Raw genomic sequence first — 115,343 nt, 5'->3', positions numbered from 1 at the left:
CTGGTAGTCGGATTTATCAAAAACGCCGGACCGTGATCGCGGCACCATGCATCATTAGTAGGGAATTCAAAGAGCTCTATTTTGCTTAAATCAACACCTGCATTTTGCATCTGAAAAATTACTGAGGCTTTCATGTCCTCGTTTACCACGTTAATACGTACCAGTTCGCCTTCGGTAACTACCTTGATAAACTCAATATAAGGCGCGTAAATGGTATCTATTTTACCTGGCCATGAAGCTTCCTTGTGAGGCCAGCTAAGCCAGGTAGCGGTATGTTTGGCCCACTCGGCAGGGAAAGAAAAACCTTGCGCCAAAGGCGAGTCCGAAAGTCCGAAAGTCCGAAAGTCCGAAAGCCCGGATTTAGTTGATATATCTTTTAAAGATGACATTTAATATAATTGGTTATTTAAGAGAGTTTCGTAATCCATTTAACATTGCTAAAATTTCTTCGCATTGCTGATAAAGTTTTACAAAAGTCTCATCAGAAATAAGATTTCGTTTTTGTGCCAAATATAGGCAACCCACAACTTCAATATCTGACCTTAGTGCGTAACCGACAAATTTGTTAAACTCTGCGTTAGATTGTCCAGTTGAGCCTTCTGCAATATTTAACGAAATGGAGTCAGCCGCTCGTTTTATTTGAGATGTTAAAATAAACAGCTCATCCTTCGGAAAAGTTTTAGTAAGATCATGAATTTCAGCTGATAGATCAACAGCTTTTTGCCAAACAATTAGCTTTTCAAACTTAAAACTCATACTAAAACTTTTTCTTTCGGACTTACGGACTTTGCTGACTTTCGGACTGAAAAGAATTAGTCTTCGTCTAATAGCCTTTTAGTGATCGGCTGATAGCTATCGATCCTTCTGTCACGTAAAAACGGCCAATGACTCCTATAGTAATCAGATTTATCCAGATCCAGTTCCTGTACCACAACTTCCTCATCATTATGTGATGTTTGGTGAATGATTGTACCAAACGGATTGGCAAAGAATGAACCACCCCAGAATTTCACACCGGCTTCTTCGCCTACGCGGTTAACGCTTACTACGTGTATACCATTAGCTACCGCGTGCGAACGCTGGATGGTTTGCCATGCATTATATTGCTCCACATTGGTAGCTTCGTCCTGAGTGGTAGCCCAGCCAATGGCGGTTGGGTAAAATAATATATCGGCACCCATTAAGGCGGTGATACGTGCTGCTTCAGGGTACCATTGGTCCCAGCAGATCAATACACCTACACGGGCAAATTTGGTATTGAATACTTTGTAGCCTAAGTCGCCCGGAGTGAAGTAAAATTTTTCGTAAAAGCCCGGATCATCAGGGATGTGCATTTTGCGGTATTTGCCTAAGTAGCTTCCGTCGGCATCCAAAACAGCGGTGGTGTTATGATAAACGCCTTGTGCACGTTTTTCAAATAATGATGCAATGATTACCACATTAAGCTCGGCAGCAACCTTCGAAAGCTCATCGGTTGACGGGCCGGGAATAGCTTCGGCCAGCTTAAAATTGTCGTAATCCTCAACATCGCAAAAATAAAGTGAGGTAAAAAGTTCTTGTAAACAAACTATTTGCGCGCCTTTGGCAGCAGCTTCCCTTACTTTAACAATTGCCTTTTCCAGGTTCTGCTGTTTATCAGCAGTACAGGTCATTTGTACTAAACCAACGTTTACTTTACTCATCTCCAAAAAATTTGCGCAAAAATAACACTTTGTTATTAGGATTTCACCGATTTGATATTATGATTACACAGAGTTGAATATTTGATTACAATGGTTATGTTTTTAACTGCGGGAACGATAAATTAACCAGGCAAAAAATCGCTCTGTAATAATAACCTGATTTTCTGGTTTTAATATTTGTGAAAACAAAATGAAGAAAAATTGTTAATTGACTATCCTGTACATCCAAATAAAAAAATAACATAGCTTTGCAGCCGAATGACACAACCAGAAGACATCATTGACGAAGGTGCCGAACACAAAACCTGGAAAGGTAAGCTTTGGGGCGTAGTAAAAGTAATCCTTATCATAGTAGTAACCGGTGGTTTGCTTTACTGGGTTTTCAGTAAAGTACCTTTTGTTAAAATTAAATATCGCTTAGTACATGCTGACAGGGCCTGGCTTGCAGCCGCTATAGCCTGTTATGTCGGGTCGATGCTTTTTTCTTCATGGCGGTTATTAAGCTACTTTAAGTCTATCGGTTTACGGCTCGACTGGCGCTTTAACCTACGCCTATATTTTCTTGGCTTGTGCTATAATGTGTTATTACCCGGCGGCATCGGCGGCGATGGCTACAAAATTTACCTGCTGCACAAGCGTTATAATTTACCAACCAAAAAAGTATTCTGGGCTATCCTGTTTGATAGGTTAAGTGGTTTTTGGGCCATAGGTGCTATTGTTGTGGGCCTGATTATTTTAATACCGAGTTTCCCCTATCACCTGGCCTGGCCGCTTGGTATAGTATCGGTTGGTTCCGTGATCTATTATTTTGTAGCCCGTAAGTTTTTTAAAGAATATACCCATAACTTTTTACAGGCGCATTTAAAAGCCATAGGCGTACAAAGCATGCAATTGCTTACCATTGTTTGTTTACTGCTTGCGCAGGATTTCAACGGTAAATTTGCTCCATATCTGCTGTCATTTCTTTTTTCATCGTTAGCGGCAATTATTCCGTTTAGTTTGGGCGGCGGCGGTATTCGCGATGCGCTGTTCCTTACACTGGCCCGCCAGTTTAACTTAGCCGAAGATATGGCGGTTTATCTGAGCTTCGGATTTTACCTCATCTCAATTATTGTGGCTTTATTTGGAGTATATTATGTATTAGCTCCTAAGCGTTTGGACGGCAGGCTTAAAAAAGGAGAAGAACCAAAGATGGAAAATCACCCTATAGAAGAATAATATTCTGTTTTAAATCTAATTTCATAATAATAAACTGAAGTTTGTTTTCATGGCAACCAACTGCTAAACTTGGCGTTATATTATAAATCGTCAGTTTATCAATGAGCCATTTTAATGATTTTAATAATCCGCAGGTTGCGGCATTGCCCGGTCATTTAAAGCAATTTATAGTCGACCAGCACTACGAGCACTATACTCCCGTTGACCATGCGGTGTGGCGCTACGTGATGCGCCAGAATTATAGCTATCTTAAAGACGTAGCTTACTACCCATATATCCCCGGTTTGCAAAAAGCCGGGCTAACTATTGAACATATCCCCAATTTGCAGGAGATGAACGATGCCCTTGGCAAAATTGGCTGGGGTGCAGTTACGGTTGACGGATTTATCCCGCCAGCTGCCTTTATGGAATACCAGGCTTACCGGGTGCTGGTGATAGCGGCCGATATACGCCAGTTAAAACATATTGAATATACCCCTGCGCCCGATATTATCCATGAATCAGCAGGGCATGCACCTATTATTGCCGATAAGGATTACCACGAATACCTGAGCTATTTTGGGTCGATAGGTGCTAAAGCCATGTTTTCGGCGCAGGACTTTGAGCTGTATGAAGCCATCCGGGCTTTGTCGATATTAAAAGAAATGCCTGATGCAGATGAACAGGAAATTATCAAGGCAGAAGAGCTGGTAACTTATTGCCAGGAAAACATGGGCGAACCATCAGAAATGGCCCTCCTGAGCCGCCTCCATTGGTGGACGGTAGAATATGGCCTGATCGGAACGTTAGAACAGCCTAAGATCTATGGCGCGGGCCTGCTTTCATCCATCGGTGAAAGCTCAACCTGTATGAAAAAGGATATCAAAAAACTTTGGTATACCATTGATGCTGTTAAGTATAGCTATGATATCACCCAGCCCCAGCCTCAGCTTTTTGTAACCCCCGATTTTCAGAACCTGATTAACGTACTGGAAGAGTTTGCCAACACCATGTCCTTCAGGAAAGGCGGTGCTTATGGGTTAAAAAAAGCAGTTGAAAGTAAAAATACCTGTACAGCGGTTTACAGTTCGGGCTTGCACGTTTCGGGCACTATTATCGATTTTAAAACCGATACAGGTGGTAAACCTTATTTTATTAAAACCACAGGCCCCACGGCGCTGGCCCTGAACAATAAACAGTTAAAAGGGCACGGTAAAGATTATCATAAGGATGGTTTCAGTTCGCCGGTTGGTAAGCTAAAAGGTTATGATATTGCTTTGGAGGATTTTTCGGCAGATGATTTGAAAGAGGCGGGTATAGTAAAAGGTCAGGAAACCGAATTGCATTTTGAAAGTGGTATCAAATTAAAAGGCAGGGTAAAAAATATCCTCTCGTCGGCAGAAAAGATCATGGTAATCACTTTTGATGAAGTCATCGTGACTGATAGAGATGAAATGGTGTTGTTTGATCCGGCCTGGGGCGTTTATGATATGGCTGTTGGCGAAGAGATCGTTTCGGTATTTTGCGGGGCAGCCGACAGGGAAGCTTACGAAACCATTGTTTATAAATCAAAAACAGAGACCCACCATGCCTCGCACGATCATAAAATCAAAGAGTTGCACAGGTTGTATCAACAGGTGCGCACTTGCCGTATAAACCATGGTGACTATGGCTTTTTAGGTAACGTATGGCTACAACTGCAAAAGGACCATCATGACGATTGGCTTTGTGCTTTGGAGATATTGGAAATACTTGACCATGAAGGCGTCGAGCCCGCATTAGCTGCCGAGATCAAACATTTTCTTGAACAAAAAGGACATAATGAACCTGAATATGGTAAACTCATCAGCGATGGTTTTTACCTGATCAAGCACCCGGTTGAGCAAAAATTGGTAGTTTAGCATTGATATTTATTGATATAATTGCGGATGTCAAAACTAATTGTCATTGCGGATATTTAATCCAGCGGACTATGAAGGAGAAATGACATTAAACCAATAAGTTTTTGTCATTCTGAGCGATAGCGAAGAATCTTCTTAGATAAGCAGAGTTGCTATACAGAGCGAAGAAGATGCTTCGTTCCTCAGCATGACAATCGGTTTTAAGGCGTCATTGCGAGGTACGAAGCAATCCCAAACTTTACAGGGCCGCTCTGCTAATCTGGGATTGCTTCGTACCTCGCAATGACGGGAAGAAAAAAATATTAACAAACAATTATTCGCCCTTTAGGGGGTTAGGGGCATATGAACATTATAATAACCGGCGCCAGCAGTGGTGTAGGCTTTGAAGCCGTAATTGAACTGATACTTTCGGGCAGCCACAAGGTGATAGCGCTGGCCCGCTCGCAGGATAAACTGGAACGTTTGCTGGAGATAGCCCACGGCTTAAATCCTGATTGCCAGTTGTTTGCCTTGAAATTTGACATTGTTCATGACGACTATGAAGGTTTGCGGCAATTCATAGCATCACATTTTGATGATCGCGTTGATGTTTTGATCAATAACGCCGGTGTACTTGTCAATAAGCCATTTGCCGAATTGCTTGAGTCGGACTTTGTGGAGATGCTGCAAAGCAATTTCATCGGTCATGTTCGAGCTATTCAGGCGCTGGTACCTTTGATGCCCGCCGGCTCGCATATCCTTAATATCGGCAGTATGGGTGGGTTCCAGGGGAGTGCTAAGTTTCCAGGCTTGTCGGCCTATTCTTCAAGTAAAGCAGCTTTGCACACCCTAACGGAGTGCCTGGCGCAGGAATTAACCGAACAAGGCGTAAAAGTAAACTGCCTGGCATTAGGCTCTGCACAAACCGAAATGCTGGAACAGGCTTTCCCGGGTTATGAATCGCCGGTAATGGCATTTGAAATGGGTAAATACATCGCCGATTTTGCTTTAACCGGAAGTAAGTTTTTTAACGGAAAAATAATACCTGTAGCAGCAACTACACCCTAAATATTATATAATATTGCAAACATTTTTATAACTTAGTTATTATAAATATGTTATGCCTGCAGCAAATGGATATAAGGTTTACATCACTTTTCACTCATTCAAAAGACGTTTTTTTTGTCATGGATATGAGTGGGGTGATCCTGCATACCAACCATGCTTTCCGCAATACATTTAACTATACCGACGAGGACTTAGCAGGTTTAAACATAGCGGTCATCTGCCATCCCGCAGATAAGGAACGACAGGCCGAATCACAAGCCAGTCTTTTACTTCATAAAAAACTGATAGGTTATCAAAGCCGTATAAAAGGAAAAGACGGTTGTTATTTTAGCATTATCTGGTCGGTAATTTTGAATGAAGATGATAACCTGATTTACTCAAGTGGTAATACACTGGCCGGTATGCTTGGCCAATCCGGGGATGATATCGTTCAGCATACTATTCAAAGTCTAAATGAGGGTTTTATTGTACTTGACGCCAACTGGGATATAATTTCATTTAACCCGGCTTTCCAGGCCATGGTCAACGTTAGTTTAACTGAACTTGACGGTGCCAATTTCATGGAGATCAAAAGCCTTGGTTTAACTGAAAAGGTAGAGAGTGAGTTTCAACTTTCATTAACCTGCAAAAAATCGATACAAATACAATATTTAAATGAATATTCAAATAGCTGGTTTCGTATCAATATATACCCTTACCATAACCAGCTGGCTGTTTTTATACGTGATATAACGGAAATAAAAATGCAGGAATGGATATTGGAACTTGAAAAACGGGTGCTGGAACTAAACGCTACGGCACAATACACGCTTGCGCAATCCGCTGTTGAGCTACTTACTGGAATTGAATGGATCTTTCCGGATATGATCTGTTCGGTTTTGGAGGTTGATGATGCTCAGGAAAAATTGCATACGCTTGCCGGCCCGCGGTTGCCTCAGGCTTACAGCAACCAGTTGGAGGGCTTGTCAATAGGGCCCAATATAGGGTCATGCGGCACATCGGCATTTCACCGTAAACAGATCATTGTAAGCGATATTGAAAATGATCCGCTTTGGGTTGACTATGTTTACCTGGTTAAACCTTATGGTCTTAAAGCTTGTTGGTCATCGCCGGTAATGAGTTCAAAAAACTCAAAAGTTTTAGCTGTGTTTGGTATTTATTATCACACAATACGTGAGCCAAATGATGATGAGCTGAGCATTATCGAACGTACTGTAAATATTCTGCGGGTACTCATTGAAAGCAAAAAAACTGAAGATAATATCCGCGAGCAGAATAACCGCCTGCAAACTATTGCCAATATCAGCTCGCACGAGCTTCGTAAACCTGTAGCCACTATTTTGGGCTTGGTTAATTTGTTTGATAACGACGACCTCCAAAACCCGCTCAATAAAGAGATCATTGAACATATTGATACTACATCGCAACAACTTGACGGTGTTATTCACTCCATTGTTGAAAGAACCGCATATATCAAGGCTTTTGGGGCGGATGCGTGAGTCAAGAATAAAGGGGTATTCCCAGAAGTTTAAAACATTTGGTTTTAAACTTCTGGTGAAGGTTGTTCTTCCCTTGGCGATACCTGCGCCCGCGAATCAACTGACCTTACCCGCCAATGCCCTACTGCTTTAGGCGTATCACCATTTGCTCTTCAGCCTTTGGCGCCCATCTTTAAAAATTCGTTAACAACCACCTCTGATATGTAACGTTTAATGCCATCCTTATCGGTATAGTTACGATTGGCCAGTTTGCCTTCTACAGCAACTTCATCGCCTTTTTTGAGCAGGTCTTCAGCAAGTTTAGCCTGCGGGCCCCAGAAAACCAGGTTATGCCATTGGGTATCGGTTATCTTTTCGCCTTTGTCATTTTTATAACTTTCGTTGGTGGCGATGGAAAGGCGCACCATTTTTTTATTGCTGTCAAATACTTTCACTTCCGGATCCATACCTAAGTTGCCTACCAGGCGTACACTGTTTCTTAATGAGTTCATCGTTTTAATATTTTATCGTTTAATGTTGTTTGAATCAACGATACAAAGGTGGGAAGAGTGGAAAAATTAATCGGATATTAACCGTTTATAGTCGATAGCATCCGTTTGTAAACGTTTGCAAACGGCTAAATTAATCGCTATCTTTATCATTATGAACCAGGAAAGAGTTTGTTTAGATTGTGGTACGCCACTGCAGGGCCGTGCCGATAAAAAGTTTTGTAATGACCTGTGCCGCAATAATTATAACAACCAACTCAACAGCAACAGTCATAACCTGGTACGGAATATCAATAACATACTGCGCCGTAACCGCCGTATACTGGAAGAACTGAATCCAAACGGCAAAACCAAAACAAGCCGAAAGAAACTCACTGCAAAGGGTTTTGATTTTGACCACATTACCAGCATCTATCAAACAAAAACAGGGTCGACTTATTTTTTTAATTACGAGTATGGCTACCTGTTGTTAGATAATGACGAAGTTTTATTGGTGAAGCGGGATGGGGAGCAGTAGACGGTTGGCAGTTTACAGTTGGCAGTTACAAAGAGCAGATTTAAGCATTTGCAGCAGAAATAAAAGATCATCCCGAACTCCAAATCAGGAAATCCTTTAATCCCAAAATCGTGGTTCAGAAAAAACAAATGCCTGCTAAATCGTAAAACTGCATTAAGAGCATCAATGACGGTTTGAAACCTCATATTATTTCTTAAATCTACTGTCTCCGGATTAGCAAAATCATTGTTAATCCCCAATTATGAATTTTAGCAGTCACCTAACAGCCTAAATAGAGATAAAATCCAATTCTCTATAGATTTAATCGAATTTAACAGTTTAATATTTTGATAATTAATACTTAACTGTTGTTTCATTCGGCACTTTATGTTTTCAATAAATTTAAGTACGTTTGGGGAAATGTAAATTTTTAATTTTTGACTGATCTTACTAATTTAAAATGAAATTATTTATTAAGAAACCGATTGCTCAATTAATGGCTGCTTCGGCAGAAACGGAGAAATCGCTTAAGAGAACCTTAGGCGTTGGCTCACTTATAGCACTCGGTATCGGCGCTATTATAGGTGCTGGTATTTTTGTTCGTACAGCAGCTGCGGCAGGTGAACACGCCGGCCCTGCGGTTACTATCTCATTCCTTATAGCTGCCGCCGGTTGCGCCCTGGCAGGTTTATGCTATGCAGAATTTGCCAGTATGATCCCTATCGCAGGATCTGCTTACACCTACTCTTACGCTACCATGGGCGAGTTTATTGCCTGGATCATTGGCTGGGATTTAGTGTTAGAATATGCCCTTGGCGCTGCTACTGTTGCTATTGGCTGGTCGCAGTATTTTAATGAGTTTTTAACAACTTTCTTTAACGTGCATATACCATACGCATGGTCGCACTCATTTATGGAAATCTCAAATACCACAACAGGCATGTACGCTGCCGAAGTGGGCACAAGAGGTGTTGTTAACCTTCCCGCTATCCTGATCCTGTTTCTGTTAACGTTGTTACTGATCCGCGGTACAGCCGAATCGGCAATTGTAAACAACATCATTGTAGTTGTAAAAGTTGCCATTGTATTAATGATCATAGGTTTAGGCTGGCACTTTATTAATCCGGCTTTCCACACGCCTTATACTATCCCTGCCGATGCAGGTATCATTAAAGTGAGTGCGGGCACGGTTAATTATGCCGATACCTTTAATCATGGATGGCTTGGTGTATTACGCGGTGCAAGTGTTGTGTTTTTCGCTTTTATCGGTTTTGATGCTGTTTCAACTGCTGCGCAGGAAGCTAAAAACCCACAAAGAGATATGCCAAAAGGTATCCTGATATCACTGGTTATTTGTACTGCACTTTACATATTGTTCTCGCACGTGTTAACAGGTTTGGTATCATACAAAGATTTCCTTATCCAGGGTAAAGAAGCATCAGTAAGCTACGCTATCAAAACTGCAATGCCTGGTTATGGATGGTTAGCCTCATTTGTTACGGTATCGATACTTGCAGGTTTTTCTTCAGTGATCCTGGTGATGCTGATGGGCCAAACCCGTGTGTTTTATACAATGAGTACAGATGGTTTGATCCCTCCGGTATTTTCAAAACTGCACCCAAAACATCGCACCCCTTATAAATCACAATGGTTATTCTTTGTGTTTGTATCGCTGTTTGCTGGTTTTATTCCGGATAAATATGTAGGTGATATGGTGAGCATAGGTACGCTGTTCGCATTCGTGCTGGTATGTATTGGGATCTTCATTTTAAGAAGAACAGACCCGAATATCGAGCGTCCATTTAAAACACCAGCTTATATGATCGTTTGCCCGCTTGGCGCTATCATTTGCTTGTGTATGATTGCAAGTGAAGGTTGGGAAAACTGGGCGAGGCTTATCGTTTGGTTACTGATTGGTTTTGCTGTTTACTTTGGTTACAGTATCAAACGTTCACACGTACGCCATGGCAAAGTTGAAGGAGCTAATAACCCTATCAACCCTAAATTTGTTGAATAGTATAACAATGTTATCATAAACAAAAAAGGTTCTGAATATTCAGGACCTTTTTTGTTACATTCCCTTTTTTATGCCGTTGAACCAATAAAACCGCTTCATGAAGGGTGATAAAAACCTGTGGGTGTTAGTATTTGTATGTGTTATCAACTCGTTAGGGTTTGGTATCATTGTACCGATACTTTACTCGTACGGTAAAACCTTCGGTGTTACAGGCGAAACATTGGGCATCCTTACAGCATCATTCTCAGTAGCTCAATTTTTTGCCACACCTGTTCTGGGTTCTTTATCTGATAAATGGGGCCGAAAACCTTTACTGGTCATCAGCCTTGCAGGTACCTGCATTTCCTTTATTCTTTTCGCCGAAGCCCGCAGCATGATCATGCTTTTTGCAGCGCGGATTTTGGACGGACTTACGGGAGGAAACGTATCTGTGGCACAAGCCATGGTATCGGATACGGCAAGGCCGGATAACAGGGCCAGGAGGTTTGGGATACTAAGTTCTGCATTTGGGTTTGGATTTGTGATCGGACCGGCCATTGGCGGCTTCCTCAATAGGTATGGCATGCAGGTTCCTTTCTATTTTGCGGCCGGCATTTCGCTTATAGGTACGCTTTGCAGTTTGTTCTTCTTAAAGGAAACCAACCCGCCCGATAAGACAAAGAAAGATTCGGAAAAAACTAAATTCTCGTTCGCTGCATTGGTGACCACCCTTAAACTACCGGTTATTGGCACTGCAGTATTCACCGGGTTTATGCTTACCATGGCACAGTTTACCATGATCATCGGTTTTCAAACCTTTAGTGTTGATGTATTGAAGATAACACCTACACAAATAGGTATTTTGTATGCGGGTTTCGGCATAAGTGGGATTATCATGCAGCTTTGTGTGCCGTTGTTTACCAAATGGTTTTCGTCTAAATCAAAGATCCTGTTACTGTCAACTCTTCTTTGCCTTGTGGCAATGTTTGCAACCGGGCTTACCAATCATTTCATTCCTTTTGTTACGGGCATTTGTATTTATGGCTTGTTCAATGGTCTGCGTAACCCCATGCTCAATGCAATTATTGCCGATCATATTGATCATAAAGAACAGGGCAAAATATTGGGGATCAATCAGTCGTACGCTTCTATAGGGCAAACTCTCGGGCCGGTCACAGCAGGCTTTGCAGCTTTGCTATCGGTACATGCTATTTTCTTCTTATCTTCATGCTATATTTTAGCAGCCTTTTTGCTGAGTTTCCGTTTAAAGAAGAAAGAATAAATCCTACACGTTATGCCGCACCCGTTTATAATTAAAGAGATCATTTCGGTTACGATGATCCTTTTTGCTATTATTGATATTTTGGGCGCCATACCGGTAATTATTCAGCTCAGGCAACGTGTGGGCCATATCGAATCGGAAAAGGCCAGTATAGCCGTTCTGGTACTTATGGTAACGTTTCTTTTTATTGGAGATGAACTGCTGGCGGTTATCGGGCTTGATATCTCTTCCTTTGCTATTGCAGGCTCCCTGGTGATTTTCATCATTGCCATGGAAATGATATTAGGTGTCGATTTTTTTAAAGAGGAACTGCCGCAGGCTGCTTCTATTGTGCCGCTTGCCTTCCCGCTTATTGCCGGAGCCGGTACCATGACTACGCTGCTCTCCCTTAAATCACAATATCAAACGCAGAATATCCTCGTAGGCATTGTTTTAAATACGCTGGTGGTATATCTTGTACTTAAAAATGTAAAATGGCTGGAAAGGTTGCTTGGGCCGATAGGGTTGAGTGTGCTGCGTAAAGCATTTGGGATTATTTTATTGGCCATAGCGATTAAGCTTTTCAGGAGTAACACGCATTTGTAGCCCCCAGATTTGTTTGAATATTTTAACCTAAACCAATGGACGAAGAACTAAAAAGGAAAGCTTACCTGCAAGCTTCAAGATTAAAAAATGAGGGCCTTGATAATGATGTTATTTATGCCAGACTCGAAAAGCAGGGCATTCCTGCTGATTTGATAAAGCAGGTATTAATGAATTTGACTGTTCAGAAAATAATTGACGTTAATGACGCCCAAAAGCCGTTCTTTAATTTAGCGTTATTAAAAATAGGAATCGGTGTTCTTTTAGCTATTATTTCAATGGTGATTCTACCCGGTCAGGTTATTTTACCTATTGGCTTAATTGCAGGTGGAATTATTACAGCGGTGATAAAAAGACCAAGATAAGATTTATGAGAGGCCGTGCGGAGGCACAAGTCAGCCTTCACGCTATCCCCCACTCAAGACTTGCGCCAAAAGGGATGGCAAAATACACACCTGCGCCGTCGCTCGGCTCCAGCCGAGTGACTACTATCCCCAGGCCTCTGGCCTGCGCACTTAAATGACTTAGCAAATCGGCGGCGAGACGCCGCGCAATAGTGGTCACTCGGCTGGAGCCGAGCGACGGCAGTTATAATTATCGTTATTATAGAGTAACCGCCATACAAACTTCCCCTTTAGGGGGCCGCAGGGCTTAACCTTGCCACAAACATGGTATCTGCCTTCCGTTCATATCCTTTCAATACAGCCTTCTCTTCCAGTTTTAATCCCAGCTCAGCCACCAAATAATCAACTACATCCTCATTCTCACCTTTAAAGGCCGAACAGGTGATGTAGATAAGTGGCTTGCCTGGTTTAAGGTATTTTACTACGTTTTGGGCGATGCTTTTTTGAAGTTTTTGGAAAAACTCAATTTTGTGAGCATCAAACTGGGCTATCATTTCAGGAGTACGGCCCCACGTGCCAGAGCCGCTGCAGGGGGCATCAAGAATGATCCCGTCGAAGGCGTAATCATGCATCACCGAATCGATGTTTTGAGTGAGGTCAAGCGCTTTCTTCTGGTACTTGGTTAATCCTGCCAGTTGAAAGCGCTCGTCGAGATTGGCCAATATGGATTCGCGGATATCGGAAACTACAAGCTTGATATTAGGCTCATCCTCATGCAACAATAGCGATTTACCACCTGATGCCGCACAGGCATCCCACCAGCTATCCCAACGTTGCGGTTTAAAATAGTTGCCGGTTTGTTGTGACGAATAATCCTGCACTTCAAACCAATGCTGCTTGGCAAATATGGTTTCGAGGCGAGTACCGTTAGGCAGCGAATAACAACCGTTACCCTCATCCTTAAAAACAACCTGTGCTTTAGTTAGTTCGGCCTTCACCAAATGATCGTAACCATTGCGGACGCGGATAAACAGATCGGGCTGGCAAAAAAACGATTTCAGAAAAGCTTCCTTATCAATTCCCTCCGAAAACTGGTTGCTCCAGGGGAATACATCTTCCAGCTTAAAATCAGGATAAGAGGTTTTTACAAGGGCAAGTTTATCGTCGTCATTAAAACCTATGCAGGCAGCCCATTCGGGTTTGAAATTTTGCAGGTAGGAGTTAGTTTGGGTATTGCATAAAAACTCGGCAACTAACAGGCGTTCATCCTCGGGTAAATCCGGTAAGGCCCTACCCAGCCGAAAGTAGTTATACACCAACCTGTTGGCAACACGCCTGTCGGTTGAGCCCATTTGTTTGTTTTGCCGGTAGAAGCCGGGTAAAAATTTACTTAGTGGCGTATCGGCAGGGTATTCACCCAAAATTCGCTGAAACGTTTTAAGCTGGTTTATAGCCTTCATTCTACCTGTTTTAACTCAAAGTTAGTGTACATTAATATGTTTACGTGGGTATTGATCCAGCCCAGCCCCGGCTTTTTTATAAAATGGAAGCTGTTGTGCAAGCCGGTAAAATCGGTCCCCTCAATTGCGGATAAGCCTTTGTCGGCAAAAAGCTGCCTGCCAAAGTATAGTCCCTCATCAAAACCCTTAATGGCGTATTCGGTCGGTTCAACGTGATAAGCACGCCTATAGTTACGTAAAAATGTTATTGTAGCCCCAGCTTTGTAATTTATTTTTTCGGTTGAGGTGATATGCGTATTTAAACGCTGCAAAAGCTGTGGTTTGAGGAAGCTGAATTTGTCCCAGCTTGGGTGCCCGAAAACCATAACCGGGTAATGTTTGTTCAGCGTATCTAACGACCGGAGGGTTACGCCCAAAAAAGCCTGGTCGGTAGCAGGGATCACAAAAACATTTTTTTCTGTTTTGGAAAGCTGCGGAAGCAGGCTGCTCAGTTTTCCGCGTACAACATATACGTTGATAACTTTTACCTTCTTTTTGCTTAAGCTGTCAATAGCCTTTTTAAAATTAACCGCGTAATCATTTTCCTGGTTAAAGCCCGAACGCAGAATAAAGATCTTTTTGGGTTTTACCGTTCTGTTGATGTATTCGGCCGCGCCCCATGCATGATATTCAAGCGGAGGTATAGCAGTGATTAAATTTTTACTGTTGATAGTAGCAGGATTAGCAGGCGACAAAGGCGACAGGATAAGGCCTTTAGAGTATGATAGCGCACCCGAAAATGCTTTTATCCCATCCGGGAAAACAGGGCCCACTATCAGATCGCTTGAGCGGACAAAGGCGTTTAAAGCCAGGTCATGCGCTTGCATTGCCTCGTCCCTTGAGTCAAAAATCTGCAGCTTATAGTTGTTGCCATAAGCGGTAAGCGAATCAAGCGCAAGTTTAAACCCCTGGTAATATTCAACAGCGATATTGGCCTGGCTTAGTTGTATGGGACTGTATTTTTGAGCCGGATTTAAGTGTTCGAGCCCAAAAGGCAAGATCATGGCAATATTGGCCACCTTTTGTTCCGGGGCTTTTTCCGATGGTTTTTCGGAAAGGTTGCCGGGCTTTTTTTCGGTATTATCAGTCGGTTTTTTTACGGTAGCTGCTACCGGCCGCGTTTTTGGTGAACACGCGGCCAGCAGCAATGCTATGCAAAAAAACGGTAACCACTTATTCCCACTCAATGGTGGCCGGTGGTTTTGAACTGATATCATATACTACCCGGTTAATTCCTTTTACGTTGTTGATGATCTCGTTGCTGATCTTAGCCAGCAAGTCATACGGTAAATGGCACCAGTCGGCGGTCATCCCGTCCACCGATTCAACGGCACGGAGGCAGATCACGTTTTCGTAAGTACGCTCATCGCCCATTACACCTACCGATTGTACCGGTAAAAATATAGAGCCGGCTTGCCAAACTTTATCGTAAACTCCGGCAGCACGTAAATTGTTTATATAAATTGCATCAGCTTCCTGTAATATCGCCACTTTTTCAGGGGTGATATCGCCCAGGATCCTGATAGCCAGGCCTGGTCCAGGGAAAGGGTGACGACCTAAAATATTAGGATCGATGCCCAAAGCTTTACCTACTTTTCTTACTTCGTCTTTAAACAAGGTATTAAGTGGTTCAACAACTTTAAGCTTCATGAAATCGGGCAAGCCGCCAACGTTATGGTGCGATTTGATAGTAGCCGAAGGGCCTTTAACTGATACCGATTCGATAACGTCAGGGTAGATAGTGCCCTGGCCAAGCCATTTCACGTCTTGCACTTCATGCGCGGCATCATCAAACACTTCGATGAATACGCGGCCGATAGCTTTACGTTTCTTTTCAGGATCGGTTAAGCCGGCCAATGCGTCATAAAAACGTTGTTTCGCGTCGATGCCTTTTATGTTTAAGCCCATGTGTTGGTATGAATCAAGCACCTGCTCAAACTCATCTTTACGCAAAAGGCCGTTATCAACAAATATACAGTGCAGGTTTTTGCCGATGGCATGGTGAAGCAATACTGCCGCAACCGATGAATCAACCCCTCCAGATAAACCAAGTACTACTTTATCATCGCCTAATTTTTCGCGAAGAGCAGCAACCGTTGTTTCGATGAATGAGTCTGGTGTCCAGTCTTGCTTACATCCGCAGATGTCAACCAAAAAGTTTTGCAGTAGCTGTTTGCCGTCAATACTGTGAGTAACTTCCGGGTGAAACTGGATGCCGTAAGTTTGGGTACCTGTTACCTGGTAAGCGGCAACTTTAACACTATCGGTGCTGGCAATTACCTCAAAGTTATCACCAATAGTAGCAATGGTATCGCCATGCGACATCCATACCTGCGATCCACCGGGAACATCTTTAAATAATGGGTTATCCTGTTTTATGTATTCCAAATTGGCACGGCCGTATTCGCGGGTGCTTGAGGGTAATACTTCGCCGCCATGAAAATGGGCAACGTATTGGGCACCGTAGCAAACACCTAAAATTGGGCGTGTGGTATGAAATTTTTCAAAATCGAAATGAGGAGCATCTTCCTGCCTTACAGAATAAGGGCTGCCGGAAAGGATGATACCTTTTACAGTGCTGTCAATTTCGGGATAATGATTGAAGGGGTGGATCTCACAATAAATATTGAGCTCCCTGACACGGCGCGCTATAAGTTGGGTGAATTGCGAGCCAAAGTCAAGAATGAGGATTTTTTCTTGCATGGGCAAAGATAGGAAATTGACCGCTGATTTATAGCGTTTTTTTTGATTTCGTTGATTGCGCTGATTTGTTCAGACAAACCATCGCCCATTTAACCAACCCGATATAAACCAATTACCTAAATTTGCATTCCAATAATAATCATACTAACTTAGTACCATGTTACGTGTCCAAATGCATTTCCTGTTTTCGCTGGGGTTGACCTCCATGAGCGATGCATCATCGTTCAGGGATGCTATGCTCGCGAAGATTGTGCTGGCGCAATACTAAATTCTCCCCTCCTTTTTTCAACACTTTTAGCCATTAACTATTTAATGGCCCGGCCTATGCGTTGCGGACTTTTAAGTCCAAACACAAATCAGCATTTTAAACGTTTTATTGTTAACCAATTAAACCAATCCATGCCTGTATATCATAGTTTAGGATCAATTCCGCCTAAGCGGCATACGCAATTCCGTAAGCCCGATGGTAGTTTATATGCCGAAGAACTGGTATCAACCGAAGGTTTTTCGAGCCTTTATTCGCTGGTGTACCACGCCTACCCGCCTACCATTGTAAAAACACTTGGCGAGCCCTACAGCGTGGAACCTAAAATAGCGCGCGAAAAACACCTGAAGCACACCAGTTTGATAGGTTTTAATGTACAACCGGAAGACGATTATCTGCAAAGCCGCAAACCCGTATTGGTGAACAGCGATCTGCATATTTCGCTGGCCGCGCCGCGTCAAAGCATGACTGATTATTTTTATAAAAATAGCCAGGCCGATGAGGTGGTTTTTATTCATGAAGGCACCGGCACTTTAAAAACAGGTTTCGGCAATATCAAATTTCAATACGGCGACTACCTGATTATCCCCCGCGGCACCATTTACCAGATGGAGTTTGATGGCACAGCGAACCGGCTTTTTATTGTGGAAAGCTTCAGCCCTATCCGTCCGCCAAAACGCTACCGGAATCAGTACGGACAATTGATGGAACATTCGCCCTATTGCGAACGTGATATTAAACGACCGGCCGATCTGAAAACTTATGACGAGCATGGCGATTTCAAGATCCTGATCAAAAAACAGGGCCTTATCTATCCTTATATCTATGGCACCCACCCTTTTGATTTTATAGGCTGGGATGGCTTCCATTATCCATGGGCACTATCCATCCATGATTTTGAACCGATAACCGGCAGGTTACACCAGCCACCTCCGGTACACCAAACCTTTGAGGGTAACAACTTTGTGATATGCTCGTTTGTGCCCCGCAAGTTTGATTATCATCCGCTATCCATCCCCGCTCCTTATAACCACAGTAATGTGGATAGCGATGAGGTGTTATATTATGTAGATGGCGATTTCATGAGCCGTAAAAGCGTAGTAAAAGGACAGATCACCCTGCACCCGGGCGGTATCCCGCATGGCCCGCACCCCGGATCGGTAGAAAAATCGATAGGCAAAGAATCAACAGACGAACTGGCTGTGATGATAGATCCATTCAGGCCATTGATGCTTACGGAGGATGCGATTAAGATAGAGGACGAAAATTATTATAAGAGCTGGCAATATTAATCATTTGTCATTGCGAGCGCAGCGCGGCAACCGCACGGAAGCATATTTGCCCTATGTTGCATGCAATTGCTTCGTCGCTCCTCCTTGCAATGACATTTTCAATTCAACAAAAATGAACACACAAACTTTAGATAAACAACCAACTACAACCGATTTCCTGCCGCTTAACGGTACCGACTATGTCGAGTTTTATGTAGGTAATGCCAAGCAGGCGGCCCACTATTATAAAACCGCGTTTGGCTTTCAAAACCTGGCCTATGCCGGGCCCGAAACCGGTGTGCGAGACAGGGCATCATATGTTTTACAGCAAGGTAAGATCAGGATAGTACTTACTACTCCCCTGCATTCCGATCACCCCATAGCCGAACATGTTAAAAAACATGGCGACGGCGTAAAGGTATTGGCCTTATGGGTTGATGACGCTTACGATGCTTTTGAACAAACCACTAAACGCGGCGCAGAAGCATATCAACAACCTCAAACTTTGAAAGATGAACATGGYGAAGTACGCACCAGCGGCATTAAGCTTTATGGCGAAACCGTACATATGTTCATCGAACGTAAAAACTATAAGGGCCTATTTTTGCCGGGCTATAGAAAACTGGAGAATAGCTATAACCCTACAGACGCCGGTTTGTTATATGTTGACCATTGTGTGGGCAACGTAGGCTGGCATAAAATGAACGAATGGGTTAACTTTTATGAGGAGGTTTTAGGCTTCCGCAATATCCTCACTTTTGATGATAAAATGATCTCAACCGAATACTCGGCTTTAATGAGCAAGGTGATGAGCAATGGGAACGGTTATGTTAAATTCCCGATCAATGAACCTGCCGAGGGTAAAAAGAAATCCCAGATTGAGGAATACCTTGAATTTTACGAAGATGAAGGCGTACAACATTTAGCCCTGGCTACGCATGATATCGTTGCTACGGTAACCGAACTCCAAAGTCGCGGCGTTGAATTTTTAACCGTACCGTCAACCTACTATGATGACCTTACCGAACGTGTTGGCCATATTGATGAAGATCTTGAACCTTTAAAACACTTAGGCATTTTGGTTGACCGCGATGACGAAGGTTATCTGCTACAAATCTTTACGAAACCCGTTGAGGACAGGCCTACGCTGTTCTTTGAGATCATTCAGCGTAAGGGTGCCAAATCATTYGGCGCGGGTAATTTTAAAGCCCTGTTTGAAGCCATTGAACGTGAACAGGAAGCAAGAGGAAATCTTTGATCGACTTCGAATTTGGGAATTTCGATTACTAAATTTGAAATACGCAAAAATCTTGTTTCAAAGCCGGGCGAATGCCCGGCTTTTTCTATTTTAGAAGATGAATAAATACCTACCTTTTTTACTGCTTTTATTGAGTACACCAGCCTTGGCGCAAAAAAGCCTAAGCGCTAAAGCTGATAGTTTGTATCAGGCAAAAAAATTCACACAAGCAGGCACTTATTATTTACAATCGGCCCAACAAGCAGAATTTAAAGTTTCAGCTTCCGGCGACTATTATAATGCTGCTTGTTGTTATGCACTGACAGGCAAAGCGGATAGCGCTCTTATACTTGTAAAACAGGCTGTGAACAGCGGCTACAAAGACTTTAACCATTTAAAAATCGACAGTGATTTTGATTCACTACACTCTTTGGCCCAATGGCAAAACTTTACAGCTTCGCTAAAATCAGTTGAAACCGGCACCACCAACCCTTTAAAGGCAAAATTGGTAACAACAGATATCAAAAACTTTTGGAAAGCATATGACCTGGCACAAAAGGATACTGCCAACCGCCTCAAAATTTACAAACAGCACTACGTTGATCAAGGATCGCCGGGTTTGCAGGATTATTTTGCTTATAAAGTTATACACATGAAAAACTTTGTAAAAGGTCACGATAAAAAGCCAAAGTTTTATGCAGCAATCCGCAATAACACTTTTACTGTTGATAAACAAAAACCGCAGATGACAGCATCCTTTGTAAAGCTTAAGGAACTTTATCCGCCGGCCAAATTTCCGGATGTTTATTTTGTTATCGGCGCCTTTTCGTCAGGAGGTACATCATCAGATAATGGCTTGCTCATTGGCCTTGACCAGGCTGTACGTTCGCCCGATATACCTGTAGACGAGCTTAACCTTTGGGAAAACAACAATTTCGGCAAACTTGACTATCTCCCAAACCTGGTAGCGCATGAGCTTATTCACTTTAATCAAGGCGGCATGTTAGGAGGCGACACCACATTACTTAGAAGTGTTTTGATTGAGGGTATGGCCGACTTTTTAGGTGAATTGATATCCGGTCGCACTGCCAACGAGCGCCTGCACGTTTGGGCCAGGGGACATGAAAAACAAATATGGGCCGATTTTGAAAAGGAAATGTATTTAAACCGGGGTTATAATTGGATAGCAAACTCCAACCAGGAAACAACCGATAAACCAGCCGATCTGGGCTATTGGGTTGGCTACCAGATTTGTAAAGGATACTATGATAACAGCATTGATAAAAAGCAAGCCATCTATGATATGCTGAATATTAAAGATTATAAAGCCTTTTATAATAAAAGCGGAACAAGTAAAAAATTTGGCAATTAGCATTACATATATTACCATGCAAATTTCAGAGCAAGGTTAATGCCCGGCCCTGAAATTTAACAACAATAGGTTATATTTGATATAACTAATAACCATTTTATGAAAAAAGCTTTACTTGTTATTACTGCTGTGGCGTTAAGTCTTAACTGTTTAGCCCAAAATACCCCGGCATCCAAACCCGTTTATGACGCTGTTTTGGCAAAAAAACTGGGTGCCGATGACTATGGTATGAAAAAATATGTGCTGGCTTTCTTAAAAGAAGGGCCTACACAACTTAAAGATTCGGCGGCTAACATGCAGTTGCAGATGGCTCACCTCAAAAACATAGGCAGGCTTGCCGCCGAAGGTAAGCTGGTTGTTGCAGGGCCATTTTTGGATAACCAACCTTTGCGCGGCATCTTTATTTTTAATGTTGAAACAGTTGAGGAAGCAAAAAGACTTACCGAAACCGATCCGGCTATCAAAGCAGGAGCCCTGGTTATGGAACTGCACCCTTTTTATTGCAGCGCGGCATTAATGCAGGTTGTACCTATCCACAACACCCTTCAAAAGAAAAGCATGACCGAATAAATGGATGCTATACAATTTGTACTTGAACACCTCAAAGAAAAAGCCGATGCCACTTATTTAAAAGGGATGTCCCGCTTTGGTATTGATAGTTCGAAGGCATTGGGCGTAAAACTACCCGAGATCCATAAGCTGGCTAAAACAATTAAAAAAGACCATGAGCTGGCTTTGGCTCTCTGGGACACCCAAATACACGAAGCCAGGATACTGGCCTCTCTGATAGCCGATCCCAAACTGGTTACCCCCGAACTAATGGACAGCTGGACTGGCGATTTTTATTCGTGGGATATCTGCGACCAGGTTTGCGGTAATCTTTTCGACCGTACCCCATTCGCCATTGATAAAGCTATTGAATATAGTACTCATGAGCAGGAATTTGTAAAACGTGCTGGTTTTGTTTTAATGGCCGAGTATGCCGTTCACCATAAAACCGCGCCCGACGAAGTATTTATAAACCTGTTTCCCATCATGGAGCGAGAGGCCTGGGATAACCGAAACTTCGTTAAAAAGGCTGTTAACTGGGCATTACGGCAAATAGGCAAACGAAATAATATATTAAAAGTTAATGCCATTAACACTGCACGAAATATTTATAACCAGCCCGCCAAATCAGCCAAATGGATTGCAAAAAACGCACTTGATGAACTAATAAGCAAATAACAATTTAATATTTTTCCATAAAATTAAATCCCTGTAAATTGCCTGTAAAATAGGACATTATAATACCCAATAATAGTTCACCCATATTTACTAACTTAGTACCCTCTATTTTTTACAATCAAATTACGCCGAAGTATTTTATTGAAGATATCTTCATTTTTAAATGTAACTAAATAGAGGTTAACGTATTTAATGGATATTTTGTAAAATATTACTTCAATTAGGAGTACATATACTAAGATATTCTAAAAACCGTAAATACCAGTAAAAGAATACATTATAAAGTATCAAAAATATTATATTTGAGGCTGAGCAAATGTGGAATAATGATTGAAATGAAAGCTATAACTAACAACTGGGGGTTGTAAATTTAAGAATTTCAAATCATGGCACATATTTTAATAATAAGCACGTGTCAAAAAACAAATTGAATTAGTGAACGGATTCTTGATATGAGTTTTTCTGAAAAGGGTAAACTTTCTGGCGATGATATACATCTTATCCCTTTGATCAATGATCTGGATGCGGGTATCTGGAAGTATAATTTCAATACAAAGGAAGTAAAATGGTCAACAGGCTTTTATGCTGTATTAGATTATCAGTTCAATGAAATTGAATGCAGTGCTTATACTTTTTTTGAGCATTTGCTTTACCATGGTGATAAACCGGTTCTTATCAATGCTATTAACAACAGGATAGCAGAAAACACGCCCCCCCTGCAATTACGTTTTTTAACTAAACAACACGGTTATCAATGGTTTGAAACTACGATCAGGAAAGTTGACAACGAGCATGGCTGTATAGCTTACGGTTCGCTGATCAACATCAACCGTTACAAACACAACGACTTATTATCCGCACATAACCAAACCGGTAGTGATGATGCCTTTAAAATAGCCCGGTTAGGCATTTGGGAAATCAATGCTCAAAACACCAGCAGCATTGAGCTGTCAAAACAGGTGTATGATTTATTTGATCTTCAAAACCAGTTAAACCTGAGTGTTGAGGAATTTATCAGCTTTTTTGAGCCCCCCTACCGGCCAATTTTACAAAATGCCATTAACAATACTATTGCCCATAGCCGTCCTTTTGATATTGACCTGCTTTTACGCTCGGCCAAAAACAATATGTTATGGCTAAAAGTAAAGGCTGTACCTGTAATTAACCACTTTGGCAAATGCACGGCAATAAAAGGGGTTATCCAGGATATTGACAGCGAAAAAAGAAAACTGCTTAAACTTGAGCAGTCGATAAATTTACTTACAGATCAAAATCGCCGTCTGCAAAACTTCGCATACATTGTATCGCATAACCTTCGTTCACATACCGGTAACCTTCAATTTATGGTTAACTTGTTTGAACAAACCGAAACAACCGATGAACGCGAGGAAATCTTTTCGCACATAAAAACCATCAGCGATAGCCTTGACCTTACTATCGAACACATCAACGAAATAGTTAAGATCCAAACAGAAATTACTAAGGAAAGAAAGGTAGTTGAATTGGAGCAGATGTTCAAAAATATCTGCTCGGCGCTGAAAAACAACATTGAAGCCATAAACGCCCGCGTTGAGGGCGATTTTACCCAATGCCGCGAGATCAGCTATATCCCGGCGTATATGGAAAGTATTTTACAAAACCTGCTCACCAACTCTTTAAAATACAGCCATCCAGAAAGACAACCTGTCATAAAATGTTATACCTTAACGGATGGGAACCACATTTATCTCATTTTTGAAGATAATGGCCTTGGTATTGACCTTGACCGTTACGGCGATAAAATTTTTGGTATGTACAAAACGTTTCATCAAAACACCGATGCCAAAGGTATTGGCCTGTTTATAACCCGTAACCAGATAGAAGCATTAGGGGGAAACATCAAAGTTGACAGTACAGTAAACATTGGCACAAAATTTACTATCAGACTGGTATAATTAAATTGCCAGGAGATGATTGAAGAGCAAAATCCCGTTAACACTTGGATTGTAGATGATGATAGTATTTATGTTTATGGCCTGAAAAAACTAATAGGTATAACCCGGGTGAATACCCTGTTAAGCCACTTTATTAACGGTTTGGAAGCAGTAAATGCGCTAAAAAGCACCAACGAAGATCACCTGTTGCCCGATATAATATTGCTGGATATTAATATGCCGGTAATGGATGGTTGGGAGTTCATGACTGAATTTGCGAAATTAAAGCCACAAATGAGGAAAAACATCACGGTGTACATCATGAGTTCATCTCTTGATCTCAATGATCTTCTCCGTGCTAAAAATATTTCTGAAATTACCGATTACATTTTTAAACCGGTAAGGGTAAATCATTTAAAGGAGATCTTTGACAAGCTGCCGCAAAGTTACGACCAACAAATACTTAAGTATGGAGCTTAACACAAACTCCATACTTAATATCAAAATTATTCAATATAACTTTCCAGGATCTTAAAGCCACCTGTAGTTTCCAGCTCAATTTTATCGATGCTTTTCGGCAACAGGATACACTCGCCCATTTTAACGGCGTATGCCTCATTGTTATATTTTACAGTATAACCGCCTTCAACGCAAACATGGATTACAAATGAATCTAAAGCCGAATAGTCTTTTGATGTACTTTCATCAAAATCAAGCACATTGGTTGTAAAGTAAGGGCAACTTACCAGCTTTATGGTCTCGTTTTCCTTAGGCTCATATATTGTTTTATATTCTGAGTAGTGCTTGTAATCGATAGCGGCAAGAGCTTCCTCGGTATGGAGCTCCCGTTTCTGCCCTTTATCATCTACACGGTCAAAATCATAAATGCGGTAAGTGATATCAGATGTTTGCTGAATTTCAGCTATCAGTAAACCTTTGCCAATAGTATGTACCCTGCCTGCCGGTAAAAAGAAAACATCGTCGGCTACTGCAGCCTCTTTGTTCAGTATATCCATAATATGGCCGCTGTTTAAAGCGTCAACATATTTTTCTTCGGTCATTTCCTGGTTAAAACCGGTAATCAAAGTCGAACCCGGATCAGCCTCGATGATATACCACATTTCGGTTTTACCAAATGAGTTATGGCGTTCTTTAGCCAGCTTATCATCGGGGTGTACCTGTACCGAAAGATCATCGTTGGCATCAATAAATTTCACCAGTAAAGGGAAGATGTTACCAAAGTGATCGTAAACTTTTTTGCCAACCAGTTCGTCTTTGTACTGTTCTAACAAATCGGCTAATGATTCCCCCTCAAGGGCGCCTGCAGCTACAACCGAAACATCAGATTTCACTCCCGATATTTCCCAGGTTTCGCCGCAGTTAGGCAGGCTGCCAAAATCTTTATGCAAATAGGTTTTGATCTTTTGACCGCCCCATATCTTGTCTTTATATATGGTTTTGAATTTTAATGGATATAATGCCGACATAGTTTGTGTATTTTAACCGCTAAGTTAGGAGTTAAATAGATAATTGAAAATGCTAAATTGATTTACCTGGCATTAGTTTCGTCAATTTTCTAACAGTCGACTGCATAAAAAAAGCCCATACTTAACGTATGAGCTTTTCCATATTAATTTGCCGGGTAATTACTTACCTAAGCGTTTTTGTAAATTTTCATCAATTGCAGCTAAAAACTCTTCAGTGTACAGGTAATCAGTACCGTGCTCCACTTTTGGTTTAATAGTGATGGCCAAATCTTTGGTCATTTTGCCGCTTTCAACTGTTTCGATACAAACTTCTTCCAAAGCTTTACAGAAATCGATCAGCTCCTGGTTGTTATCCAGAACACCGCGGAACTCCAAGCCTCTTGTCCATGCAAAAATCGATGCAATTGGGTTGGTTGAGGTTGGTTTACCAGCCTGGTGGTCACGATAGTGACGGGTTACTGTACCATGAGCAGCTTCTGCTTCCATTACAGTACCATCAGGAGTAACCAGGGTTGAAGTCATTAAACCTAATGAACCAAAGCCTTGTGCTACGGTATCTGACTGTACGTCGCCATCATAGTTTTTACAAGCCCAAACAAAGTTACCGTTCCATTTCAGGGCTGATGCAACCATGTCGTCAATTAAGCGGTGCTCATAAGTGATACCTGCTGCTTCAAACTTTTGCTTGTAATCGTTTTGATAGATCTCTTCAAAAATATCTTTAAAGCGACCATCGTATTTTTTTAGGATGGTGTTTTTGGTTGAAAGGTATAATGGCCAGCCTTTCATTAAAGCCTGGTTAAAGCAGGCATGAGCAAATCCTTTAATAGATTCGTCGGTATTATACATTGTTAATGCAACACCATCACCTTTAAAATTAAACACTTCGAATGACTGCTCAGGGCTGCCATCTTCAGGAGTAAATTTAACAGTAAGCTTGCCTTTACCTTTGGTTAAAAAATCGGTAGCGCGGTACTGATCGCCAAAAGCATGACGGCCGATACAGATAGGTGCCGTCCAGTTAGGTACCAGGCGCGGTACATTGGCCATAACAATTGGTTCACGAAAAACAGTACCATCCAAAATGTTACGGATAGTGCCGTTTGGCGATTTCCACATTTGTTTTAAACCAAATTCAGCAACCCTTGCTTCGTCGGGGGTAATAGTAGCACATTTAATACCAACTCCATATTGTTTAATGGCGTTAGCCGCGTCAATAGTTACCTGGTCGTCGGTTTGGTCACGGTACTCGATACCCAAATCATAGTATTTGATATCAAGATCAAGGTACGGGGTAATCAATTTGTCTTTGATGAATTTCCAGATAATGCGGGTCATTTCATCTCCATCCAGTTCAACTACCGGATTCTCTACTTTTATTTTTGACATGCCTGATGTTGTTTTGTTATACAAACGGCCTCAAATATATAAAATTGACTTTATCAATTTTGTCAAATAATACAATGAAAAATTATAGATTTCGTTATAATGACAATTATTACCACCGGCATTGTTGTTTTTATAAACTTTGGTGCTATTTTTATAAAATAAAACACTTACCATAAAACAAGCTCCTTTCAAATAGGTGCTGCCATCCATTTATGATAAAATCTATACTAAAACTCTCCATTATAATCCTGTTTTGTTCTGTATCATTTTTAGCAAAAGCCCAGGTTGGATTTGATTACGCGCAATATGACGTGGGCTTTGCCGCCGGTATTGACCAGGCCAGTTCATCTGATGTGCAAACCTTAAAAACAACGCCTTCAATAAATCTTAATTTTACCTACAACCAAAGCCCTTATTTAAATTATGTATTTAACGTGGAGGTTGGCCGTTTAAAAGGTGGTTCGCCTAATACAACCACACAAAGGCAGTTTGAAAACCATTTTAGTGCTTACACCTTCAGGGTGCAGGTGCAGGCAGGTGAATTAATTGATTATTCGCAAAGTGCAATTGCCAACGCATTTAAAAATCTTTACCTGTCATCGGGTTTAGGATACATTAATAACAATGTTGTGTTCAGAACAGATGACGTTCTTTTATTAGACGAAGGCAAGGTATTGCCATACGAGCCTAAAACAAATGAAATATTTATACCTATAAGATTAGGTTATGAATTTAAATTCTTCAACAGCTACAATCAGCCCGCAGTAAAAATTGATCTGGGCTACCAATATAATTTTATCATGGGCGATCAGCTTGATGCTTATGTAGCCGGTGCTCATAACGATGCCTATTCGCAAATTACTTTAGGCTTTAAATTTGCCATTGGCGGTGTTACATCGTACCGAAAACAGATCCATTATTAAGCTTTGAGTAAAAATCTTTTTTTTGGTTGGTTTACTTTTTTGGCAGGGTTTTTACTGTGTATATTTATACTATAAAAACACAGACCTATGAACAATGACCAAATAGACGATGCAGGCTTTAATGACGACCTGCCTGATCGCGACGAAACACTGAAAGATGAACTTGGTGAAACTATTGACCAGGAAGATTTGAAATATAATCCGGAAGCTAACAGCTACGAATATGATGTTAAAAGCGACGACCCGGATTACGACCATCCCGATCCATATCATACTACCGCAAAAAATGGTGACGATATCAACTCCACCTATGACGAGGCAAACCCTTATGATGTTGATGGCGAGTTTGACGAAGACCGTTCGCTTGAAACTGATGTAGATGAATTAGGAATGCATATTGACCATGGCCAAAGCGTAGAAGTTGATCCTGTTGACGCTGCCCTGGCACATACGCCAGAGGATGACAGGGAAGACCTTGACGAAGAGGGGTATCCTAAAAATGACAATAAATCTCTGAAATAATTTATCGAATACTGAGTTGTGCGTTTTTGTTAAACATACAACTCAGTATTAAAACCTTGCTTTAATCAAAATCAAGATTAAACCTGTTTTTTAACTCCAGCAACTCCGGGTTGCGTGCTGCCATATGTTGAAATTTCTCGGGCGCGGTGTAAGGCTTGCGCACAACCTTTAGTTCATCAACCCGGGCATTTACATCAATGCTAAAATTCTTAAGCGCACTGCGCAGGTAGTTGAGCATAATCGGCTTTTCATCCCTGAAAATATTTTCCTGCACCATATTGCCTACTACCACTTCAAAAACATATGGCCTTAGCATACGCGGTGCGCCCGATGTAAGAACGGTTAGCAAAGTTTTTTTTCCTTCCTTTTTTGCAAATGCGGCAAAATCGCTCCAGCATTGCAAAAAGGCGTCCATGGTAAAATCTTCTTTATCCTCTCCCTTTAAATAGGGGTCTTCTTCTTCAAGTAATGCTTCCTGTGTTTTAACCTCGCCGGTTAACGAAGGTGTGAGTGTACTTCGCGCAGGCATCGTAATCTTCGGCTTTTCGGCCGGAGAGGTTTCTTTTGCCGGTGCAGATGTTGTTGCGGGCTCTTTTACAGGAGTTCTGTATATAGGTGCAGCTTCACTTACTATGGATACAGCAGGGCTCGCCGGTGTACCATTAACAGGTGCTATTGCTGAGGTATCAGGTTTTTTTTTTAATACCCCGTCGGTAGCGGGCGTTACGGTGAGTGGTGTGGTTGCCAGGTTAAATACCGATGGCAAGTGGCACATCTTGAGGAGCGCCAGCTCAACCTGCAGTCGTTGGTTTTTACTAAGCTTATAACTTATATCGCACTGGTTAGCAATATTCATAGCCGAGAGTAAAAACGACACGGATGCCTGCTGCGATTGTTGCAGGTATTTTGTTTTGATCCCTTCACTAACTTCAAGCAGTTTTAATGTCGACTGATCTTTCCCAACCAATAGATTCCTGAAGTGCTCAGACAGACCTGCTATAAAATGCGCGCCATCAAACCCGCGCGAAAGGATCTCATCAAAAAATAACAATACTTTGGCAGTATCTTCTCTAAGCAGGCTTTCGGTTATGTTAAAGTAATAATCGTAATCGAGTATGTTCAGGTTATCAATAACCGAACGGTAGGTTACCTTTCCTCCCGAAAAGCTTACGATCTGATCGAACATCGAAAGCGCGTCGCGTAAACCGCCGTCGGCTTTCTGAGCTATGATATGCAGGCCATCGGGTTCATAACTTATATTTTCCTTACCGGCAATTGATGCCAGGTGACCGGCCATGTCCTCAACCCTGATCCGGTTAAAATCAAAGATCTGACAACGTGAAAGAATGGTTGGCAGAATCTTATGTTTTTCGGTGGTAGCCAATATAAAGATGGCGTAATGAGGTGGCTCTTCCAGCGTTTTAAGGAATGCGTTAAACGCAGCCTGCGATAGCATGTGCACCTCATCAATAATATAAACCTTGTAACGGGCTGCCTGCGGGGGGATCCGCACCTGCTCAATCAAACTGCGGATATCATCGACAGAGTTATTTGAAGCGGCGTCAAGCTCATGAACATTAAAAGAATTTCCGTTTTCAAAGGCTTTGCATGAAGCACATTCTCCACAGGCCTCGCCGTTAGGCTGCAAATTGGTGCAGTTAATGGTTTTTGCCAGGATCCGTGCACATGTAGTTTTGCCCACACCACGCGGACCACAGAACAAAAAGGCCTGTGCCAGCTGATTATTTTTTATAGCATTTTTGAGCGTATTGGTTATATGTTGCTGACCAACAACGGTTTCAAAAGTAGCCGGACGATACTTACGGGCCGAAACAATGAAATTATCCACAAGGGCTAAGGTAGTGAGAAATTAGATTTGGTGAAAGGGTGCCTTTGCTAATTTTTTGAACATTGGCCACTTGATCATGTCATAAATAATAAACCCGGTATTATTTACATAAATGTTTTTGACACTTTCAGGATAATACCAAATGAATTATAAAGCAGGCCACCATGGTCATACGCCACATCGTAACCAACAGAGTAGCCGTTCTTCAACGGCCTGATACCTTCAAGAAAAGCTGAATACTGGTTCACCCGTTTAAATGCTCCATAATTGCCCGGGCGCTTTACTTTCCACCCTACCGAACGGTATGGTTCAGTACCGTTTTCATAAGTACCCATATTTTGTGAATAAGAAAACTTACCTGTATAGAGCCATTTAAAGACATAGAACTGCACGCCGGTATGCCAGGCCAAAACTCTGTTATTTACAAAAAACTGCTTGTTATTATGCCCGATTTGATTTTCTCTTACGTCATTTACCGTGGTTATAAATGGTGTGCCTAAGCCTACATCATTGTATGACCAGCCTTCCTCATACTCGTAATTATTGTAGTAATTTTCGGCACCCGATTTTGTTCTTTTTGAACCCAGTGTACCTGCCTGATTCGCCGTGTAAAGAAATTCAACTAAAAACTTTTTCCAATAAAAATTACCGGAAACTGGACTATTGTTAACAACGCTAACCCCATTTAAACCATCGGTAACGTTCGCAAGTGATCTTAGAGCCCCAATATCATAAAAACTTTGGCGATACAAAGATACTGTAACTGCGTCAAATCTATATTCTGCTCCCAGGTCCAACGAACCTAAATGATTACCAACTTTACTGCCTCGATATAATCTGCCAGCAAGCACATACCAATAAGTTGCTGGTCCCGACAATTGAAATTTGCTGCCAAATACCTGCTTTTCGTCCCCCCACAAAGCCTCATGATTATAGCCGGCCTGGAATTTTAATCTCCAGGATGGCATACCTAATTTAACATATAGCGCATTTTCCAGGTAATAACCTTTAAAGTCTTTTGGCTTTTCGCCCGTTGTTACTTTAACATTACCCAAATATCCATTTGCTAACGTCGCTTTAATTGCAAATAGTTTGCCCAAAATGGGGATGCTATAATAATTAGGTATGCCTAAGCTCACTTTGGGTATCCCTAAAGCATTGCCCGAGATAGAAAAAGAACCAGAAGAAAGCGTTGAATCGGCAAGCCCTACAATATCCTTTGACCGGCCTGCTTTTAATTCAAAAATCCCGGCATGCGCTTTTACAAAGCCCTCAACTAAAATAAAGTTACTATTGTTACCAGCGTTTCCCCGACCCTCAAAGGAAGCGGCCCAGCCATAAGTTTTTGTTGTATCATAATCTTTCCTGATTTTCCCGATCAAGCTTCCCGAACCTCCCGACAGCGGAACACTGCCAAACTGATTTGCCCTTAGCCAAAACGGCACTACATTATTTGTAGTTGCTATGCCCTGAGCTTCCAAACTAATATGCACATTCTGATATTGTGCTTTTGCTAAAAAAAAAGATAAAAGTAACGGCAATAAAACAAATAGTTTTTTCATAGATAGATAGTTTCGGCAAACGAATAATTTCAAAAAACGAAAAATGATTTTTTGTTAACTATAATGTTATTTAATTATTAAAATTTCATTAAAAAAGCCAACAAACAAGCATAACTACCACAATATAGGCATTGTATTAAACTATTTTAAATTTAACCATTGATTAAATTTAACTATTTGTTTAACCCAATGAAAATCAGATCGAAAAAATTTAAATTCTGAAGAAACTAAAAACGATTACATAGAGGATTTGAATTAAGCCCTTCTGCAACTTTGTATGGGATATTTTGGCACAGCTTAGGAAATAGCTACCCTTATCGCCTTAATGGCAATTCTGAAGAGGAACAGTATGTATCTTAAAAGTCTTTTACTGCGGGTTAACAGCTAAAAGCTTCAAACTTGATATTATTTTATTGAAGATCATCATCAGGCAGATGATCATCATCTTCGGGGTCAGGCTCACCCATATCGTCGTCAACCTGTATTTCATGCAGGTCTTCTTTATCATCAAGTATATCATCAAAATCTTCGTCTTCCTGATCGTCCCAGTCGCCCTCAAGAGGGCTATCCCCTCCGCCGTACATCAGGATCTCATCAAACGATGGTATTGTTGAGTTTTCAACTCCGGTAAAGTTTGCTATTAACTGCATAGCTTTAAGTTTTTTAGATAAAACGACACATTATATTATAAGTTTTAAAAAAACCTGCAAATAGTTATTAACGGCTGCCAATATTTGATTTGAATATTGCAAAACTATTTGTACATTTGCAGCCCCGTTATAGCGGGTAAATAATTAAAAATCAAGTATAATGCAACAGTACGAAATCGTGATCGTTCTAACCCCGTTGCTTTCAGAAGAGACTGCTAAAGAGGCAAATGCCAAATACAGCAAAGTTCTAACTGATGGCGGAGCCGAAATTGTCCAGGAGGATAATTGGGGTTTGAGAAAATTAGCGTACCCTATTCAAAAGAAAACTACAGGGTACTATCACTTAACTGAATTTAAGGCTCCGGGTGAATTAATTAACAAATTGGAGATTGAATTAAGGCGCGATGAGCGTGTTTTGCGTTTCCTGACCATTGCTTTGGATAAACATGCCATTGCTTACAATGACAAAAAACGTAGCGGTGCTTTTAACAAGAAACCTAAAGCAGAGGAGGCAGCAAACTAATGGCTAACGAACAAATTAAATACGTTACCGCTCCAAAAGTGGAGGATAACCGTAAAAAATACTGCCGTTTCAAAAAGAACGGTATCAAGTATATTGATTACAAAGACGCAAACTTTTTATTAAAGTTCATTAACGATCAGGGTAAAGTATTACCACGTCGTTTAACCGGTACTTCATTAAAATTTCAGCGTAAAGTGGCACAAGCTGTTAAACGCGCACGCCACATCGGTTTATTACCTTACGTTACAGATTCATTAAAATAATAGGAGATTTAAGAAATGGAAGTTATTTTAAAACAAGATGTAAAAAACCTGGGTGATAAAGACGATATCGTAAATGTGAAACCAGGTTATGGCCGTAACTACCTTTTACCAAAAGGCTACGCCATATTAGCTACTGAAAGTGCACGTAAAGTTTTAGCTGAAAACCTTAAACAAGCTCAATTTAAGCAAGAAAAAATCCGCAAGGATGCTGATGCTATTGCTGCCCGTTTAGAAGGTGTTAAACTTAACATTGGTGCCAAAGCCGGCGAAACTGGCAAAATCTTCGGTGCTATCAACACTATCCAAATTGCTGATGCATTGAAAAAAGAAGGTTTTGAAGTTGACCGTCGTCGTATCACTTTTGACCAGGAGCCAAAATTTGTTGGTGAGTATGTTGCCAACATTAACCTGCACAAAGAAGTTAAAGTACAGGTTCCGTTTGCAGTAGTAGCGGAGTAATTATATTTCGGAATTCGGATTTAAGATTTCGGATTTTGAAAAATTAAACAGGTGTTTTGTTAATTCAAAACACCTGTTTTTTTATGATTAGAATTAAATAAAAACAAATCCGAAATCGAAAATTCGAAATCCGAAATCAAGAATATTTATTTCGGATTTTTGGAAAAAATTTAGAATTTTAGAGGGTGTTTTGTCAGTGGCAAAGCACCCTCTTCTTTTATAAGGAAATATTATAACAGTGTTAAAGTTTTTCAGCAAAAACAACCAGAAGTCAAAGTCGGATAAGCGGAACTCCAAATCGGAATCGAAATTTTACGGTATTCCTAAACTTATATTCAGAATTTTTAAACTGACATTCATTCTGTTTTTTGGTTTAAGCCTGCTCGGCGTAATTGGTTACCGCTTTATCAACCCTCCTTTTACCTGGTTGATGATTGAGCGGGGCTTTCAGCGTAAATCGGCAGGTAAGGAATGGAAGATAGATAAAAAGTGGAAGGATTTTGACGACATCTCAGACAATATGAAGCGGGCCGCCGTTGCCGCCGAAGACCAAACGTTTTTGGAGCACCACGGCTTCGATTTTAACGCCATTGAAAAAGCCATCGAGAAAAACTCGCACAGCAAAAAACTTATTGGCGGCAGTACCATATCGCAGCAAGTGGCTAAAAACGTTTTCCTGTGGGAAGGCCGGTCCATTTTACGCAAGGGCATCGAGGCCTACTTTACAGTGCTTATTGAAACCTTCTGGAGCAAAAAGCGCATCATGGAGGTTTACCTAAATGAAATTGAAATGGGCGATGGCATTTACGGTGTGGAAGCCGCTTCACAAGCTTATTTCCATAAGTCGGCCTCCGATTTAACCCGGCAGGAAGCTGCTGCCATAGCAGTAATCTTCCCAAGTCCGCTAAAATGGTCGGCTACTAACCCAACCAAATATTTAAGGCACAGGCAGTACCTGATTATGAAGAATATGAAAAGGTTGGGGCCGTTGGATTTTTAATCCCCCATATCTCAAAACAAAAGCGTCATTGCGAGTAACCCTCAGGGAAATCCTGAAAAAAAATCGTGATGATGTTACAATATGTTTTAGCGATGGTGCGCGGGGGCCGCGTTAGGGATTGCAGTGTAAAGCCCACAGCGTGTGTAGGGAGTGCGGGCAGGAAAGGCGAGGACTTGTAACGGAAAGCCCGGGCCGCAGGCAACGCCCATATTATAAAATTGATTAAAAAAACATACGTGATAATCAGTAATTTACAATCACGTCATTATAAGGCACGAAGCAATCCCGATTGGCAGGTCCACCCTGTATAGTTCGCGATTGCTTCGTGCCTCGCAATGACGCTTTATATTATTTATTCCATTAACTGTTTCGAACAATATATTTAGCTCAATTTCCAATCGGGCCTTTCAAAGTGGCAGGTGTACCCGTATGGATTTTTTTGAAGATAATCCTGGTGTTCGGCTTCAGCGTTCCAAAAATCAGTTGCAGGTACTACTTCAGTAACGATTTTCCCCGGCCACACGCCAGAGGCTTCCATTTCGGCAATCAACGCGTTGGCTACCTCACGCTGGCTTTCGTTCAAATAAAAAATAGCCGAACGATAAGAGGTCCCTATATCATTCCCTTGCCTGTTCCGTGTTGTAGGGTCGTGGATCTGAAAAAAGTATTCGAGCAGCTTTCGATAAGGTAATTGAGCAGGATCAAATTCAATCTCAATCCCTTCAGCATGTGTTCCATGATTCCGATAAGTTGCATTAGGCACATCTCCACCGGTATAGCCCACTACTGTGGAAATAACACCAGGATAGTGTCTGAACAATTCTTCTACCCCCCAAAAGCATCCGCCGGCCAAAATGGCTTTTTCTGTATTCATAAGGCTTTATATTTAATAAATTAAAGGTAAGGCACAAATGGGCAAATGGCAACTGATAAATGAATGATATCTGTACTCCCACAGTCATTATTTACGCAGGTTTAAGTTCAAACCTAAGGGCATTATTTTATAACGATACTGTAACCTTTTGTATATTAAGGTCATCTTACTTATATAACCAACTCCACCGCCATGATAAAACAAACACTTAAGCTCAGCTTCTCCTTGTTAACTTTTATCTTTCTGATGAATATTGCCTATAGCCAGGTTAAAAGCACCTCTCCCACTACGTTTACCGATAAAGACATGGTTCGGTGGGATTACAGCTCAAAAGTTATTGGCGAGGATTATACCATCTATGTACATTTCCCTCCGGGCTATGATACCACCAAAACTAAATACCCGGTATTATACATGACTGATGGCGACTGGAACATGACTGTAGCCATGAACTGCTTTAATATGCTGCGGCAGGACTATGAAACCACCGAAGCACTCATTGTAGGCATAGGCTACGGCGAGCGCACTAACCAACGGAGCCGCGATCTGAACCCTGCAACCGGCGGATCAAAATTCATTTCGTTTATTGAGCAGGAGGTAATCCCATTTATACAAAGTAAATACCGTGTAAGCGACAATAAAGCCCTATACGGCTATTCGTACGGAGGCATGTCTACCACTATGGTATTATTTGAGCACCCCAAGCTGTTTAACATGATCTTTATAGGCGCACCCGGTAATGGCGGCAATGAGCTGATTCCTTCGGCAAAAAAATATTTTGCCAATAACCATGATCTTAACAGCCGGGTATTTTTAGGCGTAGGCTCTTTTGAACACACCACCGCCAAAAACATTGAAGATTTTAAGGCATATATGGAAAGTCAGCACTGCAAAGGTCTTGATATAGCAACAGCCATCACTCCTAACGCCGGGCATGGAGCGGCCTTAGCCCAGGTAATGCAAAACGCTATTGCATTTGCTTATTGTAAAAAACATAAAGAGATAAGCATACCTGTTAAAGATCTGCAGCAATATACCGGCACTTATATTATACCAGGCGATAGTACTAAAAGTAAATTCAAACTATATGTAGCGGATAACAAACTTTACTTTGCAAACAATGACCAACCGCCTATAGTCTTTGTACCCTTTGCTAAAGATTCATTTTTCATGTATGAAAACGAAAGAGATGAGATCTTTTTCCGTACCGAAGCCGGCAAGATGTATATACTTTACAGCCCGCTGCATGAAAAACCCACCCGGTTGGATAAAGTGAACTAAAGTTTATTTGGAGTTCAATAACGTCATTAAATCCGGGTGGTATACAGAAGTTAAAAATTCGGTGATGGTAAACTTGGCAACATTACGTTTATAAAATGGGTCCTCGCTGATAACCTTCTCTATTTTTTCCTTTGAACTTGCATTTGCAACGATAAAACCGCCTGTAAGCGGAACTTTTCGCCCCCATACAATTAACACCTTTTCATCATAATATTTTTTGAGATGATTTAAATGGACTTCCATGTAAGCATCCACCACCTCAAGAGGTGCTATATATTCGAGATCAATAAGAAACATAAGCGTTATATATTAATACTACGGCAAGGCATTGTTCAACCAAAGTTATCGAATTATTTATACTTCCAATGCCTTGATTTACCTTCCGTAAGCCATTCAGCAGCTGTTTCCATGCGTTTAAGGCGGGTAGCTTCGGTTTTGGCTTCGGTTATCCAGTCTATGTATTCCTTTTTCTGCGAATAGCTAAACTGATTTAAATTAAGCCACGCTTGCGGATGAGCCTCTAAAAATTTCATGAAGTAGTCAGGGATTATTAACTCTCCTCTTTCGGCAGGCGCCTTTTTTGCAGGGGCTGGTTTTACTTTATTATCTTCATTTAAGATTATAGCCTGATGTATAAATTCAACCAGTACATCTTTTGGCGGCAGGTCATCAATGCTGCTTAAGCGGCCAAAACTACCCGCTGCCTGATCGGCCAGGCTCAATACTTTTTGCGGATCGTACAATAAAGATGCCTTCCAAAATCCAAACGAGCAATGCTGTTTAAAAGCCGCCATGGCGCAAACCACACCTTTATAATCAAAAAAAGGCATGCTCCATTTCATGGTTTCAGTTACCATAGGCGCAGTTTCGTGTACCAGGGCCCTGATGTAGTTTAAAATTGGTCGTGCAAATTCAGGCGATTTTTCAATGTAGGCATCAACCCGGTTATCGTAATGTTCCATAATTAAAGTTAATGATTACAATAACTCCAGCAAAAATCTACACCACAAAAAAAGCCCCCCGGTTAACGGAGGGCTTCATATGCTTGTTTACCAGATATTATTGGCTGGTAAATTTCTTAGCGTTGATTTTACGTTCGTTCTCGTTAAGATAGATCTTACGTAAACGGATGCTTTGCGGTGTAACCTCAATGTACTCATCGGCTTGGATATACTCCATTGACTCCTCTAATGAGAACTTAATAGCCGGAGCAATACGTACGTTGGTATCGCTACCTGATGCACGCATGTTGGTTAACTGCTTGCCTTTAGTTAAGTTAATAACCAAATCGTTATCGCGGATGTGCTCGCCTAAAACCTGGCCTTCGTAAATGTCAACTCCCGGATCAACGTGAAACCTGCCACGATCCTGTAATTTATCAATTGCGAAAGCAGTAGTTTTACCGGTATCCATTGATACCAATACTCCATTTAAACGGCCCGGGATCTGACCTTTCCATGGTTCGTATGCTTTGAAACGGTGTGCCATAATAGCCTCGCCGCCTGTTGCAGTTAATACGTTGTTACGTAAACCGATGATACCGCGTGCAGGGATATCAAACTCAAGGTGCTGCAAATCGCCTTTAGGCTCCATGATCAACAGATCACCTTTACGTTGCGTTACCAGCTCAATTACTTTACCGGCAACATCGCCCGGTACATCAACAATAAGGGTTTCAACCGGCTCACATTTAACTCCGTTAATTTCTTTAACGATAACCTGTGGCTGACCAACCTGCAATTCGTAACCTTCGCGACGCATAGTTTCGATCAATACCGACAAGTGAAGGATACCACGACCATAAACTAAATATGAATCAGGCGATTCGGTTTCAACAACCTTAAGCGCCAGATTTTTTTCCATCTCTTTGTACAAACGGTCGCGCAGGTGGCGTGAAGTAACAAATTTACCTTCTTTACCAAAGAAAGGTGAAGTATTGATGGTGAACAACATGTTCATTGTTGGCTCATCAATTTTAATTACTTCCAGTTGTTCTGGTTTTTCAAAATCGGCAATAGTATCACCAATATCAAAACCTTCAATACCTACTACGGCACAGATATCGCCCGAGCTAACTTCAGTAGCGCGTACTTTACCCAAACCTTCAAATGTATAAAGTTCTTTAATTCTTGATTTTTGGATAGTGCCATCGCGTTTTACCAATGATACCGGCTGGTTTTCTTTGATAGTACCACGGGCAACCCTGCCGATAGCGATACGGCCTACGAAAGATGAGTAATCTAACGAAGTGATCTGCATTTGTAAAGTTCCTTCAGCAATAGGTGCAGGAGGAATGTTTTCCAAAATGGCATCCATTAACGGGAAAATATCCGTTGTTGGTTTTTTATAATCTGTGCTCATCCAGCCTTGTTTTGATGAACCGTAGATAACCGGGAAATCCAGTTGCTCTTCAGTAGCTTCAAGGTTGAAGAATAATTCAAAAATCTGTTCGTAAACTTCTTCAGGGCGACAGTTTTCTTTGTCAACTTTGTTTACAACCACAATTGGCTTAAGACCTAAAGCCAAAGCTTTTTGTGTTACGAAACGTGTTTGAGGCATAGCACCTTCAAAAGCGTCGCAAAGCAATAACACACCATCAGCCATTTTCAATACACGCTCAACCTCGCCACCAAAATCGGCGTGACCAGGGGTATCGATAATGTTGATCTTAACATCTTTATACATTACCGAAACGTTTTTTGAAACGATGGTGATACCACGCTCACGTTCAAGGTCATTGTTGTCGAGGATCAACTCTCCGGTTTGCTCATTGTCCCTAAAAATGGCACAGCTGTGCAGAATTTTATCAACCAAAGTAGTTTTACCGTGGTCAACGTGCGCTATAATCGCGATATTTCTTATTTTTTGCATTGAAATGCTCCCTAAAATTTGGCGCAAAGGTACGCTTAATATATGAGATTATAAAGCGTTTACAAGTTATAGTTGATAATTAATACACTATGCTTACGAAACAACGCTTACAGGATAAGCCTTAAAGATACATGGACGACCTTAATTGTTACTTCTTTCTATAATTTTTATTGGCAATTCTATAATTTTTGCTGAATTTAGATCGAAATGAAAAAACTTATCACGCTCCTGTTCACGGTAATATTTGCTGTCAATATAATCCATGCCCAAACTAACTGGATAACCCATAAAGCCGATAATCGTGTTTCACTTAAATTTCCTACTGAACCGGTGGAAAAAATAAAAGGCACCTTCATCGCAACATCCAAAGATACATTGGTAGCTTACGTTTTTACCGTCGTTGATTTTGCGGCGACTGCCGGTGTTGATTCAACTGCAATTGCCCCTTATAAAACTACACCAGAATTTGCCTCCCAACTAAAAGCAGGTATACTAAAAAGCCTTCCAACTGTTGAGCTCGAAGATTTTAAAATAGGGACATGGAAAGGATTTACCAACTACACAAGTACCGGAGTTGACGATAAAAGCAAAAAATACTTCTTATTTATGTTCATCATTGGCAATAAGCTTTATAGTGTATCATCAATTTTAGCTCCCAATGCAGATATCAAAAAGAAAGACGAGTTTGTATCTACCGTAGAAATAAGTAATTAAAACTATCCCTATCTACCAAAAGCCCAAACCAAAAACTTACTCATTGCCTTGCCCCAGGTAGTAACATCATGGGTACCTCCTACTATTTCAACATACTGTATTTCCTCCGGGCGTTTAAACCCTTTGGTCTCCATTTCCCTGATTAGGTCGATGGTATCATCAATGGCATCAATAATGCCGTTTTTATTCCGGTCGCTGCTTTCGTCTTTAGTACCGGTTTGCAGCCAGGCGCTGATAGCGGGCTTAGCTTTAGTTTCCCTTATTACCTGGTGCATCAGCCTGTCGGCCTCTGTATAACCTTTGGCAAGGTCTTTTCCCCGCCACCAAAATGACCCTGAAAAAACGCCGGCCTTATTAAACAATGCAGCATTGTTCCAAACAATGTCGAAAGCAGATAAGCCGCCGAGCGAAAAGCCAGCGAACGCAGTTGTATCAAATTCATTAAAACCTGTCAATTGCTCTAATTGAGGCAGCAATTCTTCTTTTATAAATTGCGTATAGATATCAGCTTTAGCACCCCTGCCTTTAAAATCGGGTTTACCGGCAATACCATATTCATCTAGGCGGTCTTCACCAGCATGGATAGCCACAATCAGTACGGGTTTAAGGCGATTGGTATTATATAATGTTTCGAGGGTTGCTTTTAGTCCCAGGTTTTCAAGTTCCTGCCCGTCGTTAAGCAGCAGCAGGTTCAGGGGCTCGGCAATATCACTATCCTCGGGTTTCAGTATGGTTAAGTTTACTTCCCGCCCAAGCACTGCCGAGGTTATATTTATATCTTGTTCAATAATCGTCATTTCAGTATCAAGCCAGCCCGGGTACATCTCTTTCTAAATTAAATTAAGGGCGCAAAAATAAACTATACTTTTTACTTTTTGGGGCTAAGGATTAATATTATCAGGCTGTTGCCTTTTTCAAACAAACCTCCTAACTTACAATCATTATAAAAACTACACTGCTTTGACCGAAAAATTTCACCGCTGGCATTCCCCCAACACCAACACCGACCTCGAAATGCTGGTATTCGGCGACCGTGGTTACCCCGTAATTGTTTTCCCTACCACCAAAGGCCGCTATTATCAAAACAAAGATTTCGGGCTGATCGAGAGCGTAAAATGGTTTATCGATAACGGCCTGGTGAAGATCTACTGCCCCGATACCATCGACGACCGCAGCTGGTACAACAAAGGCATCCACCCGGCCGACAGGGCCAAAACCTATGCCGGGTATGACCGTATGCTGCTGAACGAGCTTATCCCCTGGGCCATGCATGAAACAGGTGTTGGCAAAGTAGCTGTTGCCGGCTGCAGCTTCGGCGGATATCACGCAGCCAATTTTGCATTCAAGCATCCCGAAAAGGTAAGGCACCTGTTTAGCATGGGCGGGGCATTTGATATCAAAATGTTTACCGATGGTTATTATGATGACAATATATTTTATAATAACCCGGTTGATTTTTTGCCGGGCAGCAACCAGCATGATCTTTGGCAAATGAATATCATCCTTGGTACATCCGAGCACGACATATGCAAAGGATATAATATCCAGCTCTCAAACATTTTAAAGCAAAAAAACATTAAACATTGGCTGGATATCCGCCCGTTTGCCAATCATGACTGGCCCATCTGGCGCGAAATGTTCCCACATTATCTATCAACCATCAAATAAAGAGTCAAGAAAGCAAGAACAAAGAGTCGAGAAATTAAGAACCAGGAGACAAGAAAAAAAAGCAGAAAATAAAGAAATAGGAGACAATATTTAATACTACTGAAACCCAAAGAAAAACAAATATATAAACACCTACTATCATGAAAAAAATTGGCATCTTATTCGGACAGGAAGATTCGTTTCCACAAGCATTTGTTGATCGGATAAACCAAAAAGCAGAAAAAGGCATCAGTGCCGAGTTTGTTCGGCTTGATAAGGTAATGCAGGCCGAACCGCTTGACTATGCTGTGATCGTCGACCGTATTTCGCAGGATGTTCCTTACTATCGTGCAGCCTTAAAAAATGCTGCCATTTGCGGCAAAGCCGTGATCAACAACCCCTTTTGGTGGAGTGCCGACGAAAAGTTTTTCAACAATGCCCTCGCCGTAAAAATTGGGGTTCCGGTTCCTAAAACAGTGATCCTGCCATCAAAAGAACTGCCCAACGACACTACCAATAAATCGTTTCGTAACCTGGCCTATCCCTTAGACTGGAATGGTATTTTTAACTATGTAGGTTTTCCGGCCTATATGAAACCATTTGACGGCGGCGGCTGGAAAGAAGTTTACAAAATTGAAAACGAGAAGGATTTTTTCGACAAATACAATAAAACCAAACAATATGTAATGATGCTGCAGGAAGAGGTTGTTTTTGACGATTACTTCCGTTGCTATTGCATTGGCGGCAAGCATGTACGCATTATGCAGTATGAGCCGCGCAACCCACATCACCTGCGTTACGAGCATGGCAAAGCACCTGCATCAAAAAAATTACTGGATACTGTTAAAGATTATGTTATTAAACTGAACCAATATTTAGGTTACGATTTTAACACAGTTGAGTTTGCTATACGCGATGGCATCCCTTACGCAATCGACTTCTGCAACCCTGCCCCTGATGCCGAAGTTACCAGCGTAGGCCAGGAAAACTTCGATTGGGTGGTTGAAACCGCCGCCGATTATGCTATTGACCGCGCAAAAAGTCAAAAAGACGGTATTGATAACCTTACCTGGGGCGAGTATGTAAAAACATCGGCAGCAAAAACACCGCTGGTAGCAGCCGTTAAAAAAGCAGCGGCTAAAGCAGATGTTTCGGTAGCTGCAGTTGATCATACTATTGAAGCGGAAGGGGAAGTGAAGAAAGCTAAAGCAGTTAAAGCGCCGGTTGCAAAAACTGTTGTAGCAAAAGAACCAGTAGTAAAAGCGGCGGCTGTAAAAGAAAAAGCAGCGCCTAAGCCAAAAAAGATGGCTAAGAAATAATACCAAGTCATGCCGAACTTGTTTCGATACCTCATCTGCTAAGTTGAACTTGCATGGTTTATACCCTGCATTGGGGTGCTGAAACAAGTTCAGCATGACGTTTTTTATTAATAACCCTAACCAATTATGAACGAATTTACCTTAGGCGTTGAAGAAGAATTTATGGTGATTGATCCCGTATCGCGGGAACTAAAATCGCATGAGCAAAAAATAGTAGATAGCGCGCAAAAGATCCATGAAGACCAGGTAAAGGCCGAAATGCACCAGGCAGTGGTTGAAGTAGGTACGCACATTTGCCGCAATACAGAGGAAGCCCGTAAAGAGGTAAGTAAGCTGCGAACAACAGTGGCTCAACTGGCCGGCGATATTGGTCTGCGGATTGGCGCCGCCGGCACCCACCCCTTTTCGCACTGGCAGCATCAGTTAATTACCGATAATCCGAGGTATTTTGAAATTGTGGATGAGATGCAGGAGGCTGCCCGTTCAAACCTCATTTTCGGGTTACATGTACATGTGGGCATCCAGTCGCGTGATATGGCTATTCACATTGCTAACCAGGTACGGTACTTTTTACCGCACATTTATGCATTGTCAACCAATTCCCCCTTTTGGGAAGGACGAAATACGGGTTTCAAATCATTCCGCACCAAGGTTTTTGACAAGTTTCCGCGTACAGGCATCCCTGATTATTTCAGCAGTATTGAGGAGTACGACCGCTACATTAAGCTGCTGGTAAAAACCAATTGTATTGATAACGCCAAGAAGATCTGGTGGGATATCCGGGTACACCCCTTCTTTGAAACCATCGAGTTCCGCATTTGCGACTGCCCAATGCTGGTTGATGAAACTATAGCTTTTACCGCGTTATTCCAGGCTTTGTGCGCTAAGTTGTATAAGCTAAGGGCGCAAAACATGACGTTCATTAACTATTCACGCGCACTCATCAATGAAAATAAATGGCGTGCCGCCCGTTACGGTATCGACGGTAAAATGATTGATTTTGGAAAGGAAATGGAGGTAAATACCCGTTCGCTGATTTTAGAGTTGCTTGATTTTGTTGACGATGTAGTTGATGAACTTGGCTCGCGCGATGACCTGCAATATGTACATAATATATTGGAGCATGGCACCGGTGCCGACAGGCAACTGGCCATTTACCAGCAAAACAATAACTTTACCGACGTGGTTGACTATATCACTTCGCAAACGTTGAAAGGATTGTAGGAGCCAAATTAAAATGTCATTTCGATAGAGCCAGGGCAGGCCGGGCGCCGGAGCGAAAGAGAAATCTTATACGCCATGCAGGGTTCACTGCATGGCGTATAAGATTTCTCCTCACCGCCCCTCGCAATTCCCAACCGGTTCGTCGAAATGACACTTGGATTTTTTGATTGATAAAACAGGACTTTATAATATGACGGAAAAACCGGAAATAAAAGTGGCCATACTTGATCTGTATGATGGGATAGCGAACGAAGGTATGCGTGGTTTCCAGGATATTTTGAAGCGATATAAGGCCGAACATGATCTGAATTTAAGTTACCAGATTTTTGATGTACGTCGTAAATGCGAAATGCCGGGCATTAATTTTGATATTTACATTTCAAGCGGCGGCCCCGGCAACCCTTTGGAAACCGAGGGTACCGAATGGGAAAAGAAATACTTTAACCTGGTTAACAAGCTGGAAGATCACAACCTGTCAAACAACAGTAACAAAAAACATGTATTCTTCGTGTGCCACTCGTTTCAGCTGATGTGCCGTTATTACAAACTGGGCGATATCAATATGCGCCGTTCGCCTTCATTTGGGGTGCTACCTGTAAATAAGACTGATTTGGGTTTGAATGAACCATTATTTGAAGGTTTGGCCGAACCTTTTTACGCCGTTGATTCGCGAAGCTGGCAGGTGATCAATCCGGATGAAAAACGGTTTAATGAGTTGGGTATGCAACTGGTAGCTATCGAAAAAGAGCGACCACATATTGACATGCCGCGGGCTATGATGGCCATCAGGTATAATGATTACTTTTTCGCCACACAGTTTCATCCTGAAGCTGATGCTGGGGGAATGAAAGGGATGTTGCTTCGTGAAGAAAAAAAAGATGAAGTGATCAGCGAGCATGGAGAGGTTAAATACCGTGAGATGCTTGACCGGCTTGACGATCCGGATAAAATAACGCATACCCAACACACGCTTATTCCAAATTTTTTGGACGCAGCGGTAGAAAGTGTATTGGGTGTGGTGTAATTATAATCTTCTGTCGGGTGTAGAGTGCCTGTCATCCTGAGCCTGTCGAAAGGTGACAGGCACTATTGTCATTTCACTTCCACGCCGTCATGCTGAACTTGTTTCAGCACCCCACAAGAAAGGTGGGCGATTTGCTTAGCATGTGGCTTGGCGAGTGAGGTGTTGAAACAAGTTCAACATGACGATAATTTTTAATTATGTCATAATAAACTTACTGTGATTTAAATATGATTATCTATGAATCCATCAGTCAGAGAAACATTTAACGAAAAATTCAGCGACGAGAAATACAGTCAATTTCTTGACAAGCTCAATAATGGCTTAAAGGAGCTTGTCTCCTTCCGTGTGGCGGAAACCCCTGTTTTTTTGACTGAAGATTTCCGCGATAAGCTTATAGCAGCTGGGAATGATATCGTAGACTCCATCCTCCGTCCTGATTTTAAAGAACTTACTGAACGGGCCATTCCTGATTTTTGGCGGGTAGCTAATGAAAACAATCATTCTCATTTTATCGCTTTGGATTTTGGCATCTGTAAAGATGAGCAGGGAAATATCGTTCCAAAACTGATCGAATTGCAGGGTTTCCCTTCACTTTACGGTTTCCAGGTACATTTGGGCGATACTTACCGGGAAGTCTATGATATTCCCGACAATGAAACCATCTTTTTTAGTGGATTGAATAAGGAAAGTTATCTCGATCTGCTTAAAAAAACAATCATCGGCCCTTACCGGCCAGGTGAAGTTGTATTGATGGATGTGAACGCCCCGGAACAAAAAACAGCAGTCGACTTTTATCTTACCCAAAAGTACATCGGCATACCAGTGGTGTCATTAAGCGATCTGATTCAGGATGGTAAAAAGCTATATTACTTGGCCGGCGATCAAAAGAAACAAATTAAACGTATCTACAATCGTTTGATATTTGACGAGATTGCAGGTGACCCGGAAATCTTTACTCAATTTGCCGATATCAGGCAGCCTCTTGAGGTTGAATGGATCACGCACCCAAACTGGTTTTACCGCATCAGCAAATTCACCATGCCTTTTTTAACAGGCGATCATATCCCAAAAACGCAGTTTTTGCACCAGGTACAACAAATTCCTGCCGATTTGGAAAACTATGTACTTAAACCGTTGTTCTCTTTTGCAGGTCAGGGCGTAATTATTGATATTAGTAAGGAAGATATAGAGGCCATCACAGATCCTGAAAATTGGATCTTACAGCAAAAGGTAAATTACGAACCCGTTCTACAATCACCGGAAGGCGGCGTAAAGGCTGAGATCAGGCTGCTGTACCTTTGGCCGGAGGGGGATGATAAACCTACGCTTGCTATCAACCTTGCACGGCTAAGCCGCGGAAAAATGATAGGAGTACGCTATAACAAGGATTATAATTGGGTTGGCGGCACAATTGCTTTTATGCGCCGTTAAACTTTGTACTAATTACCCTGTCTGTACGTATATATTAAATAATGCTTAATTTTGTCTTTATGAATATGCAGATCATCATTATCGCGATACTTTTTGCAGGCGCTGTTTTCTACATCGGCCGTATGATGTATAAGACTCTTACTACCAAAAAAAGTTGTGGTGGCAATTGCAAATGTGGTGTTGATTTTTCAGGTATTGAACCTGGAAAAACCGCTAAATAATGCTAAATTCCCATTTCATACAATCTTCATAACTAACCAATACTTTTAGTAAAGTAATTTCTCTTAATGTCGTCAAGCAAGCAAGTTTTTCAGGCTGATAATCCCGGTAGGTGGAACCGTTTTAAATGGCTAAGCCGTGTACTACTGGCTGTGTTGATTATTGGTATTATAGCCGTAATTGTTACTATCCGTTCAACATACTACCCCGAGCTACCCAACCTTAACCCTGCTCCAAAAAAAATGACCAAAGAGGAGCTTGAGAAGTTAAAACAATCAACTAAGTTTAAATCGTTCAAAATACAAAAATCTGAAATAGAAGCCCTTGAACGTGCTAAAAAACTTCACCAGCTTAAACAACCCAACAATAAAGACCGGATCAATGCTGCTTTTTACCGCGCTTGGGAACCTCAAGCCTATAACTCACTGGTAGTAAATATCGGCCACCTGGATATGGTGGTAAGTGAAGGTTTTTTTATAGCGCCAAAAACAGATACCGTTATCACCAAGCTCGATACCGGGCTAATGAACCTCAATAAAAAGTACAACAAGCCTATTATTGTTTCGCTATCAAACTACGTAAACTATGATAATGCACATGGTGGCTATGATACTAAGGATGTTGACCGCATTGTTAACAACAAAGCACTTCGTGGTAACTTCATTAATAGCATAGTTAATGCACTTACCAAAAATAAGCTAAAGGGAATCAATGTTGATTTTGATGAGCTCAAAGATCGTAACAGCAAAAACTACATCACTTTTCAAAAAGAGCTTTATGAAACCCTGCATGCAAAAGGTTTTCTGGTTACGCAAAACATAGTGCCCGAAGATGAAAGCTTCGACATTACAAAACTGCAGCATGTGAACGACTTCCTGTTTATCATGGCTATTGATGAGCATTATGAAGCTACCAACGCCGGCGACCTTTCAAACCAGCGCTGGGTTGAGCAGATCCTGGATGATGTGTGTTCAAAGGTACCTTCAGAAAAAATAATTTTAACATTTGCAGGTGGTGCTTATGATTGGCGCGAAAACAGCGTAGGTAAAACAATGGGATATCAGCAGGCTATCAGTACTGCCGATGAGCAAAAAAGCAAGATCATCTTCGACCCAAGTTCGGCCAACCTGCACTATACTTATATGGACAAGGATAGTCTTGACCATACTGTATATTTTACCGATGCCGCAACCAATTTTAACGTGATCCGCATGGCCGACGACTGGGCAACCGGTGGCGTGGCTTTATGGCGTTTAGGTGCAGAAGACCCACGCCTATGGACGTTTTTTCAGAAAAACCTGTCGATAGATTCTTTGAGAAAAACAGGTATCGACATGCGCAAACTTACTTCGGTAGGTTTGAACAACCGCGTAAATGTTGATTATGATGGCGATGGCGAGGTGCTTGACCTCATCACAACGCCTACAACAGGCGAGATCAATGTAAAAATGGATACCTCCACGTTTACTATTCTTGATCAGCATTATATAAAACTTCCTACCAAATACGTGATTCGGCGGTATGGTTATGCCCCTAAAAAAGTAGTTTTGACTTTTGACGATGGCCCCGATCCTGATTTCACACCACGTATTTTAGATATCCTTAAAGCCGAAAAAGTACCCGCAGCTTTCTTTGTGGTTGGCTCCATGGCCGAAAAAAACATACAACTGTTGCGCCGCGAATATGAAGAAGGCTACGAAATAGGTAACCATACCTTCTTCCACCCTGATATTTCAACCATCAGTTTAAAAAGGGTGATACTGGAACTTAACTCCACCCGTAAACTTATTGAATCGGTAACCGGCCGAAGTACTATTTTGTTCCGCCCGCCGTTTAATGCCGACGCTGAGCCGCAAACCCTTGCAGAGGTTATCCCGGTTGCTGAAAGCCGCCGTCAAAGCTATATCACCATCGGCGAATCTATCGACCCATGGGATTGGCAGCCCGGTGTAACTGCTGATAGTATTATAGCCCGTACTATAAGGCAAAAAGATAACGGATCGATGATATTGCTGCACGATGCTGGTGGCGATACCCGCGAAGAAACTGTTAAAGCCCTGCCCGAGATCATCCATTACTTTAAATCGCACGGCTACCAGTTCACAACCATTGCTGATGTGCTTGGTAAAACTAAAGACGATCTGATGCCGCCGATTAAAAATGATCCAAGCACAGGCATTTTCGGCCCGGCTTATGACGTTTTTGTTCATGGCTATTACTATATCAATTGGGCGTTGATCTATGTATTCCTGTCGGCTATATTCCTGGCTATCGTACGCATTGTACTTATAGGAATTTTAGCAGTGAGGCAGCGGAGCGTGGATAAAAAATCCAAAAAACTTGATCGCAATATTGATGCGATGCCGGCAGTGAGCATTATTGTGCCTGCTTATAATGAAGAAATAAATGCGGTAGCAACTATACAAAGCCTGCTTAAAACCGACTATCCATCATTCGAGATTATTTTTGTTGATGACGGATCAAAAGATAAAACGTTTGAAGTTGTAGAGGCTGCTTATAAAGGCAACCCGCTAATCAAAATTTTGACCAAACCAAACGGCGGTAAGGCATCAGCCCTAAACTTTGGCATAACTCACGCACAAAACGATTTTGTTATTTGTATTGATGCCGATACTCAACTCAAAACGGATGCTGTTTACCAATTGATGACCTATTTTACCGATGAGGAAATAGGCGCCGTAGCCGGAACCGTTAAGGTTGGTAACGAAACCAATATCATTACACGCTGGCAGTCGATAGAATATATCACAGCCCAAAACATGGATCGACGTGCTTTCGATCTTATCAATAGTATTACTGTTGTGCCGGGTGCAATAGGTGCATTCCGTAAATCGGCTATTTTCCGCGCGGGAGGCTTTACTTATGATACACTTGCCGAGGATTGTGATTTAACTATGCGCATCCTTAAACAAGGCTATGTGGTGCGCAATTGCGCCGAAGCCATTGCTTATACCGAAGCGCCTGAAAGCATCAATATGTTGCTTAAGCAGCGTTTCCGCTGGAGTTTCGGCGTAATGCAAAGCTTCTGGAAAAACCGTGATGCGCTATTTAACAAAAAATACAAATTTTTTGGGATGGTGGGGATGCCTAACATTCTCATTTTCCAGATCATATTACCATTGTTCTCCCCTCTTGCAGACCTGATGATGTTGTTCGCCCTGTTTGGCGAAAAGCCAGAGAAGATGCTGCTTTATTATGTAGCGTTTGTGGTGGTTGATTTTATAGTAGGCATCATCGCTTTCCGTATGGAAAAGGAAGATTACAGGAAGCTCATCTACATTATTCCGCAGCGGTTTATGTGGCGGCAGCTGATGTATTATGTACTCTTTAAATCCTTGCGTAAAGCTTTAAAAGGCGAGTTGAGCGGATGGGGTGTACTTAAACGTACCGGCAATGTGAATGTTGGCGGTGCAGGCAGTAAAAAAACGCAGCCGATATATATAGTGATTGCCGTTGCTGTGATTGTAGCGATAGGATATTTGCTTTATAAGCACTATAGTTAGTATTACCGGGCCTGTAGTTTACAACTACATACGGATTCGAAGTCAGAGAATCGAATAGCATTTTTCTTATTCTATACTACAGACTACTCTCTTTCAATCAAACAAACTGCATAAGCCACTACCCCTTCTTCACGGCCAATAAAGCCCATTTGCTCGTTGGTAGTAGCTTTAATGGAGATATCCTCCTCACTGATCCCTGCAGCTTCGGCTATATAGGCTTGCATTGCGGGTATATGCGGATTGATCTTTGGCGCTTCAAGGCATACCATGGCATCGATATTGCCAATGGCAAAACCCTTTTCTTTTATAAGAGCTACAACATGCTGCAAAAGGATTAGGCTGCTGATGCCTTTCCAGCGGTCGTCTTTATTTGAAAAATGAAAGCCTATATCGCGCAGGTTCGCTGCGCCCAGCAGAGCATCGCAAATTGCGTGTAATAATACATCGGCATCCGAGTGGCCGTAAGCACCCGCATGGTGCTCAAGTTTAACTCCGCCTAAAACAAACGGGTGATTTTCTTTTAACTGGTGTACATCAAACCCAAAACCTACCTTAATTTTACCCATTATCTTTTAGAAGCATTTGTTGTACCGCCAAAATTTGCCGACAAAGTGAAGCGCAAAGTATTGGCCAGGGCACTATTTTGCTGGCTGGCTGCCAGGTAAGAAAAATCGAAATCAAAAACACTGTATTTAAAACCTATCCCCATAGTAACATAATGCCTGTCGCCTTTGTTAGGGTTTTCGTAAAAGTAGCCTGCTCTTACGGCAAACTGTTTGTTATACCAATATTCAACGCCCGGCGAAAAGCTAATTTCCTTCAACTCTTCACTAAAGCCACCCGGTGCGTCACCAAATGATTGAAAAAGACCGGCGGGTACAGATACGTTATCGTCCTTTCCTTTTATAATCTTGCCATCCACATCGCGCAGGGGTGGAGTTGGTACCAACAGCTTGTTGATATCAAAAGTAGCTGTAAACTCATTGGTTTCATCAAGCTGCCAGGTATTGGCCACACCTATTTTTAAGTTGGCGGGTAAAAAATATTTATTACCTACGTCGCTGTAGCTGATCTTGGTGCCAATATTTGAAATGTGTGTTCCAAAGGCAAAAAGGTTACCATCACCATAAGGTGCTGTATAGTATAATGAAACGTCGGCCGCCAAAGCATTGCCTGCTTTTGCCGCCTGGCTTGAGCCGGTAGCAAACGAGATACTTGATATATTGGAATGGATGTACCGCGCGGTCAGGCCCAGCGAAAAATTATCGCCAAACTTACGGGCAAATGAAACATCCAGCGAATACTCATTTGGAGTGTAAGTGCCCTGGTCGTTTGTGTTATCGTCGGTAAGCTGGATTGAACCGTAATTAAAATACCGGAGCGAGGCGCCTATGGTATTTCGTTCATCAATTTTATGGGCATAGCTCAGGTATGATAAGCTAATATCGGGCACAAGGTGTCTTAACCAGGGGCTGTATGATACCGATAATGCATCGTTACTTTCCAGAAATGCAAGTTTTGATGGATTCCAGAAATTTGCATTTACATCTGGCGACAAAGCCACCCCCGCATCTCCCATAGCACCCGAACGCGAATCCGGCGAAATATTTAAAAAAGGAACTTCGGTGGGAATTGCATTAACATTACTTCCGTTAGTATTTGTTTGCGCAGCTGCTGCCAGAGGTAATAAAAAGGGGGTAATAATAGCAAGGCCTCGAAATGTAAAAAGCTTCATTTGTAGGAGTTAGGTTATCACAATTTGTATTTATATAATAGGATCATGGCTTGTTTTGCATTTTCAAGCCCTGGCCTTTTGCTGAAAGTTAAACCAAAAATTTAAATCAACGCAACTAATTTCATCAATTTTTCGTTAAAACCCCCGATAACTGTACTATTTATTTCTAAATAATGGTTCATAAGCATAAGCACTGTATCCATTTTTTTATAAATTTACCACTTAATATAACTGTAAAAATATGAAAATACTTTTTACTAAAACTGCTCTTGGACTGTTGGCTTTAGGTGCCGTGATGAGTAGCTGCAGTAAACGTGAGCAATCGCAAAAAACGGGTATAACTTATAACGATAAAAACAATGGCGGTTACGAGCGTTTCAGGCAAAGCCATCCATCTCCGGGGCCGGGTTTAGTGCCCATAGAAGGTGGTACCTTTGTTATGGGTGGTAGTGCCGATCAGGACATCACTTACGATTATAACAACGTACGCCGCAGGGTTACCGTACCATCTTTCTATATGGACGAAACCGAAGTATCCAACCAGGACTGGCTTGATTATCTGCACTGGATAAACATTACTTTCCCGCAGGACCGCGAATTATACTATAACGCTGTGCCAGATACACTTGTTTGGCGCCGGCCATTATCATACAATGAGCCTTATGTAGATAACTATCTGCGCCACCCGGCATTTCAGGATTACCCTGTTGTTGGTATAACCTGGGATCAGGCGCAGGATTATTGCTCATGGCGTACCGACCGTACCAACGAAAATATTTTACGTGAAACAGGCAAGTTAGTAGCCTGGAAAGACCAAGGCAAAAAAGGCGGCGGCGGCGACGCAGGTATAGCGGCTAACGGACAGCCATTTAACACAGATATTTATCTGAACGGTCAAATGACAGGTGCAGGTGTAGACGGTAAAAAGATGATGCCTAACCTGAGCCCTAATGCCCAGGCAGGTACAGGAAAAGGTGGCAAAGCCGTTAGGCCGGTACGCATGGAAGATGGTATCTTAAAACAAGCTTATCGCCTGCCATCGGAGGCTGAATGGGAATATGCAGCATTAGCCCTTGCAGGTAATACTCAATTCGAAAACATCGACGACGGTAAAATATACACCTGGAATGGTTTGGGTGTACGTTCGGCAAAAAGTAAAACACGTGGTTTGATCATGGCTAACTTTAAACGCGGCAGCGGCGACAATGCCGGTGTTGGCGGTTACCTGAATGATAAGGCGGATATTACAGCTCCGGTACGTTCATATGCCCCTAATGATTTTGGGTTGTACAATATGGCAGGTAACGTTAATGAATGGGTTGCTGATACTTATCGTCAAACATCATTTGAAGAAGTTGAAGACTTTAACCCTTTTCGTGGTAACGAGTTTTCTAACAAACGTTTGGCTGATCCAAGCAAAGGCCTTTATGCCAAAGATAAATATGGCAAGCCTATAAAAGATCCTGCACATGCCAATAAAAAGTTAAAATACAGCGAGCTTTTGGCTTTACAACAACAAAGCTCAGCTGCTCAAACTGCCAATCCAAATGCACCGCTTGCAACTACGCAAACAGGTTCACTCCCGGTTGATTCATTGCTGCCTAAAAACTCAGGAAAGGCTTACAACCCTGATGCAAGGGGCGAAAAAGATGAAGTTAATAAAGCCCTTTACGGAACAACCACATTGGTTAACGATCACTCTAAAGTTTACAAAGGCGGCTCATGGAATGATATGGCCTTTTGGTTAAACCCGTCTACACGCCGCTTTATGGATCAGGACGAGGCAAGTGCCGAAGTTGGTTTCCGTTGCGCTATGACATTAGTTGGCGCCCCTGAAATTAATCCTAACGGTAAACCTCATTATCCGGTTAAAAAAGCAAAGCCATTTAAAACAAAATAATTTATAACAGATATTTTGAGCAAGGCCTTTCAGAAATGAAAGGCCTTGTTTGTTTTAGACCAGAAACAAAATAGATTATCGCAATTCTTCATTAATTTGCCGCAGCAACGCGCTATCCATCAATCGGTTCAACCCATTGGCTTCGCCATGCCGGAGCTTCAAAAGGATCTGCGAAATATTGAGTTTCATGTGTTACTTTACCTTCGCGAAACTCCATAATACTTACAGTGTACGCTGGTTTCTCCTGGTAGTTGATGATATATTCTGTTATCCAGACATCACCTTTTCCAAGGATCCGCCTAACACGGAAACCCGACGGCTTACCAGGATGATGCCCCCGCAGGGCCTGTAAGTTATTTCGTCCAAAAATCCGTTCGCCCGACTGGGGATAATCACAGATTACATCGTCATCGTAGATATCATGCTCTGCGTTTATATCACCGGCTGCCGATGCCTGCCAGTGCGTATTCAGGGCTGCAAGTATTTGCTCATCTTCCATGGTGTCTTAGTTGAGGTTTTATTGTGCTTTTGATGGTTATAGTATTACAATCTAATCATATTTAAGTAGTGATTGGTAATCATTATTCTGAAAATAAAATCTATATAAAGCAAAATCCCGGAAAACATTTCGTTATCCGGGATTTTACTTTAGCTGAAAAGGGTATTATTGACGTTAATACCCTGGATTTTGTACCAGGTTTTTATTGGCTAAAAGCTCCCTTTGAGGTACCGGAAAAACCAATGACGGTGAGCTGAATAGGGTATTATTTGCCTTACCTTCCAATCGTTTTACATCCTGAAGTGCAAACCCTTCAAAGTGTAACTCAAGTATTCGCTCCCTGATTATGTCACCAAGTTTTACGGTTCCGATAGGCGTTGCGCCTGCCCTTACTCTTATTTTATTCACATCTGCTGTTGGAGTTGCTCCTATAGCGGTCCCATTACGAAAATTCCCCTCCGCGCGGATCAAATACATTTCTGCTAAACGTACAACATGCGCGTTACCAAGTGAATTATTATATTTTTTGGTGCGATAATATAAGGGATTCCCATCATCATCAGTTGTGGCTGTAAAAAACTTACCCCTGCTATCATTTGTGGCAAATGAATCAGCCACAAAAGTTGTTTTAGCTCTTACATCTCCCCGGCCACCAAAACCTGATGAAGCAAAATAAGTATTAAACGAATTTATTCCCTGCTGAGAGGTTACTTGTATGGCAAATATATCCTCAGAAGTATTATCAAAATGCGCTGCGCTGGTGCCGCTTGGAAACTCAGCTGCATATGTTGCATTTAAACTATAATTACCTGATGAAATTACATTATTGGCTTCCGTCACTGCTAAAGTATAATTTCTTTGTTGTAAATAAAGCCTTGCTAAAATAGCCTGCGCTGCCCCTTTTGTAGCCCTGAATGAATTATCTTCAGGAAGTTTGGCTTCCGCATCAGTTAAATCACTTATAGCCTGGTCATACACAGCTTTAACTGTAGCCCGTGAAACATATGATGCATCACTAACCACTGTTGTTGGTGTCAGCACTATTGGCACCGCCAAATTCGAAGAAGGAGTGCCATCGTTATAAGCTTTTCCGTAAAGCCTTGCTAAATCAAAATACATTAAACCACGTATAAATTTAGCCTCCCCCTCAGTTCTGTCTTTATCATCGGGTACAACCTTGCTTAAATTAGCCAATACGTTATTTGCTAAGTTGATAGTTTGATAGCCCCTAAGCCAGGTATCTTCCACAAAACCGTTATCAACAATGATTTTTTGGTTAACCATCTGGGTTAACTCCTGGAAAGTACCTGTCCAATTGACAATCGCTTGCGTAGCCATAAGATCTGAGTACATAAATATATCGCCAGCATACAGATCTGATTGCGCCATTCTGTTATAGGTACCTACAAGGGTACTTTGAACATCCTTTGCCGTAACAATAGCCTGACTTTGATCAATGGAACCTGTAGGCTTTATATCAAGTGCTTTATTACACGCGGCCACGCTTACAGTAAGCGCAATTGCAGCAGTATATAAAAAATATTTTCTTTTCATTTCAGTAATTTTAATGTTATAAACCTACGTTAATACCAAATGTGATTGTGCGTGGCTGAGGGGCTGAATAGAAGTCGACACCTAAGTTGATGTTACCCGACTGGTAATCAGAATTAACCTCGGGGTCCCATCCTTTGTATTTGGTAATTAAAAATAAGTTATATGCATTTGCAAACACCCTCACTTTTTGTAATCCCAGCTTACTTATCGCTTTTTTAGGTAAAGTATATCCCAATGTTGCCGTTTTTAAACGTACATAAGAACCACTTGATAAGTACCTGCTTGATGGACTAACACCATTGCCATAAAATAACCTTGGCTCGGGCACATCAGTGATATCACCTGGTTTATCCCAATATTTTAACTGATCAACAGTTTGGTTATCGAAACCGTTACCAGCACTTGAGCTCATGTACTGGCCCGCACTATTGTATATTTTATTACCAAAAGATCCCTGAAAAGTGAATGATAAATCAATACCCATATAACTGAAGGAGTTGGTGAAACCACCAATATATTTAGGTGTTGGATTGCCCAATACTACGTTTTGCGCAGCATTAAAATCACTTGTTTTGGCGCGGTCAAGACTGCCATTAGCTTGCTTAGTGTTCAGATAATATAAGGCATCGCCGTTAGCAGGATCAACACCTGCATATTCACGGCCATAAAATACACCTATTGGTTGTCCTTCAATTACACGGTTCAAATCATTTGTCCCCAAAACCTGTTTGTTAACAAAAGTTATTATATTTTTATTATAGGCAGCGTTTAATGAACTGGTCCACTTAAATTTGCCAACGAAAATATCGCCTGACAGCTCAAGTTCGAAACCCTTATTATATAACTTACCTAAATTTTGCACCTGTGTTGAAGAGGGAACACCTGATGGGTTGGCAACTCCCAAAGTTCCGGGAAGATTTACATTCAATAATAAATCACGTGTGTTTTTTCTGTAATACTCAACAGTACCTGATAAGCGGTTGTTAAAAAATCCAAAATCCACACCTACGTCAAATTGCCCGGTAGTTTCCCATTTTAAGTTAGGATTACTGATTTGGGTAAACTGCTGTCCGGCAGTTCCGTTATAATTTGCCGGTGCAAACAAACCAAGAGACGCAAAATTACCGATTTCGGCATTACCGGTTAAACCATAACTGGCTCTTAATTTCAAGTTGCTTATCAAATTGCTGTCTTTTAAAAAATCTTCCTGAGATAAGATCCATCCTATTGAACCTGAAGGAAAAAAGCCATAACGATGATTAGGCCCAAATCTTGATGAACCATCGATCCTGGCACTTCCCGCTAACAAATACTTATCTTTATAAGCATAATTAGCTCTTAAGAAGTACGACAAGAAACTAAATGCTGTACTCAAGGAAGAACCATCGGTTTTAACTGCAGCGGCCGACAATTTTTTATAAGCATCAGATGGAAACTGATTTCCCTGAATGTCATTACCGGTAGTTGTTGATTTTTGATAACTTGTACCTAAAACCACATCAAGCGAGTGATCAGTACCGAACAGCGTCTTATAGCTAAAATAATTATTGGTGTTATAATTTAAAACTTGTGTAGTGGTGTTTTCGCCAAACCCATTATCAGTGGCTGTATTACGGAAAGTCAGCGCTCCGAAATAGCTGTCTTCCGCCTGATTTAATTGGTCAATACCAAACTCCGAACGGAAAGTAAGGCCCTTAACTATCTCCCAGTTTGCATAAACATTACCTATAGTACGATACACATTAGCTTTGTAAAAAGCATTATTTTTACTGATCAATGGATTATAATACAGCGGAAAATCTTCTGCTTCGCCAGGTAAAGTACCACTTATTAAACCGCTGCGGGGGTCAATTAACGGCGAAATTGGTGAGAGGGCAACGATTTGCAATGGAGTACTAAAAGCATTATCGTTAGATACCCTGTCATTTATAGTATTAGCAAAGCTAAGGTTCATCCCTATACTAAGCCTTTTATCTATTTTAGTATCCAGGTTTAATCTTCCCGAATATCTTTTAAAGTGGTTACCTATCAATATACCTGCTTGATCCAAATATTGACCACCCAAATAGTATGTTGTTTTTTCATTACCACCAGATATATTCAGGTCATAAATTTGCTGCGGTGCACTTTGAAATGCCTGGTTCTCCCAATTGGTGTTAATTTTTCCAGTTTTCCAATCATCAGTTCCAGCTGATAAAAAGGTAAGATTATCCTCAACATATGATTTATAATCGGCCAATGCATCGTCAAGTGTGTCATAATCCCCATTAGCATAATCCTGCTTGGCGGCGCCAACCCCGGCCCGCTGTTCAATTTGAACAAATTGCTTGGCATTAAGAAAATCCCGGTGCCTTGAAGGATTACTTTTACCATACTGCGCAGTAAAATTAATTTTGGCTGTACCAGCTTTCCCTTTTTTTGTTGTTATAACAACTACACCATTTGATGCACGCGCACCATAAATTGCTGATGCAGAGGCATCCTTCAACACCTGTATGGACTCGATATCATTAAAGTTAATATCAGCAAGCGGACTTGTTGAAGCAATTGTACTTGACAGGTCACTGGTAGTAATAGGCACACCATCCATAATATAAAGTGGTTGGGTACCGGCCGACACTGACGAAGTACCGCGAACACTTATCTTGATACCCTGCCCCAACTTTCCGTTATCAGCCTGCACCAAAACGCCGGCAGCTTTACCTTGTATAGCCTGCTCAACTGATGTAGTTGGTGTACCTTCTATTTCTTTAGATGTTACAGATGCTATAGAACCGGTGATGTTTGCGCGCTTCTGAGTACCATAACCAACCACAACAACTTCGGTAAGCTGTTTTGAATCGGCTGCTAACTGAACATTGACAACATTGCCATTAATTGGCTCTTCGGATAGTTTAAAACCCAAAAAATTAAAAGTCAAAATTTTGGCGGTTGATGGCACACTAAGCTTGTAACCACCATTAATATCGGTTTGGGTGCCCAATCCGGTGATTCCCTTTACGGTTACGCTTACTCCAGGTAAGGGTGAGCCGTCTTTCTGATCCGTTACTTTACCTGTAATAACCCGGTTTTGGGCAAAACCAAGGGTAATACAAGTACATAACAACAGGATTGTTAGTAAATGTTTCTTCATAAAAGTTAATATTGTTAATTAAGAAAGTAAGTTCGTAAAAAAAATGTGCAAAAACAACAAAAGCCTTAAAAATACGTTACGTCCATTACAAAAATGTTATTATCGCACATTAAAACAATAACACTCAGTTAAAACAGCATTAATATCTGTCCTTTTTCAACTTTATCACCGGGCTTTATCAAGATCTTTTCTACTGTTACATCGGCCGGCGATTTGATAATATTTTCCATTTTCATGGCTTCAAGAACAAAAAGATTATCACCTTTTTTTATATTATCTCCTTTATTTACAAACACTTTAAGCACTAAACCCGGCATTGGTGCCTTTATCTCACTGATCCTGGCATTGTTTAAGTTACTAAATCCAAGTTTATCAAGAAGTATATCAAACTGATCTTTAGCCTTTAGATGATAGGTGTGGCTATTAACCTTTATTTCAGCAGTTTTTTCGCTACCGTTAAAATTAACTATCTCGACATTATATGAACGGTTATTTTCAATAACGTGATAGACAGCCGGTTTTAACTGTTTGACATCCGCGTCTCTTTTAACCCCGTCAACAAGCAAATCTCCGGCAGCAGTCCTTTCGACTTCGATACTGTACAGGTCATTAACATTTAATTTGTACATAGGATTTAGATTTGGTGATACGCGGTTTACATGCAAATTATTTCACCGCTGACATAAAACTAAAGATATTAATTAAATCGCAACGAAACAATGAACAAACTAAATCCTTAACTGACAGTTTGAAGAAAAAATCACCGTGAAAGATGAGGGTAAATAAGGAACCTATTGAGTAAAAATATACTGGATTAAATTTGCACCCATTTTAAGGGCCTTTTGGCGGGCTTCCTGGGTGTCACCGGCATAAGTGCCATAATCCTCCCAACCATTGCCCAAATCGCACTCATAGGTGTAAAAACATACAACCCTGCCTTTGTATATCAAACCAAAACCCTGGGCACGTTTGCCATCATGCTCATGAATTTTTGGCAGGCCGTTAGGGAAGTCATACTTTTGATGATAGATGGGGTGATTAACCGGCAACTCAACAAAATCAAGCTCAGGAAATACCTTTTTCATCTGCGGACGGATATATTGATCGAGCCCATAATTATCATCAATATGCAAAAAGCCGCCACCGGTAAGATATTTGCGCAGGTTACGGGCCTCCTGATCGGAGAAAATCACGTTGCCATGCCCCGTCATAAAAGTAAAAGGATAATTAAATAACGAGGCACTACCTGCTTCCACTACCTCATCGTCGTCATCAAAATTGGTTTTGAGGTTTTCATTACAAAATTTGATGAGGTTAGGTAAAGCGGTGCGGTCGCCATACCAATCGCCGCCTCCATTATATTTGAGGCGGGCAATTTTATAGGCAGGAACATTAAAGCTGCTCATTGCTATAGCCGCAGATAAAACAACCAATGCTAACCTAATTCTTTTCATACCCTGTTTAAAAAATTCACTTCAAAGCAGGCCTCCAAAGCAGCAGTTTCAGTACGCAGGCGGCTTGTACCTAAAGATATTGGTTTAAACCCATTGTGCAAAGCCTTATCAATCTCGGCAGGGGCAAAATCCCCTTCCGGGCCTATCAATATTAAATAACGCCCCTGCAACGCCAATTCGTCTTTCAAATTCGATTTATCACCGGGTTCGCAATGGGCAATAAATTTTTGCCCATCAAAAGGTTTATCCAATAGCTGGCTTAGCGTTAAAGGCTCGTTTAATACCGGATGATATGCTTTAAGGGATTGTTTGATAGCCGCCGTAATGATTTTATTTAAACGCTCAACCTTGGCTTCCTTACGTTCTGAGCGCTGGGTGACGATCAATGATACTTCATCGATACCTATCTCTGTAGCTTTTTCCAAAAACCACTCCAGGCGTTCAATATTTTTAGTTGGTGCTACCGCGATATGCAGGTAATGACTGCGTTTTTCAAACCCGGTAGTTACCGACGTTATTTTAAGAATGGTACGTTTAGGGTGCGCGTCATGGATCTGGGCGGCATACAGTCCTCCCCTGCCATCAATCAACTGTACTTTATCGCCTGTTTCAAGGCGCAGTACACGTATAGCGTGTTTGCTTTCCTCTTCGCTAAGAAAGTATTGGGGATGGGAGGCGTCAATATCAGGTGTATAAAAAAGTTGCATTATGGGTAAGCAGATTAATGTAAATCTACTGCATCTTCTTCATTTATCAGTAATTCGAGTTTAACTGATTCGATATTCTGATCTGATTTTTTTAGTACGGTGATATTATATCCGTTAGATTCCTTCTGCTCGCCTACATCCGGGATCTTGCCGAAGATATCTCCAAGCCAGCCCGATACGGTGTCAAAATCGCCATCTTCGGGTAAATCATGAGGCAAGTGCTCGTTCACATCATAAATTGATGCGAGCGCATTTACAACAAACTCACGCTCATTAATCTTTTCAACAATAGGCTTTTCCTCATCATACTCATCCTGGATCTCACCTACAAGTTCTTCTACTATATCTTCCAGCGTAACCATACCGGCAGTACCGCCAAATTCGTCAAGCACAATGGCTATCTGAATGCGCTTTTGCTGTAGCTCGGCCATCAGGTCATTGATCTTTTTTGTTTCGGGGATGAAATATGGCTTGCGGATAATATCCTTCAACACGATCTCTTCATTGCGGGCCAGCAGTGGTAAAATATCCTTAGCATGCACAATACCGATGATCTTATCTATCACATCATCGTAAACAGGCATCCTTGAATATCCTTCATCAATGATCATGTCCAGCAACTCTTGTTTGGTTGAGGCAATATCTACACCCGAGATCTTGGTACGTGGTACCATAATGTTTTTAACCACACGCTCGTTAAAATCAAACACATTCTGGATCAGTTCATGTTCATTTGAGTCGAGCGCACCAGTTTCCTTACCTTGCTCCAGCAAATATTGCAGTTCTTCAGAGCTGTGATGGGTTTCACCACCTTCAACAGAACTTATGCCCAATAATTTTAAAATAAAATTGGCAAAATTGTTAAGCACCCATATAGCCGGCCTGAAAACCACAAAGAAAAATCTCAGTGGCAATGAAACGGCCATTACCGTACGTACCGATTTCTGGATGGCTAACGATTTAGGCGCAAGCTCACCAAAAACGATGTGCATGATGGTAATAAAGCTGAAAGCTAAGATATGACTGGCCGTAATATAACCTGGAGAAAGGGTTATACCCACACTCAGGAAAGCGCGGATCACGAGGTTGGTGGCAACTTCTTCGCCCACAACACCGAGGGCCAGTGAAGCAATGGTAATACCCAGCTGTGTGGCAGCCAGGTAACCATCTAAATTATGCAGTATGCCCCGGGCAACTTTGGCAACGCCGCTGCCCCCCTTGGCTTTAATTTCAATTTGCGAACCCCGAACCCTCACCATGGCAAACTCGGCGGCTACAAAAAAGCCATTGAGTAACACCAAAAATATGGTAGCGAAAATGTAAAATAAACTAATCTCGTAATGTGCGGGGTCCATTTATTTTATGATTGATACACAGGGAACGTAGACTTGTACAGCTCCAAACTCTCATTTATCACTTTATGAGCATAACGTACACCTAACAAATGTTCGATAGTTACGTTTTTGCCTTCTAACTTCTTGTAGTCTTTAAAAAAGCGAACAATTTCGGTCATGGCATGCGGAGGCAGCTCATTTAAATCGTTAATGTAATTTACAGACATGTCGTTTTTAGCCACAGCTATGATCTTATCGTCCTGCTCACCATTATCAACCATGTGCATTACGCCTACTACCTTAGCCTCAATGATCGACATCGGGAAAACATCAATAGAGCAAAGCACAAGGATATCCAAAGGATCTTTATCATCACAATAAGTTTGAGGGATAAAGCCGTAGTTAGCCGGGTACATTACCGATGAAAATAATACACGATCGAGTTTTAACAAACCTGACTCCTTATCAATTTCATACTTTGCTTTTGAACCTTTAGGGATTTCAATGATAGCGTTTACTACTTCAGGAATATTATCACCCGGTGAAACCTGGTGCCATGGATGTTGAGTACTCATTTATTCTTTTTTATAGTATAAAAATATTATTAACTAATCTACTTTTTCTTTTTCGCTCTTTTCAGCAAATTTCTTCCTAACGTAAGCAATAACCAGCGGAATTGTTGTAACTACAATCAATCCAAGTACAATATACTGAAGGTAATCCTTTAATTGGGGGAACTTTCGCCCTAAAAAAAATCCTCCCAGGGTAAACACGCACACCCAAGCTACGCTGCCAATAAGGTTAAAAATAGAAAACCTTTTGATGTCAACCTTAACAACTCCTGCAAATATAGGGGCAAATGTTCTAACAATAGGGAAAAATCTCCCTAAAATAAGCGCCATCCCCCCATGCTTGTTGTAAAATTCGCTGGCCAGCACCACGTAGCGCTTCTTAAAAAAAAGCGAGTCGTTTTTATTGAACAACACCGGCCCCGTTCGGTAACCAAACCAGTAACCAGTAAAGTTGCCTAATACACCAGCGCCTATTAGCGACAGTACCAGCGTAGTTATAGAAACATCAACTTTACCCGCCGCACACAATAAACCCGCCATAAACAGCAGATAATCGCCGGGCAAAAAGAAACCAAAGAATAAACCGGTTTCGGCAAAAACAACAATAAGCAAGAGATAAAAACCACCCCTGCTTATTATGGATTGAGCGTCAGTTAAATTTTGAAGGTATTCCCAAAAACTTTCCATTCACTATATCTGTAAAACTACAAATATTATATCAATTTGCAGTTATTAATACTGATTATATGAAACGGGCTATAAGATCGGGATAAACGCCTATAAGGATTGTAGCTAATGCCGAAACTGCAAATACAACTCTGTAGTAAACCGGCACCGTAAGTTCTGCACGTTCGCCATCACGGAAATACATTGCAATGATAACCCTGAAATAGTAGAAAATACTAATGATAGCGTTAATTACAGCTATAATAACCAAACCGATATGGTAACGGCTTACCGCTCCCGAAAACATGAAGAACTTACCAATAAAGCCTGCAGTAAGCGGGATACCGGCTAATGAAAGCATAGCCACAGTTAATACAAATGCAAGGAAAGGGTTCTTTTTTCCAAGCCCGTTAAAGCTTTCAAAGTTATCGCTTCCACCTTGCTGCTGCACCAATATTAAACCACCAAATGCTATGATTGATGCTATTGAGTAAGCAGTAGCGTATACAAACACTGAATTTCCCGAAGCAGCGCCTAACGATACAATAGCAAATAAAAGGTACCCAGCATGCGAGATACTTGAAAATGCCAGCATCCTTTTAAAGCTTTGCTGGTATAAAGCAGTGATGTTGCCTATAAACAAGGTGATGATAGTGATCACCAATAATATAGGTGTCCAGAAATCAGATAGTGGCTGGAAACAGGCAGAGAACAGACGCAGGAAGGCTGCGAAGCCCGCTGTTTTTACAACTGTAGACATGAACGCGGTAATCAGTGTAGGTGCGCCTTCATATACGTCCGGAGTCCAGAAATGGAAAGGTGCAGCACCTACTTTAAAGCATAAACCTACTATTAGAAGGGCTATGCCTGTATAAAACATCGGGTCGATATGCGGATGATTAATTACATACTCCCTGATAGCATCCATATTAAATGAACCTGATGATCCGTATAATAAAGCCATTCCAAAAAGCAAAAAGCCTGTTGAAAAAGCGCCCATCAGGAAATATTTTAAAGCTGCTTCGTTTGATGCAAAATCACTCTTTTTAATACCGGCGAGGATGTATAAGCTAACTGACATGATTTCGATGCCGATAAACAACATCACCAGGTTATTAAATGAAACCATTACAATAATGCCGGCCAACGAAAACAGGATAATGGCATAATACTCGGCAGTGTGCCTGCTGATCCTTTCAAAGTAGCCTTTTGACAGCAGCAGGATCAGGATAGTAGATATAATGGTAACACTTGAAAATACAACAGAAAAATTATTGAACAGCAGCATGCCGGTATAAAGTGGCTGGGCTGTATCTTTTGAAGTCCATTGGCAAATTGCAAAACCTAAAGCAGCCAGTAATCCTATAACAGTAACGGGCAGCAAAGCCTTTTGCGCTTTATATAACCCTAAATACAGCAGCACTATAGGTAAAACAGATATGATGATTATAGTATTCATTCTTTTCTTTAAAATCTTAAACCTACATTGTAAACTTTGAACCTATCTGGTTTACCAGTTGCGTTACCGCAGCCTCAGATATATGCAGAATAGGCTGAGGATAAATGCCTAATACAATTACCAGGACACAAATTAAACACAACGTAAACTTTTCAGTACCGCTAACATCGGTAAAGGTAGCCGTAAGCGCATTAGTTTCGCCCTGCATTACATTTTTGTACATGCGTAACATGTAAACCGCACCAAAAATAATGGTCAAGCCGGCTATAGCTGCCAATACAAGATTTACGTAGTGTTGTACACTAAAATCAAATACACCTTTTAGCAACAGGAACTCGCCAATAAAACCATTGGTAAGCGGTAAACCCACTGTACCCAATAATATAATTAGGAAGCCTATTGCAAACCTTGGAGCTACCTTCGCGATGCCGCCAAGCTGGCTTATCTCGCGGGTGTTTAGCCTGCGGCTGATGATATCCCAGATAAAGAACATACCAACAACGTTGATACCGTGGTTAAGCATCTGGATCATGGCACCCTGAACACCGTCAATATTCCAGGCAAAGATACCTGCGGCAATCAGGCCAACGTGTGCTATTGATGAATAAGCAACCAGTCGCTTACCATCCTTTTGCTTAAAGGCGATAATTGAAGCGTATACAACACCGATAACACCGAGGATCATAGCCAAAGCCTGGAAGTGGAAAAAGCCAAGCGGAGCGTTAGGGATCATCCAGCGGATAACGCCGTAAATACCCATTTTAAGCATGATACCCGATAGCATCATGGTACCGCCTGATGGCGCTTCGGTATAAGTATCCGGCTGCCAGGTATGGAAAGGGAACAAAGGCATTTTGATGGCAAATGCCAGGAAGAATGCCCAGAAGATCCAATTCTGGTGTTTAACATCCAAAGTCATTTTATAAAAGTTGTGGATGTCAAAAGTTTTGTCGGGTGATTGCAGGTACAGGTAGATAATACCTACCAGCATGAACAGTGAACCGGCAAACGTGTAAATGAAAAACTTAATGGTGATACGGATGCGGTTTTCACCTCCCCAAAGGGCACAGATGAAATAGATAGGGATTAGCGCCGCTTCCCATCCAACGTAAAACAAAAATCCGTCGAGGGCGGTGAACACAACCAGCATGCCGGCTTGCATAAACAAAATGAGGCCATAAAAAGCACCCTCGTTTTTATATTGGTGCTGATAGGTTGTTAAAATAATTAAGGGTACAAGCACAGAGGTCAATAAAACCAGCACCATGCTAATCCCGTCGATACCGGCACTAAAGTAAATTCCATAACTGCTGATCCACGGCGCATCGATAACAAATTGGGTTGATGCATCCGGAACAAACTTGCTTAAAAATATAAGCGCTATTACCAGTTGGGCAACAGAGAAAAATAATGCAGCATGTTTAGCTATCCCGTTTTTAAGCAGGGCAACTATAAGGGCGGCAACTATTGGCAAAAAAAGTAATATACTAACGGTCATTTTTATGTTGCTAAACGCTTATCGTTTATATTTTAGTTAATCCAAATACGCTATACAGTAGTACCGCGATAATTCCCAGTACCATTATGAATATGTAAAAACCTACGTTACCAGTTTGCAGCAGGCGCAGGCCTTTACTGGTTTCAATTGTTCCTTTACCAATCCCGTTCACCAAACCATCGATACCTAAACGCTCTATGATATTATAGAAGAAGTCTGAAAGCCAGTCGAGCGGTTTACGAACAATCAGGTCATAAAGCTCGTCAAGATAAAACTTGTGGTATGATAAAGTGGTCAATGCTGGGCGCTCCTCGGTATCGGCAACTGGTACACTGCCATTCTTGGCATATTTAACATAGGCATAAAGCATAGCTGCCAAAGCCAGTGCAACAGAAGTGCCCATTAGTCCCCACTCAAGGCTGGCAGACATATGGTGCTCGCCCAGTATCTCAGTCGACTTGGCAAATACAGGTGCAAGGAAGTGCTCCAACTCGTGGTGCCCACCCATAACTTCCGGCACGCCAATAAAACCACCCACTATTGAAAGAATAGCTAAGATGATAAGCGGAACAAGGATGGTTGGAGGCGATTCGTGCAGGTGATGTTCCTGGTCATGCGTACCGCGGAACTTACCGTAAAAAGTAAGGTACATCATCCTGAACATATAGAAAGAGGTAAGCAATGCAGTGAAAGCACCTACAGCCCAGAATACCGGGTTATGCGCATAAGCATGTGCCAGGATCTCGTCTTTAGAAAAGAAGCCTGCAAATGGAGGGATACCCGCGATAGCGATGGTACCGATCATCATAGTGATGAAAGTAACTTTGATCTTTCCTTTTAATCCACCCATTTTACGCATATCCTGTTCACCGCTCATAGCGTGGATCACAGAACCTGCACCAAGGAATAATAAAGCTTTGAAGAAAGCGTGTGTTAATACATGGAAGAAAGCACCGGTATAAGCGCCAACACCCAGGCCTAAAAACATATATCCTAATTGTGATACTGTTGAATAAGCCAACACCTTTTTAATATCTGTTTGCGTTAATGCGATCAATGCCGCGATAAGTGCCGTTGCCAAACCTACATAAGCGATGATCCCCATCGTATCAGGCGATAAAGTGTAGAATATGTTTGAGCGGGCAATCATGTAAATACCAGCAGTTACCATGGTAGCAGCGTGGATCAAAGCCGAAACCGGTGTTGGACCGGCCATTGCGTCAGGCAACCAGGTAAATAACGGCAATTGCGCCGATTTACCGCAGGCACCAATAAACAACAATATAGTGATTATAAACAGCGGGCCTGAGCCTGACTTCATAGTAGCCACCTTTGGAAAGATCTCCGCGAACTGGATACTGCCGAAAACATAAATTATAGTGAAGATGCCTAATAAAAAGCCAAGGTCACCGATGCGGTTCATTACAAAAGCTTTCTTAGCTGCATCTGCATAATCAGGGTTCGTAAACCAGAAACCGATAAGCAGGTATGAGCATAAACCTACTCCTTCCCATCCAATAAACATGATGAGGTAGTTTGAGCCTAAAACCAGCAGTAACATGAAGAACACGAACAGGTTCAGGTAAGCAAAAAACTTTCCGAAACCTTCATCATCATGCATATAACCTATTGAATACAGGTGGATCAGGAAACCAACGCCTGTAATGATCAGCAGCATGATAGAACTTAACTGATCGATCAGAAATGCGAAAGGGAATTTCAGCGCACCAACTGCAAACCATGTAAAGTAGTTAACGTTGATAGCAGCTCCGGTTGATTTAACCTGGAAGAAAACCGCAAGACTTAAACCAAATGATACCAGTACCAGTAAACTGCCAATAAAGCCAATTACACTTTTTGATAACGAATTACGGCCAAGTCCGTTTATAACAAAACCGGCTAACGGTAATATAGGAATAAGCCAGATATATTTATCCATGTTCGATGTTGTACGTTTTACGCGTTACGTTATACGTTTTAAATTATCAGATCCTTCATTACCAGGATTAAGTAGTCCGCTTTCAAACATCTCTGTATAGTTGGGGATTACTTCGTACCTCGCAATGACGTTTAATATTTTTTAATTCAGTCAATTATTCAGTTTCGAAATCATGATTCGAAACCTACCACTTCAACCTGTTCAGTACGTTGATATCAATCGAGTTAGTGTTACGGTAGATCATTACGATGATAGCCAAACCTACTGCAACTTCGGCAGCGGCCAGCGCCATGATAAAAAATACGAACACCTGCCCGGTAGCATCGCCCCTGTATACCGAAAACGCGGTAAGCAAAAGGTTAACCGAGTTAAGCATCAACTCAACCGACATGAAGATCACGATAGCATTACGGCGGATCAATACGCCCATTACGCCTATAGCAAAAATGATTGTGCTTAACAGTATGTAATGATTAAGCGGCACGGCGTGCATAGTATTTGTTAAACTTTCCATTATGCTGCTTTAGGTTCTTTTTCTTTAGTAGCCAATAATACCGCGCCTACCATTGCTGATAACAACAATACCGACGACACTTCAAAAGGCAATAAAAATTCGTTGAACAATACTTTACCGAGGTTTTTTACAAGGCCCAGGTCGGGATTTTGCAATATTACCGGGTTTGACGTACCTATCAGTTTAAGCGATGATGCAACAGCTACGGCTAAAATGCCACCGCCAAAAACACCTGCTACCTTAACCATAAATGGTTTAACAGGTTCGCTCTCTTTATTAAGGTTAATAAGCATCAGCGTATACAGGAATAATACCAATATAGCACCCATGTAAACAATGAAATTCACAATTGCCAAAAATTGCGCATTAAGCAAAATGTAGTGTATGGTGAAAGTGAAAAAAGTAAGGATCAGATATAGGATACTATGTACCGGATTTTTGGCCGAGATTACCAATATCGAAAAGAATATGGACAAAAATGCGATGAAGTAAAATGTACTCATGTTTTTATTTACAAAATACCTTTACCATTTTAGGCAGGGCAAAGGTATAAAACTTCTTTATTGATTTAAGGGCGCTTCTACTAATTTGTCTTTACCGTAAATAAAATCCTTCCTTAAGTAATCGGCAGGAACAATATCACCGTCAAGATAAATAGCTTCCTTAGGGCAGGCCTCTTCGCACAAACCGCAAAAAATGCAACGCAGCATGTTGATTTCATAAACAGCAGCATACTTCTCTTCGCGATATAAATGCTCTTCCCCTTTCTGGCGCTCAGCAGCTGTCATGGTAATAGCTTCCGCAGGGCATGACAATGCGCAAAGGCCACAGGCTGTGCAACGCTCTTTACCGTTCTCATCACGTTTTAAAGAGTGCATACCACGGAAGTTTTCCGAAAACTCACGCTTTTCTTCAGGATAACTGATGGTTACCGGCTTTTTGAAGAAGTGTTTCATTGTTGTGGCCAGGCCGCCAACAATAACAGGCAGGTAAGCGCGCTCCAACAAAGTGAGTGGCTTAACTTCCAGTACTTTTCGTTTATTGCTTAATGATTCCATTTGATTAATATCCAAAGTGTGTAAGTAATGTGCTGCCCACGCCGGTAAGCACTATATTGGCAATAGCCAAGGGTATTAATATTTTCCATCCCAGATCCATCAACTGGTCATAACGGAAACGCGGGATTGTCCAGCGTACCCACATGAAAAAGAAGATGGAGAAGAATATCTTACCAAATAATACAACCACACCAATAAGCGGCGCAATGGTAGGGCCTGTATGTGCAGCCACCCAATCCATACCAGGGTAGTTATAACTGCCCCAGTACAGGGTAGCCATTACTGCCGATGAGATGAACATATTAATATACTCGGCAAAAAGGTAAAAACCTAATTTCATTGATGAATACTCGGTATGGTAACCGCCTACAAGCTCGGTTTCGCACTCAGGTAAATCGAATGGAGAGCGGTTGGTTTCGGCAAAAGCACAAACGATGAACAGCAAAAAGCCAAGTGGCTGCCTCCAAACGTTCCAGGCAAAACCGTGTTGTTGCTCGGCAATTTCTTTAAGGCTTAAAGTACCGGTAAGCATCAGCAGCGCGATGATGGATAAACCCATCGAAATTTCGTAGCTGATATTTTGAGATGCAGCGCGGATAGCGCCTAATAACGAGTATTTATTATTTGATGCCCAGCCCCCAATCATGATGCCATAAACACCTAACGATACTACACCAAAAATATAAAGTACACCTACGTTGATATCGGTAACCTGCAAATCAAAAGTATGACCGCCGATTTGGATAGCTGATCCCCAAGGAATAACAGCCGAACCGATGCAAGCAGTTAATATAGCCAGCGAAGGGCCAACAATGAACAGAAAGCCTGTAGCATTTGTAGGGATGATCTCTTCTTTCAAAAACATTTTACCACCATCGGCAAGGGGTTGTAAAATACCCCATGGACCTGCGCGGTTAGGACCTATCCTATCCTGGAAAAATGCGGCAACTTTACGCTCGGCATAAGTTGAGTACATGGCCACAACCAGGCTGATAGCGAAAATAATTACGATCAGTACGATCCTGAATATTAAATCGGCGGTTTCCATTATAAGCGGGTCTCCCTTTCAAATTGTTCTTTATTGGCTTCCATCAGTGCCGGGTTGGTTTTAACAACCGGCAACGGTGTAAACTCGTAATGGTTAGAGCTGATAACAGACTGATTCGATACCTTACGCGGACCCTCAATTACCCAATCAGCAGTTTTCTTTTTATCGAAACGGCAGGTATTGCAGATAAATTCTTCAACTTCGCCATAGACATCTTTCCTGCCGGTTACCCTGATCACATCCTCACCTTTGTACCATAAAGTAACTTTACCACAGCATTTATCGCAATCGCGGTGTGCTTCAACCGGTTTGGTGAACCATACACGGTTTTTAAAGCGGAAAGTTTTATCAGTTAAAGCACCTACCGGGCAAACGTCAATCACGTTACCTGAAAAATCGTTATCAACAGCTTTGCTGATATAAGTAGAAATTTCAGAATGATCGCCCCTGTTCAGGATACCGTGTAAACGGGTATTAGTGATCTGATCGGCAGTGAACACACAACGGTAGCAAAGGATGCAACGGGTCATGTGCAGCTGGATCTTATCGCCGATATCAATTTTTTCAAATGTGCGACGGTCAAACTCGTAGCGGGTTTTAGCGGCACCATGTTCAAAACCAAGATCCTGCAGATGGCATTCGCCGGCCTGATCACACACAGGGCAATCAAGCGGGTGATTGATCAGCAGCATTTCTACCACACCTTTACGGGCTTCAACAACCTCGGGCGAAGTAATATTTTGCACCTCCATCCCATCCATAACACCGGTACGGCATGAAGCCACCAGCTTAGGCATAGGGCGCGGATCTTTTTCAGATCCTTTGGTAACCTTAACCAAACAGGTACGGCATTTACCGCCACTACCTGCCAGTTTAGAGTAATAGCACATAGCAGGCGGAACAATATCGCCCCCTATTTGCCTCGCGGCATTCAGGATGCTTGTTCCGGGTTCTACATCAACGGTTATTCCGTCTATTGTTACTTTCATTGACATTTAATAATAACGTCGTTTGTTAATTTCTAAAATCTCTGTTTTCAAACCAAGGCTTAAAAACTGCCGTCATTGTGAACCAGCTTTGCAAACACGCCCTGTATAGTCCGCGATGCTTCGTGCCTCGCAATGACGCTTTATTATTTACGCAGTCTCCACAACTTTCAACGGATCAGCATAATGTGCCAAACCGTAGTTTCTTGAAGTTGCTTCGCTTGCGTTAGTTACGTGCCATTCAAACTCATCCCTGAAATGGCGGATAGCGCTGGCCACGGGCCACGCTGCCGCGTCACCCAGCGGACAAATGGTATTTCCTTCTATTTTCTTTGATACATCAACCAGCAGGTCCATGTCGCTCATTTTTCCATGACCATATTCCAGGCGATGCAATACTTTTTCCATCCAGCCGGTACCCTCACGGCAAGGCGAACATTGTCCGCAGCTTTCATGATGATAAAAACGGGCGAAGTTCCAGGTATTACGTACAATACAGGCATCTTCATCATAAGCGATGAAACCGCCCGAACCCAACATAGTACCGCTTACGAAGCCACCATCTGATAATGACTCATAGCTCATCAAACGGGCTTCGTTATTGATAGTTTTCAGGATCAGGTTAGCCGGCAAAATCGGCACTGATGAACCACCGGCAACAACAGCTTTTAAGCGTTTGCCATTGGCGATACCACCGCAATACTCATCCGAATAAATAAATTCTTCAACAGGTAAACCGAGATCAATTTCATAAACACCCGGTTTTTTCAGGTTACCACCAGCCGAGATCAGCTTAGTGCCTGTACTACGACCTATACCTAATTTAGCATACTCGTCGCCACCTTCGTTAATGATAGGTACAACAGCAGCAATTGATTCAACGTTGTTAACTACAGTAGGGCAGCCATACAAACCGGCAATAGCGGGGAACGGCGGTTTAATACGCGGATTACCACGTTTACCTTCCAATGATTCTAACAGTGCAGTTTCTTCACCGCAGATGTAAGCACCGCCACCAGGTTGAACATAAAGTTCAAGATCATAACCGCTACCCAATATATTTTTTCCTAAGAAACCTTTTGCTTTTGCTTCGGCAATGGCCCTTTCCAGGATCCTTACCTGTGGCATCATCTCACCACGCAGGTAGATGTATGATGTATTAGCACCAAGCGCGAAGCTTGACACGATCATTCCCTCAATTAATAAGTGAGGGATATAGGTCATCAGATAACGGTCTTTAAAAGTTCCCGGCTCCGATTCGTCACCATTGCAAACCAGGTAACGTGCTACGCCTTCAGGTTTAGCCAAAAAGCTCCACTTCATACCTGTAGGGAAACCCGCACCACCACGGCCGCGCAGACCTGATTTTTTAACCTCTTCAACAATTGCCTCGGGCGACATGGTTTTTAATGCTTTTTCAACAGAAGCATAGCCACCTTTTGAGCGGTAAACATCAAATGTATTGATGCCGGGTACGTTTATATGTTCTAAAAGTAGTTTCCGTCCCATAATTTAATTCTTAGCTTTCGCTTTTAAATCGCTGATCAATTTATCTACCGATTCATTGGTCAGGTTTTCATAAAAAGTATATTCAGGGCCAATCTGTAATACCGGTCCAAAACCACAGGCAGCAAGGCACTCCACCCCTCTCCAGCTAAATAAGCCGTCGGGAGTAACTTCACCTTCTTTTACACCAAGGGTTTCCTCAATATGATCCATGATCTTTTCGGCACCTACCAGGCAGCAACCGCTTGTACGGCAAACTTCCAGTACGTACTTGCCTTGCGGGCGTAAAAAGTACATGGTATAAAATGTAGCAACCTCATACACCTCAATAGGTAATATGCTCAAATATTCAGCAACCTTATCCATTGCAGGCGCGCTTACCCAACCAAATTCAGCCTGTACCAGGTGAAGGATTGGCAGTAAGCCCGATTTTTGTTTTCCCTGCGGATAACGGCTAACTATTTCATCAAATTTGCTGATCAGTACCGGCGAAAATTCTACCGGCTCCTGAGCTTCGTCAACTCTAAGCATCTAACTCTCCGGCTATAACGTTTAAACTACTCATGTTAATAATAGCATCTGATAATAACATACCACGGCTCATTGGCGCATACATCTGGTAATTGATGAAGCTTGGCCTGCGGAAATGCAAACGATACGGTGAACGGCCACCATCATTAACCAGATAAAAACCCAGTTCGCCGTTAGCACCCTCAACCGAATGATAAACTTCGGTGGTTGGGGTTGGAATTTCGCCCATCACAATTTTGAAGTGATAGATCAAAGCTTCCATGTTATTATATACTTCCTCTTTCGGAGGCAGGTAAAACTCAGGTACATCGGCATGGAAAATGTCGCCAGGCTCTTTATCAAGTTTAACAAGCGCCTGCTCAATGATCCTTAAGCTTTGCCACATTTCTTCATTACGAACTAAAAAGCGACTGTAAACATCTCCATTGTCGCCAACAGGTACTTCAAATTCAAAGTCTTCATATGACGAGTATGGGTTCATAGCCCTTACATCATAATCAACGCCTGTAGCACGCAAGATTGGGCCGGTCCAGCTGTAACCTAATGCAGTTTCTGCGCTCACAGCGGCAACACCTCTTGTACGGTCAACAAAGATGCGGTTACGGTTAAACAGGCTTTCAAACTCTTTAAGCGTTTTAGGGAAGTTCTTTAAAAATGCACGCAGCTTGTCAAAAGCGCGACTATTAAAGTTACGTTCAAACCCACCTATTCGGCCAATATTGGTTGTAAGGCGTGAGCCGCAAACCTCTTCGTATATTTCATAAATAGCCTCACGCTGCTCCATCATGTAAAGGAAGCCTGTAAAAGCACCGGTATCTACACCCAATACACCATTACAAACAATGTGATCGGCAATACGGGCAAGCTCCATTACAATTACACGCAGGTAGTCTACCCGTTTTGGCGTTTGGATATTTAAAAGCTTTTCAACCGTCATGTGCCAGCCCATGTTATTGATGGGCGACGAGCAGTAGTTTAAGCGGTCGGTAAGTGGGGTGATCTGATAAAATGGCCTGTGTTCAGCAATTTTTTCAAATGCGCGGTGGATATAACCAATGGTTGATACACCGCTAACGATACGCTCACCATCAAGCTGGAGCACATTTTGAAACACGCCATGGGTTGCAGGGTGCGTTGGGCCCAGGTTTAGGGTTGAGAGCTCGCTTTGCGGATCGTTATCTGTGTATACAGGATGATTTTGCATCAGTATTGTTATTAGAGTCAAGAACCAGGAAGTGTAGAATCAAGATAATGACTTGTTCTCGCTTCTTAATTCTCAATTTCTTGATTCTATATTATGTTATCTTCCGAAATAGAAATCTTTCTTATCAACACGATTAGGGTCTTCCAAAGGAAACTCCTTACGCATTGGGAAAGCGGTCATATCGTCGACATTTAAAATACGGCGCAAATCCGGGTGGCCGTCAAAAATAACTCCAAAAAAGTCATAAGTTTCACGTTCCATCCAGTTAGCACCATCCCAAAGTACAGTAGCAGTTGGGATGTGTACATCAGCATCGGCCAGGAATACTTTGATCCTGATGCGGGTGTTGGTAGTAAGGCTATGCAGGTGGTAAATAACACCTATAGTTTTTTCCTGTTCAGGATAATGAATACCTGTAATATCTGTCAGGAAGGTAAATTTCAGCGCAGGATCAGTTTTCAGGAAAGCAAGCAGATCAATGATTGTCTCACGGCCTGTTTCAACGGTAAGCAATTCAAATGGCTCGCCAATAACGGTTACCAGGGCATCAAATTTATCGCTTATAGCTTTAATAAGCTGTTCATTAGGTATCTTAGCCATTATTGGATTCCGTATTTAGCTAACAATTCCTGGTATTTAGGCTCGTTCCTGCGGCGCAGGGATTCCGTTTTTACCAGTTCCTGAATATTAATAAAACCATCAATAATAGCCTCTGGCCTTGGCGGGCATCCTGGTACATAAACGTCAACCGGGATAACTTCGTCAATACCTTGCAAAACAGAGTAAGTATCAAATATACCACCGCTTGATGCGCACGCGCCAACAGCCATTACCCAACGGGGCTCGGCCATTTGCAGGTATACCTGGCGCAGCACAGGAGCCATCTTCTTGGCTATAGTACCCATAACCATTAACAAATCGGCCTGGCGTGGTGAAAAGCTTAAACGCTCGGCACCAAAACGCGAAAGATCATAGTGAGATGCCATGGTGGCCATAAACTCAATACCGCAACATGAAGTAGCAAACGGCAAAGGCCATAATGAATTTGAGCGTGCTATACCTATTACTTTATCAAGCGAGGTAGCAAAAAACCCGGCGCCTTCAACTCCGGCAGGGGCATCAACTAATTGAATATCACTCATTGAACTAAATTGATAGAAAAACCACCATCCACTAAATATGGATAATGGGAGCAAATTTACAATAATAACGATGTAAAATGTACACTATAGGCGTACAGGGGTTATATTTAGAATCAATCTAAATTTAATCCCAATCTAAAGCGCCCTTTTTAATTACGTAGATAAAACCCAGCAAAAGTGTAGCCATGAAAATGAACATTTCAATAAGGCCGGTAGTACCTAAAGCCTTAAAATTTACCGCCCATGGGTACATGAAAATCACTTCCACATCAAACAGCACAAACAAAATGGCAACAAGGAAATATTTAATAGAGATTGGTGTACGGGCATTACCCACCACCTCGATACCCGACTCAAATGGGGTCAGCTTATCTTTTGTTTTTCTTTTAGGCCCAATTTTATGTGTTACAAACATTGTTGTTACCACAAACCCTAAAGCCACCAACATTTGAAATATGATGGGTAAATAATTAACCGGTAAACTTTGTGCTTCCATGCTGCAAATATACTAATGCCTTAATAATAAAAAAGTGCGATTTATAAGGTTATTAATCATTTCTGCAATTCATTACCAATCTTGATAACTAAAATTGGCTCATTAAATCATTTTTGCAAATCCCATAAATAAAAAAGGCCTCTTTTTCAAGAGGCCTCCTTATATCAATTAAAGTTAATGTTATTTGCTTTTACCGGCTCCGCCTTTGCGTTGGAAGAAAGCTACCGCCTGTTTATTGGTCGGGTCATTTTCTCTCGCTTTAGTAAAGTTTTCAGTGGCTTTAGCATCGTCTTTTTCCTTAAACTCATAATAAGTGCCTAAGTAAACATAAGCGTTTGCAAGGCTCTTTTTAGTTTTGTCGTCCGGTGCTCCTTTAGTGGTCACAAGTTCGATGTATTTTTCATAAAATGGTTTTGCATAACCGTTAATGTTGTTACGATCTTTTTCTTTCATATCGTTAACATATGCACGGTAAAGGTAACCATCGGCAGTTGTTGGGCTTTTTTGATTTACATAGCTAAATGCTGAATCGGCCCTTACAAGCAATGAATCGGCATTTGGTTTCTTTTCATCATAACCAAAATAGTAGCTGATACCTTCGTAAAAATAGTCGGTCAATTTCACGTTGCGGCCAGCTTTCAAAGTAACCTGACGGTAAGCATCACCTGCCTGCTCGTATTTTTTCTGGTGATACAATGCTTTAGCAATTTCGCCGTAAACGTCGGTCTGGGTACTGTCAAGCTCCAATGCTTTTTTCAGGGTGTTGATACCAACTGAATCCTGACCTGAAGCCATCTGTAAACGCCCCTCGTATAAATAATCACGGGGGATGATACGTTTTGGATCAGCTTTTTGGAACCAGGTATTGATCGCAGTTAAACCTGCAGGGTAATCTTTATTTTCGTAAGCAGCATAAGCTAAATAACGATAAACCCTTGCATTAGAACTTGCTGATTTTGAAAGGTCCATTGCAACCTGTTGCAAAGTTTTATAATCACCTGCCAGGATCAGGAAGTCGGCATAACGCATTTGCGATTCTACTGACTGGTCGGTTAAGCTCAGGTATTGCTTGTAATGATCAACAGCTTCTTTAATCTTAGCTGAAGCCATTTTAGGATCAGTTAACGACCAACGCAAGTCAGTTTCCGCCCATTCGCGATAAGCAGGACCGTAGTTAGCATTGATAGCCAGCGCGTCTTTAAATTGCTGCTCAGAACCATCAAAGTTATTAGCAAACTTATACAACACACCGGTTGCAACTTTAGCGGCCGGGTTTTTAGGATCAAGCGTTGAGGCGTCAGAATAGTTTGAATATGCTTCATTACTTTTCAACACTGAACGATAAGCATCGCCTAAAGCGATGAGCAAATCAACATCTTTCGCGTTAACAGCTTTCCCTTTCGTAAGCACTGCAATCGCGGCGTCCGCATCAGCGGGTGTAACCTTTTTATCGGCAGATGTAGGCAGTAAATAAGATAAACCTACAAAAGTATAAGGTTTTGCATCCTTACCAGCCAAAGAAACAGCCTGGTTAAAATTAGTTGTAGCACCAGAGTTATCCTTATCTAAACGGGCAACAGCACCTAAACCGGCATAATTTAACGCAGATTTCGGATTTGCAGCAATCCCTTTATTGAAAACGACTTTCGCCGAATCAGAATAGTCCTGTTTAATGTACACCCAGCCCAAATAAAAGAAGTTTTCATCTTTGGTTGGTTGAGTTGTAGTAAGCGTTTTGAGCATCGACTCTGCTTTCTGATATTGTTCGGCGTCAATAGCTTTTTTGGCGTCGGCAAGACTTTGCGCAAAAACTGATGATGAACCTAAAAATACCAGTCCTAATGAAGCCTTAGCTATTTTACTGATCATTTTCATCTTTATTTAGTTATAGTTTACTTTTTAAAATTATCTCTCTTGTAGGAATGGAATCAGGCAACAAGCCCGATTTCAATATTATCCGCTGCCCCACATCACTTGCCAAGAAGGTAACAAAACCGGCGGCTAAACCTACCTTGCTCGAACAATTAATCATATATAATCCCCTGCTTAAAGGGTACTGTTTTAAGACAAGCGATTCTTGCGAAGGTTTAAAATACTCATTGGGATACTGCTTATTTCCCTCATCCTTAACCCCTACTACTTTCACTTTGTCAACATAATCCGCATAGGCTTTTGCAGGGTTATTAAGCCAGCTGAAACCTATAATCCCCATCGCATCCGGATGCTCACTTACATATTTAATAACTTCGATATTCGATTTAAGCGCGTAAATGTTTTTTTGTTTAAATTCTTTGTTTCCAGAGAAGTTCTTCAAATACCTTACCAAACTTGAATTTGGGTTATCAAAAACTATAGTTTTATTTCCGGCGCCTTCGCCGTTAAGCTCTTTTTTTAATTGAGCAACAGTAATAGCTGTATCGATTGACGTTTTATTAACTATCAATGTAATTGCATCAACCGCAAAAGGTACTACTTCAACACTCAACGAACGGCGGGTTATTATATTACGCTCCGCTGTATCCAGATCACGTGACAGTATAGCAACCCTTACGCTGTCATTTAACAACATATTTACAGCTTGGTTTTCTGTTTTATAAACAAATACCGGGTCGGCGTTGGGATACCGGCTTCTGTAAACATACTCTTCCTGTGCTACAATAGGCGAAAACGACTCATCGGCCACAAAAGTTGACCTCCCTGCATTGAAGCTATCGGTTGGTACAGATTTTACTTGTTTCTGCTTGCAAGCCTGTAAACCGGCTATCGAAACAACTAAAATCAATACATATACAACCTGTAATTTAATCTTCATACTGATCTTTCTTAAACAATCTTGAAAACCTTAAAATCGCGTAGCCAATTATAAACGCACCGAAAAGTAAACGTTGGTAATGTTGCAGCTGCAACGGGAGCGCATCCCAAAACATGATCATGAGACCTAAAACCAGGAAGCAAATAAATGCAGCAGTTCCTAAAATAAGCAAAAACCGCCTTTTGGGCGATTTTTGCTCTTTATTGTAATTAAATGGCATTCTTTATTCTTCAGATGCTAAAGTAAAGCTGATTGGAACACTGTACTGTACACGAACCGGACGACCGTTTTGTATACCTGGTTTCCATTTTGGTGAATTTTTCAATACACGAACTGCTTCTTCGTCGCAACCGCTGCCAATGCCCCTTACAACCTTAATGTCGGTTAAAGAACCATCTTTTTCCACAACGAAAGTACAAATTACACGTCCTTGTGTATTGTTTTCACGTGCTACAGCCGGATACCTGATGTTTTTGCTCAAGTAAGCTCCAAATTTCTCTAAACCGCCGGCAAATTCAGGAACCTGCTCAACCGAAGTAAAAATCTGGTTAGGATCAGCTTCAACAACTTGTTTAACGTCAGAGTTACCTACCGGCTCATCAATTCTGATGTCGGCGTTAGGATCACCTTTTTGGTCTTTCTGACCCGGATCTGCAACAGCAAGTTCTTTTACTGTTGGCGGATCTTTCTCCTTAACCTCGTTATCTGGTTTTACAACCGGAGGAGGGAAACGTACCTGATCAACCTTTGGTTTTGGTGGTTCAGGTGGCGGCGGAGGTGGTTTCTTGGTTTGGTCAACCGGTGGCGGAGGCAACAGAACTACGTCTGTTATCTTCACCTTTTGGTCCTTCTCTGGGATAAGACCTTTGATCTTGTTGATGATAGTTGGTAAAGCAACAATAAATACAAATACTACAACGCCTATAATTATTGACTTGCTTGTATTTTTTGAATTGTCCTTTCTCAGCTCGTAAGCGCCATAGGCCTTATTACGGCTACTAAAAACAACGTCGATCCATTCCTGCTTTAGTATGTCTAATTTTGATCCTAACATCTGTTAAGGCTTTAATGGAAATTAATAACGTTATTAAATACTATTTATTATCGTTGTACAAGCCGTCTTTCTTCAACAGGTCTATCTCCGGCTGCGATATATCAACGATACCGTAAGCCTGGATATTGGCTATGTTAATTTCGTCAAGCGTACTCACCATATTTTTATATTTTGATTTGTCGCTTGGCTTAATCACCACAAACATAAATTTGCCTGTTTTCTGCTGTACTTCTTTACTTTTTTCAATTAACGTTTTACGTAGTCCTTCCGGACCGAAATTGTCAATTGTTGGTGCTGACTTTCCTGGTTCGCCAATATACCACTCCAATTTATCGTCGCTGCCCAATAAAATGGTCATTGAACGTGAAGCGGCAATATCCATCTGATCCTTGGTGTGCTCATCCTTATCTGGCATGGCCAAATCCATCGCTTTTGATTTCGCAAGCGTAGTGGTCATAATGAAGAAGGTGATTAACAAGAAAGCCAAATCCACCATCGCGGTTAAATCTACACGGGTTGATGCCTTTTTACTGCGAACCTTCCCACCTTTGTGTTTGCCTCCCCCGGAGGTATCTAATTCTGCCATGATTTCTTATTTTTTATTGCTACCAAGGTCTGTTATTAAACTAAATTTGTTAACTTTTTGCTTTTGCAAAATACCGATAACATCCTTAATAACCGGATACTCTTCTTTGCTGTCGCCTTTAATAGCTAAACGCAATTCTTTATTGTGTAAAGCTTTGGTAGCTATGCGGGCCTGACGGATCCAGTTGGTTAATTCGGCCGAAACAGAATCTCTTGGAATACCAGGTTGCGCGTATTTCTTTTGCTGATCAGCTGATAAAGCGATAAATTGCTTTAACTGGTTCATAGGTACACCAAATGAGGTGATGGTTGAAAACCTGGTTTGCTCTTCGGGCGTGAATGTCATTTTGTAGATGTCACCCATTTGATTTAACATAGCCTTACGAATATCAACACCTTCAACTCCAAAAAAAGCTTTTTGGGCGCCTACTGATACTGTAGCAAAATCAGATTCCGGTACCGGCTGCTGGATTGAAGATTTTGGTATATCAATAGGTACCGGGTCTTCGGTTTTTACTTTTGCGGTCATGATGAAGAAAGTAAGCAACAGGAACGCCACGTCGCACATGGCTGTCATGTCAATTGCTGTACTCTTCCTTGGAACTTTTATCCTTGCCATATCAATTATTTCCTCTTAAAAATATTATAGTGTGTAGTATTAATTACTTGCCTCTTACTATTGGTGCATTGAGGCATCAAGCACTAAATATTTTTATTTGTTTTTGTGTGACGAAGCAAATGTTTGAACGATGCTGAAACCAGTTTCGTCGATAGCGTAAGTCAATTTATCAATTTTTGATGTAAATACGTTGTACATGATAATTGAAACAGCTGAAGTACCGATACCAAATGCAGTGTTGATCAATGCTTCAGAGATGTGAGCAGAAAGTTCAACCTGGTTAGGTACACCTGCAGTTGCTAATGAACCGAAGGCCTTGATCATACCCACAACCGTACCTAATAGACCGGTTAACGTACCGATAGATACCAATGTAGCAATGATAGTTAAGTTTTGCTCAAGCATAGGCATTTCTAAAGCAGTAGCTTCTTCGATGTCTTTTTGGATAGCTAAAGTTTTTTGATCAACGTCAAGGTTTGGTTCAGCTTCCATTTCACCATATTTTTTCAATGCTGATTTGATAACGTTAGCAACAGAACCTTTCTGTTTGTCGCACTCAGCAGCAGCACCTTGGATGTTACCTGCATTTAAAAGAGCCTGAATTTTCCTTACAAATGAATCAACGCTGCCAGTACCAGAAGCTTTTCCGATAACAATGAAGCGCTCAATAGAGAATACGATAACCATTAATAAGAAGCCCATGATCACCGGTACGATAACACCGCCTTTGTGAATAGTTCCGGCAAGATCTGCTGGATAACCATTTTCCACGTCACCACCTTTGAAATGGCTTGGATCACCTAAAATAAATATGAAGATACAAGTTGTAACAATAAGACAGATCGGGATAGCTAAAGAAGCAAACATGCCAGATGCACTTGAGCTTTCTTTCTTAACAGGAGTAGTTGGTTTTGTTGGTGCGTTTGCCATTACTTTTGAAATTTTAGTTTTTGTTTTTGTTTATTTTATAAGTTAGTTAAAATGCACTGTTTGTTGGGAATAACAAAAATAGAATTTTATTGAATTAAAAAAACCATTTATGTTATTCTTTACAATTTTTTAATACAGAATATCATTCTGCGTATTGTTGGTGAATATAAACGCAACAATACAATTTTATTGTGTGTTACCAACACAATTATTTGCAATGAAAACCATTTTTTTTAAAAATAGCAAGTGATAACATATAAAATTTGTGTTACCAAGCTAAAATAGACCATTTTTTTTAAAAGTTTATAAAAAAGGCCCGCGCCATTTAACTATGATGCAAGGTTTGTAACACATAGTTGTACACTTTGTTTAAATTATACTTTTCAAATAATTCCGTTAAACTACGGTTTATAATTGTTTATTTAAGATTATCCACCGGCTTTTTTAGCTTTATACCCGTCTGTTTGCAACAACACCAGTATTTTATCCCTGAAATCGCCCTGGATCAGCACCTCTCCATCCTTAACCGAGCCTCCAACGCCGCATTTGGATTTTAATTTTTTTCCTACTGCTTCCAGATCGGCATCAGTACCAATAAAACCGGTGATACGGGTAACCAGCTTGCTGCCGCCTTTACGGTCAAGATATATTTTAAGGTTTTGCTGTTGTGGCGGTAAGGTTTCGGCCCCTCCCCCACCGTTTTCCTGGTATTCAAAGTCCGGATCGGTTGAGTAAACTACGCCTGTAAAATTTTTCTTAGCCATATTGATCAGTTTTTAAATGATGGGCCAACTATAACTTTTAATGAATTTGGCAATATTGTAATATCTACACCTGTACCTGCCATCTGTGGCTCACCATCCAAATGAATAGGGCCGCTGCGTTCTCTTTTTATCAGGATCTGCTTTCCGCGGATAATTTCAACGTATTTTGAGCCCTCGGTTGCTTTGATAAGCATGCGCACGCTCATCTCCGGAAACCTCCACAATGGAAAAGGCTTTATTACGCAAACATCCAGCAAACCATCCTGCAGGCTTGCCTTGGGCGATATATGCACATTATTACCATATTGTGAAGAGTTGGCTATACTGAGCATAAATGCTTTGTAGTCATATTTCTTGCCGTCAATATCAAGGTGATAGTTTTGCGGCTGATAGCCAACCACCTCTTTTATTGATGATTTTATGTAGCTGATAAAACCACGCTTTTTACCGTGCGAAAAGATCTCGCTGATGTGGGCATCAAAACCCATACCCGCCATGTTAAAAAAAGGCTGTCCGTTAACCCTGGCCGAATCAATAATTTCAGTACGACCGGAGGCAAGGTTTTTAATAGCACTTTTAGTATCCATAGGGATACCCAAAAACCTCGAAAGCCCGTTACCCGAACCAAAGGGTACTATTCCAAGCGATGTATCAGTGCCAACAATGGCCGAGGCCACTTCATTAACTGTGCCGTCGCCTCCAACAGCCACCACTGTATCAAATTTGCCAACAGCCTCGGCCGCTATCACCCGCGCATGCGACACGCCATCGCTAAAAGCTATAACAGGTTCCATTACACCGGCATCAACAGTATCTTTAATCAGTTCAGGCACCCCGTCCTTCTTCTTCCCGCCCGAAATTGGGTTTATTATAAATAACGCTTTCCGTTTCAACTATATATATTATTTCAATCGTCAAAAGTAAATGTATTTTCGGCTTTGTGAAATTTGTTTTATTTTTACCGGCCGAATGTGGACTGATTTAATGTTTCTATATATTAGGGACCGGATTGCAACCACGTAAAAAAGTGCTAAAACCATGCTTCTTTTTACCGCTCAATCCGTTTTAAAGCCATCCCGCTCGATTTTCACTTTGCTTATTTAAACTTTATGTCATATTTATTTACTTCAGAGTCCGTATCAGAAGGGCACCCGGATAAAGTAGCTGATCAAATCTCCGACGCGTTGATTGATCATTTTTTGGCATTTGATGCCGAATCGAAAGTTGCCTGCGAAACGCTGGTAACCACAGGCCAGGTTATTTTAGCCGGCGAAGTAAAATCAAAAGCCTATCTGGATGTACAGAAGATCGCCCGCGAGGTGATCAACAAGATCGGGTACACCAAAGGCGAATATATGTTTGACGGCAGCTCATGTGGTGTGCTATCGGCCATCCACGAGCAATCGCCAGATATTAACCAGGGAGTTGACCGCACTGCCAAAGAAGAGCAGGGCGCCGGCGACCAGGGCATGATGTTTGGTTACGCTACCGTTGAAACCGACAACTATATGCCGCTTGCACTTGATATTGCTCACGCTTTGTTAGTAGAACTTGCAGCCATCCGCCGCGAAAATAACGAGATCAAATATCTTCGCCCGGATGCAAAATCGCAGGTTACTTTGGAGTATAGCGATGACAACAAGCCGCAGCGTATTGACGCCATTGTTATATCAACCCAGCATGACGACTTTGACGAAGAGCAAACCATGCTAGCCAAGATCAAGACTGATATCATCAGCATCCTGATCCCCCGTGTTAAAGCTAAATACCCTAAATACGCTCACTTCTTTAATGACGATATTAAGTATCACATTAACCCAACCGGTAAATTTGTTATCGGCGGGCCACATGGCGATACAGGCTTAACCGGCCGCAAAATTATTGTGGATACTTATGGCGGTAAAGGTGCTCATGGCGGCGGTGCCTTCTCAGGTAAAGACCCCTCAAAGGTTGACCGCTCTGCTGCTTATGCTACCCGCCACATTGCTAAAAACCTGGTAGCTGCCGGTTTGTGCGATGAAGTGCTTGTACAGGTATCATACGCTATAGGCGTGGCGCAGCCAATGGGCATCTACGTGAATACTTATGGTACCGCTAAAATTGACCTGCACGATGGTGAAATAGCTAAAAAAGTAGAAGGCATTTTTAACATGACCCCGTACGCCATTGAAACCCGCTTTAAACTGCGCAACCCTATTTACAGCGAAACCGCAGCTTACGGACATTTCGGCAGACCTAATGAAATAATCACCAAAACTTTTATAGGGCACGATGGCAGCAAACTTGAGCGCGAAGTTGAATTGTTTACCTGGGAAAAGCTTGATTACGTTGACAAGGTTAAAGCAGCCTTCGGATTGTAATTTAGTTATACCTATTATATAATATACGCAATAGCGATGGGGTTACCTGTCGCTATTGTTGTTTAAGTACGCTCTCTCGTACAAAGTAAGCGTACATTAGTAATAACAAAATCATTGGCCCGCTCAGTTGCCGCGGGGGCTGTTACTTTACCTTAGATGCAAAGTAACCAAACATCAAGTCAGCAGGGAGGCTTTTTTGCCGCACAGCCCGTCCCGATGCCCATCGCGGAGCCTTTGCCCTGCAAACCGGCCAGAACCACGGGCTGCAATTATTTTGCGCCTGCTGCGCCCGCTCAAGCCGCTGCTTCTGCAAAAACTTGCTATGCCCTTTCCTACCCACAAACCCACCATCGTTCTGCCCGGTTTCGCCCAAAGCTTTCCTGCTGACAAAACAACACCATTTGACTCAATTCCCACTTTCCTTATTAAATTATAAATACATACATTTATAACCCAAAATCCCCCGAACCTAATTAATGCCCGCTAATACCCTGAACGCCGTAACCGCTATTATTTATTTTGCCGTGTCAGTTATGATAACAGCATGGTTCATTGAACAAAAATTCGGCTATGCGGTTACACCCGATGCCATTTTACTATCCAACATTGTGGCTGCCTTTAAATGGGTAGTGATGGCCATTGCAGCGCTGGTTTTACTTAAAGAGAACAAATGGGTATTTATCAGGCGAATGGCCTTTGCCTGCCTGGCCGGCAGCTGCGCCATGTTTTCTACTTACGCGTTTAGATTTTTACCTGTCAACAGCTGGCAGCAATTTACCTATGCCATGGCTTTTGCCCTGCTGGTGATGACCCTATTTTTTTTTAAGGCAGTTACAAATACCCGGCTATCGCTAAAATGGTTTGCGGTGTGGATGGTCTTCATGGTCATTAGTGTGATACTGCAGGTTAAAGTGGTGTTCAATTTGCACCCCTCGCTTGTAACAAATGAGGTGTCCCTTTTTTTTGATTCCCGAAAAAAAAGGGAAATTTCCTTACCTGGCCTTTTTTTAAAAAACGCAAGTGTCCCATTTTTTGAGAGCCGGAACGCGGAACATCTATTTCATGAAACACGTTAAAAATCAACAGTTTAACATTTTCATTGAAACATAGTTAACAATTTAATTATCAACTACTAAACCTTTTTGGAGTAAATTGTACGATTTTTTAAAACGACGATCAGACCGCGTTTTTCGCCGCATATTTTTCACATTTTTTTGTTGTTTTTTGAAGATTTTTATTGGAGCCTACAATTTTAGCAGCAGGTACTGACAAAACAGCGCCACCAATATTGCAAAAATCTACAGGTAAATTTGAACCTCGCCCAACCCTCTCCTTCGGAGAGGGCTTATGAAAATTCTTCCGGGGGGAGAGGTTTGCTAAGTCAATAGTACTAAGCCGGAATTCATAAGCTTGTTTTTCCGTTTCTATACCCGGCACTTATGGTTTTAGACTAAGCGTCAATTTATCAATAACATAATACCATGATTAAAAAAGATGGAAGACCACTGGTTGTGGAAATGATCCGCACCGATGTGCGCGACGCGGCGCGCAGGGATGCCAAAAGAGGGATCCGCCCCAGGGTTTACGATCCTGATGCTATCCCACCCGATCCCTTTATTATTCACCAGGCCAGCGCGTGGATGGAGATGGAGCGGGAAAACCAAACCCCGCGCATGCTGTTTGGCGAGTTTTGGCTTGAAGGTGAGCTGTGCATCCTGTTTGCCGATACCAACATGGGCAAAAGCCTGCTGGCTGTGCAACTGGGCGACAGCATTGCCCGCGGCGAGGCCATTACTCCTTTTAAAATGGATGCCGAACCCAACCCGGTGCTGTATATTGATTTTGAGCTGAGCGGCAAACAGTTTGAACAACGTTACACCGACGGCATCAGCACCCATACCTTTCACGAAAATTTTTACCGGGGAGAATTTAACCAGATGACCGGTCTGCCGCATGACTTTAAAACTTTTGATGAATTTATTACCCACGGGCTTAGTCGCGCTATTAAGCGTACCGACGCCAGGGTACTCATTATTGATAATATTACCTGCCTGCGCAACGGCACCGAGCGCAGTAGCCAGGCCCTCTCGCTCATGAAACAGCTTAAGCTACTTAAAACCCGGCATGGCCTCAGCATCCTGGTGCTTGCCCATACCCCCAAGCGCAACCCTGCCCTGCCCATTACCCGTAACGACCTGCAAGGCAGCAAAATGCTGATCAACTTTTGCGACAGCGCCTTCGCTATGGCCGAAAGCCAGACGCTGCCGGGCTACCGCTACCTTAAACAGGTAAAACAACGCAGCACCGCCGAAATGTACGGCAGCCATAACGTATGCCTCGGCAGACTGGAAAGGCAACACGGCTTTTTAAAATTTGCATTTTCCCATGCCGATAACGAGGTTAAACACCTCCTCCGCTACAGCCAGATGGAACGTCAGCGCCGGGCAGCAGATGTACTCTCGCTCCACAAACAGGGCTTGAGCCAAAGGCAGATTGCGGGCAGATTGGAGATGAGTTTATCGGCGGTGAACAGGGTGCTGGGGGTTGTGGGCGGATAGAGATACATCTTATAAAGTCTTTTAAAGTCTTTTAAACTCAAGAATACGCCAGCGCTTTTCATGCGCTGAATATTCGCGCCAGTGGGGGAACTTCCGTCAAAGTTTTTATCTTTGGTACTGCGGCTTGCAAAAAATCAAGCCCGTTTATTTAGCCGGTGCCAACACCGGTTTTTATATTTAATTTAAAACCAATATGCCTAATCACACTACAAAAAAATTAGTCTTTATTATTTCTCTTTTGTCCGTATTTGGATGTTCAAACAAAACCAATAAGAGCCCCCGCATAATGCGTATTGAAAAAAGCATCAATGAGAATGCTATGGGCGTGGATATTGGCTACGAACCCGGAATATTAGACACTGTAATTATTATCAAAAGCTCAAGGGCGATTTCTGATTTAGAAAAGGAGGCGGAGGTGCCGTTATCCACAGATTGGCCAAAAGCTATAAGACTCTATACCGAAGAATCTGAAAAAGCAAGAACAGAAAACAATACCGATCAATTTCACGCGATGAAATGGGAGGCGGCAAGGATACAGGCTTTAAGCCATTCAAAGCCTGGAGATATCAACCTTTCTGTGTATAAATACACCTACCGGATAACTAATCTACTTAATCCCAAAGCAGATAAAACCACTGTGACCAACTATTACTTTTTTAACCATTTAGATAGCCTCTCAGGGCAGTTTGACGAGGATAAAATGAAGGAGTTAAAAAAGGATTTTATAAAGTCTGATACGGAGCCTTACCACATGGGATTGATGGAGTTGGAAACAGGAGTTGCCAATTAATAAATTCATTGCACATTCACTACAAGGTAGTGGTAACCTTGCGGTAGCGAAAAAAAACGCTGTCGCAAGGCTACCGCTACCTTAAACAGGTAAAACAACGCAGCACTGCCGAACTATACGGTAGCCTTAAAGTATGCCCCGGCCGGCTGGAAAGGCAAAACGGCTATTTAAAATTTGTATTTTCCCATACCGATAACGAGGTTAAACACCTGCGCCGCTACAGCCAGATCGAGTGCCAGCGCCGGGCGGCAGATGTACTTTCGCTCCATAAACAGGGTTTGAGCCAAAGGCAGATTGCCGGTGGGCTGGAGATGTTTAAGTTTAAAATCAGATCCGTGCTTATCATCAACTACTATAACATCTTTTACTGCATTAAAACTTAGAGATCACGATCAGGTTACCGTCGCTGCTCCCGCAAGCAAATTTGATACTCAGCATCTTTACCACAAGGCACAGCCTTGCGGTAGCAAAAAAATCGAAACGCTGCCCCCCTACTCCCGCAAGCAAATTCAACACTTAGCATATTTACCACAAGGCACAGCCTTGCGGTAGCAAAAAAATCGAAACGCTGCCGCAAGGCTGTGCCTTGTGGCCCGCATGCAAGGTATAAACCATGCATCTGCGTCATATAAAATATAAGTCGTGCATCTACATTAAGTAGTTATTACATCAACCAGACCTTTTGTATCCGCGTAATCACGTGCGCTGCTGTGCAAATACTCATAATCGTTTTCTACAAAACCGGCAACCACTGGGTTATTATGAATATAATCTATCTTTTGTTGAATTACGGTATTACTCCAAAGCTCGATAGGTTTATTATGTTGCTGCCAAAACTGGTTGCCGGGATTATTGCTGTTCTTAAGTCCCGCTTTTTTAAATGCATTCAACATCCACTCCTGTCGGCTTTCCTGGTTATTTTCGTTAATAAGTCTGATAAGTTGTTTCGATGTTTGTGATTTAAAATCTCTCAATAAGTCTTCAGGTTTTTGAACCGTCGATCTGAACACTAAGTGAACGTGACTTGGCATTATGCAATAGGCATAAATTTCCATTCCCTTATTTACAACACAATAATTTAAATTTTTAACCAAACAATCAAAGTATTCCAATCGCACAAAAACATCTATCCAAAATACTGTGGCGAAACTCACAAAATAAAGACCTTCAGCATTATGGAACTTATAATTACGGCTCATGATTTAAAAATACATTTTTCCCGTGCTAATTCAAGACTCAGCATATTTGCCACAAGGCACAGCCTTGCGGTAGCAAAGGAAGAAAAAGATGTCCGCACGGGCACATTAGGAACTAAATGTACACCATAATACAAGAGAGTTATGAAAAAGCTGGCGCTATTATTTTTCTTAACCGTTTTAAGTTCCGTTGCTACAAAGGCACAAGGCCGAACGAAAATTTACGGGGGCAAACATTACGACCAGTTCCCAGGCTGCTTTGTTAGCTGGTAATTGTTATTCTTCAACATTTTTTGCCTCTTCCTTCTTCTTGTTCTTTTCTTCGTTTTTCTTTTTTTCCTCCTCTTTAGCTATTTGGGCGTTCCGTTCAAAGTAATATTCGTCAAGAATGTCCTCCATATCGCCCTTGCGATATTCTTTATTTTTTATTTTTTCTACCAGTGCCGGCTTATCGCGCACCATATCACTCATAACTGCAATAAAATGTTGGCGGTCGAGCTCGGTAACGTTGTCCGGATCCGGGCCATAGTAATAAGTTCTGTTAAGATTGGAGTAAAACATGGGGACTGGGCCACCAAAGCCTCCCGCAGTTTGGTTATTACGCAAGCGTACATATAGCTTGGTTGGCTTATCAATAAGCACCAACAAAATAGGAAAAAGCTCAAGGTCTTTATTATGCGATACCACGAAGCTATCTATCCCTATTACAAAAGCCCGAAACTGCGCAGTTTTAATCTTTTGCTTATCGCCATTAGCGGTAACACGATACAGGAAATCATCCCCAGCGCCTTTGAAAAGACTACGATCAGGGACATTCCACTTAATAAAGCCGGTTATTTTGTTGTTTTGCAGATCGTAATAGCTGCCAGGATTCCAGTGGTTAAGAACGTAGTTTTGCTGAGCGCCTGCATTCATAAAGGCAGCACACAGTAACAGGAGGGTAAAAAATTTGCGCATAAAGCTCAGGTGTTGTTAGTATTTAAGCCGTGAAAATATTACAAATTACCAAAAGCAGCAAATAACGATGTTACCTGATTTTTCAATCAGCAAAATCCTATCCTTAAAACAATTAACCCCCCAGCCGGCGCACGCCCGTGTCCCTCATGCTGATTTACACGCCATGCATCGTCAAAGACGTATCAACTCAGGGTATGCGCGATACGCATGTACCAGCGCCAGGTATAATGCCCACCAGGTAGCTATCCCCTAATCTTTTTCAATATCAAACTGTTTTTTCAGATAATCCAGCAGCTTAATGGCATCGTTCTTCACCCTCAGGTTGTCGGCAAGCAGCTCCTGGGTATTGATCCTGATCAATATCATATCAGCACTTAGCTGGTCGATATCATCCTTCGATAAGTTGCGGGGTTCGGGATTGGCCTGCGGATGTTTTTTAAAAGCGGCATCCAGCGAAGCGCCCGTAAAATGCTTAAGTAAAAACGGATCGATGAAACTTCGTTGGTATTGCAGGGTAATATCCTGAACAGTATGCCTCAACTCAACATGCTTTTCGTATTCTGAAATGTAGCTTATTATTTTCGAGTTGGAAAACTGCTTTAAATGGAGTTCATATTTGATGGCATTAATTGCCCCCTCCGATTGATGAAAGGGCCACATACTATGTGATGCAACTACAAGCTTTTGGATATGCCCGATCGCCTCCTTTTTAAACGGCTGTTGCAACAAACTAACCAGCGTGTCGTTAGCTTTGCTTATTTTCAGCTCCTCCCGGTAAATTTCGTTTAATTGGGTTGTATCGGCCTTAATATCCTGAGCAAGCTGTATGGTAAGTTCTGTTACGTGTTCGCTATTGGTTATGCTCTCCCTTATATTTTCGGCAATAAAGCCCATCATTACCGCTACAAATATCATAAAGCCTTCAAGCAGGTATTCTTTCCAGGGCTTATGCTTATGCTCCAACTGGGGATGGTGATGTACTTCCATTTCGTTCTGTATTGAAGGATGTTCTGGATTTGAGGGAGAGGCTAAAGCTGCTGTTTGAGGGCTTTGGATGCTTTGAGGAACGGCGGCAGGCACTGCGGTATTACCTGGCTTTTTCCGGGCTACAGCTTTGGTGCTTTTAGGCCGGCTTATATTGGTTGCCTCACCGGCATTTTGACGGTTATTTTTAGCCATATATCCAAAGCTAACTATTTTACTATCCCCTTCACAAATAGTATTTACAAAATCGATTATTATATATTTTCATTGCCGCTGTTGTCACCACAAGCAATCCAAGCAAAAAAGGCTAATCATCTCTGATCAGCCTTTTCACATAATTACCCCGTTTAACCTATTGCATTTAACATTCGTTTTCATTTGTACTGTGCGCAACAAAAAAACCGCATAATGCACTTGCGCTTAATGCTATTAATAACGTAATCATAGTGTTTAATTTTAGGGTGAATAATTAATTAATACTATAATTAGTACGGATAAAACATACTTTAGTTTTATCAAATAGCCATTTTTAGACATCGAAAAAGCACTTTTACAAATATTATTTCTTTCAGGTTAAAAAATTAAGAGTATTATTAGTGATTCCCCCAAACAAACAACAAAATCTAAATCACTTCACACTTATTTGTGCAATAAACTATAGTGTATTCAAGGCTTTATAAAGCTCCGTTGCGTTTGCAACCGTATTATGCATATTATCCAGCTTCATTACCTTCTGTAAAAATTCCTGGATCTTAGCTTTATTCACTTTTAAAACATTGCCGTGCATATTTTGCAACACAACCACCGTATTAAAAATACCATTGGCGTTGCCCATGTTTTGTGATGCATAGTCAATCAAGGGCGGTACAATGCTCGCGGTTTTATACCAGTTTACCATAATATCATTGGCGCTGTTTGTTCGGGTTGAGCTATTATCAGAAAACAAGCCAGCCACCAGTTTAACCTGCGTACTGTCATATGCTGTTTGATATTTCTTGGTATTTGCCGGGTCAGAAGCGATCGCGGTTTTTAAAAGTTCAGGGGCATCATTGGGTAATACCTGGGTGATCACTTTGGCTGCATAAACGCGCTTTTGCGGATCGGGGTTATTCACCATGATATCCAGCAGTGGGGTAACAAATTTATAGGTCTCCAGACGCTGGTTTTGTATGGATAATTGCATTTGTTGCTGATACTGCTGATTGGCAAGCACATCATGATCGCGGGATTGCTCCATATCCTGCTTTTTAATGGCCTGCGAAAACCAATAACCCGACGCGGTGATGGCCAGCGGCAAAAAGATAGATGAAAAAAACTTGAGCCAAAAATCCTTTTTCTTATCCTCGGCCGAAGTTTCTTTGAGTTTGGCGAGCTCTTTCTTCAAATCGTCTATTTCTGTTGTTAACTGTTCTGAGGTCATAGGTAAGGTTTATTTAGAACTAAGAAAACCGGATATAAATATAACTCATTAATTAATAACAAGGTACATTTAATTAACCCTATACCCGCATCCCGCCGTGGCAGGTATGTCTCCACAGGCACTATGTATCCCCGCCTGTTGTTCATCATCTTGTTACAAAGCCGTACTTCAAAACATGTTATCTTTGCGATACCCGGGTTAACCATTATAACAAAAACATTCGTCGCAAAACCAGGCTATGGCATATAGAAAAAACATCAAACTCATACGTTCATCATTAAGCATGATGATGATGGTGATTTTCCTGGTGCTTGGCTATTGCCCGGTAAGAAATGCCTTATGCTCGTTTACAAATCATCACGGCCAAACCAAAGAACAAAAAGCACCGCGCGATATAAAGGCTATTGTTGAGGATGCATGTAACGCGTACAACAGTGGCGATAAAGTTATCCCTTACCAGGAAGCTACCTCAAAAACAACGGTTTCCTTGCTCCTGGCAGTTGCTGTGGCGGTTGTATTTTTTGCCTGCATCAATTTGTTTAAAAACGTTACCGTTTTATACGCTAACCGTGCCCCCCGTGGTTTAAACTCCATTCCGCTTTACCTTGTAAACAAGGCATTGCTAATCTGACAGGCTTTACTCTACTTTTAATGCTTATTAACCTGCAAGCGTTTTACTGCGGTTTTAAATAAGCTTGTATTATTTGTCCTCCGGGGAAATTCGTATCACATTCTTTTTGCTAATCATTTGGTTTGTTGGGTTATTGCTCCTGCTGCCCGCAGCGGTATATAAACACAGCTAACCTGATTGATTACCATGTACCATTTATTTTTTCGATCATGATAAACAACATTTTTTCAATAGCCGGCAAAAACTATGGGCAACCGGCCCCCCTATTTTTACGCATGGCAATTGGCTTTGGCTTTATGGCCCACGGCTGGGCAAAATTGAGTAAAGGGCCCGAAGCATTCGGAAACTTGCTGGCCCAGCTCCATGTACCTTTTCCGCATGTTATGGCATGGGTTTCAACGCTAACAGAACTTATTGGCGGCCTGGCTATTTTTATTGGGCTGTTTGTTAGCATAACGGCTGTTCCACTTATCGGTATTATGCTTGTTGCTATGTTTGGCATTCAAATTCAATATGGCTTCAGCTCGGTAAAAACCATTGGCTTAACACCCCACGGACCAATTTTCGGCCCACCGGGTTATGAGATCAACTTATTGTACATCGCCGGGCTTGTAGCATTGCTCATTTCAGGAGGCGGTGTATTTTCTGTAGACTCCCTGCTGGCGACAAAACGCGGCATAGTTAAACGTAGTTTTTAACAATTGGCAGCCAACTATTGATCATCACGGGCACTTTTGCACCAATGATCAATAGTTTTAAACAAACAAAATGGACTTTATTTTTCTTTACATTTTTATCATAAGCTTTATTGCCACACTTGTGCGGTCAACCTTTGGTTTCGGCGAATCGCTGGTAGCTGTGCCATTATTAAGCGTATTTATCCCTATCGGGGTAGCCGTTCCGCTCTCGGTACTTATTTCCGTTTTGGTTGCGTTGGTAGTTGTGATACAGGACCACAGCAAGATTCAGTTAAACAGTGCAAAATGGCTCATCCTTTTCGCTATACCGGGTATTCCTATCGGTTTACTGATATTGATATACGGTAACCAGTTATGGGTAAAAACCGGGCTGGGCGCTTTGATAATCCTTTACTCGTTATATGCCATGTTTGGTAAAAACACTTTCAGGCTCGATACCGACAACAAGTTATGGCTGTTTATCTGCGGCTTTCTTTCGGGCGTTTTGGGAGGCGCGTATGGCGTTAACGGACCGCCGCTGGTTGTTTATGGCAACATGCGCAAATGGACCGCCAAAGATTTCAGGGCAACGCTTCAGGGTTATTTTTTGCCGGCGAGCCTAATTGGGTTAACCGGTTATATTTTTAAAGGGCTTATTACCGCCGAGGTATTAAAATATTTTGCGATATCGCTACCGGCAGTGTTCCCGGCAATTTTTTTGGGCCGGTACCTTAACCATAAACTTAACAACGCATCGTTTTTCAAGTACGTATACTGGGGGTTACTGCTCATTGGGATCTTTTTAATTGTGTTTTGCATCTTCAACATAAAAACCTGATGTACAAGCCATCAGCAAAAACCCTATCTTTAAAATAATTAAAAATATACCTGAAACCTATCTGCCTGTTATGGAACCTATTGCACAAGCTCAAACTATTGATCAAATTATTGAACAACTGGAAGCCATTATTGCCGATGCTATAAAAACCGATAGCCGGGCAGGGTATTTTGCGGCCTTGTACCATAAGGTTACCTGCAAGGTAAGGGAAGGCATCCGGAACTGTGAGTTTGAAAACCCCGCGAGAATGGAACAGCTTGATGTGATCTTTGCCAACAGGTATATCACGGCCTATCGTTGCTGGCAGCAAAAACAGCCCTGCTCCCATTCTTGGGAGCTTGCTTTCGACATTTTCAATAAACCGTCGAGATTGGTATTGCAGCACCTGCTCATTGGTATGAACGCGCATATCAATCTTGATCTGGGTGTTGCCGTGGTAGAAGTGGCCCGCAACCTTAACCAGCCGCTAACCGAAGTTCATAATGATTTTAATGCCATAAACACCATACTTTCGGCGCTTACATATGAAGTGATCAGCGAGCTGAACCAGATCTCACCCCTGCTGTCGCTGGCAGGTCTGCACGCGCAAAATAATTCAATCCTGATCCAGTTTGCCCTCGGCAATGCCCGCGACGGCGCCTGGTGTTTTGCCGAAGATCTGTTTACCCGTACCGGGGACGCTTATCCTAAACAGATAGCCAGCAGGGATAATGATATTAATAAATTGGGGTTAGGGATTGTTAACCCGGTTGGGATGCTGCGTTTTACTGTATGGGTAATTCACCTGTTTGAAAAGCGGGACCCATCCAAAATAACGGAGATCCTAAGCACTTATAAAAAGACTTATCTGAAGGTGAATTAGCAACAGAATCAAAACGTTCGTTTGATATTGTACGCCACCAGGTATTGCTGTGTATCTTTAATAACTACAGATTTACCTGCCGGTAGTTCCATACCATTAAATTTAATAAGCTTACCCTGCACAAGGGAAAGAATCGTGGGAATAGTTTCGGCAGCCATTGGCACCGACATAAGCGGATAATAGGTTTTTGCAAGCTTTGCTTTGTCTTTTTCGGTAACAAGGTGCACCTGCCAAAAGTCTTCCTTACCAAACCCGTATTCGCTGGCACAATTGTCAAGATCGTATACAAATTCACGGGCCTGCATTTCTGATGATTTAGCGGCCATCTATTTGTTATTTAAATTGGGGTGAATGATCGGAGAGGCGGATGGAACGGATTTCCTGACAACAGGATTATCCTCTGAATTTATTAGGCTCATATGCTTTAATTAAAGAACGTGTTTGTCAAAGCTAATCATTTATAAACGGGTAAGCGATTAAAAAGATTTCCATATCGTATAATCCTTCAAAAACAAACTCCCTCAAATACCGATCGTTACAAAAACCATCTGTCGAAAATCATTCCATTTAGATATATTGCGATGTATTTAATTCCTTATCACAAAAAAATGAATAAAACCTTGCTTCTGTGCGCATTCGCGTTGATATTTTTCGGTTGCGGCAGCAAAAACAACAACCCAACTCCATCAAACAAACCCGATTACAAAGCTCTCATTGTTGGCAAATGGGGCAACGCAAAGGATACCATCCGAGAGTACACCAATGACAAACTTACCAAAACACATGTAATAAACACACAGGGTGATTCTTACGATTTTAAAGCCGACGGAACCGGGATTCAAAAATGGACCACTTTGACAATACCCTATACTTATACTTTGAGTGACAAGACGCTATCCGTCCACTCATTTGCTGTTAAAGATGGGGGCGCTACCTACCCTGCAAATGATTTTTCACAAGAGATAAAATCACTCACGACTAATGAACTGGTTTTGTTTTACCAAAATATTGACGTTGATTCGCAAGGCAATACTTATAAAGAAGTCGAGATCGACCATTATTTTAAACTTAGCAATTAAACAATTGCAATGCCTGGTACACAAGGTGTAGCTCATAAGTTACCTCGCTAAAAATCACTATCTTTGCCGCCTAACCAGCGAAATTCGCTGTTAGTTAGTGAAATCAAGGAAAGTAAAGTGGAACAGCAAACAATAACAACCTGGGAAAAAGGCTACAACAATTATGGGCCCTGGCTTAAGGAAAAATACAAAGGCCATCGCGTGTTTAAAGTAATTGTTGATGGTGGCTTTACCTGCCCCAACCGTGATGGCTCAAAAGGCTACGGTGGCTGCACCTATTGTAATGTTGATTCCTTTACCCCATCAGTTAGCCGCAATGCCCCTACAGTAAGGCAACAGGTTGAAGAAGGTATGGAACGTGCCCGTAAAGGCAATAAGGCCGATAAGTTTATTATTTACTTTCAGCCCAATACCAATACCTACGCACCGGCCCATTACCTTAAAATGATGTATGACGAGGCTCTGAGCTATGGCACTGAAGATATTGTAGGTCTTTCGGTAGGTACCCGCCCTGATTGCATCGATGCCGAAAAGATCGCCCTGTTGGAAAGCTATACCGACCGTTTTGATGTCGACCTGGAAATGGGCATGGAAAGTATCTACAACGATACCCTGAACCAAATTAACCGCGGCTGCAACCATGAAGAACTGGTGAAAGCACTTGCGCTGGTCGAAAACTCAAAGCTGGATATTTGCGTGCATACTATTTTCGGCTTCCCCTGGGAAACTAAGGAGATGATGCTGAAATATGCTGATGAGATCAACCGTTTTAAACAGATTAAATTCGTAAAATTCCATCACCTGCATATTGTTGAAGGCTCGGTAATGGGCGTAAAATACAAACGCGAACCATTCCACCTGTTTGGAATTGAAGAATATGCCGATTTTCTGTGCGAGCTGTTACCCCTCGTTCGCCCGGATATCGTGATCCAGCGCCTCTTTGGCCTCAGCGACCGCGAACTGCTTATTGCCCCCAACTGGGGATTGAAGAAATCAGAAATCCAGTATTATATTGATCAAAGGATTTTGAGCAAGGGTGTGGTACAGGGAAGTGGTCTGAACCTTGATTTGTAAGATTTTAGGATTGGCGGATTTTTATATCATACCAACAACGGCGCTAAAATAGTCACGCGTTATTACAAGGCACGAATCAATCCCCAATAAGCAGAGCGGCTATGCACGTTCATCTGTACAGTTCGCGATTGCTTCGTACCTTATAATGACGTGATCGTAAGTTGTTGATTATTAAGTGTATTTTTCGATTCGATTTTATAATATGGGCGTTGCCTGCGGCCCGGGCTTTCCGTTACAAGTCCTCGCCTTTCCTGCCCGCACTCCCTACACACGCTGTGGGCTTTTCACTGCAATCCCTAACGCGGCCCCCGCGCGCCATCACTAAAATATATTTTATACGTGATCATGATTTTTTTCAGGATTTTCCTGATGGTTACTCGCAATGACGGTGTTATAAAAACGCTTTGAAAACTTACGAGCCGACCCAATCCATCAATCCTAAAAATCCCCCCAAATCCCGGTTCTGATTTAACGAATAAGCAAATCACTTCCTCCCTCACTGCCACTAAAAACTGCTGTTATTGCCTAATTCTGCGACTTATCAACCCTTACTTGTTTAACATTGGTATCCATTTTGCAAACATTTACGTATAATTAAATTGATCTAAAAGTTAAAATACGTCTGTTTTGTCACAAAGAGCACAATCCAATTATATTCCGGCATTAACCGGTGTGAGGGCTATGGCAGCTTACCTGGTTTTCATATCGCATTTTGCGTATGTGTTTGATGAGAAATTTCCCCACTCTGTGCAACGGTTCTTTAATGAATTCCATATCGGGGTCACTATTTTCTTTGTGCTTTCGGGCTTTTTGATAGCTTTTCGGTATTTTGATAGTTTTAAATTAACCAAAGAGTGGTTTTTGCAATACCTCAAAAACCGGGTGGCGAGGATCTACCCCATGTACGCGTTACTCACCATTGGCGCATTTATAGCTTATAACTTTAGTCAAAACCAAATAGTAACAGCGGGGCAAAACCCGGTGGTTATGTTTTTCATGAACATTGTTTTTGTGCGCGGCTTTTTTGATCAGTTTAAATTCACCGGCATAGCCCAAGGGTGGTCGCTTACTGTTGAAGAATGCTTTTACTTTTCGGCGCCGTTCATATTCCTTATCGCTACTAAATACAGAAAGTTTTATATCCAGCCTATTGCGGTTACAGGCTTGGGTGTTCTACTTGTACTCATATTTAGTCAGATAAACTGGTTTGGTTTCTTCGGCAACTTTACGTTCATGATGCTATACACCTTTTTGGGCAGGTGCTTTGAGTTTTTCGCAGGCATTCAGCTGGCACTCATCGTTCGGAAGCAAAAACTGGATGGCACCAGCAAAAAGAAATTCACTTACCTGGGCTTCTTCATGGTCTTCTTTTGCGTGTGGATCATGTCGACCTTAACTATTCCGAAAGGGTACGAAGCGGGTCTGCATAACCCATGGGGCATTGTCACCAATAACTATTTGCTGGCTACGGCAATTGCCATTTTCTTTTACGGTCTGCTTACCGAAACCACCCTGCTTAAAAAGTTTTTAGCTCATCCTTTTATCGAGCTGCTGGGCAAAAGCTCATATATATTTTACCTGGTTCATTTAGGTTATATGTACAATTACATTCATGATTGGATGAACAAGCTTAACGATTATGTTTTTGAGCTTTATGATAAGTGGGGAGTGGACTGGCATTCGCCGTTTGAGTATGATAGTTTAAACCTTTTGTACGCCTTCATCGTTTTAAATGTCATTTCCATAACGTTGTTTAAATTAATAGAAGAGCCGCTTAATCATTATATCCGCAAGTCTGATTTCCTGATCAAAAACAAAGTACGCAATCCTGAAAATGAATCAGCTAAGATCAAAGCCTAAATATAACATGTTAAAAAACGCTAATAAACTACTGATCGTCGCTTTCGCCTTACTGACCCTATGCGCCGTGAGGCCGGTTATGGCCCAGGAAACCGAAAAAGAGCCGGCCGAAACTAATGATAAAAGCGGTGGTGATGATGAAGTGTCAACAGTATTAACCATCAATAATAAGGATGGCGAATTTAGCTCAACCGCTTCGTTCAGTTTTGAAGTTAAAAACACCTACAATACCAACCAGGAAGGCACCATATCATACAATATCACTACTGATAAAGGACAAATTGTTAAAACCTTGTCGAAGCCGGTAAACCTCGCCAAAAAAAGCACTTCCAAATATGACTTTGATGTGCCTAATTTAAAAACAGGCTTTTACAAGGTTAATATGATGATCAACGTAAGCGATTATGACGATACCACCCGTCGCGCTTTCGGCATCAGACCGGATGAGATCAGATCGCAATATGCCAGGCCAGCCGACTTTGACCAGTTTTGGCAAACCGCCAAAGATGAGCTGGCAAAGGTAAAACCTAACTACAAAATTACCGAGGTGCCGTCCATGAACACCGAAAACCGCAAGGTTTACGAAATAGAAATGAAATCGCTGGATAACCTTACTATCCGCGGTTATATGACGGTGCCCATCAGCAAAAATAAAAACAAGAAATTTTCGGTACTGCTTGGCTTACCCGGCTACCAGGTAAAGTTATACCCTATTGTGGGCCTCGACCCCGACCTGGTGATCATCACCCTGAATACCCGAGGACAGGGCACCAGCCGCGACGTGATCCATACTGAGCGTGATGCCTTTATCTCCTACCACATTGAGGATAAAAACAAGTATGTAATGCGCGGTGTAATTATGGACTGCGTACGCGCCGTTGACTTTATTTATGCGCAGCCTAATTTAAGGCGTGATCAGATCCTGGCTACCGGCGGCAGTATGGGTGGTTATTTATCCCTGGCGCTTGCCGGTCTTGATCATAGGGTTACCCTTTGCTCGGCACAAAATCCAATAATGAGTGATATCCGCAATTTAGTTGGCGCTGTTGAATGGCCCATTAATGACATTAAAAAATATACGTTAAGCAAACCCGGTGTAACTTTTGACCAGGTACTGAACAACCTTGACTATTACGATAGCAAAAACTTTGTAACAACCATAAAATGCCCAACTATTCTGGGCTTAGGTCTTTTGGATCCTTATGTACCACCCAATAATGGTTACGCAGTGTTTAACTCGATGCGTACTGATAAACATGTAATGGTATTTAAAAACCTTGCGCATGAGGTAAGCCAGGTGTATAAGGATTATGAAGGCCGTTGGATGCGCGACACCTTTGGCTTATTTTAAACTATTAAAATCTACACACATGACCTTGAAAAATACTTTATCAAAATATTTGGTTGCGGCGATAGTAGTATTTGCCTTAGCCACAGGCAAAAGTTATGCAAGTGGTTTCCCGGTAAGGCCAGGCAGGATCTCGCTGTCGCCATCAGCAACTTACTTTTTTGCAAACAAAGCCTGGGATGCTGACAGTCATAAAGGCGCCTTTGCCAATAATGGCAAGTTCAGTTCATGGAGCTATTCTTTATATTCAGAAATTGGGTTAAGCCGCAAGTTTACCCTGTCGGTACTGGCACCTTATGTAATGAACACTTTCAGTACAGATCTCGGTACCAGCAAAAGTTCTGGTTTCCAGGATCTGGAAGTGGGCATCAGGTATTACCTGGCCAATATCAATTATAAATATTATTTCAGCTTACAGGGTACAGCTATCTTACCTATGTATACCAACACAGCATTGGGCTATAACCAAAAGGGGGCCGAACTGAAACTGGCCTTCGCGGGCAGCGGGCATTTATTCGGAAAAAACTCGTTCTTCGTCCTCGAGAACGGTGTACGTGAATACTTTGGTTACGAAAGCGTTTTTCAGGACAGGTACAATGCCACGTACGGCCTAACGCTTGATAAAAAATTCCGCGAACAGATCTCTCTAAGTGTCGGCGGCTTTTATGCTACCAGTATCAATAAAGATTTTAACGTGAACCCGAGCGCCAGTAAAAACTTTGCCTTTAACCAGGTATCGTTAAGCTACGGCCATGCATTCGCCAAAAGCTTGTCGCTGTTTTTAACAGGCGGCACCTTTGTTACCGGGCGCAATACCGGTGCAGGCACCAATTTTTCGGCGTCGCTTAATTACCGGATAGATACGAAATAGCTTTTAGCTGAAAGCAGAATGCTTAAAGCCGAAAGCAATAGTCCGTAGTTATCAAAAAGCTTCCGCAGGTTATACTATGCTAAATCTGCGGAAGCTTTTTCCATTTCAAACAGGTTTAATATTTCATCCCAATTGTGAACCCGCACATGCTGGTGTTCATGTTTGTTATGATGCGCATTGAACATGATTGCCTTGCCGCTGCAAAAGTCGAGATTTTTACAATGGTCATCTATCATGTAATCGGTGTGAATGATGCTTTTATCACCGCACAGCACAACATTACGCCAGCCGATAAACGGGAAATACTCCTGGAGCCATTCCAGTTTTTCAAATAACGATAAGGGGAACTCCGTAGCTGCCGATACAATATATACCTCATAATCTTCCATCAGCTTTTTAACAGCCTCAATAGCGCCCGGCATAACCGGCAGCGTACGGAAAAACCCCGGTAAGTTCAGGGAAGCTTTCGTTACAGCATCCAACGGAAAAGCCTCCGCATGGGATAAGCCGTCAATAGCCTCAAGGGTGGTAGTAATGCCATACAGCTGTTCGTAATACCTGATCAGTTGCGACTCGATGTCGGCCATAACGCCGTCCATGTCAATAGCAATGGTTTTCTTCACTTGCGTTTTCATGCAACAAAGCAAAACAATATTGCAATATTTTGCAAATTATTTTTAACTTTGCATCATATTGCAAACATGGTAAGAGAAGAAAGATTCCAGATCATATTAGATCACGTATCAAAAGACAGTAAGGTTTTACTAACCGAACTGAGTGAAAAACTCAATGTTTCGGAAGATACCGTACGTCGCGACATTAAAGTATTAGCCGATCAAAAGCTACTAACAGCAGTTAGAGGTGGCGCGGTTGCCCACTCCCCCATTCCGCACCATTACCGGGCGAGGGAACAGCATGATGTTGCCTCTAAGAAAGTCATCGCATCAAAAGTGTTGAGCTTTTTGAAAGACGGACAGGTTGTACTTTTTGACGGCGGTACATCAACCCTGGCCGTGGCCCAAAGCTTGCCGGATGATTTAAGGATCACCGTGGTTACCAACAGTTTCCCGGTTGCCAGCGCGCTTGAAGACCATCCAACGGTTGAAGTGATATTTGCAGGCGGCCGCCTTTACAAATCATCGTTTACCACCATAGGTCACGAAACAATAAATGCGTTCAGGAATATCCGTGCCGATCTTTGCATTTTTGGGATCTGCAGTGTGCACCCCACCATTGGCATTACTACAAGAGACTACGAAGAGGCCGAGATCAAGAAAACGATGATCGAAGTATCGAAAGAAATCATCGCCTTATCCACCTTAGAGAAAATAAATAAAGCCGATTCCTACTACATAGGTCCGGTAACGGAACTGGACACCATCATTACCGATGTTTCTCCCGACGACGAACAACTTTCGGCATACAGGGAAGCGGGCATCAATATCATCTAATAAAACAACGTGAAAAAGAGTTTACTACCACTAACCTTAGGCGGCCTTGGCATTGGCACTACCGAATTTGTGATGATGGGCATGCTGCCCGATATTGCCAATGATTTTCATACCAGCATCCCCGTTGCGGGGCACTTAATTTCGGCCTATGCCTTAGGCGTTGTTATCGGCGCGCCGCTATTGGTTGCCTTTACCAGCAGCTATCCGCCCAAAAAGATCTTAACCGTACTGATGATCATCTTTACGGTTTTCAATGCGTGTTCGGCCTTTGCACCCAATCATTATGTCCTGCTGTTTTCGAGGTTATTAGCCGGCTTACCGCATGGCGCGTTTTTCGGCGTAGGCTCGGTAGTAGCCACCCGCCTTGCCGACAAAGGCAAACAGGCGCAAGCCATATCAGTTATGTTTGCAGGGCTTACCATTGCTAACTTGCTGACAGTTCCCTTAGGCACTTATATAGGTCATCATTATTCATGGCGATATACTTTTGGGATGATAGCGGTAATTGGTTTATTGACCTTAACCTTCATCCAACTATGGCTACCGCAACTGGCTCCGAATGGCAACGGGAATATCCGGTCAGAGCTTACATTTTTCAGAAAAAAACAGGCATGGCTCATCATTGGTCTAACAGCTATTGGCACCGGCGGTCTTTTTGCCTGGATCAGCTATATCGCCCCACTTATGACTGAGGTATCAAAGTTTTCGGCCAGCAGCGTGCCTTATGTTTTGGTATTAGCAGGTCTGGGCATGGTGGTAGGGAATTTTGTCGGCGGTAAACTGGCGGATAAAGTTTCCCCGATAAAAGCCTGCTTAATATTGATGATCACCATGGCCATATCGCTGGTTATCATCTTCTTTGTTTCGCAAAACCAGATCCTGTCGCTTGTAATGACGTTTATAACCGGCGGGCTTTCAATGGCCGCGGGATCGCCTATTCAAACCTTAATGATCAACACTGCCAAAGGCGCAGAAATGCTTGGTGCAGCAGCTACACAGGCAGCCTTTAACATTGGCAATGCCTTAGGCGCGTTCCTGGGTGGCCTGCCCATAGCCTGGGGATTGCGCTTTACCTCACCCGAAATTGTCGGCGTGATCATGGCCTCGACAGGCGCAGTGTTTGCTTTGACGCTGAGCAGGCAAAAAGTTAAGGTAGTTGAAGAAGAGGCCGTGTTGGTGGGGGAATAAGCTTTTGCTGCTGGCTTTCAACCCTTGGTGTGAACACCAGTAAGCTGAAAGCTTACATCATACTTCATCACGGGTTACGCTGCGCTAAACCCGCGGCAGTTAGCCATGGAGGTGATTCTGTGGCAGTTCAGCGGCAGTTATTTATAAACTCCAAACAAATTCTCAATAGCCTTAACCCTATAATCAAATATCTGCTCCACCTTGCCTTTAACAAAAACACTATTCGCTAACCGGCCTATCACGCCATAAGGAATGGCGTAATGCAAAAGATCGGTCATGAGTACGCCGCCTTCAATAATTTTAAAATGGTGCTGATGGTGCCATAAAGCATAAGGGCCGAAGCGCTGCTCATCAACAAAATACTTTTTATCATCAACATGGGTGATCTCCGTCATCCAGTTCATGTTGATGCCTAACAGCGGTGATATTTTATAGGTGATGATCATCCCCGCATACATCTTAGTAGTTTCGGTATAATCAGAAGTTACCACAAAACGCATATCATTCGGGGTGATCTTGGCCAGGTTTAATGGCGACGAGAAAAAATCCCAGGCCTGATCAATGCCGATGGGAATAGATTGTTCTCTTTTTAAAACGTATGTTTTCACAATGGGATAACAGGGATAGATGACAAGTGTTTTGATGTTGAATTATACGGCAACCCGACGATAAAAAACAAAGAAATAAAATCATGTCATTGCGAGCGCAGCGTGGCAATCGCATGCTATACAGGGCAGCCCTGCGTCCGTGCGATTGCTTCGTGCCTTATCATGACGCGACTGTAAGTTATTGATTATTAGATATATTTTTTTGATCTATTTATAAATATGGGCGTTGCCTGCGGCCCGTGCTATCTGCTCATACTACACAAGGCATTAGCCACAAGGTCGGTATCCGCTCCTATCACTAACGCGCCCCCTGCACACTTTTTAGGATTTTCCTGATGGTTCCTCGCAATGATATGGTTTATGCTTCTACCGCTCTTCCTTCCCAATCGGCAAATCCCTTCTTGACCATTCACTCCATGAACCAACATAAAGCTTAGGTCCGCTGATACCGGCATAGTCCATACCCAGCAGCGTATGGCAGGCTGTAACGCCCGATCCGCAATGAACTATTACCTGGTTATGTGCTACATCGCCAATTGCTGCATCATAAGCCTTGCGCAGCTCATCAGCAGGCAAGTACTTGCCATCAACGCCAAGGTTATTGATATAAGGCAGGTTTAAAGCACCGGGAATGTGTCCCGCTATCAGATCCAAAGGCTCAGTTTGTCCCAAATACCTCGGCGTTTCACGCACATCAATTACCAGTCGTGAAGGATCCTGCGCAGCTTCACCGGCTTCAGCTATCTCAACAGTGTTTGCATACTCGTGCGTTACCGGGTACGGATCAACCGGGGTTGGGGTATACGCTTCTGTACTTAGTTCAACACCGGCATCCTTAGCGGCTTGTAAACCACCATTTAGTACCTGTACGTTTTCATGGCCAATCGCCCTCAGCATCCACCATAAACGCGAAGCGCTGAATGCACCGGATTTATCGTCGTAAACCACAACGTGGCTGCCGGGCGTAATCCCCCAGTTACCTAACAATACAGCAAACTCCTGTATATTGGGCAGCGGGTGCCTGCCGCCATAGGCGGGATCATCTGGTTTAGTGGTAAGGTGCTGATCAAGGTCGGCGTATATGGCGCGGTTCAAATGGCCTGCCAGGTAACGCTGGTAAGAGTCCTGCCCTCCGCGGGCATCAATAAGAATAGTATCCTGTGCGGCTAAAGCCGGGTCGTTGATTTCAATAAGTGGCGACATAGGTATATCTGATATATTTTAATATCAAATATAGATACACCGCTTTTAGTTTCGGCAAATTTACTGCACTATTTTGTTTGCACAGTATGAACTTGCGAAAGCTTCGGGCTTGGCTTTAAACACAAAGCCCATGCTCAGGATGTAACCCATAGCCTCATGCAGGGCTGCGTTACTCTTAAACATTGGATTGGTGTTAATGTCGGCATGTACCTCAAGCTCTACATCATACAGGTCGAGCAAATCGCAAAGCTTGTAAGCAATATCGATAGACTTCTGAACTTCGCTCAGCATCCTTTCTTTAATGCTCATTTTTTGCGAAGTACGCTCCTGGTGTATGAACATGAAAGCGCCGCGTTTTTCACGCAGAAACACGATCACGGTTGCAAAATCTGTTACAGCCCCTTTAACTTGTGAGTCGGTGCCGATACATACTTTGAGCTTGTTTCCGAGGAGGGCTTCGCGTTCAATTGCCTTTTCAACCTCTTCCATAATGGGCGATTGGATTACTTCGCCGCTGAATTTTCTCCAGGTCATAAAAATTATTTTAGGTAAATTTTAGGCGACCTTTTTTATGGGTCTATAAAAATAAGCGATAACGTTTCATATTAACGTAAATATGATGTGATTTATTTGTTAACATTTAACTGATTATTAACAGATTAATTGTATTTCGGATATCGAATTTGGAATTTCGGGATTAAGGAATCCACGTCTTTAACTGGTCGAAGTTTAGCGACAGCGTAACTTCGTCCTAAAACAGGGCAAGCATTCTGCTTGCGGGAATGGAAAGTAAGTTAAAGTACAGTTAAGCTGAAAGCTTAACACATTTCAGGACGAAGTTACGCTGCCGCTAAACTTCGACCAGCAAAAGGCGAGTTGAACCCCGCTGGGGTTCAGGTAAGGGGTGGAACGTTATTTCTACAAACCTTTTCTCCCTCTGGGAGGTTTTTATAATCGTGTACACTCAGAGTCTCTCGTAGATCGTGTCCCCTCAGGGTCTCTCACAGAGGACCCTGAGGTTGACAATCATCTTAAGATCCATCGTGTCCCCTCAGGGTCTCTCACAGAGGACCCTGAGGTTGACAATCATCTTAAGATCCATAATTATATTTATATTTAACCATGGCCACCCATACCTTACACAACGATCCCGGCGAAACCTGGTTTATAACGTTTACATGTTACAACTGGATCCCCTTACTCGAGATTACACAATCGTATAATATACTATATGAGTGGTTTGGGTTTATAGCAGAACGTTATCAAGTGCAAACTCATGCTTTTGTATTGATGCCTAATCACATTCATCTGATTATTAAAATGCCCGATACAGATGCAGGTCTTAATAAGATGATCAGTAATGGCAAAAGGTTTATGGCTTACGAGCTTGTTAAAAAGCTAACAGCATCAGGCAGAACCGATATGCTTGATCAGCTTTCGGCGGCGTGTACTGAAAAAGAGAAAGCTAAAGGACAAAAGCATAAAGTTTTTGAACCATCGTTTGATGCCAAGCCCATATACTCCACAGCATTTCTTCATCAAAAAATAGATTATATACATCATAATCCTGTATCTGGGAAATGGTCACTTTGTAATGACTTTTCCGAATACCCACATAGCAGTGCGGCTTTTTATCATTTGGAAAAACCGCATGAATTTGTAACTATTACTGAGTACCGGGATTTTTGGGTGGACATAAATCATGCAAAACCAGTAAGACTGCTCTAATTAAACACATAGCAGTTGTCATGGCGTAGAACATCAGGGTCCTCTGCGAGAGACCCTGAGGGGACGAAAAACCAGTGAGGCTACTCTAATTAGACATAGCAGCTGACATGGCGTAGAACATCAGGGTCCTCTGCGAGAGACCCTGATGGGACGGGAAAAAATCCGAAATCGAAAATCCGAAATTTCGAAATCCGAAATCAAGCCAAAGCAGCCTTGATCCTGTTCTCGGCTTCAAGCACCAGTTCGGCAACGGGAGTTTTACCGGGTTCAATAGGTTCCAATACAGTCCACCTCATCGGCGTAAACGTGTTAAGGGGATAATAGCCATACTTCATAACCTTCCAGGCATCAGCTATTGCTATCGGAACAAGCAGTGCATCGGGGCATTTTTTCAAAAGCATGGATATCCCGGCCGAGTGAAATGCTTTAACCGTACCATCCTTTGAACGGGTGCCTTCCGGAAAAATCACAGCCGACCAGTTATTGGCTTTCATACGCTCACCCAATTTCATCATTTCGGTCATGGCCTGGCGGGAATCTTTTCTGTCGATATTAGCACCTCCACCATGTTTAAGGTTATAGCTGATGGAGGGAATATTTTTGGTAAGCTCTATCTTAGAAACAAACTTGGCGTGGTATTTACGCAGATAATAAATAAGCGGCGGAATATCAAGCAGGCTCTGGTGATTAGCTAAAAATATAATAGGCCTGCCTAAAGGCAAATTTTGCTCATTGATAAAAGTTACCGTATTTCCCAGAATATAAAAAGTGCGTAACAGGAATAAATTTAATACGTCAACAACCTTTTTATGTGCCGAGTAACCAAACAGGCGAAAACAAATCCACTGTATGGGATGAAATATAACCAGAAACAAAGAAAATGAGATAGCGGTAAGCGGCGTTAAAATATAGCCTAATAACTTTTTCATTAGCGGGCAAAGTTATATTTTTTTCAGTAAAGCGGTAATTTACAAACGGTTTTCTGTAAGTAACAACTGCACTTTAAGTACGGCGGCTACAGTCATGGCATCAGTAATTTCGCCATTGCAAACCATGCGGTACATTTCGGCAAAAGGTACTTTTTTAATGATCAGCTGTTCGGTTTCTTCGGGTTCGGCTTCAAACTGCTCAAGGCCACGGGCCAGATATAAAATGCTCAACTCGTCGCTTACGGAATTGCTGAGGTGCAGGCGTTGGATCTCAGTCCATTGTGAAGCTTTCAAACCGGTTTCTTCCAGTAATTCGCGTTTGGCCGATTCGAGCGGATCGCTCCCCTCAGGACCGCCACCTTCGGGCATTTCCCAGCTATACTGATTTAATGGGAAACGATATTGCCCAACAAGGTAAGTATTCAGCTCATCATCTAAAGGTAAAACACCTATAGCCAGATTTTTATAATGTACTTTGCCATAAATACCGGGGTTACCGGCCGGGTTAATGACCTGGTATTCGGTAACATTGATCCAGGAATTATCATAAATGTTTTTTTGGGACGTTATTTTCCAGGGATTATCTTCAGGGTGATGCATGGCCTAAAAATAAGCGATTATGATTAGATTGGGGAATGATTGCCTTGGAAAAGTTTATCTATTCTGCCACGTACTCCAGCTTAACCTGCACGTTCAGGTCTTCCTGCATCCGCGCAAACTGGCGCGGGTTACGGGTAAAGTCGGGATCAGTATCCATATAAATGTTGGTGATCCTCACTATTTCGGGGTGTTTATCGGTGCCTATATTATAGGTAAGCCCCTCCCCGCTTTCTAAACTTTGTTTTAGCTCAAGGTATTGCTTACCGGTTACGATGATCATTTTTTCGGCAGTCATGGATACTATTTAAAAATGGTAAACTACTCAAAACCGTACGTATTTACACTGTAACATACCGGTGATACAAAATTATCGCTTACCGGGTTCTGCAACGGTTTATTATATTTACCTCAAATATAACTCATATATATCCGCATAAATGATCAGTATTAAAAAATTATTGCCTTTTATTTTATTATTGGGCAGTACTACAGCATTTGCCCAGCAAACCTTACCCATAGCCGTAAACCTGCAAAATACCTACACCAAAGGAACACGAACCGCTACCGGGGCACCCGGCAAAAATCACTGGCAAAACACCGCCGACTATAAGATCAAAGTAAACTTCGACCCTAAAACCCGCCTGGTGAGCGGCACTGTTGGTATCGATTATTTTAACAATAGTCCTGATACATTAAAGCGGGTACAATTTAAACTATACCCTAACTTGTATAAAAAAGGAGCAGTACGCCAAATGCAGGTTTCGGCAGAGGACCTTACCGATGGCGTGCATATCAGCAGTTTGAGCATTGATAGCAAAATACAGGATAGCGCCAAACGCCGGATCAATGGCACAAATATGACGCTGCGGGTATCTCCCATCGCTCCAAAACAAAAAGTACACTTTGATATCAGCTATGCTTACACCTTGAACAAAGGCTCGCATATCCGCACCGGCCAGGTTGATACAGGGGCATTTTTTATCGCCTACTTCTTTCCTCGCATAGCAGTTTATGACGATATTGATGGCTGGAACGATTACCCTTATGTTGGCGCACAGGAGTTTTACAACGACTTTTGCCATTTCAGCGCAGAGATCACCGTGCCCGGCGATTATAAGGTTTGGGCAACCGGCGATCTGAAAAATGCTGCAGACGTTTATGACAGCCGCATAGTTAAACGTATAGCCGATGCCGGCGCGAGCGATAAAGTAACGGATATCATTACCGAAGATGATGTTAAAGCAGGCAATATCACCAAAAACAATCCAACCAATACCTGGAAGTTTGAGGCCGACAGCGTTACCGATTTTGTGTTTGCTACCAGCAACCATTATTTGTGGAAAGCATCGAGCCTGGTGGTTGATCCTAAAACCGGCAGGCGTACCCGTGTTGATGCCGTATTTAACGAAAAGCACAAGGATTATTATGCCGTGGTTGACTACGCCCGCAAAACGGTTGAGGTCATGAGCTACAAATTCCCGAAATGGCCGTATCCTTACCAACATGAAACTGTTTTTGACGGATTGGACCAGATGGAGTACCCTATGATGGTAAATGACAATCCGCTCGAAGACAAGGCAGATGCCATTGAGCTCACCGATCACGAGATCTTCCATACCATGTTCCCGTTTTATATGGGTATTAACGAAACCAAATACGGCTGGATGGACGAAGGCTGGGCAACAATAGGCGAATGGCTGGTTAGTCCGGAGATAGACCCTTCAATTGTTGATCCGTACGGCGTTTCTGCTGTTGAACAAAGTGCCGGCCATGAGGTTGATGTCCCGGTAATGACGCTTACACCAATGCTTACGGGTGCGGCGAGCTTTACCGATAGCTATCCCAAACCGGGCCTGGGTTATTTATATGTAAAAGATATGCTTGGCGATGAGCTGTTTACTAAAGCCCTGCACTACTACATAGCGCAATGGCACGGTAAACACCCCATGCCTCTTGATTTTTTCAATTGTATGAACACCGGCGCTGGTATGAACCTTAACTGGTTTTGGAAAGCATGGTTCTTTGACAACGGTATAACCGATCTCGCTATCGGCAAAGTAACTAACACCGGGTTAAAATATAGTGTTAACATCATCAAAGTTGGCAGTAAGCCCATCCCTGTAAACTTAACTGTTTATTATACCGATGGCACTACCGAGTTGTTACATAAAAGCATTGCTGTTTGGGCCGCAGGGAATAAAACAACCGGCGTTAATTTCACCGCAAAAAAGGCAGTTAAAAAATTGGTATTAGGTACCACTTATGATCCTGACAGCAACAAAAAGGATAATGTGTGGGCAAGTAAGTAAATAATTGAAAGCTAAAAGCTTAATGCATAAAGCCAAAAGCTAATAATGTAATGGCTAAAAAAGTCGTCATTGCGAGATACGAAGACCACCGACCGGAGGGAGCTCATTAATACCTATAAAAATCAAATTATAATTATTAATAATCCCAAACAGGCGGAGCAGCGTTGCAAGTCGCTCTGTAAAGTTCGCGATTGCTTCGTACCTCGCAATGACGGTCTTTTTATTAGATTTTAAACGGCTTCTTGGAGTTCCTCTCTATTTCTGTTGATATGCCTTCAGCAGATCAGCCACATCAATACCATTAATTTTCATACCGCTCAGGTTGCAGTCTGTAATATTCACATCGCTCAGGTTACAATCGGTTATGGTGCTGCCCTGTAAATCGCAGTTTTCAAATTTAAGCGGGCGTTGTTTCGCGGCGGGGTCATAAGCGGGATGACCTTCGGGCGGCATGCCAATATCATGGATGTAAGCCCCGCCAAGCTGCGCGTATTTTATTTCCAGATCGCTCAGGTTGGCATCTTCAATTTTAAGCCCGGTTATACATACGTCTCTGAAACTGGCATTGTTCATCATCATTTGTTCAAAGGTCGAGCCGTTGAGCATGGCACATTTTACATCAAGTACCTTTTGAGCTTCTTTTATGGCGATCACCTCGGTGCCGTTAGTTGCTGAATTTTCCATGATTTGCTGTTGGTTTCATCAAATATCTTAAAAATCAACGTCATCACAGAGTTACATACGCGACAAATAAAGGGTGTATTTGCGACAAGGTTATTCTCACGCAAAGCCGCAAAGGCGCTAAGTTAAAACCTTTGCGGCTTAGCGCCTTTGCGTGAAATTTAATTTACGCTGAGTTTATAAGTTTTGTATCTTCAATTACTCAATCGTCGATTATGATCCTGCCTCCTCATATCAAATCATCACTGCTGGTTGCAGCCTGCATTACACTTGCTTTTACTGGCTCTTATGCCCAACAAAAATCCTATCCTATCGCGCAAGCAAAATGGCTCATTGGCAGCTGGAAAAATCAATCGGCAAAAACATTGGATATTGAAACCTGGAAAAAACTTAATGATTCCACCTTTCTTGGCAGAAGCTATTCACTGGCTGGAGCAGATACTGTATCATCCGAGCACATCAGGCTGGAACAACACGCCGATAAGCTTTACTATATCCCAACAGTAAAAAATCAAAACAACGGCAAGGCAGTAACTTTTGCACTTACTTCATGCAACAAAAAACAACTGGTGTTTGAAAACCCGGAACATGATTTCCCTCAAAAGATAACCTATACCCAAATAACTAAAGATTCACTGCTGGCCGAAATATCAGGGCTAAGGAAAGGCAAGCTAAAGGCGATACAG

115 protein-coding genes (2 of these 115 running past the window's edge) are annotated in these 115,343 nt (G+C 42.0%); 50 read left to right on the top strand and 65 right to left on the bottom strand.

Translation table 11 applies throughout. The features are described from left to right. The 3 genes in view from AC1DUD_RS22310 to AC1DUD_RS22300 are tightly spaced (at most 56 nt apart) and all read right to left on the bottom strand, a layout consistent with a single transcriptional unit that may run on beyond the window. Nucleotides 1-389: the 5' end (the start) of an agmatine deiminase family protein gene (locus AC1DUD_RS22310; RefSeq protein WP_477378477.1), read on the bottom strand. Its footprint begins 709 nt before the window's first position; 389 of the gene's 1,098 nt are visible here — the first part of the coding sequence; its start codon is at nt 387-389; its stop codon lies off the left edge, out of view. A 13-nt stretch (nt 390-402) separates the two neighbouring features. Continuing rightward, nucleotides 403-756, bottom strand: coding sequence for a four helix bundle protein (locus tag AC1DUD_RS22305; RefSeq protein WP_477378475.1), 354 nt, complete (start codon nt 754-756; stop codon nt 403-405). 56 nt (nt 757-812) lie between these two features. Beyond that, nucleotides 813-1,682: a carbon-nitrogen hydrolase gene (locus tag AC1DUD_RS22300; protein ID WP_477378473.1), complete on the bottom strand. Its 870-nt coding sequence runs from the start codon at nt 1,680-1,682 to the stop codon at nt 813-815. A gap of 258 nt (nt 1,683-1,940) precedes the next feature. Between AC1DUD_RS22300 and AC1DUD_RS22295 the strand changes: the two genes are divergently transcribed. From AC1DUD_RS22295 to AC1DUD_RS22280, 4 genes are all read left to right on the top strand, one after another. Further along, a complete protein-coding gene (locus tag AC1DUD_RS22295) occupies nt 1,941-2,900 on the top strand; it encodes a lysylphosphatidylglycerol synthase transmembrane domain-containing protein (protein WP_477378471.1) in 960 nt (319 codons plus the stop codon). Nucleotides 2,901-3,001: 101 nt separating this feature from the next. After that, nucleotides 3,002-4,780 carry an aromatic amino acid hydroxylase gene (locus AC1DUD_RS22290; RefSeq protein ID WP_477378469.1) on the top strand — a complete coding sequence of 593 codons (1,779 nt, stop codon included), beginning with the start codon at nt 3,002-3,004 and terminating at the stop codon, nt 4,778-4,780. A gap of 342 nt (nt 4,781-5,122) precedes the next feature. Next, nucleotides 5,123-5,827 carry an SDR family NAD(P)-dependent oxidoreductase gene (locus AC1DUD_RS22285; protein WP_477378467.1) on the top strand — a complete coding sequence of 235 codons (705 nt, stop codon included), beginning with the start codon at nt 5,123-5,125 and terminating at the stop codon, nt 5,825-5,827. 65 nt (nt 5,828-5,892) lie between these two features. Then, complete coding sequence (locus tag AC1DUD_RS22280) at nt 5,893-7,326, top strand: PAS domain S-box protein (RefSeq protein WP_477378465.1); 1,434 nt, start codon at nt 5,893-5,895, stop codon at nt 7,324-7,326. A gap of 152 nt (nt 7,327-7,478) precedes the next feature. Here AC1DUD_RS22280 and AC1DUD_RS22275 read toward each other — a convergent pair whose 3' ends face one another. Beyond that, nucleotides 7,479-7,817 (bottom strand): single-stranded DNA-binding protein, encoded by a 339-nt coding sequence (locus AC1DUD_RS22275; RefSeq protein ID WP_477378463.1) that lies wholly within the window; start codon nt 7,815-7,817, stop codon nt 7,479-7,481. Between the two features lie 151 nt (nt 7,818-7,968). Between AC1DUD_RS22275 and AC1DUD_RS22270 the strand changes: the two genes are divergently transcribed. The 5 genes from AC1DUD_RS22270 (at nt 7,969) to AC1DUD_RS22250 (ending at nt 12,535) form a co-directional block, all read left to right on the top strand. Beyond that, nucleotides 7,969-8,331, top strand: a complete 363-nt coding sequence (locus AC1DUD_RS22270) for a hypothetical protein (protein ID WP_477378461.1) — start codon at nt 7,969-7,971, stop codon at nt 8,329-8,331. A 439-nt stretch (nt 8,332-8,770) separates the two neighbouring features. Further along, entirely contained in the window at nt 8,771-10,327 is a 1,557-nt protein-coding gene (locus AC1DUD_RS22265) for an amino acid permease (protein WP_477378459.1), read from the top strand. Nucleotides 10,328-10,424: 97 nt separating this feature from the next. After that, a complete protein-coding gene (locus tag AC1DUD_RS22260) occupies nt 10,425-11,588 on the top strand; it encodes an MFS transporter (protein ID WP_477378457.1) in 1,164 nt (387 codons plus the stop codon). A gap of 12 nt (nt 11,589-11,600) precedes the next feature. After that, entirely contained in the window at nt 11,601-12,173 is a 573-nt protein-coding gene (locus AC1DUD_RS22255) for a MarC family protein (RefSeq protein ID WP_321555034.1), read from the top strand. 35 nt (nt 12,174-12,208) lie between these two features. Next, nucleotides 12,209-12,535 carry a hypothetical protein gene (locus tag AC1DUD_RS22250; RefSeq protein ID WP_477378455.1) on the top strand — a complete coding sequence of 109 codons (327 nt, stop codon included), beginning with the start codon at nt 12,209-12,211 and terminating at the stop codon, nt 12,533-12,535. Between the two features lie 269 nt (nt 12,536-12,804). On the opposite strand, the gene AC1DUD_RS22245 is transcribed toward AC1DUD_RS22250, so the two are convergent. Genes AC1DUD_RS22245 through guaA form a run of 3 tightly spaced genes read right to left on the bottom strand, consistent with a single transcriptional unit; the run spans nt 12,805 to nt 16,716 of the window. Next, nucleotides 12,805-13,974: an RsmB/NOP family class I SAM-dependent RNA methyltransferase gene (locus AC1DUD_RS22245; protein ID WP_477378453.1), complete on the bottom strand. Its 1,170-nt coding sequence runs from the start codon at nt 13,972-13,974 to the stop codon at nt 12,805-12,807. Continuing rightward, nucleotides 13,971-15,230: an ABC transporter substrate-binding protein gene (locus AC1DUD_RS22240; RefSeq protein ID WP_477378451.1), complete on the bottom strand. Its 1,260-nt coding sequence runs from the start codon at nt 15,228-15,230 to the stop codon at nt 13,971-13,973. Before AC1DUD_RS22240 ends, AC1DUD_RS22245 begins: the two co-directional genes overlap by 4 nt. Next, nucleotides 15,187-16,716: a glutamine-hydrolyzing GMP synthase gene (gene guaA, locus AC1DUD_RS22235; protein ID WP_121224281.1), complete on the bottom strand. Its 1,530-nt coding sequence runs from the start codon at nt 16,714-16,716 to the stop codon at nt 15,187-15,189. Before guaA ends, AC1DUD_RS22240 begins: the two co-directional genes overlap by 44 nt. 399 nt (nt 16,717-17,115) lie before the next feature. Between guaA and AC1DUD_RS22230 the strand changes: the two genes are divergently transcribed. The 7 genes from AC1DUD_RS22230 to AC1DUD_RS22200 all read left to right on the top strand — a co-directional run bounded on the left by AC1DUD_RS22230 (nt 17,116) and on the right by AC1DUD_RS22200 (nt 24,481). Next, nucleotides 17,116-18,273 carry a homogentisate 1,2-dioxygenase gene (locus AC1DUD_RS22230; RefSeq protein WP_477378449.1) on the top strand — a complete coding sequence of 386 codons (1,158 nt, stop codon included), beginning with the start codon at nt 17,116-17,118 and terminating at the stop codon, nt 18,271-18,273. A gap of 112 nt (nt 18,274-18,385) precedes the next feature. After that, entirely contained in the window at nt 18,386-19,510 is a 1,125-nt protein-coding gene (gene hppD, locus AC1DUD_RS22225) for a 4-hydroxyphenylpyruvate dioxygenase (RefSeq protein WP_477378447.1), read from the top strand. 97 nt (nt 19,511-19,607) lie between these two features. Beyond that, nucleotides 19,608-20,861 (top strand): gliding motility protein GldB-related protein, encoded by a 1,254-nt coding sequence (locus tag AC1DUD_RS22220; RefSeq protein WP_477378445.1) that lies wholly within the window; start codon nt 19,608-19,610, stop codon nt 20,859-20,861. 99 nt (nt 20,862-20,960) lie between these two features. Then, entirely contained in the window at nt 20,961-21,431 is a 471-nt protein-coding gene (locus tag AC1DUD_RS22215; RefSeq protein WP_477378443.1) for a YciI family protein, read from the top strand. Then, a complete protein-coding gene (locus AC1DUD_RS22210) occupies nt 21,432-22,088 on the top strand; it encodes a DNA alkylation repair protein (RefSeq protein ID WP_477378441.1) in 657 nt (218 codons plus the stop codon). A gap of 452 nt (nt 22,089-22,540) precedes the next feature. Beyond that, nucleotides 22,541-24,022 carry a PAS domain-containing sensor histidine kinase gene (locus AC1DUD_RS22205; protein WP_477378439.1) on the top strand — a complete coding sequence of 494 codons (1,482 nt, stop codon included), beginning with the start codon at nt 22,541-22,543 and terminating at the stop codon, nt 24,020-24,022. 15 nt (nt 24,023-24,037) lie between these two features. Then, nucleotides 24,038-24,481 (top strand): response regulator, encoded by a 444-nt coding sequence (locus tag AC1DUD_RS22200; protein ID WP_477378437.1) that lies wholly within the window; start codon nt 24,038-24,040, stop codon nt 24,479-24,481. A gap of 26 nt (nt 24,482-24,507) precedes the next feature. On the opposite strand, the gene AC1DUD_RS22195 is transcribed toward AC1DUD_RS22200, so the two are convergent. Then, on the bottom strand, nt 24,508-25,488 hold the full coding sequence (locus tag AC1DUD_RS22195; protein WP_477378435.1) for a type I phosphomannose isomerase catalytic subunit: 981 nt from the start codon (nt 25,486-25,488) through the stop codon (nt 24,508-24,510). A gap of 159 nt (nt 25,489-25,647) precedes the next feature. Further along, nucleotides 25,648-26,877, bottom strand: a complete 1,230-nt coding sequence (locus tag AC1DUD_RS22190; protein WP_477378433.1) for an NADP-dependent isocitrate dehydrogenase — start codon at nt 26,875-26,877, stop codon at nt 25,648-25,650. Between the two features lie 212 nt (nt 26,878-27,089). Here AC1DUD_RS22190 and AC1DUD_RS22185 point away from each other — a divergent pair, with 212 nt between their 5' ends. Together AC1DUD_RS22185 and AC1DUD_RS22180 are read left to right on the top strand one after the other, a co-directional pair. Further along, on the top strand, nt 27,090-27,800 hold the full coding sequence (locus AC1DUD_RS22185; protein ID WP_477378431.1) for a hypothetical protein: 711 nt from the start codon (nt 27,090-27,092) through the stop codon (nt 27,798-27,800). Nucleotides 27,801-27,887: 87 nt separating this feature from the next. Continuing rightward, complete coding sequence (locus AC1DUD_RS22180; protein ID WP_477378429.1) at nt 27,888-28,322, top strand: hypothetical protein; 435 nt, start codon at nt 27,888-27,890, stop codon at nt 28,320-28,322. A 61-nt stretch (nt 28,323-28,383) separates the two neighbouring features. Here the strand turns inward: AC1DUD_RS22180 and AC1DUD_RS22175 are convergent, their stop codons facing one another. The 3 genes from AC1DUD_RS22175 to AC1DUD_RS22165 all read right to left on the bottom strand — a co-directional run bounded on the left by AC1DUD_RS22175 (nt 28,384) and on the right by AC1DUD_RS22165 (nt 32,383). Next, on the bottom strand, nt 28,384-30,171 hold the full coding sequence (locus AC1DUD_RS22175; RefSeq protein ID WP_477378427.1) for a DNA polymerase III subunit gamma/tau: 1,788 nt from the start codon (nt 30,169-30,171) through the stop codon (nt 28,384-28,386). A gap of 104 nt (nt 30,172-30,275) precedes the next feature. Beyond that, a complete protein-coding gene (locus tag AC1DUD_RS22170; protein ID WP_477378425.1) occupies nt 30,276-31,733 on the bottom strand; it encodes a capsule assembly Wzi family protein in 1,458 nt (485 codons plus the stop codon). 410 nt (nt 31,734-32,143) lie between these two features. Beyond that, nucleotides 32,144-32,383 (bottom strand): hypothetical protein, encoded by a 240-nt coding sequence (locus tag AC1DUD_RS22165; protein ID WP_477378423.1) that lies wholly within the window; start codon nt 32,381-32,383, stop codon nt 32,144-32,146. Between the two features lie 160 nt (nt 32,384-32,543). Here AC1DUD_RS22165 and rpsF point away from each other — a divergent pair, with 160 nt between their 5' ends. The 4 genes from rpsF (at nt 32,544) to mtgA (ending at nt 34,628) form a co-directional block, all read left to right on the top strand. Beyond that, nucleotides 32,544-32,906 carry a 30S ribosomal protein S6 gene (gene rpsF, locus AC1DUD_RS22160; protein WP_330857830.1) on the top strand — a complete coding sequence of 121 codons (363 nt, stop codon included), beginning with the start codon at nt 32,544-32,546 and terminating at the stop codon, nt 32,904-32,906. After that, nucleotides 32,906-33,169 carry a 30S ribosomal protein S18 gene (gene rpsR, locus AC1DUD_RS22155; RefSeq protein ID WP_022833472.1) on the top strand — a complete coding sequence of 88 codons (264 nt, stop codon included), beginning with the start codon at nt 32,906-32,908 and terminating at the stop codon, nt 33,167-33,169. Before rpsF ends, rpsR begins: the two co-directional genes overlap by 1 nt. Nucleotides 33,170-33,184: 15 nt before the next feature. Next, on the top strand, nt 33,185-33,628 hold the full coding sequence (gene rplI / locus AC1DUD_RS22150; protein ID WP_091166691.1) for a 50S ribosomal protein L9: 444 nt from the start codon (nt 33,185-33,187) through the stop codon (nt 33,626-33,628). Nucleotides 33,629-33,959: 331 nt separating this feature from the next. Next, complete coding sequence (gene mtgA, locus AC1DUD_RS22145) at nt 33,960-34,628, top strand: monofunctional biosynthetic peptidoglycan transglycosylase (protein WP_477378500.1); 669 nt, start codon at nt 33,960-33,962, stop codon at nt 34,626-34,628. Nucleotides 34,629-35,010: 382 nt separating this feature from the next. Here the strand turns inward: mtgA and msrA are convergent, their stop codons facing one another. Beyond that, on the bottom strand, nt 35,011-35,502 hold the full coding sequence (gene msrA / locus AC1DUD_RS22140) for a peptide-methionine (S)-S-oxide reductase MsrA (RefSeq protein WP_477378421.1): 492 nt from the start codon (nt 35,500-35,502) through the stop codon (nt 35,011-35,013). A gap of 192 nt (nt 35,503-35,694) precedes the next feature. Here msrA and AC1DUD_RS22135 point away from each other — a divergent pair, with 192 nt between their 5' ends. Then, nucleotides 35,695-36,783: an alpha/beta hydrolase gene (locus AC1DUD_RS22135; RefSeq protein ID WP_477378419.1), complete on the top strand. Its 1,089-nt coding sequence runs from the start codon at nt 35,695-35,697 to the stop codon at nt 36,781-36,783. Nucleotides 36,784-36,786: 3 nt separating this feature from the next. Here the strand turns inward: AC1DUD_RS22135 and AC1DUD_RS22130 are convergent, their stop codons facing one another. The 3 genes from AC1DUD_RS22130 to typA form a co-directional block, all read right to left on the bottom strand. Further along, on the bottom strand, nt 36,787-37,080 hold the full coding sequence (locus AC1DUD_RS22130) for a YciI family protein (RefSeq protein WP_477378417.1): 294 nt from the start codon (nt 37,078-37,080) through the stop codon (nt 36,787-36,789). Nucleotides 37,081-37,133: 53 nt separating this feature from the next. Then, complete coding sequence (locus AC1DUD_RS22125) at nt 37,134-37,745, bottom strand: YdeI/OmpD-associated family protein (RefSeq protein WP_477378415.1); 612 nt, start codon at nt 37,743-37,745, stop codon at nt 37,134-37,136. Between the two features lie 97 nt (nt 37,746-37,842). Further along, entirely contained in the window at nt 37,843-39,654 is a 1,812-nt protein-coding gene (gene typA / locus AC1DUD_RS22120; protein WP_477378413.1) for a translational GTPase TypA, read from the bottom strand. 207 nt (nt 39,655-39,861) lie between these two features. Between typA and AC1DUD_RS22115 the strand changes: the two genes are divergently transcribed. Continuing rightward, a complete protein-coding gene (locus tag AC1DUD_RS22115; RefSeq protein WP_477378411.1) occupies nt 39,862-40,368 on the top strand; it encodes a hypothetical protein in 507 nt (168 codons plus the stop codon). 8 nt (nt 40,369-40,376) lie between these two features. On the opposite strand, the gene AC1DUD_RS22110 is transcribed toward AC1DUD_RS22115, so the two are convergent. Beyond that, the gene (locus tag AC1DUD_RS22110) at nt 40,377-41,192 is read right to left on the bottom strand and encodes an alpha/beta hydrolase (RefSeq protein ID WP_477378409.1); all 816 of its coding nucleotides are present in this window, start codon (nt 41,190-41,192) and stop codon (nt 40,377-40,379) included. 136 nt (nt 41,193-41,328) lie between these two features. On the opposite strand from AC1DUD_RS22110, the gene AC1DUD_RS22105 reads away from it, so the two are divergent. From AC1DUD_RS22105 to AC1DUD_RS22075, 7 genes are all read left to right on the top strand, one after another. Beyond that, nucleotides 41,329-42,036: an esterase family protein gene (locus AC1DUD_RS22105; RefSeq protein ID WP_477378407.1), complete on the top strand. Its 708-nt coding sequence runs from the start codon at nt 41,329-41,331 to the stop codon at nt 42,034-42,036. A 140-nt stretch (nt 42,037-42,176) separates the two neighbouring features. Beyond that, nucleotides 42,177-43,334 (top strand): ATP-grasp domain-containing protein, encoded by a 1,158-nt coding sequence (locus AC1DUD_RS22100; RefSeq protein ID WP_477378405.1) that lies wholly within the window; start codon nt 42,177-42,179, stop codon nt 43,332-43,334. 126 nt (nt 43,335-43,460) lie between these two features. After that, on the top strand, nt 43,461-44,558 hold the full coding sequence (locus AC1DUD_RS22095; RefSeq protein WP_477378403.1) for a carboxylate-amine ligase: 1,098 nt from the start codon (nt 43,461-43,463) through the stop codon (nt 44,556-44,558). Between the two features lie 190 nt (nt 44,559-44,748). Next, entirely contained in the window at nt 44,749-45,582 is an 834-nt protein-coding gene (locus AC1DUD_RS22090; RefSeq protein WP_477378401.1) for a type 1 glutamine amidotransferase, read from the top strand. 237 nt (nt 45,583-45,819) lie between these two features. Next, the gene (locus tag AC1DUD_RS22085) at nt 45,820-47,013 is read left to right on the top strand and encodes a hypothetical protein (RefSeq protein WP_477378399.1); all 1,194 of its coding nucleotides are present in this window, start codon (nt 45,820-45,822) and stop codon (nt 47,011-47,013) included. Between the two features lie 65 nt (nt 47,014-47,078). Further along, a complete protein-coding gene (locus AC1DUD_RS22080; RefSeq protein ID WP_477378397.1) occupies nt 47,079-47,234 on the top strand; it encodes a FeoB-associated Cys-rich membrane protein in 156 nt (51 codons plus the stop codon). Nucleotides 47,235-47,300: 66 nt separating this feature from the next. Further along, a complete protein-coding gene (locus tag AC1DUD_RS22075) occupies nt 47,301-50,756 on the top strand; it encodes a trifunctional glycoside hydrolase family 18/polysaccharide deacetylase/glycosyltransferase family 2 protein (RefSeq protein WP_477378395.1) in 3,456 nt (1,151 codons plus the stop codon). Nucleotides 50,757-50,839: 83 nt separating this feature from the next. Here AC1DUD_RS22075 and ispF read toward each other — a convergent pair whose 3' ends face one another. Together ispF and porV are read right to left on the bottom strand one after the other, a co-directional pair. Then, a complete protein-coding gene (ispF, locus tag AC1DUD_RS22070) occupies nt 50,840-51,322 on the bottom strand; it encodes a 2-C-methyl-D-erythritol 2,4-cyclodiphosphate synthase (RefSeq protein WP_477378393.1) in 483 nt (160 codons plus the stop codon). After that, a complete protein-coding gene (gene porV / locus AC1DUD_RS22065; protein ID WP_477378391.1) occupies nt 51,322-52,491 on the bottom strand; it encodes a type IX secretion system outer membrane channel protein PorV in 1,170 nt (389 codons plus the stop codon). The genes ispF and porV overlap by 1 nt, the downstream gene beginning before the upstream one ends. Before the next feature lie 241 nt (nt 52,492-52,732). Between porV and AC1DUD_RS22060 the strand changes: the two genes are divergently transcribed. Beyond that, nucleotides 52,733-54,391 carry an SUMF1/EgtB/PvdO family nonheme iron enzyme gene (locus AC1DUD_RS22060; RefSeq protein WP_477378389.1) on the top strand — a complete coding sequence of 553 codons (1,659 nt, stop codon included), beginning with the start codon at nt 52,733-52,735 and terminating at the stop codon, nt 54,389-54,391. Between the two features lie 112 nt (nt 54,392-54,503). Here the strand turns inward: AC1DUD_RS22060 and AC1DUD_RS22055 are convergent, their stop codons facing one another. The 32 genes from AC1DUD_RS22055 to AC1DUD_RS21900 all read right to left on the bottom strand — a co-directional run bounded on the left by AC1DUD_RS22055 (nt 54,504) and on the right by AC1DUD_RS21900 (nt 85,348). Beyond that, complete coding sequence (locus AC1DUD_RS22055) at nt 54,504-54,890, bottom strand: nuclear transport factor 2-like protein (RefSeq protein WP_477378387.1); 387 nt, start codon at nt 54,888-54,890, stop codon at nt 54,504-54,506. 174 nt (nt 54,891-55,064) lie between these two features. Then, a complete protein-coding gene (locus AC1DUD_RS22050; protein ID WP_477378385.1) occupies nt 55,065-56,444 on the bottom strand; it encodes a RagB/SusD family nutrient uptake outer membrane protein in 1,380 nt (459 codons plus the stop codon). A 16-nt stretch (nt 56,445-56,460) separates the two neighbouring features. After that, entirely contained in the window at nt 56,461-59,577 is a 3,117-nt protein-coding gene (locus AC1DUD_RS22045) for a SusC/RagA family TonB-linked outer membrane protein (protein ID WP_477378383.1), read from the bottom strand. Between the two features lie 128 nt (nt 59,578-59,705). After that, nucleotides 59,706-60,206: an acyl-CoA carboxylase biotin carboxyl carrier protein subunit gene (locus AC1DUD_RS22040; protein WP_477378381.1), complete on the bottom strand. Its 501-nt coding sequence runs from the start codon at nt 60,204-60,206 to the stop codon at nt 59,706-59,708. A gap of 162 nt (nt 60,207-60,368) precedes the next feature. Then, nucleotides 60,369-61,031, bottom strand: coding sequence for a DUF4159 domain-containing protein (locus AC1DUD_RS22035; RefSeq protein WP_477378379.1), 663 nt, complete (start codon nt 61,029-61,031; stop codon nt 60,369-60,371). After that, nucleotides 61,028-61,738 carry a 16S rRNA (uracil(1498)-N(3))-methyltransferase gene (locus AC1DUD_RS22030; RefSeq protein WP_477378377.1) on the bottom strand — a complete coding sequence of 237 codons (711 nt, stop codon included), beginning with the start codon at nt 61,736-61,738 and terminating at the stop codon, nt 61,028-61,030. Before AC1DUD_RS22030 ends, AC1DUD_RS22035 begins: the two co-directional genes overlap by 4 nt. A 14-nt stretch (nt 61,739-61,752) precedes the next feature. Continuing rightward, nucleotides 61,753-63,093 carry a hemolysin family protein gene (locus AC1DUD_RS22025; protein WP_477378375.1) on the bottom strand — a complete coding sequence of 447 codons (1,341 nt, stop codon included), beginning with the start codon at nt 63,091-63,093 and terminating at the stop codon, nt 61,753-61,755. Nucleotides 63,094-63,098: 5 nt separating this feature from the next. Further along, nucleotides 63,099-63,647: an inorganic diphosphatase gene (locus tag AC1DUD_RS22020; RefSeq protein WP_112575925.1), complete on the bottom strand. Its 549-nt coding sequence runs from the start codon at nt 63,645-63,647 to the stop codon at nt 63,099-63,101. Between the two features lie 33 nt (nt 63,648-63,680). Then, on the bottom strand, nt 63,681-64,331 hold the full coding sequence (locus AC1DUD_RS22015; protein ID WP_477378372.1) for a DedA family protein: 651 nt from the start codon (nt 64,329-64,331) through the stop codon (nt 63,681-63,683). Between the two features lie 55 nt (nt 64,332-64,386). Next, nucleotides 64,387-65,769 (bottom strand): NADH-quinone oxidoreductase subunit N, encoded by a 1,383-nt coding sequence (locus tag AC1DUD_RS22010; RefSeq protein ID WP_477378370.1) that lies wholly within the window; start codon nt 65,767-65,769, stop codon nt 64,387-64,389. A gap of 22 nt (nt 65,770-65,791) precedes the next feature. Beyond that, nucleotides 65,792-67,267 carry a complex I subunit 4 family protein gene (locus tag AC1DUD_RS22005; protein ID WP_477378368.1) on the bottom strand — a complete coding sequence of 492 codons (1,476 nt, stop codon included), beginning with the start codon at nt 67,265-67,267 and terminating at the stop codon, nt 65,792-65,794. Nucleotides 67,268-67,292: 25 nt separating this feature from the next. Then, nucleotides 67,293-69,206 carry an NADH-quinone oxidoreductase subunit L gene (gene nuoL / locus AC1DUD_RS22000; protein ID WP_477378366.1) on the bottom strand — a complete coding sequence of 638 codons (1,914 nt, stop codon included), beginning with the start codon at nt 69,204-69,206 and terminating at the stop codon, nt 67,293-67,295. A 184-nt stretch (nt 69,207-69,390) separates the two neighbouring features. After that, nucleotides 69,391-69,720, bottom strand: a complete 330-nt coding sequence (nuoK, locus tag AC1DUD_RS21995; RefSeq protein WP_090533902.1) for an NADH-quinone oxidoreductase subunit NuoK — start codon at nt 69,718-69,720, stop codon at nt 69,391-69,393. Continuing rightward, nucleotides 69,720-70,223 (bottom strand): NADH-quinone oxidoreductase subunit J family protein, encoded by a 504-nt coding sequence (locus AC1DUD_RS21990; protein ID WP_477378364.1) that lies wholly within the window; start codon nt 70,221-70,223, stop codon nt 69,720-69,722. Before AC1DUD_RS21990 ends, nuoK begins: the two co-directional genes overlap by 1 nt. 57 nt (nt 70,224-70,280) lie before the next feature. After that, nucleotides 70,281-70,778 (bottom strand): NuoI/complex I 23 kDa subunit family protein, encoded by a 498-nt coding sequence (locus AC1DUD_RS21985; RefSeq protein ID WP_091217133.1) that lies wholly within the window; start codon nt 70,776-70,778, stop codon nt 70,281-70,283. Between the two features lie 4 nt (nt 70,779-70,782). Next, nucleotides 70,783-71,826: an NADH-quinone oxidoreductase subunit NuoH gene (nuoH, locus tag AC1DUD_RS21980; RefSeq protein WP_477378361.1), complete on the bottom strand. Its 1,044-nt coding sequence runs from the start codon at nt 71,824-71,826 to the stop codon at nt 70,783-70,785. Further along, complete coding sequence (locus tag AC1DUD_RS21975) at nt 71,826-72,815, bottom strand: NADH-quinone oxidoreductase subunit G (protein ID WP_477378359.1); 990 nt, start codon at nt 72,813-72,815, stop codon at nt 71,826-71,828. The genes nuoH and AC1DUD_RS21975 overlap by 1 nt, the downstream gene beginning before the upstream one ends. A gap of 147 nt (nt 72,816-72,962) precedes the next feature. Continuing rightward, the gene (gene nuoF, locus AC1DUD_RS21970) at nt 72,963-74,321 is read right to left on the bottom strand and encodes an NADH-quinone oxidoreductase subunit NuoF (protein WP_477378357.1); all 1,359 of its coding nucleotides are present in this window, start codon (nt 74,319-74,321) and stop codon (nt 72,963-72,965) included. A 3-nt stretch (nt 74,322-74,324) separates the two neighbouring features. Further along, nucleotides 74,325-74,849, bottom strand: a complete 525-nt coding sequence (locus AC1DUD_RS21965) for an NADH-quinone oxidoreductase subunit NuoE family protein (protein ID WP_121224146.1) — start codon at nt 74,847-74,849, stop codon at nt 74,325-74,327. Beyond that, entirely contained in the window at nt 74,842-76,053 is a 1,212-nt protein-coding gene (locus AC1DUD_RS21960) for an NADH-quinone oxidoreductase subunit D (RefSeq protein ID WP_477378354.1), read from the bottom strand. The genes AC1DUD_RS21965 and AC1DUD_RS21960 overlap by 8 nt, the downstream gene beginning before the upstream one ends. 96 nt (nt 76,054-76,149) lie before the next feature. Beyond that, the gene (locus tag AC1DUD_RS21955; protein ID WP_477378352.1) at nt 76,150-76,653 is read right to left on the bottom strand and encodes an NADH-quinone oxidoreductase subunit C; all 504 of its coding nucleotides are present in this window, start codon (nt 76,651-76,653) and stop codon (nt 76,150-76,152) included. Continuing rightward, nucleotides 76,653-77,195, bottom strand: a complete 543-nt coding sequence (locus tag AC1DUD_RS21950; RefSeq protein ID WP_477378350.1) for an NADH-quinone oxidoreductase subunit B — start codon at nt 77,193-77,195, stop codon at nt 76,653-76,655. The genes AC1DUD_RS21955 and AC1DUD_RS21950 overlap by 1 nt, the downstream gene beginning before the upstream one ends. Nucleotides 77,196-77,319: 124 nt before the next feature. After that, the gene (locus AC1DUD_RS21945; RefSeq protein ID WP_091217156.1) at nt 77,320-77,691 is read right to left on the bottom strand and encodes an NADH-quinone oxidoreductase subunit A; all 372 of its coding nucleotides are present in this window, start codon (nt 77,689-77,691) and stop codon (nt 77,320-77,322) included. 180 nt (nt 77,692-77,871) lie between these two features. Next, nucleotides 77,872-79,560, bottom strand: coding sequence for a tetratricopeptide repeat protein (locus AC1DUD_RS21940; protein WP_477378347.1), 1,689 nt, complete (start codon nt 79,558-79,560; stop codon nt 77,872-77,874). Between the two features lie 16 nt (nt 79,561-79,576). Then, a complete protein-coding gene (locus AC1DUD_RS21935; protein ID WP_477378345.1) occupies nt 79,577-80,503 on the bottom strand; it encodes a PstS family phosphate ABC transporter substrate-binding protein in 927 nt (308 codons plus the stop codon). Further along, nucleotides 80,493-80,723, bottom strand: coding sequence for a hypothetical protein (locus AC1DUD_RS21930; protein WP_477378343.1), 231 nt, complete (start codon nt 80,721-80,723; stop codon nt 80,493-80,495). Before AC1DUD_RS21930 ends, AC1DUD_RS21935 begins: the two co-directional genes overlap by 11 nt. A 3-nt stretch (nt 80,724-80,726) precedes the next feature. Then, nucleotides 80,727-81,557: an energy transducer TonB gene (locus AC1DUD_RS21925; protein ID WP_477378341.1), complete on the bottom strand. Its 831-nt coding sequence runs from the start codon at nt 81,555-81,557 to the stop codon at nt 80,727-80,729. Nucleotides 81,558-81,597: 40 nt separating this feature from the next. After that, a complete protein-coding gene (locus tag AC1DUD_RS21920; protein WP_477378339.1) occupies nt 81,598-82,143 on the bottom strand; it encodes an ExbD/TolR family protein in 546 nt (181 codons plus the stop codon). A 6-nt stretch (nt 82,144-82,149) separates the two neighbouring features. After that, entirely contained in the window at nt 82,150-82,761 is a 612-nt protein-coding gene (locus tag AC1DUD_RS21915) for an ExbD/TolR family protein (protein ID WP_477378337.1), read from the bottom strand. A gap of 93 nt (nt 82,762-82,854) precedes the next feature. Further along, nucleotides 82,855-83,691, bottom strand: coding sequence for a MotA/TolQ/ExbB proton channel family protein (locus AC1DUD_RS21910; protein WP_477378335.1), 837 nt, complete (start codon nt 83,689-83,691; stop codon nt 82,855-82,857). 428 nt (nt 83,692-84,119) lie between these two features. Next, entirely contained in the window at nt 84,120-84,455 is a 336-nt protein-coding gene (locus tag AC1DUD_RS21905) for a translation initiation factor (RefSeq protein ID WP_477378333.1), read from the bottom strand. A 5-nt stretch (nt 84,456-84,460) separates the two neighbouring features. Continuing rightward, complete coding sequence (locus tag AC1DUD_RS21900) at nt 84,461-85,348, bottom strand: diacylglycerol/lipid kinase family protein (RefSeq protein WP_477378331.1); 888 nt, start codon at nt 85,346-85,348, stop codon at nt 84,461-84,463. A gap of 216 nt (nt 85,349-85,564) precedes the next feature. Here AC1DUD_RS21900 and metK point away from each other — a divergent pair, with 216 nt between their 5' ends. Beyond that, nucleotides 85,565-86,815 carry a methionine adenosyltransferase gene (gene metK / locus AC1DUD_RS21895; RefSeq protein WP_477378329.1) on the top strand — a complete coding sequence of 417 codons (1,251 nt, stop codon included), beginning with the start codon at nt 85,565-85,567 and terminating at the stop codon, nt 86,813-86,815. A gap of 476 nt (nt 86,816-87,291) precedes the next feature. After that, nucleotides 87,292-87,891 carry a hypothetical protein gene (locus AC1DUD_RS21890; RefSeq protein ID WP_477378327.1) on the top strand — a complete coding sequence of 200 codons (600 nt, stop codon included), beginning with the start codon at nt 87,292-87,294 and terminating at the stop codon, nt 87,889-87,891. A 100-nt stretch (nt 87,892-87,991) separates the two neighbouring features. Here the strand turns inward: AC1DUD_RS21890 and AC1DUD_RS21885 are convergent, their stop codons facing one another. Further along, nucleotides 87,992-88,252, bottom strand: a complete 261-nt coding sequence (locus AC1DUD_RS21885) for a hypothetical protein (protein ID WP_477378325.1) — start codon at nt 88,250-88,252, stop codon at nt 87,992-87,994. 44 nt (nt 88,253-88,296) lie between these two features. On the opposite strand from AC1DUD_RS21885, the gene AC1DUD_RS21880 reads away from it, so the two are divergent. Both AC1DUD_RS21880 and AC1DUD_RS21875 read left to right on the top strand, forming a co-directional pair. Then, on the top strand, nt 88,297-89,373 hold the full coding sequence (locus AC1DUD_RS21880) for an AAA family ATPase (RefSeq protein ID WP_477378323.1): 1,077 nt from the start codon (nt 88,297-88,299) through the stop codon (nt 89,371-89,373). Nucleotides 89,374-89,659: 286 nt separating this feature from the next. After that, nucleotides 89,660-90,163: a hypothetical protein gene (locus tag AC1DUD_RS21875; RefSeq protein WP_477378321.1), complete on the top strand. Its 504-nt coding sequence runs from the start codon at nt 89,660-89,662 to the stop codon at nt 90,161-90,163. Nucleotides 90,164-90,816: 653 nt separating this feature from the next. Here the strand turns inward: AC1DUD_RS21875 and AC1DUD_RS21870 are convergent. From AC1DUD_RS21870 to AC1DUD_RS21855, 4 genes are all read right to left on the bottom strand, one after another. Continuing rightward, on the bottom strand, nt 90,817-91,362 hold the full coding sequence (locus tag AC1DUD_RS21870; RefSeq protein WP_477378319.1) for an REP-associated tyrosine transposase: 546 nt from the start codon (nt 91,360-91,362) through the stop codon (nt 90,817-90,819). A 273-nt stretch (nt 91,363-91,635) separates the two neighbouring features. Further along, nucleotides 91,636-92,316, bottom strand: a complete 681-nt coding sequence (locus tag AC1DUD_RS21865) for a hypothetical protein (protein ID WP_477378317.1) — start codon at nt 92,314-92,316, stop codon at nt 91,636-91,638. A gap of 249 nt (nt 92,317-92,565) precedes the next feature. Next, the gene (locus AC1DUD_RS21860; protein ID WP_477378315.1) at nt 92,566-93,495 is read right to left on the bottom strand and encodes a BAR domain-containing protein; all 930 of its coding nucleotides are present in this window, start codon (nt 93,493-93,495) and stop codon (nt 92,566-92,568) included. Nucleotides 93,496-93,955: 460 nt separating this feature from the next. Further along, on the bottom strand, nt 93,956-94,720 hold the full coding sequence (locus AC1DUD_RS21855; protein WP_477378313.1) for a hypothetical protein: 765 nt from the start codon (nt 94,718-94,720) through the stop codon (nt 93,956-93,958). 238 nt (nt 94,721-94,958) lie between these two features. On the opposite strand from AC1DUD_RS21855, the gene AC1DUD_RS21850 reads away from it, so the two are divergent. From AC1DUD_RS21850 to AC1DUD_RS21835, 4 genes are all read left to right on the top strand, one after another. Beyond that, complete coding sequence (locus AC1DUD_RS21850) at nt 94,959-95,351, top strand: hypothetical protein (RefSeq protein WP_477378311.1); 393 nt, start codon at nt 94,959-94,961, stop codon at nt 95,349-95,351. Between the two features lie 209 nt (nt 95,352-95,560). After that, nucleotides 95,561-96,049, top strand: coding sequence for a DoxX family protein (locus AC1DUD_RS21845; protein ID WP_477378309.1), 489 nt, complete (start codon nt 95,561-95,563; stop codon nt 96,047-96,049). 70 nt (nt 96,050-96,119) lie between these two features. Continuing rightward, on the top strand, nt 96,120-96,866 hold the full coding sequence (locus tag AC1DUD_RS21840; protein WP_477378307.1) for a sulfite exporter TauE/SafE family protein: 747 nt from the start codon (nt 96,120-96,122) through the stop codon (nt 96,864-96,866). A gap of 70 nt (nt 96,867-96,936) precedes the next feature. Next, the gene (locus AC1DUD_RS21835) at nt 96,937-97,728 is read left to right on the top strand and encodes a DUF5995 family protein (protein ID WP_477378305.1); all 792 of its coding nucleotides are present in this window, start codon (nt 96,937-96,939) and stop codon (nt 97,726-97,728) included. 8 nt (nt 97,729-97,736) lie between these two features. On the opposite strand, the gene AC1DUD_RS21830 is transcribed toward AC1DUD_RS21835, so the two are convergent. Beyond that, the gene (locus AC1DUD_RS21830; RefSeq protein WP_477378303.1) at nt 97,737-98,054 is read right to left on the bottom strand and encodes a hypothetical protein; all 318 of its coding nucleotides are present in this window, start codon (nt 98,052-98,054) and stop codon (nt 97,737-97,739) included. Between the two features lie 282 nt (nt 98,055-98,336). Here AC1DUD_RS21830 and AC1DUD_RS21825 point away from each other — a divergent pair, with 282 nt between their 5' ends. The 5 genes from AC1DUD_RS21825 to AC1DUD_RS21805 all read left to right on the top strand — a co-directional run bounded on the left by AC1DUD_RS21825 (nt 98,337) and on the right by AC1DUD_RS21805 (nt 103,960). Continuing rightward, nucleotides 98,337-98,807 (top strand): hypothetical protein, encoded by a 471-nt coding sequence (locus tag AC1DUD_RS21825; RefSeq protein ID WP_477378301.1) that lies wholly within the window; start codon nt 98,337-98,339, stop codon nt 98,805-98,807. Nucleotides 98,808-98,924: 117 nt separating this feature from the next. Further along, nucleotides 98,925-99,881 (top strand): tRNA modification radical SAM protein MnmL/YtqA, encoded by a 957-nt coding sequence (mnmL, locus tag AC1DUD_RS21820; RefSeq protein WP_477378299.1) that lies wholly within the window; start codon nt 98,925-98,927, stop codon nt 99,879-99,881. 627 nt (nt 99,882-100,508) lie between these two features. Further along, entirely contained in the window at nt 100,509-101,741 is a 1,233-nt protein-coding gene (locus tag AC1DUD_RS21815; protein WP_477378297.1) for an acyltransferase family protein, read from the top strand. 7 nt (nt 101,742-101,748) lie between these two features. After that, complete coding sequence (locus AC1DUD_RS21810) at nt 101,749-103,092, top strand: acetylxylan esterase (protein ID WP_477378295.1); 1,344 nt, start codon at nt 101,749-101,751, stop codon at nt 103,090-103,092. 19 nt (nt 103,093-103,111) lie between these two features. Further along, the gene (locus AC1DUD_RS21805; protein WP_477378293.1) at nt 103,112-103,960 is read left to right on the top strand and encodes a hypothetical protein; all 849 of its coding nucleotides are present in this window, start codon (nt 103,112-103,114) and stop codon (nt 103,958-103,960) included. A gap of 74 nt (nt 103,961-104,034) precedes the next feature. Here the strand turns inward: AC1DUD_RS21805 and AC1DUD_RS21800 are convergent, their stop codons facing one another. Beyond that, entirely contained in the window at nt 104,035-104,595 is a 561-nt protein-coding gene (locus AC1DUD_RS21800) for a 5' nucleotidase, NT5C type (RefSeq protein WP_477378291.1), read from the bottom strand. 66 nt (nt 104,596-104,661) lie between these two features. Here AC1DUD_RS21800 and AC1DUD_RS21795 point away from each other — a divergent pair, with 66 nt between their 5' ends. Then, the gene (locus tag AC1DUD_RS21795; protein ID WP_477378289.1) at nt 104,662-105,411 is read left to right on the top strand and encodes a DeoR/GlpR family DNA-binding transcription regulator; all 750 of its coding nucleotides are present in this window, start codon (nt 104,662-104,664) and stop codon (nt 105,409-105,411) included. A gap of 9 nt (nt 105,412-105,420) precedes the next feature. Next, nucleotides 105,421-106,599 (top strand): MFS transporter, encoded by a 1,179-nt coding sequence (locus tag AC1DUD_RS21790; protein ID WP_477378287.1) that lies wholly within the window; start codon nt 105,421-105,423, stop codon nt 106,597-106,599. A 137-nt stretch (nt 106,600-106,736) separates the two neighbouring features. Here AC1DUD_RS21790 and AC1DUD_RS21785 read toward each other — a convergent pair whose 3' ends face one another. From AC1DUD_RS21785 to AC1DUD_RS21775, 3 genes are all read right to left on the bottom strand, one after another. Then, a complete protein-coding gene (locus tag AC1DUD_RS21785; protein WP_477378285.1) occupies nt 106,737-107,207 on the bottom strand; it encodes an SRPBCC family protein in 471 nt (156 codons plus the stop codon). 366 nt (nt 107,208-107,573) lie between these two features. After that, a complete protein-coding gene (locus AC1DUD_RS21780; RefSeq protein WP_477378283.1) occupies nt 107,574-108,410 on the bottom strand; it encodes a sulfurtransferase in 837 nt (278 codons plus the stop codon). A 60-nt stretch (nt 108,411-108,470) separates the two neighbouring features. Next, complete coding sequence (locus tag AC1DUD_RS21775; RefSeq protein WP_330860159.1) at nt 108,471-108,944, bottom strand: ribonuclease H-like YkuK family protein; 474 nt, start codon at nt 108,942-108,944, stop codon at nt 108,471-108,473. A 588-nt stretch (nt 108,945-109,532) separates the two neighbouring features. Here AC1DUD_RS21775 and AC1DUD_RS21770 point away from each other — a divergent pair. Beyond that, nucleotides 109,533-110,138 carry an REP-associated tyrosine transposase gene (locus AC1DUD_RS21770; protein ID WP_477378280.1) on the top strand — a complete coding sequence of 202 codons (606 nt, stop codon included), beginning with the start codon at nt 109,533-109,535 and terminating at the stop codon, nt 110,136-110,138. 197 nt (nt 110,139-110,335) lie between these two features. Here the strand turns inward: AC1DUD_RS21770 and AC1DUD_RS21765 are convergent, their stop codons facing one another. The 3 genes from AC1DUD_RS21765 to AC1DUD_RS21755 are packed head-to-tail and all read right to left on the bottom strand — an operon-like array spanning nt 110,336 to nt 111,962. Further along, complete coding sequence (locus AC1DUD_RS21765) at nt 110,336-111,067, bottom strand: lysophospholipid acyltransferase family protein (RefSeq protein ID WP_477378278.1); 732 nt, start codon at nt 111,065-111,067, stop codon at nt 110,336-110,338. Nucleotides 111,068-111,106: 39 nt separating this feature from the next. Continuing rightward, on the bottom strand, nt 111,107-111,667 hold the full coding sequence (locus AC1DUD_RS21760; RefSeq protein WP_477378276.1) for an NUDIX domain-containing protein: 561 nt from the start codon (nt 111,665-111,667) through the stop codon (nt 111,107-111,109). 58 nt (nt 111,668-111,725) lie between these two features. Then, nucleotides 111,726-111,962 carry a hypothetical protein gene (locus AC1DUD_RS21755; protein ID WP_477378274.1) on the bottom strand — a complete coding sequence of 79 codons (237 nt, stop codon included), beginning with the start codon at nt 111,960-111,962 and terminating at the stop codon, nt 111,726-111,728. 142 nt (nt 111,963-112,104) lie between these two features. Here AC1DUD_RS21755 and AC1DUD_RS21750 point away from each other — a divergent pair, with 142 nt between their 5' ends. Continuing rightward, nucleotides 112,105-113,976, top strand: coding sequence for a M1 family metallopeptidase (locus tag AC1DUD_RS21750; RefSeq protein ID WP_477378272.1), 1,872 nt, complete (start codon nt 112,105-112,107; stop codon nt 113,974-113,976). Between the two features lie 255 nt (nt 113,977-114,231). Here the strand turns inward: AC1DUD_RS21750 and AC1DUD_RS21745 are convergent, their stop codons facing one another. After that, nucleotides 114,232-114,660, bottom strand: a complete 429-nt coding sequence (locus AC1DUD_RS21745; protein ID WP_477378270.1) for a pentapeptide repeat-containing protein — start codon at nt 114,658-114,660, stop codon at nt 114,232-114,234. 212 nt (nt 114,661-114,872) lie between these two features. On the opposite strand from AC1DUD_RS21745, the gene AC1DUD_RS21740 reads away from it, so the two are divergent. Then, nucleotides 114,873-115,343: the 5' portion of a DUF6265 family protein gene (locus AC1DUD_RS21740; RefSeq protein ID WP_477378268.1), read on the top strand. It continues 24 nt past the right edge of the window; 471 of the gene's 495 nt are visible here — the first part of the coding sequence; the start codon lies at nt 114,873-114,875; its stop codon lies beyond the right edge, outside the window.

It is taken from the genome of Mucilaginibacter sp. P4_A11, assembly GCF_056402535.1.
Note: the sequence above shows the minus strand (reverse complement) of the source record. Positions and strands in the feature narration are given on the sequence as shown.

What these genes read in the sequence shown, in the direction of transcription:
- AC1DUD_RS22185 (WP_477378431.1), top strand. Translation starts at nt 27,090, where the DNA reads ATGATAAAATCTATACTAAAACTCTCCATTATAATCCTGTTTTGTTCT.
- AC1DUD_RS21845 (WP_477378309.1), top strand. Translation starts at nt 95,561, where the DNA reads ATGATAAACAACATTTTTTCAATAGCCGGCAAAAACTATGGGCAACCG.
- AC1DUD_RS21890 (WP_477378327.1), top strand. Translation starts at nt 87,292, where the DNA reads ATGCCCGCTAATACCCTGAACGCCGTAACCGCTATTATTTATTTTGCC.
- AC1DUD_RS22165 (WP_477378423.1), bottom strand. Translation starts at nt 32,383, where the DNA reads ATGCAGTTAATAGCAAACTTTACCGGAGTTGAAAACTCAACAATACCA.
- AC1DUD_RS21750 (WP_477378272.1), top strand. Translation starts at nt 112,105, where the DNA reads ATGATCAGTATTAAAAAATTATTGCCTTTTATTTTATTATTGGGCAGT.
- AC1DUD_RS22275 (WP_477378463.1), bottom strand. Translation starts at nt 7,817, where the DNA reads ATGAACTCATTAAGAAACAGTGTACGCCTGGTAGGCAACTTAGGTATG.
- AC1DUD_RS21810 (WP_477378295.1), top strand. Translation starts at nt 101,749, where the DNA reads ATGTTAAAAAACGCTAATAAACTACTGATCGTCGCTTTCGCCTTACTG.
- AC1DUD_RS21935 (WP_477378345.1), bottom strand. Translation starts at nt 80,503, where the DNA reads ATGAAGATTAAATTACAGGTTGTATATGTATTGATTTTAGTTGTTTCG.
- AC1DUD_RS21770 (WP_477378280.1), top strand. Translation starts at nt 109,533, where the DNA reads ATGGCCACCCATACCTTACACAACGATCCCGGCGAAACCTGGTTTATA.
- AC1DUD_RS21795 (WP_477378289.1), top strand. Translation starts at nt 104,662, where the DNA reads ATGGTAAGAGAAGAAAGATTCCAGATCATATTAGATCACGTATCAAAA.
- AC1DUD_RS22180 (WP_477378429.1), top strand. Translation starts at nt 27,888, where the DNA reads ATGAACAATGACCAAATAGACGATGCAGGCTTTAATGACGACCTGCCT.
- AC1DUD_RS22280 (WP_477378465.1), top strand. Translation starts at nt 5,893, where the DNA reads ATGGATATAAGGTTTACATCACTTTTCACTCATTCAAAAGACGTTTTT.
- AC1DUD_RS21860 (WP_477378315.1), bottom strand. Translation starts at nt 93,495, where the DNA reads ATGGCTAAAAATAACCGTCAAAATGCCGGTGAGGCAACCAATATAAGC.
- AC1DUD_RS22025 (WP_477378375.1), bottom strand. Translation starts at nt 63,093, where the DNA reads ATGGACCCCGCACATTACGAGATTAGTTTATTTTACATTTTCGCTACC.
- AC1DUD_RS21755 (WP_477378274.1), bottom strand. Translation starts at nt 111,962, where the DNA reads ATGACTGCCGAAAAAATGATCATCGTAACCGGTAAGCAATACCTTGAG.
- AC1DUD_RS22195 (WP_477378435.1), bottom strand. Translation starts at nt 25,488, where the DNA reads ATGTCGGCATTATATCCATTAAAATTCAAAACCATATATAAAGACAAG.
- AC1DUD_RS21905 (WP_477378333.1), bottom strand. Translation starts at nt 84,455, where the DNA reads ATGGCTAAGAAAAATTTTACAGGCGTAGTTTACTCAACCGATCCGGAC.
- AC1DUD_RS21800 (WP_477378291.1), bottom strand. Translation starts at nt 104,595, where the DNA reads ATGAAAACGCAAGTGAAGAAAACCATTGCTATTGACATGGACGGCGTT.
- AC1DUD_RS22135 (WP_477378419.1), top strand. Translation starts at nt 35,695, where the DNA reads ATGATAAAACAAACACTTAAGCTCAGCTTCTCCTTGTTAACTTTTATC.
- AC1DUD_RS22230 (WP_477378449.1), top strand. Translation starts at nt 17,116, where the DNA reads ATGCCTGTATATCATAGTTTAGGATCAATTCCGCCTAAGCGGCATACG.
- AC1DUD_RS22060 (WP_477378389.1), top strand. Translation starts at nt 52,733, where the DNA reads ATGAAAATACTTTTTACTAAAACTGCTCTTGGACTGTTGGCTTTAGGT.
- AC1DUD_RS22190 (WP_477378433.1), bottom strand. Translation starts at nt 26,877, where the DNA reads ATGTCAAAAATAAAAGTAGAGAATCCGGTAGTTGAACTGGATGGAGAT.
- AC1DUD_RS22100 (WP_477378405.1), top strand. Translation starts at nt 42,177, where the DNA reads ATGAAAAAAATTGGCATCTTATTCGGACAGGAAGATTCGTTTCCACAA.
- rplI (WP_091166691.1), top strand. Translation starts at nt 33,185, where the DNA reads ATGGAAGTTATTTTAAAACAAGATGTAAAAAACCTGGGTGATAAAGAC.
- AC1DUD_RS21850 (WP_477378311.1), top strand. Translation starts at nt 94,959, where the DNA reads ATGGCATATAGAAAAAACATCAAACTCATACGTTCATCATTAAGCATG.
- AC1DUD_RS21965 (WP_121224146.1), bottom strand. Translation starts at nt 74,849, where the DNA reads ATGCTTAGAGTTGACGAAGCTCAGGAGCCGGTAGAATTTTCGCCGGTA.
- AC1DUD_RS22245 (WP_477378453.1), bottom strand. Translation starts at nt 13,974, where the DNA reads ATGAAGGCTATAAACCAGCTTAAAACGTTTCAGCGAATTTTGGGTGAA.
- AC1DUD_RS21990 (WP_477378364.1), bottom strand. Translation starts at nt 70,223, where the DNA reads ATGAGTACATTTTACTTCATCGCATTTTTGTCCATATTCTTTTCGATA.
- AC1DUD_RS22115 (WP_477378411.1), top strand. Translation starts at nt 39,862, where the DNA reads ATGAAAAAACTTATCACGCTCCTGTTCACGGTAATATTTGCTGTCAAT.
- AC1DUD_RS21875 (WP_477378321.1), top strand. Translation starts at nt 89,660, where the DNA reads ATGCGTATTGAAAAAAGCATCAATGAGAATGCTATGGGCGTGGATATT.
- AC1DUD_RS21955 (WP_477378352.1), bottom strand. Translation starts at nt 76,653, where the DNA reads ATGGCTAAGATACCTAATGAACAGCTTATTAAAGCTATAAGCGATAAA.
- AC1DUD_RS22010 (WP_477378370.1), bottom strand. Translation starts at nt 65,769, where the DNA reads ATGAATACTATAATCATCATATCTGTTTTACCTATAGTGCTGCTGTAT.
- AC1DUD_RS21940 (WP_477378347.1), bottom strand. Translation starts at nt 79,560, where the DNA reads ATGATCAGTAAAATAGCTAAGGCTTCATTAGGACTGGTATTTTTAGGT.
- AC1DUD_RS21805 (WP_477378293.1), top strand. Translation starts at nt 103,112, where the DNA reads ATGACCTTGAAAAATACTTTATCAAAATATTTGGTTGCGGCGATAGTA.
- AC1DUD_RS22050 (WP_477378385.1), bottom strand. Translation starts at nt 56,444, where the DNA reads ATGAAAAGAAAATATTTTTTATATACTGCTGCAATTGCGCTTACTGTA.
- AC1DUD_RS22200 (WP_477378437.1), top strand. Translation starts at nt 24,038, where the DNA reads ATGATTGAAGAGCAAAATCCCGTTAACACTTGGATTGTAGATGATGAT.
- AC1DUD_RS22095 (WP_477378403.1), top strand. Translation starts at nt 43,461, where the DNA reads ATGAACGAATTTACCTTAGGCGTTGAAGAAGAATTTATGGTGATTGAT.
- AC1DUD_RS22285 (WP_477378467.1), top strand. Translation starts at nt 5,123, where the DNA reads ATGAACATTATAATAACCGGCGCCAGCAGTGGTGTAGGCTTTGAAGCC.
- AC1DUD_RS22255 (WP_321555034.1), top strand. Translation starts at nt 11,601, where the DNA reads ATGCCGCACCCGTTTATAATTAAAGAGATCATTTCGGTTACGATGATC.
- AC1DUD_RS22290 (WP_477378469.1), top strand. Translation starts at nt 3,002, where the DNA reads ATGAGCCATTTTAATGATTTTAATAATCCGCAGGTTGCGGCATTGCCC.
- AC1DUD_RS22270 (WP_477378461.1), top strand. Translation starts at nt 7,969, where the DNA reads ATGAACCAGGAAAGAGTTTGTTTAGATTGTGGTACGCCACTGCAGGGC.
- AC1DUD_RS21855 (WP_477378313.1), bottom strand. Translation starts at nt 94,720, where the DNA reads ATGACCTCAGAACAGTTAACAACAGAAATAGACGATTTGAAGAAAGAG.
- typA (WP_477378413.1), bottom strand. Translation starts at nt 39,654, where the DNA reads ATGCAAAAAATAAGAAATATCGCGATTATAGCGCACGTTGACCACGGT.
- AC1DUD_RS22085 (WP_477378399.1), top strand. Translation starts at nt 45,820, where the DNA reads ATGAATCCATCAGTCAGAGAAACATTTAACGAAAAATTCAGCGACGAG.
- guaA (WP_121224281.1), bottom strand. Translation starts at nt 16,716, where the DNA reads ATGCAAGAAAAAATCCTCATTCTTGACTTTGGCTCGCAATTCACCCAA.
- AC1DUD_RS21870 (WP_477378319.1), bottom strand. Translation starts at nt 91,362, where the DNA reads ATGAGCCGTAATTATAAGTTCCATAATGCTGAAGGTCTTTATTTTGTG.
- ispF (WP_477378393.1), bottom strand. Translation starts at nt 51,322, where the DNA reads ATGGGTAAAATTAAGGTAGGTTTTGGGTTTGATGTACACCAGTTAAAA.
- rpsR (WP_022833472.1), top strand. Translation starts at nt 32,906, where the DNA reads ATGGCTAACGAACAAATTAAATACGTTACCGCTCCAAAAGTGGAGGAT.
- AC1DUD_RS22240 (WP_477378451.1), bottom strand. Translation starts at nt 15,230, where the DNA reads ATGATATCAGTTCAAAACCACCGGCCACCATTGAGTGGGAATAAGTGG.
- AC1DUD_RS22170 (WP_477378425.1), bottom strand. Translation starts at nt 31,733, where the DNA reads ATGAAAAAACTATTTGTTTTATTGCCGTTACTTTTATCTTTTTTTTTA.
- AC1DUD_RS22110 (WP_477378409.1), bottom strand. Translation starts at nt 41,192, where the DNA reads ATGTACCCGGGCTGGCTTGATACTGAAATGACGATTATTGAACAAGAT.
- AC1DUD_RS22035 (WP_477378379.1), bottom strand. Translation starts at nt 61,031, where the DNA reads ATGAAAAGAATTAGGTTAGCATTGGTTGTTTTATCTGCGGCTATAGCA.
- AC1DUD_RS21830 (WP_477378303.1), bottom strand. Translation starts at nt 98,054, where the DNA reads ATGGCCGCTAAATCATCAGAAATGCAGGCCCGTGAATTTGTATACGAT.
- AC1DUD_RS21960 (WP_477378354.1), bottom strand. Translation starts at nt 76,053, where the DNA reads ATGCAAAATCATCCTGTATACACAGATAACGATCCGCAAAGCGAGCTC.
- AC1DUD_RS22130 (WP_477378417.1), bottom strand. Translation starts at nt 37,080, where the DNA reads ATGTTTCTTATTGATCTCGAATATATAGCACCTCTTGAGGTGGTGGAT.
- AC1DUD_RS22020 (WP_112575925.1), bottom strand. Translation starts at nt 63,647, where the DNA reads ATGAGTACTCAACATCCATGGCACCAGGTTTCACCGGGTGATAATATT.
- AC1DUD_RS22205 (WP_477378439.1), top strand. Translation starts at nt 22,541, where the DNA reads ATGAGTTTTTCTGAAAAGGGTAAACTTTCTGGCGATGATATACATCTT.
- AC1DUD_RS21760 (WP_477378276.1), bottom strand. Translation starts at nt 111,667, where the DNA reads ATGCATCACCCTGAAGATAATCCCTGGAAAATAACGTCCCAAAAAAAC.
- msrA (WP_477378421.1), bottom strand. Translation starts at nt 35,502, where the DNA reads ATGAATACAGAAAAAGCCATTTTGGCCGGCGGATGCTTTTGGGGGGTA.
- AC1DUD_RS21775 (WP_330860159.1), bottom strand. Translation starts at nt 108,944, where the DNA reads ATGACCTGGAGAAAATTCAGCGGCGAAGTAATCCAATCGCCCATTATG.
- nuoK (WP_090533902.1), bottom strand. Translation starts at nt 69,720, where the DNA reads ATGGAAAGTTTAACAAATACTATGCACGCCGTGCCGCTTAATCATTAC.
- AC1DUD_RS21985 (WP_091217133.1), bottom strand. Translation starts at nt 70,778, where the DNA reads ATGGAATCATTAAGCAATAAACGAAAAGTACTGGAAGTTAAGCCACTC.
- AC1DUD_RS22090 (WP_477378401.1), top strand. Translation starts at nt 44,749, where the DNA reads ATGACGGAAAAACCGGAAATAAAAGTGGCCATACTTGATCTGTATGAT.
- AC1DUD_RS21780 (WP_477378283.1), bottom strand. Translation starts at nt 108,410, where the DNA reads ATGTCGCCACTTATTGAAATCAACGACCCGGCTTTAGCCGCACAGGAT.
- AC1DUD_RS21950 (WP_477378350.1), bottom strand. Translation starts at nt 77,195, where the DNA reads ATGAGTGATATTCAATTAGTTGATGCCCCTGCCGGAGTTGAAGGCGCC.
- AC1DUD_RS22045 (WP_477378383.1), bottom strand. Translation starts at nt 59,577, where the DNA reads ATGAAGAAACATTTACTAACAATCCTGTTGTTATGTACTTGTATTACC.
- AC1DUD_RS22250 (WP_477378455.1), top strand. Translation starts at nt 12,209, where the DNA reads ATGGACGAAGAACTAAAAAGGAAAGCTTACCTGCAAGCTTCAAGATTA.
- AC1DUD_RS21880 (WP_477378323.1), top strand. Translation starts at nt 88,297, where the DNA reads ATGATTAAAAAAGATGGAAGACCACTGGTTGTGGAAATGATCCGCACC.
- AC1DUD_RS21930 (WP_477378343.1), bottom strand. Translation starts at nt 80,723, where the DNA reads ATGCCATTTAATTACAATAAAGAGCAAAAATCGCCCAAAAGGCGGTTT.
- AC1DUD_RS21825 (WP_477378301.1), top strand. Translation starts at nt 98,337, where the DNA reads ATGAATAAAACCTTGCTTCTGTGCGCATTCGCGTTGATATTTTTCGGT.
- AC1DUD_RS21840 (WP_477378307.1), top strand. Translation starts at nt 96,120, where the DNA reads ATGGACTTTATTTTTCTTTACATTTTTATCATAAGCTTTATTGCCACA.
- AC1DUD_RS21835 (WP_477378305.1), top strand. Translation starts at nt 96,937, where the DNA reads ATGGAACCTATTGCACAAGCTCAAACTATTGATCAAATTATTGAACAA.
- AC1DUD_RS21915 (WP_477378337.1), bottom strand. Translation starts at nt 82,761, where the DNA reads ATGGCAAGGATAAAAGTTCCAAGGAAGAGTACAGCAATTGACATGACA.
- AC1DUD_RS21920 (WP_477378339.1), bottom strand. Translation starts at nt 82,143, where the DNA reads ATGGCAGAATTAGATACCTCCGGGGGAGGCAAACACAAAGGTGGGAAG.
- AC1DUD_RS21945 (WP_091217156.1), bottom strand. Translation starts at nt 77,691, where the DNA reads ATGGAAGCACAAAGTTTACCGGTTAATTATTTACCCATCATATTTCAA.
- AC1DUD_RS22080 (WP_477378397.1), top strand. Translation starts at nt 47,079, where the DNA reads ATGCAGATCATCATTATCGCGATACTTTTTGCAGGCGCTGTTTTCTAC.
- AC1DUD_RS22265 (WP_477378459.1), top strand. Translation starts at nt 8,771, where the DNA reads ATGAAATTATTTATTAAGAAACCGATTGCTCAATTAATGGCTGCTTCG.
- AC1DUD_RS22075 (WP_477378395.1), top strand. Translation starts at nt 47,301, where the DNA reads ATGTCGTCAAGCAAGCAAGTTTTTCAGGCTGATAATCCCGGTAGGTGG.
- AC1DUD_RS22210 (WP_477378441.1), top strand. Translation starts at nt 21,432, where the DNA reads ATGGATGCTATACAATTTGTACTTGAACACCTCAAAGAAAAAGCCGAT.
- nuoL (WP_477378366.1), bottom strand. Translation starts at nt 69,206, where the DNA reads ATGGATAAATATATCTGGCTTATTCCTATATTACCGTTAGCCGGTTTT.
- AC1DUD_RS21745 (WP_477378270.1), bottom strand. Translation starts at nt 114,660, where the DNA reads ATGGAAAATTCAGCAACTAACGGCACCGAGGTGATCGCCATAAAAGAA.
- rpsF (WP_330857830.1), top strand. Translation starts at nt 32,544, where the DNA reads ATGCAACAGTACGAAATCGTGATCGTTCTAACCCCGTTGCTTTCAGAA.
- AC1DUD_RS22055 (WP_477378387.1), bottom strand. Translation starts at nt 54,890, where the DNA reads ATGGAAGATGAGCAAATACTTGCAGCCCTGAATACGCACTGGCAGGCA.
- AC1DUD_RS22125 (WP_477378415.1), bottom strand. Translation starts at nt 37,745, where the DNA reads ATGGAACATTACGATAACCGGGTTGATGCCTACATTGAAAAATCGCCT.
- AC1DUD_RS22030 (WP_477378377.1), bottom strand. Translation starts at nt 61,738, where the DNA reads ATGCAACTTTTTTATACACCTGATATTGACGCCTCCCATCCCCAATAC.
- AC1DUD_RS22040 (WP_477378381.1), bottom strand. Translation starts at nt 60,206, where the DNA reads ATGTACAAATTAAATGTTAATGACCTGTACAGTATCGAAGTCGAAAGG.
- porV (WP_477378391.1), bottom strand. Translation starts at nt 52,491, where the DNA reads ATGAAGCTTTTTACATTTCGAGGCCTTGCTATTATTACCCCCTTTTTA.
- AC1DUD_RS21925 (WP_477378341.1), bottom strand. Translation starts at nt 81,557, where the DNA reads ATGTTAGGATCAAAATTAGACATACTAAAGCAGGAATGGATCGACGTT.
- AC1DUD_RS21765 (WP_477378278.1), bottom strand. Translation starts at nt 111,067, where the DNA reads ATGAAAAAGTTATTAGGCTATATTTTAACGCCGCTTACCGCTATCTCA.
- nuoF (WP_477378357.1), bottom strand. Translation starts at nt 74,321, where the DNA reads ATGGGACGGAAACTACTTTTAGAACATATAAACGTACCCGGCATCAAT.
- nuoH (WP_477378361.1), bottom strand. Translation starts at nt 71,826, where the DNA reads ATGGAAACCGCCGATTTAATATTCAGGATCGTACTGATCGTAATTATT.
- AC1DUD_RS22260 (WP_477378457.1), top strand. Translation starts at nt 10,425, where the DNA reads ATGAAGGGTGATAAAAACCTGTGGGTGTTAGTATTTGTATGTGTTATC.
- AC1DUD_RS22005 (WP_477378368.1), bottom strand. Translation starts at nt 67,267, where the DNA reads ATGACCGTTAGTATATTACTTTTTTTGCCAATAGTTGCCGCCCTTATA.
- AC1DUD_RS22215 (WP_477378443.1), top strand. Translation starts at nt 20,961, where the DNA reads ATGAAAAAAGCTTTACTTGTTATTACTGCTGTGGCGTTAAGTCTTAAC.
- AC1DUD_RS22015 (WP_477378372.1), bottom strand. Translation starts at nt 64,331, where the DNA reads ATGGAAAGTTTTTGGGAATACCTTCAAAATTTAACTGACGCTCAATCC.
- AC1DUD_RS22295 (WP_477378471.1), top strand. Translation starts at nt 1,941, where the DNA reads ATGACACAACCAGAAGACATCATTGACGAAGGTGCCGAACACAAAACC.
- AC1DUD_RS21975 (WP_477378359.1), bottom strand. Translation starts at nt 72,815, where the DNA reads ATGAAAGTAACAATAGACGGAATAACCGTTGATGTAGAACCCGGAACA.
- AC1DUD_RS21865 (WP_477378317.1), bottom strand. Translation starts at nt 92,316, where the DNA reads ATGCGCAAATTTTTTACCCTCCTGTTACTGTGTGCTGCCTTTATGAAT.
- AC1DUD_RS22300 (WP_477378473.1), bottom strand. Translation starts at nt 1,682, where the DNA reads ATGAGTAAAGTAAACGTTGGTTTAGTACAAATGACCTGTACTGCTGAT.
- metK (WP_477378329.1), top strand. Translation starts at nt 85,565, where the DNA reads ATGTCATATTTATTTACTTCAGAGTCCGTATCAGAAGGGCACCCGGAT.
- AC1DUD_RS21910 (WP_477378335.1), bottom strand. Translation starts at nt 83,691, where the DNA reads ATGGCAAACGCACCAACAAAACCAACTACTCCTGTTAAGAAAGAAAGC.
- AC1DUD_RS22220 (WP_477378445.1), top strand. Translation starts at nt 19,608, where the DNA reads ATGAATAAATACCTACCTTTTTTACTGCTTTTATTGAGTACACCAGCC.
- AC1DUD_RS22305 (WP_477378475.1), bottom strand. Translation starts at nt 756, where the DNA reads ATGAGTTTTAAGTTTGAAAAGCTAATTGTTTGGCAAAAAGCTGTTGAT.